This is a genomic window from Actinacidiphila yeochonensis CN732, assembly GCF_000745345.1.
Lineage (GTDB): Bacteria > Actinomycetota > Actinomycetes > Streptomycetales > Streptomycetaceae > Actinacidiphila > Actinacidiphila yeochonensis.
On record NZ_JQNR01000005.1, the window covers coordinates 457,630 to 572,972 of the forward strand.

General features: G+C 73.4%; 53 protein-coding genes and 1 pseudogene (2 of these 54 only partly in view). 20 read left to right on the top strand and 34 right to left on the bottom strand.

The window, feature by feature from the left end; translation table 11 throughout:
• The 6 genes from BS72_RS14125 to BS72_RS14150 all read left to right on the top strand — a co-directional run.
• On the top strand, nucleotides 1–355 hold the 3' end of the coding sequence (locus BS72_RS14125; protein WP_037915779.1) for a helix-turn-helix transcriptional regulator. It extends 509 nt beyond the left edge of the window; only the last 355 of its 864 coding nucleotides appear in the window; the start codon falls outside the window, past its left edge; its stop codon occupies nucleotides 353–355.
• A gap of 771 nt (nucleotides 356–1,126) precedes the next feature.
• Complete coding sequence (locus tag BS72_RS14130) at nucleotides 1,127–1,669, top strand: YceI family protein (protein ID WP_037910818.1); 543 nt, start codon at nucleotides 1,127–1,129, stop codon at nucleotides 1,667–1,669.
• Nucleotides 1,670–2,005: 336 nt separating this feature from the next.
• The gene (locus BS72_RS14135; protein ID WP_037910821.1) at nucleotides 2,006–2,308 is read left to right on the top strand and encodes a chaplin family protein; all 303 of its coding nucleotides are present in this window, start codon (nucleotides 2,006–2,008) and stop codon (nucleotides 2,306–2,308) included.
• Entirely contained in the window at nucleotides 2,305–3,642 is a 1,338-nt protein-coding gene (locus tag BS72_RS14140; RefSeq protein WP_232792402.1) for a tetratricopeptide repeat protein, read from the top strand. The genes BS72_RS14135 and BS72_RS14140 overlap by 4 nt, the downstream gene beginning before the upstream one ends.
• A 165-nt stretch (nucleotides 3,643–3,807) precedes the next feature.
• The gene (locus BS72_RS14145) at nucleotides 3,808–5,622 is read left to right on the top strand and encodes an FUSC family protein (RefSeq protein WP_078901354.1); all 1,815 of its coding nucleotides are present in this window, start codon (nucleotides 3,808–3,810) and stop codon (nucleotides 5,620–5,622) included.
• Nucleotides 5,619–6,194: a MarR family winged helix-turn-helix transcriptional regulator gene (locus BS72_RS14150; RefSeq protein ID WP_037910823.1), complete on the top strand. Its 576-nt coding sequence runs from the start codon at nucleotides 5,619–5,621 to the stop codon at nucleotides 6,192–6,194. The genes BS72_RS14145 and BS72_RS14150 overlap by 4 nt, the downstream gene beginning before the upstream one ends.
• Before the next feature lie 248 nt (nucleotides 6,195–6,442).
• Here the strand turns inward: BS72_RS14150 and BS72_RS14155 are convergent, their stop codons facing one another.
• The 3 genes from BS72_RS14155 to BS72_RS14165 all read right to left on the bottom strand — a co-directional run bounded on the left by BS72_RS14155 (nucleotide 6,443) and on the right by BS72_RS14165 (nucleotide 10,193).
• Entirely contained in the window at nucleotides 6,443–8,038 is a 1,596-nt protein-coding gene (locus BS72_RS14155; RefSeq protein WP_037910826.1) for a purple acid phosphatase family protein, read from the bottom strand.
• Between the two features lie 146 nt (nucleotides 8,039–8,184).
• Nucleotides 8,185–8,991 (bottom strand): sirohydrochlorin chelatase, encoded by an 807-nt coding sequence (locus tag BS72_RS14160; protein ID WP_198545891.1) that lies wholly within the window; start codon nucleotides 8,989–8,991, stop codon nucleotides 8,185–8,187.
• Between the two features lie 71 nt (nucleotides 8,992–9,062).
• Entirely contained in the window at nucleotides 9,063–10,193 is a 1,131-nt protein-coding gene (locus BS72_RS14165; protein ID WP_037910830.1) for a uroporphyrinogen-III synthase, read from the bottom strand.
• 190 nt (nucleotides 10,194–10,383) lie between these two features.
• Here BS72_RS14165 and BS72_RS14170 point away from each other — a divergent pair, with 190 nt between their 5' ends.
• The 5 genes from BS72_RS14170 (at nucleotide 10,384) to BS72_RS14190 (ending at nucleotide 18,549) form a co-directional block, all read left to right on the top strand.
• Entirely contained in the window at nucleotides 10,384–12,618 is a 2,235-nt protein-coding gene (locus BS72_RS14170) for a molybdopterin oxidoreductase family protein (RefSeq protein WP_078901355.1), read from the top strand.
• A complete protein-coding gene (locus BS72_RS14175) occupies nucleotides 12,612–13,928 on the top strand; it encodes an NAD(P)/FAD-dependent oxidoreductase (protein ID WP_078901356.1) in 1,317 nt (438 codons plus the stop codon). The genes BS72_RS14170 and BS72_RS14175 overlap by 7 nt, the downstream gene beginning before the upstream one ends.
• Nucleotides 13,925–16,528 carry a nitrite reductase large subunit NirB gene (nirB, locus tag BS72_RS14180; protein WP_107498786.1) on the top strand — a complete coding sequence of 868 codons (2,604 nt, stop codon included), beginning with the start codon at nucleotides 13,925–13,927 and terminating at the stop codon, nucleotides 16,526–16,528. The genes BS72_RS14175 and nirB overlap by 4 nt, the downstream gene beginning before the upstream one ends.
• Entirely contained in the window at nucleotides 16,525–16,938 is a 414-nt protein-coding gene (locus BS72_RS14185) for a nitrite reductase (NAD(P)H) small subunit (protein WP_078901357.1), read from the top strand. The genes nirB and BS72_RS14185 overlap by 4 nt, the downstream gene beginning before the upstream one ends.
• Before the next feature lie 252 nt (nucleotides 16,939–17,190).
• Entirely contained in the window at nucleotides 17,191–18,549 is a 1,359-nt protein-coding gene (locus BS72_RS14190; RefSeq protein WP_037910833.1) for a nitrate/nitrite transporter, read from the top strand.
• Between the two features lie 76 nt (nucleotides 18,550–18,625).
• Here the strand turns inward: BS72_RS14190 and BS72_RS14195 are convergent, their stop codons facing one another.
• The 7 genes from BS72_RS14195 to BS72_RS14220 all read right to left on the bottom strand — a co-directional run bounded on the left by BS72_RS14195 (nucleotide 18,626) and on the right by BS72_RS14220 (nucleotide 24,761).
• Entirely contained in the window at nucleotides 18,626–19,513 is an 888-nt protein-coding gene (locus tag BS72_RS14195; protein ID WP_037910836.1) for a SigB/SigF/SigG family RNA polymerase sigma factor, read from the bottom strand.
• A gap of 120 nt (nucleotides 19,514–19,633) precedes the next feature.
• Nucleotides 19,634–20,317 (bottom strand): response regulator transcription factor, encoded by a 684-nt coding sequence (locus BS72_RS14200; protein WP_051951099.1) that lies wholly within the window; start codon nucleotides 20,315–20,317, stop codon nucleotides 19,634–19,636.
• Nucleotides 20,314–20,643, bottom strand: a complete 330-nt coding sequence (locus tag BS72_RS37225; RefSeq protein WP_051951100.1) for a sensor histidine kinase — start codon at nucleotides 20,641–20,643, stop codon at nucleotides 20,314–20,316. The genes BS72_RS14200 and BS72_RS37225 overlap by 4 nt, the downstream gene beginning before the upstream one ends.
• Nucleotides 20,550–21,689 carry a histidine kinase gene (locus tag BS72_RS39540; protein WP_322942244.1) on the bottom strand — a complete coding sequence of 380 codons (1,140 nt, stop codon included), beginning with the start codon at nucleotides 21,687–21,689 and terminating at the stop codon, nucleotides 20,550–20,552. Before BS72_RS39540 ends, BS72_RS37225 begins: the two co-directional genes overlap by 94 nt.
• 20 nt (nucleotides 21,690–21,709) lie before the next feature.
• Nucleotides 21,710–22,498, bottom strand: a complete 789-nt coding sequence (locus tag BS72_RS14210) for an ABC transporter permease (protein WP_063836070.1) — start codon at nucleotides 22,496–22,498, stop codon at nucleotides 21,710–21,712.
• An 88-nt stretch (nucleotides 22,499–22,586) separates the two neighbouring features.
• On the bottom strand, nucleotides 22,587–23,570 hold the full coding sequence (locus BS72_RS14215) for an ABC transporter ATP-binding protein (protein WP_078901358.1): 984 nt from the start codon (nucleotides 23,568–23,570) through the stop codon (nucleotides 22,587–22,589).
• A gap of 441 nt (nucleotides 23,571–24,011) precedes the next feature.
• Nucleotides 24,012–24,761, bottom strand: coding sequence for a TetR/AcrR family transcriptional regulator (locus tag BS72_RS14220; RefSeq protein WP_037910838.1), 750 nt, complete (start codon nucleotides 24,759–24,761; stop codon nucleotides 24,012–24,014).
• A 94-nt stretch (nucleotides 24,762–24,855) separates the two neighbouring features.
• Here BS72_RS14220 and BS72_RS14225 point away from each other — a divergent pair, with 94 nt between their 5' ends.
• Nucleotides 24,856–26,514, top strand: coding sequence for a DHA2 family efflux MFS transporter permease subunit (locus BS72_RS14225; RefSeq protein ID WP_232792404.1), 1,659 nt, complete (start codon nucleotides 24,856–24,858; stop codon nucleotides 26,512–26,514).
• Between the two features lie 98 nt (nucleotides 26,515–26,612).
• Here BS72_RS14225 and BS72_RS14230 read toward each other — a convergent pair whose 3' ends face one another.
• The 6 genes from BS72_RS14230 to BS72_RS14255 all read right to left on the bottom strand — a co-directional run bounded on the left by BS72_RS14230 (nucleotide 26,613) and on the right by BS72_RS14255 (nucleotide 82,512).
• Entirely contained in the window at nucleotides 26,613–30,650 is a 4,038-nt protein-coding gene (locus BS72_RS14230; RefSeq protein ID WP_037910841.1) for a type VII secretion protein EccC, read from the bottom strand.
• A gap of 144 nt (nucleotides 30,651–30,794) precedes the next feature.
• The gene (locus tag BS72_RS32315; RefSeq protein ID WP_051951102.1) at nucleotides 30,795–31,244 is read right to left on the bottom strand and encodes a YbaB/EbfC family nucleoid-associated protein; all 450 of its coding nucleotides are present in this window, start codon (nucleotides 31,242–31,244) and stop codon (nucleotides 30,795–30,797) included.
• A gap of 5 nt (nucleotides 31,245–31,249) precedes the next feature.
• Nucleotides 31,250–32,890 (bottom strand): type VII secretion system-associated protein, encoded by a 1,641-nt coding sequence (locus tag BS72_RS37230; RefSeq protein WP_198545892.1) that lies wholly within the window; start codon nucleotides 32,888–32,890, stop codon nucleotides 31,250–31,252.
• A 246-nt stretch (nucleotides 32,891–33,136) separates the two neighbouring features.
• On the bottom strand, nucleotides 33,137–79,729 hold the full coding sequence (locus BS72_RS14245; protein ID WP_157856226.1) for a hypothetical protein: 46,593 nt from the start codon (nucleotides 79,727–79,729) through the stop codon (nucleotides 33,137–33,139).
• A 45-nt stretch (nucleotides 79,730–79,774) separates the two neighbouring features.
• On the bottom strand, nucleotides 79,775–80,362 hold the full coding sequence (locus BS72_RS14250) for a WXG100 family type VII secretion target (RefSeq protein ID WP_157856227.1): 588 nt from the start codon (nucleotides 80,360–80,362) through the stop codon (nucleotides 79,775–79,777).
• Nucleotides 80,362–82,512: a WXG100 family type VII secretion target gene (locus BS72_RS14255; RefSeq protein ID WP_037910846.1), complete on the bottom strand. Its 2,151-nt coding sequence runs from the start codon at nucleotides 82,510–82,512 to the stop codon at nucleotides 80,362–80,364. The genes BS72_RS14250 and BS72_RS14255 overlap by 1 nt, the downstream gene beginning before the upstream one ends.
• Nucleotides 82,513–82,776: 264 nt before the next feature.
• Here BS72_RS14255 and BS72_RS14260 point away from each other — a divergent pair, with 264 nt between their 5' ends.
• Nucleotides 82,777–83,610 carry a hypothetical protein gene (locus tag BS72_RS14260; RefSeq protein WP_037910848.1) on the top strand — a complete coding sequence of 278 codons (834 nt, stop codon included), beginning with the start codon at nucleotides 82,777–82,779 and terminating at the stop codon, nucleotides 83,608–83,610.
• On the opposite strand, the gene BS72_RS14265 is transcribed toward BS72_RS14260, so the two are convergent.
• Both BS72_RS14265 and BS72_RS14270 read right to left on the bottom strand, forming a co-directional pair.
• Nucleotides 83,605–86,358 (bottom strand): right-handed parallel beta-helix repeat-containing protein, encoded by a 2,754-nt coding sequence (locus tag BS72_RS14265; protein WP_037910851.1) that lies wholly within the window; start codon nucleotides 86,356–86,358, stop codon nucleotides 83,605–83,607. The genes BS72_RS14260 and BS72_RS14265 overlap by 6 nt on opposite strands.
• A gap of 46 nt (nucleotides 86,359–86,404) precedes the next feature.
• Nucleotides 86,405–87,199 carry a hypothetical protein gene (locus tag BS72_RS14270; RefSeq protein ID WP_037910852.1) on the bottom strand — a complete coding sequence of 265 codons (795 nt, stop codon included), beginning with the start codon at nucleotides 87,197–87,199 and terminating at the stop codon, nucleotides 86,405–86,407.
• A gap of 307 nt (nucleotides 87,200–87,506) precedes the next feature.
• On the opposite strand from BS72_RS14270, the gene BS72_RS14275 reads away from it, so the two are divergent.
• On the top strand, nucleotides 87,507–88,208 hold the full coding sequence (locus BS72_RS14275; protein ID WP_051951103.1) for a LuxR C-terminal-related transcriptional regulator: 702 nt from the start codon (nucleotides 87,507–87,509) through the stop codon (nucleotides 88,206–88,208).
• A gap of 50 nt (nucleotides 88,209–88,258) precedes the next feature.
• On the opposite strand, the gene BS72_RS34095 is transcribed toward BS72_RS14275, so the two are convergent.
• From BS72_RS34095 to BS72_RS14285, 3 genes are all read right to left on the bottom strand, one after another.
• Nucleotides 88,259–89,068, bottom strand: coding sequence for a hypothetical protein (locus BS72_RS34095; protein WP_456049139.1), 810 nt, complete (start codon nucleotides 89,066–89,068; stop codon nucleotides 88,259–88,261).
• A complete protein-coding gene (locus tag BS72_RS37235; protein ID WP_051951105.1) occupies nucleotides 88,951–89,658 on the bottom strand; it encodes an EsaB/YukD family protein in 708 nt (235 codons plus the stop codon). The genes BS72_RS34095 and BS72_RS37235 overlap by 118 nt, the downstream gene beginning before the upstream one ends.
• A gap of 137 nt (nucleotides 89,659–89,795) precedes the next feature.
• Nucleotides 89,796–91,094 (bottom strand): LamG domain-containing protein, encoded by a 1,299-nt coding sequence (locus BS72_RS14285; protein WP_157856228.1) that lies wholly within the window; start codon nucleotides 91,092–91,094, stop codon nucleotides 89,796–89,798.
• A 564-nt stretch (nucleotides 91,095–91,658) separates the two neighbouring features.
• Between BS72_RS14285 and BS72_RS14290 the strand changes: the two genes are divergently transcribed.
• The 3 genes from BS72_RS14290 to BS72_RS14300 all read left to right on the top strand — a co-directional run bounded on the left by BS72_RS14290 (nucleotide 91,659) and on the right by BS72_RS14300 (nucleotide 92,926).
• Entirely contained in the window at nucleotides 91,659–92,150 is a 492-nt protein-coding gene (locus tag BS72_RS14290; RefSeq protein WP_078901362.1) for a WXG100 family type VII secretion target, read from the top strand.
• Nucleotides 92,151–92,357: 207 nt separating this feature from the next.
• On the top strand, nucleotides 92,358–92,597 hold the full coding sequence (locus BS72_RS14295; protein ID WP_232792405.1) for a hypothetical protein: 240 nt from the start codon (nucleotides 92,358–92,360) through the stop codon (nucleotides 92,595–92,597).
• A gap of 11 nt (nucleotides 92,598–92,608) precedes the next feature.
• On the top strand, nucleotides 92,609–92,926 hold the full coding sequence (locus BS72_RS14300) for a WXG100 family type VII secretion target (protein WP_037910860.1): 318 nt from the start codon (nucleotides 92,609–92,611) through the stop codon (nucleotides 92,924–92,926).
• A gap of 425 nt (nucleotides 92,927–93,351) precedes the next feature.
• Here BS72_RS14300 and BS72_RS36495 read toward each other — a convergent pair whose 3' ends face one another.
• Nucleotides 93,352–93,741, bottom strand: coding sequence for a hypothetical protein (locus BS72_RS36495; RefSeq protein WP_157856229.1), 390 nt, complete (start codon nucleotides 93,739–93,741; stop codon nucleotides 93,352–93,354).
• Between the two features lie 86 nt (nucleotides 93,742–93,827).
• On the opposite strand from BS72_RS36495, the gene BS72_RS36500 reads away from it, so the two are divergent.
• Nucleotides 93,828–99,611 carry a hypothetical protein gene (locus BS72_RS36500; protein ID WP_157856230.1) on the top strand — a complete coding sequence of 1,928 codons (5,784 nt, stop codon included), beginning with the start codon at nucleotides 93,828–93,830 and terminating at the stop codon, nucleotides 99,609–99,611.
• Between the two features lie 256 nt (nucleotides 99,612–99,867).
• A complete protein-coding gene (locus tag BS72_RS14315; protein ID WP_322942247.1) occupies nucleotides 99,868–100,215 on the top strand; it encodes a MazG-like family protein in 348 nt (115 codons plus the stop codon).
• 116 nt (nucleotides 100,216–100,331) lie between these two features.
• On the opposite strand, the gene BS72_RS14320 is transcribed toward BS72_RS14315, so the two are convergent.
• The 12 genes from BS72_RS14320 to BS72_RS14375 all read right to left on the bottom strand — a co-directional run bounded on the left by BS72_RS14320 (nucleotide 100,332) and on the right by BS72_RS14375 (nucleotide 114,269).
• Nucleotides 100,332–101,885 (bottom strand): NADase-type glycan-binding domain-containing protein, encoded by a 1,554-nt coding sequence (locus BS72_RS14320; protein WP_037910867.1) that lies wholly within the window; start codon nucleotides 101,883–101,885, stop codon nucleotides 100,332–100,334.
• Nucleotides 101,882–102,445 carry a phage tail protein gene (locus BS72_RS14325; RefSeq protein WP_037910870.1) on the bottom strand — a complete coding sequence of 188 codons (564 nt, stop codon included), beginning with the start codon at nucleotides 102,443–102,445 and terminating at the stop codon, nucleotides 101,882–101,884. The genes BS72_RS14320 and BS72_RS14325 overlap by 4 nt, the downstream gene beginning before the upstream one ends.
• Nucleotides 102,442–104,439: a putative baseplate assembly protein gene (locus BS72_RS14330; protein WP_051951107.1), complete on the bottom strand. Its 1,998-nt coding sequence runs from the start codon at nucleotides 104,437–104,439 to the stop codon at nucleotides 102,442–102,444. Before BS72_RS14330 ends, BS72_RS14325 begins: the two co-directional genes overlap by 4 nt.
• Complete coding sequence (locus BS72_RS14335; RefSeq protein ID WP_037910872.1) at nucleotides 104,439–104,882, bottom strand: GPW/gp25 family protein; 444 nt, start codon at nucleotides 104,880–104,882, stop codon at nucleotides 104,439–104,441. The genes BS72_RS14330 and BS72_RS14335 overlap by 1 nt, the downstream gene beginning before the upstream one ends.
• Before the next feature lie 34 nt (nucleotides 104,883–104,916).
• The gene (locus tag BS72_RS14340; protein WP_037910874.1) at nucleotides 104,917–106,815 is read right to left on the bottom strand and encodes a VgrG-related protein; all 1,899 of its coding nucleotides are present in this window, start codon (nucleotides 106,813–106,815) and stop codon (nucleotides 104,917–104,919) included.
• Nucleotides 106,815–107,537, bottom strand: coding sequence for a CIS tube protein (locus tag BS72_RS14345; RefSeq protein WP_037910876.1), 723 nt, complete (start codon nucleotides 107,535–107,537; stop codon nucleotides 106,815–106,817). Before BS72_RS14345 ends, BS72_RS14340 begins: the two co-directional genes overlap by 1 nt.
• Before the next feature lie 111 nt (nucleotides 107,538–107,648).
• Nucleotides 107,649–108,071, bottom strand: a complete 423-nt coding sequence (locus tag BS72_RS14350) for a phage tail protein (RefSeq protein ID WP_037910879.1) — start codon at nucleotides 108,069–108,071, stop codon at nucleotides 107,649–107,651.
• An 80-nt stretch (nucleotides 108,072–108,151) separates the two neighbouring features.
• The gene (locus BS72_RS32330; RefSeq protein WP_232792406.1) at nucleotides 108,152–108,886 is read right to left on the bottom strand and encodes a hypothetical protein; all 735 of its coding nucleotides are present in this window, start codon (nucleotides 108,884–108,886) and stop codon (nucleotides 108,152–108,154) included.
• 2,612 nt (nucleotides 108,887–111,498) lie between these two features.
• Nucleotides 111,499–111,657, bottom strand: coding sequence for a DUF6760 family protein (locus tag BS72_RS37240; RefSeq protein WP_198545893.1), 159 nt, complete (start codon nucleotides 111,655–111,657; stop codon nucleotides 111,499–111,501).
• Entirely contained in the window at nucleotides 111,654–112,160 is a 507-nt protein-coding gene (locus BS72_RS14365; protein ID WP_037910883.1) for a hypothetical protein, read from the bottom strand. Before BS72_RS14365 ends, BS72_RS37240 begins: the two co-directional genes overlap by 4 nt.
• A complete protein-coding gene (locus BS72_RS14370) occupies nucleotides 112,160–112,603 on the bottom strand; it encodes a phage tail protein (RefSeq protein ID WP_037910885.1) in 444 nt (147 codons plus the stop codon). The genes BS72_RS14365 and BS72_RS14370 overlap by 1 nt, the downstream gene beginning before the upstream one ends.
• A 67-nt stretch (nucleotides 112,604–112,670) precedes the next feature.
• Nucleotides 112,671–114,269 (bottom strand): phage tail sheath family protein, encoded by a 1,599-nt coding sequence (locus BS72_RS14375; protein ID WP_037910886.1) that lies wholly within the window; start codon nucleotides 114,267–114,269, stop codon nucleotides 112,671–112,673.
• 650 nt (nucleotides 114,270–114,919) lie between these two features.
• Between BS72_RS14375 and BS72_RS39905 the strand changes: the two are divergent.
• Nucleotides 114,920–115,343, top strand: a pseudogene (locus BS72_RS39905) (COG1470 family protein); it runs 1,009 nt beyond the window's last position.

Sequence of the window (115,343 nt, forward strand, 5' to 3'; positions counted from 1 at the left end):
GGAGGACCTCGCCCCGCAGTCGCGCTCGTTCGTCGCCGACCTGCGCGCGGCAGTCGGGCGACGCGGCCCGGGCGACGCCGAGGCGACCAGGCTGGTGGACGAGCTGCTGCGGCGGTCGCCGGAGTTCCAGGCGCTCTGGCCCGACCAGGACGTGGAGGTGCGCAGAGACGAGCGCAAGCGGATCGACCACCCCACCGTCGGCATGATCGACCTCAACTGCCTCAGCCTCTTCAGCGAGGACGGCCGCCAGCGGTTGCTCTGGTTCACCCCGCGCGCCGGGACCGACACCGCCGAGAAGCTCGCGCTGCTGACGGTCGTGGGCACCCAGGCGATGCCAACCGAAGCAGTCCGATGAACCGATCGACGACGTGCCGCTCGATCGAGCGGTAGCCGCGACCGGCCGATCGTCACCCTCCAGCACCGCCGACCTCGGCGCGGGAGGCATCTGTCGGACCCGACGCAGGCGGCCGTCGTCCCACAGCACCCGTCGGCCGGCCCCGTATCCACACCCTCGACGGCGAAGAACCGAAGAGCCCAAGAGCCGAAGAAGCGAAGAAGCGAAGAGCCTGGAATGGACGACTCCGCCTCGCAACGGCCAATGACCGGCGGCAACGCGACGACCGCCCGCCGCAATCGCTATCCCGTTCCGTCGCCACCGGGAAATCAGGAATCGCCGTCGAAGCCGGTCCCCGAGGGGCGTTTTCCGCCGGGCCGACCGCGGCCGGGACATTCGGGAACGGCCGCCGAGCCGAGGGCGGCTCAGCCGACCCGGTCCCGACTCCCGCACCGGTGGCGGAAGGTCGGGTACCGGAGGACCGGGTACCGGTGGCCGGGCAGAGGGCGTGCGGGCGGTCGGCGTATCGGCGGTGAGCGCAACGGCGGTGAGCGCAGCGGCGGTGGGCGCAACGGCGGGGTGGTGCCGAAGCGTCCGACCGTCGCGGATTATCCGGGAATTCCTTGTTCCACTTCCCCTCGCACGGGAACGCCTACGGGAATTCCACCACGCGGAGTAGGAATTGGCCGATCAGGGATATCCTGTATCCGACGCGACGACCAGAGATGATCATCAATGCGTCCGCTCCATCCGTTGTTCTCGTTCGGATCGCCAAGAGGAGCACCCACCAGCATGTCCACGCAGGTCAGCATTCCGGGTTATGCCGCCGGCACCTGGGCGATCGACGCCGCCCGTTCCGACGTCTCCTTCCGGGCCCGCCTCCTCGGCTTCGCCAGGGTCCGCGGCACCTTCCCCGAGGTCGAGGGCACGATCTCGCTGGCGGAGGACCCGCTCGACTCGTCGGTCGCCGCCGTCGTCCGGACCGCGTCGGTGACGACCGCCAACAAGCGCCGGGACGACCACCTCCGCCACGACGACTTCCTCAACGCCGAGCAGTACCCGACGATGTCCTTCGCCTCCACCGCGGTGCGGCCCGAGGGCGACGACTTCCTCGTCGACGGCGACCTCACCATCCGCGCCACCACCAAGCCGGTGACGCTGCGCCTGAAGCCCACGGGCTTCGCCCCGGGCGCCGACGGCAGGCAGGCGGCGACGTTCTCCGCCACCACCGAGATCGTCTGCACCGACTTCGGCGTGACGCGCGGCAAGTCGGCGTTCGCGGTCGGCGACAAGGTCGAGATCGTCCTCACCGTCGAGGCCGGCCAGCAGGCTTGACGGCCGGGCCGTGCGCGGGAGAAGCCGGCTCCCGCCCCTCCGCGCACGGCCCGCGCCCGCCCCCTTCGCGCACGGCCCGCGCCCGCCCGTCGGACCGCCTCAGCGCTCAGGCGCCCAGACCTCTCCGGCTTCACTCAGGCCGTCGTGGACGGAGGAGTGCCCCCCGTGGGAACCCGCCGAACCCGCTGAACCCGCTCCGGACGACAGCGATGGTTACGGAGCGTGTCCGAAATCGAGGTCCGTCGTTGGTCACGGTGACGGTCCGGGTTCGTCCGGGCAGCGCGGGGTCTGTACGGGTGGTTGCCGGGGCGCGACCCCGGACGGAGGAGGAGCGCGATGGGTACGGAGACACGAGGCCACGGCGGGCGCGCGGGCAGCCGGGTCGCGGTGCTGGGCGCGGTGGCCGGGGCGACGCTGCTTCCGGCGGGAGCGGCGCACGCGAGCGTCGTCGGGGTCGGGAACGCGGTGTTCGGCAACAGCTGCGTCACCCTGGACAGCGGCGCCCGGGCCGAGGGCGCCACGGTGGGCGGAAGCGGGCTCCTGGGCGGCAACACGGCCGGCCTGCCGTTGAGCCTGCCGCGCAACCACTGCGGCAACAGCGGCATCGTCTGCACGGCCGTCTTCATGGCCAGCGTATGACGGTGCGGAAGTGGGCCGGGACCGTCGGGTTGGAGGCGTCCGTCCGGCTGGATGCGAGCGCCCCGCCGGACGGAAACGGCCTCGCCGCCGGGCGGGAAGCGGCGGCGGACCAGGCCGTGGCGGAGCTGCTGGCTCTGAGCGGGCGGGCGCTGCCGCTGCTGCGGGAGTGGGCGGCGGCGGAGCCGGGCTGCGGCGTGGCGCGGGCGCTGCTGGTCTTCGCCACCGCCGACGGGCTGGACGACGCCGCCCTGAAGGAGCAGCTGGTGATCGCGCACCGGGACGCGCGGGCCGTCGGCGAGCGGGAGGCGAGCCTGGTCCACGGGGTGTTCCTGCACACCCACCGGCAGTACCGGCTGGCGTCCGACCACCTGGCGGGGCACTTCGCCCGGTGGCCCGCCGACGAGCAGGCCGGGCTCATGCTGGGCGCCTTCTCCTCCTGCGGGGACGCCGCCTACCGCGCTTACGGCGACGCCCTGGTGGAGCGGCAGTCCGCGCTGGCCGGGCCGGAGAACTGGCCGTGGACGAGCTGGCTGGCCGCGATCCGGGCCGAGCAGGGCCGGGTACGGGAGGCGCACGAGCTGGCCGAACGGGCGCTGGAGCTGCACCCCCGCTCGGGTGTGGCCGCGCACGCCCTCGCGCACGCCGAGCACGAGCTCGGGGCCGGGCCCGCCGCCGTCGGCTTCGTGGACCAGTGGCTCGCCGAGGACCCGCAGGCCGTCCAGGCGCGGCACCTGGGCTGGCACGCCGCCCTTCAGGCGATCGCTTGCGGGGACTTCGCCGAGGCGCGGCGGCGGGCCGACCGGGCGCTGGCCGTCACGGACGTCGGTATGCGCGCCGCGACGAACTGGCGGCTGCTGCTGGCAGGGCAGGAACCCGCCGGCCGCAGCGACCCGGCCCAGGTGCGCGAGCTGCTCGCCGCGCCGGGCGGGACGGCGGAGATCTTCCACACCTTCAACCTCGCCCTCGCCCTGGCCGTCGAGGCCGCCACCGACGACCTGCGCGCCCTCGCCCGCCGGGCCGCCGCCGACCCGCGCCCCGACTTCCGCGAGGTCCTCGCGCCGGTGGCCGAGGCGCTGGCCGAGGTCACCGCGGGCCGCCCCCGCGCGGCCGTGGACCTGCTGGGCGCCCTGGGTGAGAGGGCGGAACGGATCGGCGGGGTGCGCGTGGAGCGGGAGATCGTCCAGGACACCCTCGCCCGCGCCCTCGTCGACGCCGGCGAGCCCGCCCGCGCCGCCGAGCTGCTCCACCACCGGACCACCACCCGCCGCCACCACGCGTACGAGGACCTGCTCCGCGCCGAGCGCCCTCCGGCCGCCGGCCCCGCGCCCCGCTGACCCGCTCTCCCTCGCACCCGCCCCCCTCTCACGCCCCCTCACGCCCTCTCACGCCTGCAAGCCGCCGCCCGCGAGTGCCGAAACCCTCGCTGACCTGGGATGACTCGTGGGTGGCGTGACCGACGGCATATCTTTCACGAGTAAAACACCTGTTAGTCTATTGGTATGCGCACTGTTCCGTCCCCTCGTCCGCCCGCCCCCGGCACCCCGGCAGTGACCCCCCGGGTCCGGCCGTTGCCGCTCGGCCGCGCGCTGCGGCCGGCCCGGCCGTCGGACACCTGGTTCAAGCCGGCGACCAGCGTGCTCGTCGCCCAGCTGGTGCCGAACCTGATCCTGCTGCTGATCGGGCGGCTGGACCTGGCCATGTTCACGATGGCCGGGTCGCTGTGCGCGCTCTACACGCACCACCTTCCCTACGTCGCCCGCGCCCGGGGGCTGCTCCTGGTGGTCGGCGGTATGACCGCCGGTGTCGGGGTGGCCCTGGGGGCCTCCGCGCTCACCTCGTCCGTGCCGGTGCTGATCACGGTGGCCGCCGCGCTGGCCGCGGTGCAGAAGGCCGTGTGCGACGCCACCGCGGTCGGGCCGCCCGGGCCGGTGGTGATGACGTTCATCACCTCCGGCACGCTCTTCGCGCCGAACTCGGCCGGGCAGATCCCCGCCCACCTCGGGCTGGTCCTCGCCGCCGGGGCGTTCGCCTGGCTGGTCGGCATGGCCCCGGTCCTGCTGTTCCCGCAGGGTCCCGAGCGCCGCGCCACCGCCCGCGCGCTGCGCGCCGCCGCCGCGTACGCCGACACCCGGGGCGAGGCCCCGGGCCACGAGCGGCTGCGCGCGGCCGCCGCCGGTGCCGTGCACGCCGCCTGGCAGACGCTGCTGGCCGCCGGGGCCGACCGGCCCGAGCGGCGCGCCCGGGAGCTGGAGCTCCTGGTGGTCCGTGCCGAGGTGGCGCTGGCCGCGCCCGCCGCCACCGACGCCGGCCAGCTGCGTACCTGGGCAGCGGCCCTGCCCGGCCGCGGCCCGCTGCCCCGGCCCGCCGGCCTGCCCGGCGGCAGCGCCGAGGCCGAACTGGCCGGCATCGAGGCCGAGCTGGCCGTGCCCCGGCCCCGCTGGTGGCACCGCCTGGCCCCGGGCTCGGCCGCCGGCCCGATCGTGCTGCGGACCTTCCTGGGCTGCGCGCTGGCCGGTTACGCCTCGTACGCCGCCGGGATCGACCGGCCCTACTGGGCGGTGATCGCCGCGTCCTCCATCTACCAGGCCAACGTCACTCTCACCTGGAACCGTGCCGTCCAGCGGTCCGTCGGCACCCTCCTCGGGATGCTGGTGTTCGCCGCGATCACGCCCCTGATCCACATCGGGGCGCTGCCGATGGTGCTGTGCACGGCGGTGTTCGCGTTCGGCGCGGAGGCGCTGATCACCCGCAACTACTGGCTGGGCAGCCTCTGTGTGAACCCGATGGCCCTGCTGATCACCCAGTTCGCCCACCACCAGCCCAGCGGCCGGCTGGTCGGCGACCGGCTCCTGGACACGGTCATCGGCGTCGCGGTCGGGTTCGCGACCGCCGTGGCCGTCACCAACCGCCGGGCCGGCAGCCACCTGGAACGGGCCCTGGACGCGACCGACGCCGCCCGGGTCCGCTGCGAGCGGGCGCTGGTCGACGAGGACGCCGACCCGGCCGCCCGTGAGAACGCGCGGCGCGACCTGGGCGCCGCGCTGGTCGGTCTGCGGGTGGCCGCCGACGCGGCCGCCGGTGAGTGGTGGCAGCGGGCGCTGCCCGAGGAGCGGCTGCTCGACGTGGAGCAGGCCGGGCACCTCACGCTCGCGGCTGCGGTACGGCAGCGCGCCGCAGCGGCCGAGCGCCGGGCGCTCGCGGCTGCCAGCACCGCCGGACGCCGCTCCGCCACGCCCGCCACGTCCGCCACGTCCGCGGCGCCCACGACGCCCGCCACGTCCGCCACGTCCGCCACCGAGGAGGCAGGCCGGTGACGACGCCCGACGGCACGCCCGACGACGACAGGGCCGGCACCTCCGGCGGAGGCGGGAACCGCGCCCACGGGGACGACAGCGTGATGACCGTCGTCCGGCAGTGGCACGCCGTGCACCCCGGCCTGGCGACCGCGCCCATGGAGCTCATCGGACGGCTCAACCGGTGTGCCGCACTGCTCCAGCAGGCGGAGGACGCGCCGCTGCGGCTGGCCGGGCTGAGCCGCGCCGAGTTCGACCTGCTGGGCGCGCTGCGCCGCACCGGCCGGGCGCTGACCCCCGGCGACCTGGCCAAGGAGACGTTCTCCTCCGGCGCGGCGGTCACCAAGCGGCTCAAGCAGCTCACCGAACGCGGCCTGGTGGAGCGGCGCGGGGACAGCCGGGACCGCCGGGTGATCCGCATCCACCTCACGGACCAGGGCCGCGACCTCGTCGACGGCATCCTGCCCGGCCAGCTCGCCTACGAGGCGGCGGCCCTCTCCGGCCTCCGCGCCGGCGAACAGGCCGACCTCGCCGGCCTGCTGAGCGCCCTGCTGGTCCAGTTGGAGGGCCGGCTCGGCGGCTTCCGCCCCTGAGCCCGGCCCCCGCGGCCGCTCCTCACCCGAGCACCCGACCCGCACCCGGGCCGACGCCGGGTACGGCAGGGCCCCGTTCCGCCTGGTTCTGGCGGAACGGGGCCCTGCGCTCGGACCGGCCCAAGGCGCGGGCGCGGCCGTACGGCTGGGCGTCAGCGCGCGCCCGGCCTCAATGCGCGCCCGGCTTCAGCGTGCTTGGCTTCAGCGGGCTTGGCCTCAGCGCGCGCCCGGCCTCGGCGCCCTCGGCGTCAGTGCGCCTGGCGGGCGACCGTGAAGTGGTCGATGCGCTGGCCGGTCTCGGCGATCGCCGACACCGTCAGCGTCGACTCGCGGCCGGCGCGCGCCGGCTGGACGTCGATCGAGACGAACGAGTAGCCGGTGTAGCGCACCCGCGACCAGTGGACGGTGTCGGCCACCTGGCCGCCGCCCTGGGCGGAGTGCCAGGTGGTGACGGAGTCGACGTGCTGCTCGTGGCCCTCGTAGCTGTCGGGGGCCGGGAAGCTGTACAGGCTCTTGCCGGCGCCGCCCGCAGTGATGTAGACGGTGCCGTCCGTCGCCGGGCGGGTGGTGGCGCCGATCTCGACCTGGCGGGACACCTGACCGTCGCGGATCGCGTCGGTCCGCTCGTAGACGTGGTTGTGGCCGTTGATCACCAGGTCGACCTGGTGCTTCTCGAAGATCGGCACCCACTGCGCCTGCACACCGCCGTCGGAGGCGTGCGAGGTCGTGGTCGAGTAGGAGCAGTGGTGGAAGAAGACCACCAGGAAGTCGATGCCGCGCTGCTTGCGGTAGCGGGCCAGGGTGCTGTCCAGCCACGCGGTCTGCTTGCCGCCGGAGATCCCGTAGTTGGCGGGGATCTCGTAGGAGACGTCGTTGGCGTCGAGCGCGATCACCGCGGTGTTGCCGTAGACGAAGGTGTACGTACCCGGCTGGTTCTTCGGGTCGTGGCCGGTCGCCGGCAGGGACCAGCGGGCCTCCTGGCCGCCGTAGCCGTTCGGCGAGTACCAGGCCTCCATGTCGTGGTTGCCGGTCGTCACCATCCACGGGATCCGGGAGGACACCGACTCGGTCTGCGCGAGGAACTGGTCCCAGGTGCGGGCGTCGTAGTCGCCGGAGTCGCTCTGCTGGCCGGAACCGTCCGGGTCGGCGTAGCAGATGTCGCCCGCGTGCAGGTGGAACGCCGGGTTCTGGGCCAGGATCAGCGAGTCGTTGGCCAGCGCGTGGTAGCTGACGCCCTGGTCGCCGAACGCGGTGAAGGTGAACCGCTCCGCCTGCGCGGGGGCGGTGGTGAAGCTGCCGACGGTGTTGAACGCGCCGGGCAGCGCCGGGTCGAAGCCGTCGTGGCCGACACCGTAGTAGTACGTGGTGCCGGGGCGCAGGCCGCCGACCGCCGCGTGCAGGTAGTACTGGTCCACGGCGGGCAGCTTGCTGTTGAGCAGCTGCGGGGTGTGCAGGTCGCGCACCTCCGCCTCGATCTTGTGGCTGAGCGACCACGGCTGCAGGCCGATCCGCACGAACGGCCGGGTCACCGCGAGCGGCACCTGCCAGGAGATGGTGAACTGCGAGCGCGGGTCGGCACCGAACTGCAGGTGCCGTCCGAACGGCGCCACCAGCGCGCCGTCCACCTGGTGCCCGGTGGCGGGCTTCGTGACGAACGCCGGGCTCGGGGAGGCGGCCCGGGCGACGCCGCCCATCAGGCCCGATGCGGCCACGGTGCCGGCCGCCATCGCGCCACCCATCATGACGCGGCGCCGCGAGAGCTTGGTCCGCAGGTACTCGTGCTGCTCGGCCATGCTCATGCGCGAGGCGAGCCGCGCGCCGATACCCATGTCAGGAGTGTCCATGCGGTGCAATCTGGCATCAGCGGCAGCGGAGTTGGCGACTCGCAGGTGAACTCTCCCGGGCGATCCGGGTGTGTGGGAGCCGGGTCGGCGGCCGCGCCGGCCCCCGGAGCCGCACCCGATGACGGCAGTCCCGTCCGTCCCTGCCCTCACCGTCCCGCCGCCCCGGCTCCTGCCGCAGGCACCGGCCGCCGGGCCGCGCCGCACACCTCGTCGTACCGCAGCGCGACGAGGCGGGCGACCGCGTCGTGCGGACCGAACGGCGCGGAGGTGACCACGGCCCCGGCGCCGACGGCGCGGGCGGCGAAGAAGCCCGGGCCCAGCAGGTACGCCGCGACACCGACGCGGACGTGCCCCCGCGCCCGCAGCGCGGCGACAGCCTCGGCGACCGTGGGGCCGGCCGCGCCGAGGTAGGCGGGGACCACCTCGGGACGGCCGGGCAGGCGGTCGCGCAGCATCGACGCCATGGCCGCGGCCCCGGCGTTCGCGGCAGGGTCGGTGGACCCGGCCGCGGCGAGGACCACCGGCCCGTCCCCCGGGCGCCGGCCGGCCTCGGCGAGGCGGTCGGCAAGCGCTTCGGCCAGCAGCGGGTGCGGGCCGAGCGCACGGGCGGTCCGGGCGCGCGGGCGGGGCGCGGCGGCCAGCGCCCGGGGGATGTCGACACGGACGTGGTAGCCGGCGCCGAGCAGCAGCGGCACCACGACCACCTCGCTCGTCCCACCGCTCATCCCACCAGCGCCGCCGGCCTCGCCCACGCCGCCCGCACTGCCCGCACTGCCCGACTCCCCCGCGCTGTCCGTCCCCGCCGCCAGTCGGGCCAGCGCGTCGGGCAGCGAGGGTTCCACCAGGTCGAGGTAGCACCGCTCCACCCTCAGCTCGGGCCGCAGCGCCCGCACCCGGGCCACCAGCGCCTCGGTCGCCGCCACCCCCGCCGCGCTGCGGGTGCCGTGCGCCACGGCCAGCAGGGTGGGCCGGGCGGCGCCGGGCCGCGGAACCCTGCCCGGCACAGGGGCCGGCACAGGGGCCGTCATCCCGCCGCCAGCCGGTAGCCGCGCTTGGGGACGGTCCGCACCAGGTCGCCGTGGGGGCCGAGTGAGGCCCGCAGCCGGGCGATCGCCGCCTCCACGGCGTGCTCGTCGGCGTCGGAGTCCGCCCAGGCGCGGCGCATGAGTTCGGCGCGGCTGAGCACCCGGCCCGGCCGCTCCGCCAGCGCGCGCAGCAGCGTCGCGCTCTTCGGCGACAGCCAGCGGCTCTCACCGTCCACCAGCAGCGCGCTGCCCTGGAGGACCAGCTCCCGGCCCTCGATCCGCACCTCCCGGCGGCCGCGCGAGGGCAGCTGCTCGGTCAGGGTGCGCACCAGGGCGCCGAGGCGGCCGCGTTCGGGCCAGACCACCGGCAGCCCGGCCGCCAGCAGCGGCCGGGCGCAGACCGGACCCACGCAGACCGGCAGCACGTCCTCCCGCATCGCCGCCAGCACCTGCTCGTACCGGCCGTCGGCGGTCGCGGTCTGCAGGAACGCGGTGATCGCGGGGGCGCTGGTGAACGTCACCGCGTGCACCTCGCGGCGCACGGTCTGCTCGACCAGCCGGCGCACCGGCCCGGGGTCCACCGGCGGCGCCCACCGGTAGACGGGCACGGAGACGACCTCGGCGCCGCGTTCACGCAGCGCCGCGCTGAACGAGCTGAGCGGCAGGCCGTGCTCCTGCACCGCGATCCGGCGGCCGGTCAGCGGCCTGGCCAGCAGCCAGGTCAGCAGTTCGTCGGTGGCCTCGCTGTGCGGGGAGTACGCCTCGCCCAGGCCGCTGGCGCGGACCGCGCCGGTCGCCTTCGGGCCGCGCGTCAGCACCACCGCGTCCCGGCAGGCGGCAGCCAGTTCGGCGCCGCGTCCCCAGCCGTCCGCCGCGCTCATCCACCCGCGCCAGCCGACGCCGGTGGTGGCCACCACGTAGTCCAGGGGCGCGGTCAGGCACCGCTCGGTGGCGCGGCGCAGCGCGATGTCGTCCTCCAGCGGAAGGATGCGCAGCGCCGGGGCCTCCACCACCCGGGCGCCGCGCCGGGTCAGCAGCGCCACGAGTTCGTCGCGGCGGCGGGCGGCGGTCACGCCGACGGTGAAGCCGGTCAGCGGACCGGCCTCGGCCGGGTTCGTGGAGGTGGCCATGACCGTAGGGTCCGGCCGCCCGGTTTCCGGGACATTGCGCCGCGGTCGCGCCCGCGTTAGACCAACCCGGCTCCGTGTTACGGAAGATGTCGCGCTCCGCACCACGTCACCCTTGCCGCGTGAGGGACGGGTACCCCGGGCGCAACACGGGTGACAAGGGAGCGTAACGCCCCGCCGTCATGGTCGTGGCATGGCAACCACCACCGACACCCACTGCCCGTACTGCTCGTTGCAGTGCGGCATGCGCCTGGCGGTGCCCGACGGCGGCGCCGGGTCCGGGGACAGCGCCGGGTCCGGGTCCGGCGGGGCGCTGCCGCTCGTGGTCGAGCGGCCCGAGTTCCCCGTCAACCGGGGGGCGTTGTGCGGGAAAGGGCAGAACGCCGCCGCGCTCCTGAACCCGGCGGCACGGCTGACCACGCCGCTGCTGCGGGAGCGCGGGAACGGCCGCCACCGCGGTGAGCTGCGGGCGGCGAGCTGGGACGAGGCGCTGGACCGGGTCGCGGGCGGCTTCGCGGCGGTCCGGGCCGAGCACGGCGCCGACGCGGTGGGCGTCTTCGGCGGTGGCGGCCTCACCAACGAGAAGGCCTACCAGCTGGGCAAGTTCGCCCGGGTGGCGCTGGGCACGGCCACCATCGACTACAACGGCCGCTTCTGCATGTCCTCGGCCGCGGCGGGGAACCGCGCCGCCTTCGGGCTGGACCGCGGGCTGCCCTTCCCGCTGGCGGACATCCCGCACACCGAGTGCCTGATCCTGGTCGGCGGCAACCCGGCCGAGACGATGCCGCCGGCGCTCCGCTACTTCCGCGAACTGCGGGAGAACGGAGGCACGTTGATCGTGGTCGACCCGCGCCGCACCCGTACCGCGGAGCAGGCCGACATCCACCTGCGGTCGCTGCCCGGCGCCGATCTGGCGCTCGCGCTGGGCCTGTTGCACCTGCTGATCGCCGACGGCATGGTGGACACCGCCTTCGTCGCGGCCCGCACCACCGGCTTCGAGGAGGCCCGCGCGGCGGCGATGGCGCACTGGCCGGAGCGTGTCGAACGGCTGACCGGCGTCCCCGCCGCCCAACTCCGGGACGTCGCACGCCGTTTCGGGCAGGCCCGCACCGGGATGGTACTGACCGCGCGCGGCCCGGAGCAGCAGAGCAAGGGCACCGACACCGTCAAGGCGTGGATCAACCTGTGCCTGGCGTCAGGCAAGGCGGGCCGGCCGTACTCCGGCTACGGCTGCCTGACCGGCCAGGGGAACGGGCAGGGCGGGCGCGAGCACGGCCAGAAGGCGGACCAGCTCCCCGGCTACCGGTCGATCGACGACCCGGCGGCGCGCGAGCACGTCGCCAGGGTCTGGGGGGTCGACCCGGCCACGCTGCCACGGGCGGGCCGTTCGGCCTACGAGCTGCTGGACAGCCTCGGGCGGCCCGGCCCGGACGGCGTCCGCGCCCTGCTGGTGATGGGCTCCAACCCGGTCGTCTCCGCGCCCCGCGCCGCCCATGTCACCGAACGGCTGCGCGCGCTGGACCTGTTGGTGGTCAGCGACCTGGCACTGTCCGAGACCGCCCAGCTCGCCGACGTGGTGCTGCCCAGCGCCCAGTGGGCCGAGGAGACGGGCACGATGACCAACCTCGAAGGCCGGGTGGTCCTGCGCCGGCGCGCCGTGGACCCGCCGCCGGGCGTGCGCGGCGACCTGTGGCTGATCCGCGAGCTCGCCCGGCGGCTCGGCTTCGAGCAGGGCTTCGACGACGACCCGGAGACGGTCTTCGACGAGCTGCGCCGCGCCTCGGCCGGCGGCCCGGCCGACTACTCCGGCATCACCTACGAACGGGTCCGGGCCGAGGACGGCGTCTTCTGGCCCTGTCCGGCGCCCGACCACCCCGGAACCCCCCGGCTCTTCCTGGACGCCTTCGCCACACCCGACGGCCGGGCCCGCTTCAGCGCCGTCACCCACCGCCCGGCGGCGGAGGAGCCCGACACCGACTACCCGCTCCGCCTGACCACCGGACGCGTGCTGTCCCAGTACCAGAGCGGCACCCAGACCCGGCGCGTCAGCGCCCTCAACTCCGCCGCGCCCGGCCCCTTCGTCGAGCTGCACCCGCTCCTGGCCCGCCGACTGGACGTCACTGAAGGCGAGTTGCTCGCGGTCACCTCCCGGCGCGGGCGGGCGGTCGCGCCGGCCCGGATCACCGACACGATCCGGCCCGACACGGTGTTCATGCCCTTCCACTGGGCGGGTGCCGGCCGGGCCAACACCCTCACCAACCCGGCGCTGGACCCGACGTCGAAGATGCCCGAGTTCAAGGTCTGCGCCGTCCGCGTCGAGACGGTCCGGGCGGAGGCGGCGGCGCGGGCGCGGGCCCGGACACCGGAACCCCCGCCCTCCCCCGGCTCTCACCCCACGCCCGGTTCCGCGCCCGGGGCGCCATCGTGACCCGGCGCCGCATCGCGGTGGTCGGCGGCGGGATGGCCGCCGCGCGGTTCGCCGAACGCCACCACGCGCTCGGCGGCACCGCCGAGGTCACCCTGCACGGAGCCGAACCGCGCGCCCCCTACAACCGCGTCCTGCTCGCCGACGTCCTCACCGGCCGCTACGACGCCGAGGCCATCACGCTGCCCACCGGCACCGCGCGGCTGGACGTCGGCAGCGAGGTCGTGGCAGTGGACCCCGGCGCCCGCACCCTGACGCTCGCCGACGGCCGCCGCGAGCCCTGGGACCACCTCGTCCTCGCGACCGGCGCCAACCCGCTGCTGCCGCCCGTCCGGGGGCTGCGCGATCCGGCGGGCGGCCGGCTGCGCGAGGGCGTGCACACCCTGCGCACCCTCGCCGACTGCGTCCGGCTGGCCGAGGCGGCCGCCACGGCCAGCCGCGCGGTGGTCGTCGGCGGCGGGGTGCTCGGCGTCAGCGCCGCCCGCGCGCTGGCCGCGCTCGGGCTCGACGTCGAGATCGTCCACCAGGGGCCGCACCTCATCGAGCGCCAGCTCGACGAGGACGCCGCGACGGCGCTCGGCGCCGGACTGCGCCGGCTCGGCGTCGAGACCTACCTCGGCAACCGCGCCCGCGCCTACGCGGAAGGCGCCCCCGACGGCACCGGCCGGCACGTCGAGCTGGCCACCGGCTACCGCCTCGGCACCGACCTGGTCGTCCTCGCCTGCGGGGTCCGGCCGCGCACCGCGCTCGCGCACGCCGCCGGGCTGCGCGTCGGCACCGGCGTCGTCGTCGACGACACCCTGGCCACCTCCTCGCCGGGGGTGTACGCCGTCGGCGACTGCGTCGAGCACCGCGGCACGGTGCACGGCCTGTCCGGCCCGGCCTGGGAGCAGGCCGACGTGCTCGCCGCGCGGCTGTCCGGCGCCGACCCGCACGCCCGCTACGGCGGCTCCCGCCCGCTGTCCCGGCTCACCGCGGGCCCACTGGAGTACGCGGCCTTCGGCGAGGTCCACCACGGTGACGAGGAGCCGGCCGCCGACCCGGAGCTGGACGTGCTGCGGCTGAGCGACGCCACCCGCGGCAGCTACAAGAAGCTCGTGCTGCGCGGCGACCGCCTGGTCGGCGCGATCCTCCTCGGCGACCTGGCGACCGTGGACGGTCTCACCCGCGCCTACGAGCACGACGACCCGCTGCCCGGCCTCCCCCTCCACCTCCTCACCGCCGCCGTCCCCACGGCGGCACCCCCACCCACGACCACGCCCACCCGAGCCACCGACGCGCCCGCCCCGACCGCCCAGGGAGTTGCCCGATGACCCCGATGCCACGCCCCCAGACGTCCCAGCCGGTGAAGGACCTCGTCGTGGTCGGTCACGGCATGGTCGGCCAGCGCTTCCTGGAGGCGCTGGCCGAGCAGCCCGGCGCCGCCGGGTGGCGGGTCACCGTGCTCGCCGAGGAGCCCCGCCCGGCCTACGACCGGGTCCACCTGACCTCGTGGTTCTCCGGAGCCGACGAGCGGGAGCTGTCGCTCACCCCGCCCGGGTTCCTCGCGGAGCACGGCATCGACCTGCGGCTGGGCGACCCGGCCGTCGCGATCGACCGGGCCGCGCGGACCGTCACCACCGCCTCCGGCCGGACGGTGCCCTACGACGCCCTGGTGCTGGCCACCGGCTCCTACCCGTTCGTCCCGCCCGTCCCCGGCCACGACGCCGCCGGCTGCCACGTCTACCGCACCATCGAGGACCTGGAGGCCATCCGCGCCGACGCCGAGCGGTCCCGGACCGGCGTCGTGGTCGGCGGCGGCCTGCTCGGCCTGGAGGCGGCGGGGGCGCTCGGCGCGCTCGGCCTGGAGACGCACGTGGTGGAGTTCGCGCCGCGGCTGATGGCGATCCAGGTCGACGAGGGCGGCGGCCGGCTGCTCAAGCGGAAGATCGAGGACCTCGGCGTCCACGTGCACACCGGCGCGGGCACCCAGGCGCTGCTCGTCGGCGAGGACGGCCGGGTGCGGTCCATGCGGCTGTCCGACGGCCGCGAACTCCCCGCCGACCTCGTGGTCTTCTCCGCCGGGGTACGCCCCCGCGACCAGCTCGCGCGGGAGAGCGGCCTGCCGGTCGGCGAACGCGGCGGCATCGTCGTCGACGAGCGCTGCCGCACCGCGGACCCGGACGTGTACGCCGTCGGCGAGTGCGCGCTGGCCGCCGACGGCCGGGTCTACGGCCTGGTCGCCCCCGGCTACGCGATGGCCGAGACCGCCGCCCGCGCCCTGGCCGGCGGCTACCGCGACGAGCACGCCTTCACCGGTGCCGACACCTCGACCAAGCTCAAGCTGCTCGGCGTGGACGTCGCCAGCTTCGGCGACGCGCACGGGGCGGCCGAGGGCGCGCTCGACGTCCTCTACAGCGACAGCCGCTCGGGCGTCTACCGCAAGCTGGTGATCGGCCGCTCCGGTCAGCTGCTCGGCGGCGTGCTGGTCGGCGACACCGAGTCGTACGGGCTGCTGCGCCCGCTGGCGCTCGCCGGCAGACCCCTGGAGACCGCCCCCGAACAGCTCGTCCTGCCCGCCGGCCTCGGCCCGGCCGGACCGGTCGCGCTGCCGGACGACGCCGTGGTCTGCTCCTGCCACAACGTCAGCAAGGGCGCGATCAGGGCGGCCGTCCGCGACGAGGGCCGCCACACCGTCCCCGAGGTCAAGAAGTGCACCAAGGCAGGTACCGGCTGCGGCAGTTGCGTCAAGACGCTGACCACCATCGTCAGCGAGGAGCTGGCGGCCGGCGGCGTCAGCGTCGCGCGCGGACTGTGCGAGCACTTCGAGCACACCCGCGCGGAGCTCTACGAGATCGTCCGGGTCACCGGCATCACCTCGTTCTCCGCCCTGGTCGACGGCCACGGCCGGGGCGAGGGCTGCGACGTCTGCAAGCCGGCCGTCGCCTCGATCCTGGCCGGCCTGGCGGGCGGCCACATCCTGGACGGCGAACAGGCCGCGCTCCAGGACACCAACGACCACTTCCTCGCCAACATCCAGCGCAACGGCTCCTACTCCGTCGTCCCGCGCATCCCGGGCGGCGAGATCACCCCCGCCGGGCTGATCACGATCGGTGAGATCGCCCGCGACTTCGGCCTCTACACGAAGATCACCGGCGGCCAGCGGATCGACCTCTTCGGCGCCCGCGTGGACCAACTCCCGCAGATATGGCGGCGGCTGGTGGACGCCGGCTTCGAGTCCGGCCACGCCTACGGCAAGTCGCTGCGGACAGTGAAGTCCTGCGTCGGCGAGACCTGGTGCCGCTACGGCGTGCAGGACTCGGTGGGCCTGGCCATCGAACTGGAGCTGCGCTACCGGGGGTTGCGCTCCCCGCACAAGCTCAAGTCGGCCGTCTCCGGGTGTGCGCGGGAGTGCGCCGAGGCGCAGGGCAAGGACTTCGGCGTCATCGCCACCTCCTCCGGCTGGAACCTCCACATCGGCGGCAACGGCGGGACGACCCCGCGCCACGCCGACCTGCTGGCGGCCGACCTGGACCGCGAGACGCTGATCCGCACCATCGACCGGTTCCTGATGTTCTACATCCGCACCGCGGACCGGCTGGAGCGGACCTCCTCCTGGCTGGAGCGGATCGAGGGCGGCCTGGACCACGTGCGGGCCGTCGTCATGGACGACTCGCTGGGCATCTGCGCCGAGCTCGACGCGCTGATGGAACGGCACGTCGGCGCCTACCAGGACGAGTGGGCGGCCGTGCTGGACGACCCCGCGCTGCTACGCCGCTTCGCCTCCTTCGTCAACGCGCCCGGCACCCCGGACCCGGCCGTGACCTTCGTCCCCGAACGCGGCCAGGTCCGCCCGGCCCGCCCCGGCGAGGACGGGCGGCCCCTCACCCCGGCGCTCGTCGCCGGCCCCCGACTGGAGGTGCGCACCGCGTGAGCAGGACCGTGGAACTCTTCGACGGCACCGCCTGGACACCGGTCTGCGACCAGGCCGACCTGGTCCCCGGCCGCGGCGTGGCGGTCCTCACCGCCGGCGGCGAGCAGGTCGCCGTCTTCCTCGACCGCGCCGGCGGCCTGCACGCGCTCGACAACCGCGACCCGTTCAGTGGCGCGTACGTCATCTCCCGCGGCATCCTCGGCAGCCGCGGAGACGCCCCGACGGTGGCCTCGCCGATGTACAAGCAGGTCTTCGACCTGCGCGACGGGCGCTGCCTCGACGAGGAGACCGCCCCCGACGGCACGCCCGCCGTCCTGCGGGTCTGGCCGGTGCGCGGCACGGCGGCCGAGGCCCCGCGTCCCGCGCCGCGGCCCGCCCCGGCGCAGCCCTCACAGCCGGCCGGGGCGTGAGTGCACGGCCCGTAGCACGTTCGACCGGCGGCGCGGCGGCCGGCGAAACCTCCCGCTCGTAGCGTCGCCCGGGACGGCGCGGGCAGGCCGGACCAACCACCGAATCGGACGAGGCGGGTGACCACCGATGAGCACGGTCGTCGGAACGGACGGCACAGGAGGCACGGACAGGACGGGAGGCACGGACAGGACGGGAGGCACGGACAGGACGGGGCCGGACTCCGACAGGGGCGTCGGAGCGGCCCCGGCGCCGTGGCGGGCCCGGCCGCCGCGGCCGGCCGGGCCCGGCGGCGCAGCGTCACGGACTGGCGCCCGGAGGACGAGGCGTTCTGGGCGGCCGGGGGCGCCGCGGTCGCCCGCCGCAACCTGGTCCTCTCGGTGCTCTCCGAGCACGTCGGCTTCTCGGTGTGGAGCCTGTGGTCGGTGCTGGTGCTGTTCCTCGGGCCGGAGTACCACATCGACGCGGCGGGGAAGTTCACCCTCACCGCACTGCCGACGGCGCTCGGCGCGACGCTGCGGCTGCCGTACACCTTCGCTGTGGCGAGGTTCGGCGGCCGCAACTGGACGGTGGTGAGCGCGCTGCTGCTGCTCGTCCCCACCCTGCTGGCCGGGGCCGTCCTGCACCCCGGGGTGTCCTACGGGACGCTGCTGGCGGTGGCCTGCGTCGCGGGCGTCGGCGGCGGCAACTTCGCCTCGTCGATGGCGAACATCAACGCCTTCTACCCGCAGCGGCTCAAGGGCTGGGCGCTGGGCGTCAACGCCGGCGGCGGCAACCTCGGGGTCCCGGTGGTCCAGTTGGTCGGCCTGCTGGTGCTGGCCACGGCGGGCGCCGGGCACCCGAGGCTGGTGCCGCTGGCCTACCTGCCGCTGATCGTGCTGGCGGCGCTGGGCGCGGCCCTGCGGATGGACAACCTCGCCTCGCTCAGCAGCGACCGGCGGGCGCTGCGCGAGGTCGCCGGGGACCCGCACAGCTGGGTGATGTCGCTGCTCTACATCGGCACCTTCGGCTCGTTCATCGGCTTCGGCTTCGCCTTCGGGCAGGTGCTCCAGGTGCAGTTCCACGACCAGTTCGACACCCCCGTCAAGGCCGCCTACCTGACCTTCCTGGGGCCCCTGCTCGGTTCGCTGGCGCGCCCGGTCGGCGGGAGGATGGCGGACCGCTGGGGCGGTGCCCGGGTGACGCTGTGGACGTTCGCCGCGATGGCCGCGGGCGCGGGGCTGGTGCTGGCCGCCTCGCGGGCGGGCTCGCTGCCGCTGTTCCTCACCGGCTTCACCGCCCTCTTCGTGCTGAGCGGCGTCGGCAACGGCTCGACCTACACGATGATCCCGGCCGTCTTCCAGGCCAGGGCCCGGTCCGCCGTCGCGTCGGGCGCGGACCCGGAGACCGCGGAGCACGACGCCCGCCGCCGGTCGTCGGCGCTCATCGGCCTGGCGGGCGCGATCGGCGCGTTCGGCGGGGTGCTGGTGAACATCGCCTTCCGCCAGTCCTTCCTGGCCACCGCCACCGGCGACGACGCCTACCTGGCCTTCCTCGCGGTGTACGCGGTCTGCTCCGCGGTCACCTGGACCGTCTACCTCCGCCCGGGCCGGTCCGCGCCGGGCGGAATCTGAGCAGCGGTACCGCCGGGCCCGGCGCCGCCCCGGGCCGGTCCGCGGCCGGTCCGCCTGTCGGCGCTACCTGTCGGCCCTACCTGTCGGTGAGCATCCCGGCGCGGAGCTTGGCGAGGGTGCGGGAGAGCAGCCGGGAGACGTGCATCTGGGAGTAGCCGAGTTCGGCGCCGATCTCCGCCTGGGTCATCTCCTGGCCGAAGCGCAGCCGCAGGATCAGCCTCTCCCGCTCGGTCAGCCGCTCCAGCATCGGCGCCAACGCGCGGAAGTCCTCGACGAGTTCCATCGCCGGGTCCGGGCCGCCGATGGTGTCGGCGTAGGAGCGGCTGCTTCCGTCGCCGTCCTCACCGTCGGCGGGCAGGTCGATGGAGCCGGCGGTGTAGCCGTTGGCGGCGACCAGCCCCTCGACGGCCTCCTCCTCGGTGATGCCCAGATGGGCGGCGAGTTCGGCGACGGTGGGCGGCGCGTCCAGGGTGGCGGTGAGGTGGTCGCGGGCCTTGGCCAGCTCCAGCCGCAGCTCCTGGAGCCGCCGGGGGACGTGCACGGCCCAGGACGTGTCGCGGAAGAACCGTTTCATCTCGCCGACGATGTACGGGACGGCGAAGGTGGTGAACTCCACCTCCCGGGAGAGGTCGAAGCGGTCGATGGCCTTGATCAGCCCCACGGTGCCGACCTGGAGGACGTCCTCCATCTCCTCCTGGCCACGGCTTTGGAACCGCCGCGAGCAGAAGCGCACCAGGGACATGTTCATCTCGATCAGGGTGCCGCGCACGTGGCTGTACTCCGGGGTGCCCTCTTCCAGGGTCCGCAACCGGTCGAAGTACAGCCGCGACAGCTCCCGGGCGTCCTTCGGTGCGACCTTCACGGCCTCCTCGACGACCGGCAGCCCTTCGAGGGCCGCTTCGCCGTGGCCGGCCCGCGCCGACCCGGTGGCCGTCGTACCCGCACCGTACGTGGTTGCCGTCATGTGATCACCCAACGTCGCCGGCTGTGTCCTGAAGGCGCTTACCCGCCCTTCCGCCTCGCACACCCGGCACGTCGAAAACTCCTCCGATCCTCCTCCCGACACCACCGACATGGTGCCGCGTCAGGACTGCTGCGGCGGCCTGCGCGGGGTGAGCAGGCCGCGGTTGAACGCCTCGGCCACGGCGGCGGCGCGGTCGCCGACGCCCAACTTGCCGTAGGCGTTCAGCAGATGGGTCTTCACCGTGGCCTCGCTGATCAGCAGCCGGGCGGCCACCTCGCGGTTGGTGGCCCCGGCAGCCACCCACGTCAGGACCTCCAGCTCCCGCGGGCTCAGCAGCGCCGGGCCGGGCGTGCGGACCCGGTCCATCAGCCGGGCCGCGACCGAGGGCGCGAGCACCGCCTCGCGGTTGGCGGCGGCCCGCACCGCGCGCAGCAGCTCGGCCCGGGGCGCGTCCTTGAGGAGGTAGCCGGTGGCCCCCGCCTCGATCGCCGGGAGGACGTAGGCGTCGGAGTCGTAGGTGGTCAGCACCAGGACCCGGGCGGAACTGCCGGCCCTGGCCAGCTCGGTGATCGCGGTCACGCCGTCCGTGCCGGGCATGCGCAGGTCCATCAGGACGACGTCCGGTACGAGGCCGCCGGCCAGCCGGACCGCCTCGGCGCCGTCGGCCGCCTCGCCCACCACCTCGAACGCCGGGTCGGCGGCGAACATCCCGATCAGGCCGTCCCTGACCACGGGGTGGTCGTCGACGACCAGCAGCCTGATCGGGACCGGGGCCGGGGCGGGGGCCGGTACCGGGGAGTTCACGCGCCCACCCCGGCGATCCCGTGCGGGACCCGCGCGGAGACGGTCGTGCCCGCGCCCAGTTCCGACCGGACCCGCAGGGTGCCGGACACCCCCTCGATCCGCTCCCGCATCGCCTCCAGCCCGAACCCGCCGGCCGCCCCGGCCGTCGGGGCCGGGGCGGCCGGGGCGCTCCCGAAACCGCGGCCGTCGTCGCACACGTCCAACGTCACCTCGTCCTCCAGATAGCCCAGTGTCAGGGCGACGGTGGCGGCGCCGGCGTGCCGGGCCACGTTGGCCAGCGCCTCCTGCGCCGCCCGCAGCAGGGCCAGTTCGGCCTCCGGCGGCATCGGCCGGGCCGTCCCCGTGGTGGTGACCCGCACGGCCACGCCGTGCAGGGCGGACCAGCGCTCGGCCACCCCGGCCAGGGCCTCCCCCAGCCCGGCGGTCTCCAGCGGCTGCGGCCGCAGCGCGTCCACCGAGCGACGGGCCTCGGCCAGGCTCTCCCGGGCCAGCCGGGTGGCCGCCGCGAGGTGCGCCCGCCAGCGGTCCGGAACGCCGCCCGGACCACCCGCACTGCCCGGACCACCCGGACCACCCGGACCACCCGCACTGACGGCACCGCCCCGCCACCCACGTGGTCGCCCGCCTGCTCGGCGGCCTGCTCGGCGGCCTGCAACTGGGTGACGATCCCGATCAGGCCCTGCGCCAGCGTGTCGTGGATCTCCCGGGCCATCCGCTGCCGTTCGTCGAGGACCCCGGCCTCCCGCGCCTGGACCACCAGCCGCCGGTGCAGCGCGGCGTTCCCGGCCAGCGTCTCCTGGAGCCGGCGGTTGGCCTCCCGCACCTGCTCCAGCGCGGTCTGCCGCTCCTCGTTCTTCCGCTCGACGTCCCACTCCCACCAGGCCGCCCCGCACATGCCGACCACGTTGACGGCCAGCACCGCGCCGAAGGCGATGGCGCCGACGGCGCTGTCCTTGGGCACGGCGGACGCCTGGGCGCTGCCGGCTTCCAGCGCGACCGCGGCCACCCCCGGGAGCCGCCACGGCCAGGGCAGCAGGCCGAACGCGTAGGCGTAGCAGGCGGGCGTGAAGATGCCGAACCACGGATCGCGGACGACGAGGACGCCGTTGAGCACGACCAGCCCGGCGAAGAACAGCCCCATCACCCCGGGCCGTTCCCACCACGCGGGGTGCAGGGTGAACATCCACAGCATCCACACCGCGACCGCGGCGCACAGGCAGAGGTCGACCAGGAGCGCGCCGCCCGCCCCGCGCCTGACGACCACGGTGACGACGACGAGGGCGGCCAGCAGCCCGTACGGAACGATCGTCACCAGCGGAAGCAGCCGCGCGTCCTGCCCGCCCAACCGGGCAAGCGATTCCGCCCTGCTCATCGGCGTCCCCCGGGTCGCGCTCACTCCCAGCGGAACCATTTAACCGCTCCGGCCCCGAAGACGGCGGCGTAACCGGCGAGGGCGACGATCTGGAGCGGATGCGGCCAGTGGCCCTGCGTCGCGTCGCTCAGCGCCTGCACGGCCGCGCCGAGCGGGGTGAACCGGCTGACGTTCCGCAGGACCGGGGGCATGGCGGCCATCGGGAGGAACAGCCCGGCGAAGAACATCAGCCCGTAGAAGAGCGCGGCGCCCACGGCGTTGGCGACCCGGCCGTCGGGCGAGACCGCGACGACGAACAGGCCGATGGCGACGAGGGCGAGCGCGGCCAGCACGATGCCGACCAGGTACCCGCCGGCCTGGCGCGGCAGCGGCACCCCGAACGCCAGCCGGGCCACCAGGAGCAGGGCGGCCACGGAGACGGCCGCGGTCGCCAGGTTGACGAGGAGCTGCGCGGCCAGCACCCGGGCCGGCCCGACCGGGGTCGTGCGCATCCGGCGCAGCACCCCCTTGTCCCGGTAGCCGGCCAGCACCACGGGCACGACGTTGAAGGACAGCGTGGCCAGGACGAAGGCGGCGAGGATCGGGACGTACACGTCGAGCAGGGTGAGGCCGCCGAAGCCCGCACGACGCTGGTTGTAGTAGGGGATGTTGCCGAAGACGACCAGCAGCGCCAGCGGCAGCCCGACCGCGAAGACCGGGCCCACCCGCTCCCGGACGAAGAGTCTCAGCTCGACGAGGGCGAGTCGTCCCAGCACGGAACCCCGGTCCGTGCCGGGCGGGACGGGCCCCGTTGAGGTGCTGACGGGCATGACGTGCTCCTCCTGCTGCTCGATCGCTGCTTCCGAACCCGGCCGCCCCGGGCCCGGGCTACTTCCGGCCCGGCCATCCCGGGCCCGGCTACTTCCGGCCCGGCTGCTTCCGGCCCGGCTGCTTCCGGGACCGGCGGCTTCCGGGGTCGGCGGTGCCTGCTCCGTCGGCGCCGTGGCGGCCGGTCAGTGCCACGAACGCGTCCTCCAGGCTGGGCTGTTCCACCCGCAGCTGCTCGGCGGCGACGCTGGCGCGGGCCAGTACGGAGGTGACCGCGTTGAGGGCGTCGGCGGTGCCGGTGACCACGACGAGGTCGCCCTGGCGGGTGAGGCCGGTGACCTCGGGCAGGACCGTCAGCAGAGCGTCGTCGAACGGGGCGGAGGGCCGGAACCGGATGCGCTGCCCGCCCCGGACCCGCTCGGCCAGCGCCGCCGGGCTGTCCACCGCGACGACGCGGCCCCGGTCGATCACCGCCACCCGGTCGCACAGCCGCTCGGCCTCCTCCATGAAGTGGGTGACCAGCATGATCGTCACCCCACGGGCGCGGACGTCCTGGATCAGGCCCCACGCGTCGCGCCGGGCCCGCGGGTCCAGCCCGGTGGTGAGTTCGTCCAGGACGGCCACCTCCGGGCTCCCGACCAGCGCGAGGGCGATGGAGAGCCGCTGCCGCTGCCCGCCGGACAACCTGCCGTACGGGGTACGGGACCTGCCGGCCAGGCCGAGCACGTCCAGCAGGGCCCGCCGGTCGGCCGGCTTCCGGTAGAACGAGCCGTACAGCGCCAGCGCCTCGCCGACCGTCAGCCGGTCCGGGAGCCGCCCGTCCTGGAGCTGGACGCCGAGCCGCTGCGTCAACTCGGCCCGGTCGCGCCGGGGATCGAGCCCGAGCACCCTGATCTCGCCCCGGTCGGGCTCCCGCAGCCCCTCGACGCACTCCACGGTGGTCGTCTTGCCGGCGCCGTTCGGACCGAGGATCCCGAAGATCTCGCCCTGCTCCACGGTGAACGACACGTCATCGACCGCCACGTCCGTCCCGTAGCGCTTGTGCAGGTTCCGCACCTCGACAGCGGGCGGCATGGCGGCGTCCCTTCCCGTCCCGGAGACCTCCGGGCCACTGCGACCAGCCTCGCAGCGCGGGCGCCCCGCCGGCATCGACCGCCCGGCTCCCTTCCTCGGGCACCGGCCGATCCACCGCCCGGCTCAGCCCCATCAACCGATCGGCTGATCCGGACCCGGCGCCGGCGCCCGCCGCAGAGGGCCTCGGCGCCCTCCCGCGGGCGGCGGTCGCACCGACGACCCGCCCGGAACCCGACTGGAGCGCCTCACCACCGCCCTGGACTACCGCTCCTGGCACGGGTTCGGCATCGAACGGCACCAGCACGGCCGGTGGCAGACCACCACCGGCCCCGGTCTCCGGCGGCGAGCGCGCGCCGTCCTTCTCGCTCCCGCTGTTCGCCGCCGCGTCCTCGCGCTACGCCTCGGCCGGCAACCCGCACGCCCCGCGCCTGGTCACCCTGGTCAGCGGTCGTGCCGGGCGCCCGGGAGGCCGTCGATCATCAGGCCGACGGCGAAGGCGAACCGGTCGTGGACCGTGCCGGCGGTCAGCTCGGTGGCGTAGCGCTTGGTCTGGGGGAAGGTGTCGGGCAGGGCGGCGAACCGGCGCATCAGCTCGTCGCGGCTGACCACCCAGCCCTCGCCGTCGCGGCTGAGCCGGGTGCCCGCCAGGGAGACCTCAAGGGTGTAGGCGCTGACGTAGAGCGACAGCGAGTCGACCGCCCAGGCGGCGGCCAGCGGGTCGACGCCCCCCGCGAGCAGGATCGCGAGCATGCCCTCGCCGACGCGCAGGGTGTCCAGGTTGGAGGGGGCGGCGGCGAAGGCCGCCCGGGAGATCCCCGGGTAGCGCAGGTACTGGTCGCGCAGCCGGGCGCAGACGCCGACGATCTGCTGCCGCCAGCGCTCGGGGTCCGGCTCGGGCAGCTCGATCTCGGCGCAGAGCCGGCCGATGAGCAGCTCGTCCAGGTCCTCCTTGTTGACCACGTGGGCGTAGAGCGACGAGGGTCCCGTCTCCAGCGCGGTGGCCAGGCGGCGCATGGACAGGGCCTCGTACCCCTCGCGCTCCACGATGTCGAACGCGGTGCTGATGATGGCGTCCACCGTGATCGGCTTCTTGCGGCCGCCGGACGGTCCGCGCCGGCCCGCGGGCGCGGTGGGGCCGACGGTGCCGAGCTGGTGCCGGGCCGCGCGCCGTTCCTGCGGAGTCGGTGACATGCGGGCAGTCTAGCCAACCGGCGAACAGTGTTCCGCACCACGGAGAACGGTGTTCGCATTGCTCAGAACGCCGTTCCGATGTAGAACGGTGTTCGTGTCAACCGATCAGCGTTCGCCCCAGGAGCCCGCCGCCACCGGCCCCACCAGTGGCCTCATCAGCGACCCCAGCCCTGCCCTCGGCCACGGCCACGGCCACGACCCCACCCCAACCGACACTCCCGACGCCGCCGACACCACCGACCCCGACGCCAGTGGCCCCGGCACCACCAGTGACCCCGAAGCCACCGACACCGACCGCGACGCCGCCGCCACCACCGACCCCGCCGCCAGTGACCCCGACACCACCACCACGCTGCCGCTGCACGCCGCCTGGCCCGTCCTGGTCGTCGTCGTCCTGGCCGACATCATGGATCTGCTCGACTCCAGCGTCGCCAACCTCGCCGGCCCCTCCATCCGCGCCGACCTCGGCGGCGGCCAGGTGACCGTGCAGTGGGTGCTGAGCGCCTACACCGCGGCCTTCGCGCTCGGCCTGGTCACCTCGGGGCGGCTCGGGGACCTGCTCGGGCGCCGACGGCTGTTCCTGCTCGGCATGGCCGGCTTCACCCTCGCCTCGCTGGCCTGCGGGCTCGCCCCCGGCGCGGTCTTCCTGATCGTCGCCCGCACGGTGCAGGGCCTGTGCGGGTCGGTGATGATCCCGCAGGGGCTGGCCCTGGTGAAGGTCGTCTTCCCGCCCCGGCACCTGCGCAGGGCGCTGGCCCCAGTCGGCCCGCTGATGGGCCTGACCATGGTGGCCGGGCCGATCCTGGCCGGCTGGCTGCTCCACCTGGACCTGTTCGGCAGCCAGTGGCGCGCGATCTTCCTGGTCAACGTGCCGTTCGGTGTCGCCGCCGCCCTGCTCGGCCTGCGTGTCCTGCCCCGCCGCGGCGGCGAGGACCCGACCGCCCGCCTCGACCTCACCGGAGTCGGCCTGCTCACCGCGGCCTCGGCGCTGCTCGTCGTCCCGCTCATCCAGGGCCGCGACCTCGGCTGGCCCGCCTGGACCTACGCCATGATGGCCGCCGCGGTCGTCCTGCTCGCGCTCTTCACCGTCTCCCAGCGGTACAGCGCGCACCCGGTCGTCACGCCCTCGCTGTTCCGCAAGCGCGGCTTCGTCGTGGGCCTGGTCATCGTGGCCGGGTTCTACGCCTCGCTCAGCGCGTTCGTCCTCGTCCTCAACCTGCTGCTCCAGCAGGGCATGGGCTGGACGCCGCTGCGCACCGGCCTCACCCTGATCCCCTGGGCGCTGGGCACCGCCGTCGCCGTCCTGCTCGCGGGCGCCGTGCTGGCCGAGAAGCTGGGCCGCGCGACCCTGCGCCTGGGGCTGTCGATCGCCGTCGTCGGCCTGCTCGCCCTGTGCTGGTCCACCGCCCACTGGGGCGACGGCCTCACCGCCGGGAAGCTGGCACCCGCGCTGCTGGTCACCGGCTTCGGCTCAGGACTGGTGTTCGTTCCGCTGGTCGACTTCGTCATCGGCGACGCCACCGCCGAGGAGGTCGGCACCGGCGCGGGCCTGCTCAACGCCGTCCAGCAGTTCGCCGGCGCCATCGGCGTCGCCGCCCTCGGCACGGTGTTCCTCAGCCGGGTCGGCCACCCCTCCGTCCACTCCGAACTGGCCGCCGCGGAGCTGGTCTTCGGCATCGCCGCGGGCCTGAACCTGCTGACCCTGCCGCTGGTGGGCCTGCTGCCCCGGCACGCCCAGCAGGCCCACGGCTGACGGCCCAGGGCCCAGTGCCCAGTGCCCATAGCTGACCGCTGACGGTTCGCGGCCGAGGGCTCATCGCTGACGCCCCAGCCGAGGGCTCACCGCCCCCGTCAGTCCGACTGGCCGGCCTCGGTGTTCATCGCCAGCTGCACCAGCGCCGTCGGCGCCGAGCGGCGGACCAGTACGCCGCGGCCCGGAGGCTGCGACTGGGCCCGATGGCCGCTCAGGACCGGGCCCTCGCGCGGGTCGCCGGACAGCACCAGCCCGTCGGCGCCGAGCTCCTGGATCCGGCTGAGCAGCGGCTCCGAGAGCTGGCGGCGCATCAGGCCGGAGACCCGGCGGGCGAGCACCACGTGGAAGCCCAGCTCGCGGGCCTGCGGCAGGAAGTCGACCAGGGGCGCCAACGGCGACTGGCGGCCGGAGGACACCAGGTCGAAGTCGTCCACCACGATGTAGAACTCCGGCCCCTGCCACCAGCTGCGCTCGCGCAGTTGCTGCACCGTCACGTCGGGGGGCGGCATCCGCTCGGTGAGCTTGTCCGCCACCGCCTGCGCGAACGACGCCGCCGTGGCCGGGTCGCCCGCGTAGGCCCCCAGGTAGTCCGGGGGAACCAGGCCGAGCAGCCCGCGCCGGAAGTCGAAGATGATGAAGCGCACGTCGTAGGAGGTGCGGCGGGCCATCATCCCGGTGATCCAGGCGCGCAGGAACTCCGTCTTGCCCGCGCCGGAGTCGCCGAGGACCAGGAAGTGCGGCTCGTTGTCGGTGAGGTCGACGTAGACCGGCTTCAGGTTGTGCTCGGCGATACCGATGGGCACGCCGGGCGGCTCCGTCTGCGGGAGTTCGAGTTCGGCGACGGTCAGCCGCTCCGGCAGCATCCGGATGGCCGGCGCCGGCGCGCCCTGCCAGCCCTCGACGAGCTTGTCCAGCACGTCGGCCTGGGCCTCGGCGAGCTCGTCGACCGTGGTGCGGCCGTCCAGCCGCGGCATCGCCACCTGGAACTGGATGCTGGGCGGGGCCAGGCCGCGGCCGGGCGGCACGCTGCCGAACGCCTTCGCGGCCCGGCGGTCCACCTCGGACTCGGAGGGCTCGTTGAGCCGCAGCTCCAGCCGGCCGGTGACGGCGTCGCGCAGCACGGTGCGGATGTCGCCCCACCGGTTGGCGGTGAGGACCAGGTGGACGCCCACGTTCAGGCCGCGGCCGGCGATGTCCAGCACCGCCGCGTCGATCTCGCCCATCTCGTTGCGGGTGGCACCCCAGTTGTCGATCAGCAGGAACAGGTCGGCGGTCCGCATCAGCGGCGGCAGCCCGCCGGCCGCCCGGCGCCGCCGGAACTCGGTGGCCGAGTCGATGCCCATCCCCCGGAACTGGAGCTCCCGTTCGGCGATCAGCTGGAGGACCTCCGCGAGGGTGCGGCGGGCCTGCGCCAGGTCGTGCCGGCCGGCCACCCCGCTGACGTGCGGGGCCCGCGCGAACGGCAGCAGCGAGCCGCCGCCGAAGTCCAGGCAGGCGAACTGCGCCTCGTCGGGGGTGTGGGTGAGCATCGCCGACAGCATCATCGTGCGCAGCAGTGTGCTCTTCCCGGACTGCGGGGCTCCGACGATCATCAGGTGGCCGGACTGGACGAAGTCCGGTACCAGCGGCTGCTGGAGCTGCTGGCTCGGGATGTCCACGACGCCCACGGGGAAGCGCAGCCGGCCCCGGTACGGCCACCACTCGGCCGTCAGCCCGCGGTCGGGGCGGACGCCGGCCGGGCCGGTCAGGTCGTCCAGCGGGATCACGGCGGGCAGCGGCGGCAGCCAGACCTGGTGGGTCGCCTGACCCGCGGTGCTGAGCCGCCCCACGACGACCTGCATCTGCGTCGGGGTGCCGGCCGCCGGGCGCGGGCGCTCCTGCTCCGGCAGGCCGCGGGGCTCCGCGTCCGGGTCCGGCGGCACCCGCAGGCCGAACGGCACGGCGACAGCGCGGGGCAGGCCGACCGGACGCCGCGCGGCGGACGGCTCGTGCGGACCGGAGATGTGGGCGACCCGGAACCGCTCGTACACCGCGTCGGCGACCTTCAGGTACGCCGACCCGGGGATCGGCGGCAGATGGTAGGCGTCCGGGGTGCCGATGACGACCCGGGACTCCGAGGCGGAGAAGGTGCGCAGGCAGATGCGGTACGACAGGTTGGCGTCCAGACCGCGCAGCCGGCCCTCCTCCAGCCGCTGGGTGGCCAGCAGCAGGTGCATGCCCAGGGACCGGCCGACCCGGCCGATCTGGACGAACAGCTCGATGAAGTCCGGCCTGCTGGTGAGCAGCTCGCCGAACTCGTCGACGATGACCAGCAGGTACGGCAGCGGTTGCAGCGGGCTGCCGTCCGGCGCGGTCTGGCCGGCGGCCCGGCGCAGCTGGTAGTCGCGGACGTTGTCGATGTTGCCGGCGTCGCGCAGGACGCGCTGCCGCCGCTGCTGCTCGCCCACCAGCGCGTCGCGGACCCGGTCCACCATGGCCAGGTCGTCGACGAGGTTGGTGATCATGCCGGCCACGTGCGGCAGCCCGGTCAGGCCGGCGAAGGTGGCGCCGCCCTTGAAGTCCACCAGCACGAAGCTGAGCAGGTCCGGGGAGTGGGTGGCGGCCAGGCCGGTGACGAGGGTGCGCAGCAGCTCGCTCTTGCCGGAGCCGGTGGCGCCGACGACCAGGCCGTGCGGGCCCATACCGCCCTGGGCCGCCTCCTTGAGGTCCAGCAGCAGCGGCTGCCCGTTCCCGTCGAAGCCCAGCGGCATCCGCAGCACGGACTCCTCCTCGGCGCCGACCCACAGCGGCTCCGGGTCGAAGGAGTCCAGGTCGTCGATGCCCAGCATCCGCGGCAGCGACATCACCTGGGCGAGGACCTCCTCGCCCTCCACCGACAGCCGCAGCGGCGCCACCGCCCGGGCGATGGCCTCGCACAGCTCCGGCTCCGGCCACTCCGCGAGGATGCCCGCCACCTGCGGGGGCGGGGTGGCGCCGCGTTCGGTGCGGCGGCGGATGTCCAGGGTGAGCGCGCCGTCCCTGCCGACGCGGACCAGGGTGTCCGCGTTGGTCGGCTCGTCGGTCTCCCGCTCCACGACGCACAGCACGGTGATCGCGCTGTGCGGGCCGGCCACCGCCAGCAGCTCCCGGACGGTCTGCGAACGGGCCCAGTTGGTCCGCGGGTCGTAGCCGTCGAGGACGACCACCAGCCGGCGCCGGGCGTCGGGCGCGTCACGGTCCATCAGGCCGCGGCGCTGGGCGGGCTGCTCCGCGACCCGGTCCAGGACGGTCCGCAGGTAGTCGGCGACGCCGTGGAGCTCCTGGGCGACCAGCGGGACGACACCGGCGTCGCCGGACGCGTCCGGTTCGTGGGTGTGCGGCAGCCACTTGGCCCACTCCCACTCGCCGTCCCCGCCGACGACGACCACGCCGACGTCGTCGGGGGCGTGCAGCACACCGATCTGGCAGACGACGGCGCGCGCCACCCCGCGGGCCACCTCGGCCGGGCCCAGCACGCTGACCACGCCGCCCTGGGACAGGTCCACCACCGCGGGCTGGCTGCCGACGGTCGACATGGTCTCGATCAGCCGGTCGGCCGCTCCCTTGGCCCGCGCGTCGTACTCCACCGTGGGGTCGTTGCGGGAGGCCATCCGGATCGGGGTGGACAGCGGCGCGGAACCCACGCCGACACACACCCGCAGGAAGTCGGGGTCGGTGACGCGGCGCTCCCAGACCCGGCGGCGCCGCTCCGCGATGGCCCACAGCCGGTACGGGGACGGGTACGCCCAGGCGGCCACCGCGCGCTGGCTCTCGGCCACCTGCCTGGCCACCGCGCGCACCTCGACGAGGTGGGCCAGGTAGCGGTCGCGGGCCCGGAGCTTCTCCCGGCGCGCGGTGCGGCGCGTCTGCATGCGGATGCCCAGGGTCATGATGACCGACACGACCACGAAGCAGATGCCGAGCAGGACCATCATCTTCTTGCCGCCGGACATCATGTAGGCGGCCATGCTGATGCTCGTCATCAGCGGCGTGATCATCATCAGCAGGTTGTTGGCGTCCCGGCCCACCGGCTGCGGCGGTGCCGAGAGGACCACCGGCTCCGTGGGCAGTTGCGGGGCCAGGACCCGGGTGGGCCGGTGGAAGATGATCCGGGACATCAACGCTCTTCGTCAGTCACGGTGGTTCGCGGGCAGGAACAGGCCCGGCAGACCCTGGAGCACCTCCACCGTAGGAGTCCAGGTCCGGCCGCCGGTAGCCCCCGTTTCCGTTACGGCCCGGTGTCCCCGATCGGGGACACCGGCTCAGCGCGTGCCGTCGGTTCCGGGCAGCCGGGGCAGATAGGGCAGGGGCGACTGCCTGCCGTCGGACCGCCGGGCCGGGGTCTTCGGCATCACCGGCCCGTTGTACGAGCTCGGTGTCCGGGTCAGCTGGTCGACGATGTCGGTGAGGCCGCCGGTCACCTCCCGCATCCGCGTGGCCCGTTCGGCGGCCAGCGACTCGTTGGCCTCGTCCACCGCGGCCATGACCATCTCGGAGAGGGCCCTGGGGTTCTCCGGGTCGATCACCGAGGGGTCGATGTCGAGGGCCACCAGCCGGTTCTCGCCGGAGACGACCGCCCGCACCATGCCGCCGCCGCCGTACCCGGCGGCCTCCATCTTCTCCATCTCGGCATGGGCGCTGGTCACGGCCCGGTTCATGTCCATAGCGCGGCGGGTCAGCGCCGCGAAGTCGGCCATGGGGTTCTCGGACACGGGGGTCACTCTCCTTCGTCGGGCCGGCTGTCCGGCTGGTCGGCCGGGTGGCCGGCCGGGGCGGGGCCTGTTTCCTGGGCGGCGGACGGTTCGGCGGGCGGGGCTGCGGGCGGTTCGGTGAACGGGCCCGCTGCCGGTTCCGCGGACGGTTCGGCGGCCGTTTCGGCGGCCGTTTCGGCGGACGTTTCGGCGGACGGGGTGCGTTCGGCCAGCACGATGACGCCGAGCCGGGCCAGCGAGCGCAGGTACGCCTCCTCCGTGCGGGTGCGCAGCCACAAGATCTCACCCGGCGGCACGGCTGCGGGCACCGGTACGTCGGTGATCGGCGCGTAGAAGCAGTCGACGAGGAGCAGCGGGACGGGCGCGGACCACTCGGCCGGCTCGGGCTGCCGGTCGCGGTCCCCGTTGAGCAGCTCCCACTGCTCGGGGGTGCACCCCTCGCTGCCCGCCTCGACGTTGACCGCCGCCTGCGTGGTGACCTGGGTGCGCACGGCGTGCCCGATCCGGGCCCGCGCGGCGTCCACCGGGTCGGCCAGGTCGGCGTAGCCGGGCAGCAGCGCGCCGAGCAGGGCGGCCGGCTCGTCGGCGTACGTCCGCCGGGCGCCGCCGTCGTGGATCATCTCGTAGCGGTACGGCGTGCCGTCCGCGCGCAGGGGCGGGGGCCGGGCGGGCCACCCGGCCGGTACCACGTGGTGACCGCGGCGGCGGCCGCCTCCGTCACGACAGGTTCCCGAGGTTCGTGCCGGCCGGGCCGGAGGGGGCGGCGGGACCGGCCGGGCCGGCGGACTTCCGCGCGGTCCGCGCGGGCCGGGCCGTCCTACCGGCGGGCGCGGCCGGAGGCTGCGCGGGGCGGCGGGAGCTGCGGGGGCAGCGGGGGCCTGTGCCGGGGTGGCGGGGCCTGTGCCGGAGCGGCGGGGCGGCGGGGCCTGTGCCGGGGCCGCGGGCCCGCCGTCGGCAGCGGCGGTGCGCGCGGCGGCGATCGCCTCGCGCAGCGCGTCGGTGTTCACCGACATGCTCACCGGGGCGGACGGGTTCAGGAAGATCTCGTGGCCCTCGGGCAACCGGGCGAGCAGGTCGGGCACCATGAGCGTCTCGTAGGCGAGGCGGCCGGCGTACTCCAGGTACTCCGGCGAGGTGAACACCGGCACCACCGGGGTCTGCTCGTCCGGTGCCAGCGCGGACAGCAGCCCGCCGCCCGGCGCGCGGAACACGGCGACCTCGGCGGTGGCGAGGGCCGCGGTCACGTCCTCGGCCGGGCCGTACCCGGTCGCGGCGAGCCGCACCGCCTCGTCCACCGCGTCGGTGGCCTCCGGCCATTCCAGCGCGTACGGCGAGGGCTTGTACTCCGGGTTCGCCTGCCACTCGACGATCTCGCCGTCCGCGTCGGAACGCCACTGGCCGATCCTCGCCCACTCCGGGGGAGTCCCCTCCCCCTCCCAGGTCGGGTCGACCACGCCGAACCAGTGGTCGGGCGCGAGCCTGGCCGCCTCGCGTATGGCGTCGGGCACCGGAGGCATCTCACCGGAGCCACCGTCGCCGTTGTCGCCGTAGCCGCCGTCCGGCACGGGCGGCTGCGCCGCGCCGGGGCCGCTGTCCGCCGGGGTGCGGAGGGCCGGCGGCTGCGCCTCCGGAGTCGTGCTGCTCATCGGTCGTCTCTCGCTTTCACTCGTTCTCGGCGCCGCCGCGCGAGGCGGCGGCGCCGGCTGGTCATGGCCGTCTGGTCATGACCCGTTGGTTGTGGACTACTGCTCTCCTGCCTGCGGCCCACGGCGGGCGGGCACGGACGCCGCGCCCGGAGTGGACCGGGTCCCCGATGCCCAGGAGTCTCCTTGATGCCGTCCGGGGCCGGCTGTCGGGGGTGCCGTCACGGACCCGGGACGCGGCCGGTGCCGCTACCTGGCACCCCCGAACTCCGGCGGGCAGATCTCGAACGAGCTGATCTCGCCCACGGTCGTGACGACTCGGTGCGTCAGCAACTTGGCCACGACCCGCGAAACCACCATGGCCGTCTGAAAACCGCCCTGGTCGCTCATGTGGAGCTCCACCCTGACGTGGGCGGGGTGCAGGCCCTTCTCCGTCCACCAGGCCCTGACGCGTTCAGCCACCTCGCGGCCCAGCCGCTCGGCCTGCCGCTCGCCCTCGGCGACCGTCGCCGGGTCCTTGTCGGCAAGCTGCCGGTTCACCTCGTCCAGGACGGCGGGCGCGATGCCGTGCTCACCGTCGAGGGCGACCGTGAACGGGGTCTGGAGCGGCTCGACCGGGATCCTCCGGGCGGTCGCGGGGACCACCTCCTGCGGCTGCGACGGCACGGGCTCAGCCGCCATCGGCTCCGCCGCCCGCACCGCGGCGCCCCCGCGGCCCGCCGAGGACGGCTTCGCCACGACCGCTTCCACCGGCTCCGCAGCCTCCACCGCGTCCCGGCTCCCCAGCAGCTCCACGCCGCGGACCACCGGGGTCGGCGCACCGGCGAACCGACCCAGCGACACCACAGGCCCGGTGGGAGCAAGAGACCGGAAACCCCCAGCGGCAGCCGACGAGGGCCGCCCCGACGCCACCGGGACAGCCGCCGAGACGGCCGACGCGGACGTGGGCGTGGCAGCCGGCTCGGAGGCGTGCTGCTCGCCCGCCTCGGCCGGACGGCCGACCGGAACCACGTCGAGGTTCAGCCCGGCCGCCGCCGGTCGTGCCTCGGCCACAGGCTGGGCGGCGGCGGCCGGCGCGGCGTCGGGCCCGTTCGGCTCGCCGCTGGTCGGGGCCGGGACCGGGGGTTCGGTCACGTCGGGTTCGACCGGGGTCGCGGCAACCGTGGCCGGACCCTCGGCGGATTCCTCGGTCTCCGTTGCGCCGTCTGCGGCGGCCGGCACCTCGCCGGCCTCGCCGGCCTCGTCAAGGTGCTCGTGGGCCTCGAAGGGCTCATCGCCGGAGTCGGAGCCGGTGTCCTCGGCGGCTTCCCGGGCGTCCTCCGCCTCGGCGCCCTGCCCGCCCTGAGCAAGGCCACGCTGCTGGAACTGGACGGCGGAGAGGACGCCTTGGGGCGCCATCGGATGGCCACCCAGCCACGCCATCGGGTACCCCGTCGGGCCCCAATCGGCCGTGTGCGCACCGATGTCCATCGCGTCGGCGTACGACCCGGAGGTCGGCTCCCAGACCGTCCCCGCGGGCCAGTCACCCTGCCGGCCCCCGGACCATCCCGGGGGCAGCACCCGCAGCCACCCGAAGTCGGCCACCACGCGGGGGCCCTCGGGCTGCTCGTCCATGTCGTCCGCGGGTATCTCGTCGTCGACCGCCACGGGCGTCTGGTCGTCGGTGCGGAACCGCTGTAGCAGGGGGAGCAGTTCGGGCGGCGCGGGGAGCGGCCCGAAGAGTCCGTTCCCACTGATCAGTATGTGCACCGGCCGGCCGAGGGAGCCGGCCAGGTCCACCAGCCAGCGCAGGGCGGCCCGGTGCTGCATGGTCTCCGAGGGAACCAGTACCAACGGCTGCCCCGACCAGCCGAGCGCTCGCGCCAGTGCCAGGAACTCATCAGCGGTCAGCGCCTTTTCGCCACCGACTCCGAAGGCGGTCGGCATACTCGGCGTGTCCCACGCATCGAACCGCACAACGAACGCGTCGGGCAGGTCGGCCATCGCCCGAAACGCCGTCAGAGCGCCCTGCACCTCCTCCGGCCTCAGGTCCGCCGCCTTCAGGTCCGCACCCCCCTCAACCACGGTGGCCTTCACGCGGACCAAGTCGACGAGGTCCTCCAGCCCGGGTATGCCGATCGGCGCCAGACCACTGGAAGCGTCGGCCGGCCGACCGCCCAGCCCACCGAAGTACGGCGTGGTGGCATACAGCGCCAGCGCCTGCGCCTTGTCCTCCCACCGGGTGAAGACCGTGTCCAGCAGCGCCCGGATACCCGCGGTCTCCGCCTCCGCCCCCGCATCGAAGACCCGCACCCCGCCGGCACCGGTCACCCGCACCCGCTGCTCCACCCCCGCCAGCAGCCCGACCGACCGGAACGCCGGCGGCTGCCACGACGGATCATCCGCCAGCCGCAGCGCCGCCCGCACCAGACCCAACTCCACCTTCACCAGCGTCTGCCAGACCGCCTCGTCCACCGTCCCGTCCGCCCACCGGAACTCCACATGGTCCGAACCGAACCCGCGCACCGAGGGGAAGTTGAGCGCCGAATACCTGGAGCCGTGCAGCACCGCTTCGAGGACGGAGTACCCCTCCGACGGCTCGGCGAGCGAATCTACGTACTTCGTCCCCCGGTGCTCCTCGTTCAGCGGGTTCGTGCCCAGCCGGAACAGCTCCGGCTGGAACCCCCGCACCAGCGACAGCAGCGCCGCGTGCCGCCGGATGTCGTTGCCGAACTGCCCCACACCCACATGCACATGCCCGCCGACCGACGTCCGCTCGCCGTCGCCCGTCCGCAACCGGGCATGCCCCCCGTGCTTGCGGATGACCGACAACGCGGTCCGCAGCTCCTGCCACGCCTGCGGCGTGTCCCGCAAGATCGGCGCCACCAACTCGGCGCTGACCGACGGGTCCCTCTCCAGCCACCACTGCCGGTAGCCCGCTCCGGCGGCCGAGCCGTAGTTCCCCATGCTGTCCTGGCGGGTCAGCCCTGCCTTCTTCAGATCCGCCAGAATCCCCGTAATCGCGCCGGGATCATCGACCAGGAACTCGATCTCCAGACCGAAGGTCAGATCACCGAACTCCGAACCGGCGGGACCACCCGCGGAGCTGTCAACCATGTACGGCAGATGGGAGTGCCCCGCGACGACCCTCTCCCCGACCTGCTCGGTCACCGCCACCACATCCGCGTGGGTCAACTCCCGCTGTTGCCCGGCCCACCGCTGCCGGGCCCGCACAGCCGTCACCTCCGCCGGCACCCGCACCACCCCGGGGGCATCCACCACCTCGTCGGGCAGCAACCCCCGCAGCCCCTGCCGCAGCACCTCATCCGCCTCGACCACCCGCGGACCACCCCGCGTGAACGCCTCCCCCTCCTGGTGCGTCCCGGGTGTCGCCACGGCCACCTGCCCATTGGGGCCGAACCTGACCAGCCCGGTGCCCTCCGGCCAGGCACCCGCCAGCTGGCTGGAAGGCATCTCCGGGTCGTTGATCCGCAACCAAGAGCCCGCGGGCACCGGCACACGGCGCCGACCGGACCCGTCCGACACGAAACCCCGCTCGGGCATACCGGCCACCGCCGCGGCCGGCACGAACAGCTCCGCCACCTCCAACAAGCGCTCCGGCAGCGTGATCTCCCCAGACCCAGTCGGTATCTCCAGGTGCACCGCCTCGCCGGTCGTGTCGGACAACTCCAGTAGCCAGTCCACGAGGCCATCCGAGACCCGCCGAGGCGTGACCAGCAGCGGGACCTCCGACCTCCACCCGGCCCACTCCAACACGGCCGCGGCCAGTGCCCCGGACAGCGGACGGACAGCACCGGAAGAGCCCAGAACCTCGGGACTGTCCCCATCGCCCATCAGCGTCAGACTGAAGACGTTCTCCCGGCCGAAACTCGCCCGCGCCCCCTGGGCCACCCGGTCCAGCTCGTCGAGGGGTGTCCGGTCCTGCTCCTGGAAGGACAACCCTCGCGCCAGGAAGCTCAGTTGGACCTGACCCAGGTTCTCCTGTTCAGCCAGGTCCTGGACCTCGTCGGGCACGAGGGAGCCAGCCTCATTGCCCAGCCACGGCCTGACCGCGAACAACGACAACACCTGCGCCCGACCAGCGGGCGACAGCGACAGCACATCCAGCAAAGACCCCAGCGCGGCCGACTCCTCGACGGACCCGGCCGGGAACACCCCCACCCCACCCGGACCGGCCAGCAACCCCGCGTGCTCCGGAATCCGCCCCGCCGCCTGCGCCTCCGCAAACGTCCCCACCGGCTGGTAACCCGGCGCCTGCCAGGACGGGTCCTCAGCCAGCCGCTGAGCCGCGGCCACCAGATGCAACGCCACGTTGACCTGCGCCTGCGTCACCGCCGCATCGGAACCAGCGCCCCAGAACCCGAATTCCACCAACCCGGCCCCGGGCTCCACCGCACGCACCGGACCCGCCGCGTCGAACGGAAGCAGCCCCCGCCCAACCCCCCGAGGCACCGTTCGCAGCCGCGCGAAATCGGCACGCGAGTACGTACCGCCCAACCGGAACAGCACATCCTGGTGACCACCCACCAGATCCAGCAGCACACCCTGCGCCGCCTCACTCAGCCCACCCGGCACACCCACCCGAACCCGGGTACGCAACCCCTCGAAGACCACACCGTCCCCGGCACCCAGCAGTCCCTGGGCAGTCCGCAGCTCCCGCCAGGACTGCTCGGTGTCCCCAAGCACCGGCGAAACGAACTCGTCGGAGTCATTGATCCGCCAGCCGGCCCCCCTCTCCCCGGGCCGCACCTGCCGGGTCAACCCAGCGGCCCACAGATCGGCCAGCACACCCGCCAGCCCCTCCGACGGCCCGTCCGCATCCGTCGCCCGGAGGCCGACGGCGACCTGGAACGTCATCCCGCCCAGCGCCGGATCGGCCAGACCACCAGTGACACCCGCCGCCAGATACGGCACGGCCAACCCGCCGCCGCCCACCCGCTCCACCACCCCACGGGCAGCCTCCACCACCTCGGCGTGGAGCGCCTCAGGCGAACCGCCCGCCTGGGCGACAGCCTCCACCGCGACAACGGACGGGTCATCGACAACGGAGTCGTCAACGCCGACGAACTCATCGATGTCGACGAACTCATCGATGTCGACGAGCTCATCAGCGTCGACGAACTCGGAGGCGTCCACGGACTCGACGTCGGACCGCGAGCTGGTGCCCCCGACCTCGGACGGTCCGGCCTCGACCTCGTCCGGGACGGTCTCCGACGTCCCGGCACCGTCAGCCGGGGCACCCGGCCGCGGTATGGCGGAGGTCGGCTCGGCGCCGGCAACCGCGTCCGGGTCGGCGGTGAGGGGTGCCGGGGAGCCGGCGCCCTCGGCCGCGTCCGGCAGCGACAGGTCCACCTCGGACTCCGGCAGCGGCACGCCCGCCGCCAGGGCCGCCTCCGCCGCGGCGGCGTCAACCGCACGGGCGGCCTCGTCGGTGCCCTCCTCCGCGGGCTCCTCGGGGATCGCCGAAAGGGTCGTCGACAGGGTCCCCGACAAGGTCGCCGGCAGCTCCGGCGGCGTCTCCGTGCTGCGCAGGAGGGTGTCGCCGACGACCCACCGCGTGCCCGCCGGGCCCTGGACCTCGACGAGGGCGAGAGCGCGGACACGGTGGCCCGTCAGGCCGGCGCCGGCGGATTCCATCGGGGTGCCGATGCGCAGCAGCGCGCGGCGCTGGCTGGCGGCGCTGCCGATCTGGCCGAAGCCCTCGGTACCGCCCAGGAAGGGGGTGGTGGCGCTGCCGCTGTTGTGGCCGCCGGCATCCGCACCTGAGGCGCTGAACGACACGGACGCGGTGGTGGTCTGCTGCGTCTGGTTGGAGGCGCCGTCCGCGGACAGCTCCACCCGGTCGATGGCGACGTCCTTGCTCGCGGTCTCCGGCCGGGCCGAGTAGAGGGTGATCCTGACCGAGATGCCCTCGGCCCCCGGACGGCCCAGGAACGCGGCGACGTGGGCGGGCTGGAGCGTGACCATCCGGTTGTCGGCGATCAGCTGCGTCATCCGCAGCCCCATGCCCTCCTCCGACCGGGAGGTCTCCGGACCGAGGTCCTGGACCAGCGACGGGGCGACCTCGCGCAGCGCCATGCCCAGTTCGTCGAGGCCGCTGAAGCCGTAGACCTGGAACGGCCGGGCGGGCACCCACGTCGGCCCGCCCAGCAGCGTCCGCACGCGGGGATCGACCGTGTCGGGGCCGACCTCCAGGGCCAGCCCGTCCTCGGTGGCACCCGGCCGGAGGGTCGGATCGAAGTCGTAGCGGGCCGGCCGCACCGGCTCCGTCCGGCTCCCGCGGTCGACGGGCGCCTCGTCCGCGGAGAACCGCAGGCTCGCGCGTGCCGCCTGGACACCGGTGGCCTCGGTCAGCGGGCGCGGCAGCTCGCCGAGTGCCGGGCCGAGCAGGGCCCGGATGCCGGTGGCCGCTCCCGCCCACGTCAGGCCGTGGGTGATCCCGGCCGCGGCTCCGTTGACCAGCTGGACCAGGAGCGCCTTGGTCAGCGGACGCGTGGTGACCTTGTAGACGTACTCGTACTCGACGCCCGTGAACTCCACGCTGTTGAAGGTGCGCTTCCAGGTGCGCAGTTCACGGGCGGAGGTCCGGGTCCGGGTGCTGCTGTCGCTGCTGGAGATGGACGCCTTGGGTCCGAGCCGGCTGCCCCGGGTACTTCCCAGGAAGCCGAGGTTGAAGGTGTTGGTGGTGGTCCTGGTGGTGCTGACCCGGGTCGCCCCGGGCGGCTTGAGGGCCGCGCCGTCGCCGTGGGAGCGGCCGAAGACGTTGTCCACACCGGAGTTGGACGCCATCGCCCTTCCGCGCGGCACGCTGAGGTCGCTGCCCGCCTTGGGCCGGGCGGTGAAGGCGACCTCCACCAGCCGCGGCCCGAGCCAGGACCGGTGGACGAAGTGGAAGGCGGTGTGGCCGCTGGTCCCGGCGTTGGGCAGGGTGCGCAGGCCCAGCGTGGAGGTGTGCTCGTTGATGCGGGTGAGCACGCCGGGCAGGTAGCCGGCGTGGCCGACCCGGGTCACGCCGGGCGCCTGCGCCTCCACCTCCTTGACGACGGCGTCGTGGAGGGCCTTGCGCCCGCCCTCCAGGTGGACCTCGGTGACCGCGCCCTCGTTCATCGCGCCGCCGCTGGCGACGAACCAGGAGGGCAGCATCCGGTCCAGCGGCGCGGCCTCGGCGATCTTGGCCGTCTTGACGAGGTCCCGCAGCTCGGGGTGGTTGTTCAGGTCGTTGTCGACCAGGAAGAACTCAAGCCCGCCGGGGACCTCGACGGCCTTCGACGTGCTCAGGCTCGTGACGGGGCGGAGGGTCCCGGACACGATGTTGCTGACGCCGCGCTCCACGGTGACCACGTAGGTGATCCGGCCGGTGAAGCGGTGGACGAGGGTGGTGTCCTCCGTGGTGACGCGGAAGGCTCCCGTGTTGTCGTTGACCGTGACGTTCCTGGTGTCCGACCAGTCGCGCTCGAAGGTCCCGGTGAGGGCGGAGAACCCTGGCACGATGCCGGACAGGGCGCTCGCGGACACCGAGGCGCTGTGCACGGAGGTGGACGACCTGCCCGCCGACGCGAAGTCGCTGGACTGCAGCCAGCGCTCGTTGTCCATCTTCGGCGGCTGGGGCAGCACCTCGACGTCGGTGACGTACCCCGCCACCTCGACCCGGACGTCGGTGCCGGCGACGGCGCCGCCCGTGCCGCCGCCCTCGATGATCCAGGAGTCGCGGAGGATCTGGAGCCCGTAACCCATCAGGTGCTGCGGCGAGAGTGCGACGCGGTGCACCTGCGAGCCGGCCGACTCGGCCTTCGCGGCCGGCTCGCCGACGGCCAGTTGCCGCACGAACCGCCAGGTGCCGGCCGCCCCGGTGCGTTCCGCCACCCACTCGGCCGCCGGACCGCTCACCGCCGACGCGGCCGACGCGGCCGACGCCGCCAGAGCGGTGAGCCGGCCCGTCCACGAGGTCGGCGCCTCCGCGGCGGGTTCGGCGGCGGGCACGCCGGCCGCCGGCCCGTCCTGCGGGACACGCGAGGGGGTGACCTGCGCCTCCACGTCGGCCCCGGCGGCGGCCGCGTTCCGCTCCTCGCCGCTCGGCCACGCGCCGGGCACGTGCGGGTCCGGAGCCTGCTGGGCGGCGGTCTCCAGCTCGGCAGCCTTCTGCTCCAGGCCGTGGAGCATCTCGCCCACGGCCCGCTGGAGGGCCGCGCTGCCGTCGACCCGCTCGAAGAGCGCCGTCTCCGGGACCTTCAGCAGGCCGTCGTGGTAGGTGTGGCCGTCCCCGGGTCCCCGCAGCCTGGCGAGGTCGTCGTCGGTCCGGTCGCGGACGGTCGGCGGCTCCGGACGCGGGCCGGCGACCGGCGTGGTCGAGGTGCGGTAGGTGGGCACCACCAGGTGCAGGGAACCGTCCTCCTCCATGGGCTCGGGTACCGGGCCGTGGCTGAAGGAGATGTCCATCCGGTAGGTGACCGGGACACCGAACAGCTGCGAGCCGTCAGCGGTGGGGCTGAGCGTGTAGTACTCGTGGCCCGTGCCGGAAGCCGCGCCCCGGGTCCTGGTCTCCTCGGAGTCGAACGCGTACGCGCCCGAGATCTGGCTGAGCGGCTGCGCGGCGCTCGTGCTGTCCAGGGGGTTGGTGACCGCGCCCGAGGCGCTCGCGGAGAACGCCAGCGGGGTGCTGCTGAACCCTTCGTCACCGCTGACGGTGGAGCCGCTGTAGTTCAGGGTCTGCACGTCCGGCAGCGTCCAGTCGTGCGTCACCCCGTCATCAGTGCTCGGGCCCGTGTAGCGGCGCTTCGCGGTCAGCCGTACCGTCGCCCGCCGCACGCCGGCCGCGGTGGGCAGTTCGAAGACGATCTCGGCGCCGCCGTCGATCATCTCCTCGACCTCGGAGCGCTGGGTCGCCTGGGAGAGGGCCTTGTCCAGCTTCACCTGGTTGTTCAGCCGGCTGACCCGCAGCGCGTCGTCCCTGAACCTGTCCAGCCACCGGGTGAGGGTCTCCGACCCGGCCGACTCGGGGGGCAGGAAGCCGTTGTCGCGCAGCCACTCCTCGGCCGTCCTGAGCAGCGGTTCGGCGCCCTCGACCCGCACCGGCGTCGTGGACAGGCCCAGCGAGGTCAGGTGGGCCAGATGGTCCGACAGGTACCGCTTCTCCGTGGGCGCGTGCCCGGTGGTGGCCAGCGACGGGACCTTCAGCGTCACCGGGTACCGCTTCGCCGGGTCGCCCAGCGGGGTCTCCCTCGCGGGCCCCACCTCCGGACCCGTCGGCCGCACCAGCGTGACGGACAGCGCCATACCGGCCGTGACGTTGAACAGCGGCTTGGCCGTCCGCAGCGAGTGCACCGTCCGCGCGCTGCCGCCGTAGCCCAGCGTGTGGACGAACCGGTGCCGCACCCCCGCCTGGAAGACGAGGTCGCCGCCGCGACCGGACACCCCGGTCCGGGAGTCCGCCTGGCCGTCGAACGAGAACTCCGCCGCCGGGACCGGCAGGTTCACCCCGACGGAGTTGGTCACGGAGCTGCTGCCCTGCATCTTCTGCGAGCGCAGGAGGTAGTTCTCCGCCACGGCGTTCTCGGTGGCGGGACCGGTGTTCCGCTCGTCGCCGACGCCGGTGACAGCGAACCTCAGGTAGCCGATCAGCTCTCCGGAACGGGAGTGGAGCAGCGGGGACGGCGTGCCCCCCGCGAAGGCGCTCGGCAGGGCGGACTTGAGGTTCCCCTCGGAGAGCCACTCCAGCAGCTGCTCCCCCGACTCCGTCGAGAGGTCCTGGAGGTGGGCGGGGAAGGACGCCGCGAGGTCGGCGACGAGCCGGTCGTGGTCGGGGATGTTCACCACGCCGTACAGGGGCAGTTGGGACAGCAGCCGTTCCATCGGGGCCGGTACGGCGGCCGGGTCCCCCGGGTTCGGCTCGGGCTGCTCGGTGTCGTCGAGAAGGTGCTTGGGGAACCAGACGACCATCCGGTCCGGGGTCGGGCCGGACGCCGCCTGCCAGCCGTCCTCGGCCACCCGGCCGGTGAGCAGCTCGGTGGTCGCGTCCCCGGGCCGCAGCTCCCAGTTCATGCGGTAGTCGTAGGGGAAGCTGCGCTCCCGGCTGCGCAGGATCATCATCGTCTGGAGGGTCGGACCCGTGGTGACCAGGTTGGCGGCCTGGTTGTACACCAGGTTCAGCTGCGGGCCGACCGCGGTCCGGTTCAGGTGCGGCAGCCTGCTGTCGAAGTAGTGCTTGAACGCCGCCGATCCCGGGCGCAGACCGCCCTGCGTGGCGACGTGGTCCGCTTCCTCGATGCCGAACATCCACCGCTGGACGGTCACCGGCGGGGCACCGTCCGGCATCAGCTCCATCCCGGGGTCCGCGACCTGCGGGTCCGACGCCGACAGCCGCAGGGACACGGCCTTCGGCCTGCCCCGGTACGTCACGCGCAGCGGCATCCCCGACGTGCCCAGCAGCCGCGCCCACTGGTCCGACAGCAGCCGCTGCGTCAGCACGTCCCGCACCTCGGAACGGAACGCCTCGTCCGGCCCGTCGGTCCCCTCCACCATCGTGAAGACCTGCTCGTGCAGCCACGTGACGGTGGTGTGCGGTACCTGGACGGGGAACACCATGTCCAGCGCGCCGTCGCGCCGGGTGCCGAACCTGGTGACGGCGTTGTCCCGGCTCAGGACCATCCGCGCGGAGACGAAGTGGTTGAACTCGTCCAGGACCCCGAGGGCGTCATCGGTCAGCCCGCTCCGCTGGGCCTCGGCGGTGATCCGCTGGGCGTCGAACGCGAGCGCCGTGAAGCCCCTGTAGTCGCCCAGCGCCGCGAGCGCCTCGTCGCCCAACCCGCTCTGCTGGGCCCGCGCCACCAGCGTCATGAGGTCCCGCATGGCCGCCAGCGCCCGGTCGTCCAGACCGCTGCGCCGGCCCTCGGCCACCAGCGCGGTGACCTCAGCCATGGCCGCCGGCTCGTCGCCCAGCCCACCGGCCCCCTGAGCCTCGACCGCCGGCGAGGCCGCGTCCTCTGCCGGAGCCGCTGCCTGCTCGGCCCACACCGCCTCGGCCGGTTCCGGCAGGTCAGGAGCGCCGCCCCGGAGGAAGCCCGGCTCCCGGCCCATCACCAGATCAACGATCCCCGCAGCCGCCTGACGCCTCAGCGGAGGAACCCAACGAGCACCCCGGGGGGACGTCAACCTCTCGTACAGCTCCGCCACCCTGGCCGCACTCACCCGGCCGCCGGTCCAACCCGGCTCACGACCCAGCCAGCGGTTCACCGTCTCCAACAGCTCCGAGTCCCAACCCGGACCCCCACCCGGCAGCACCCAGTCCGGATCCTCAGCCGGCCCATCCCCCACAACCGCCGAGATCTCGTCGTCGAGGGCGCTACCGGCAGCCGCCCGCGGCTGGACCTTCCTCTGCGCGTCCTGGACGCGGCCGGCCGATTCGGGCGCGGCCGATTCGGGCGCGGCCGGCTCGGGCGCGGCCGGCTCGGCGGCGAAGATCTCCGGGTGGGCGGTGAGCAGTCCGTCCGCCAGATCGCCCTCGGCGGTCAGCGGGAGCATCGCGGTGAGGCCGCGGGGGACGTCGACGTGCAGTTGCCGGTTCTGCCGGTGCGCCGGGGTGAGGACGAGCCTGACGTCGAAGGTGTAGTAGCGGAAGTTCCGCGTGCCCTCCTTGTTGTGCTCGTCCGTCTCGGACAGGCCCGACACCTGCTTGTCCGTGTCGAACTTCGCCTGCTCGAAGGGTGCGCGGAGGAGGTACGCGCTGTCTCCGACACCGCCGCCGCCCTCGGGCCCGACGCCCCTGTACCAGCCGCTGGTGTGCTCGGCGGTCTTCTGGTCCTCCGCGTCGTCCTGCTGGTAGCGCCGGGCCTTGTGCCTGACGCTGGCCGCGGTGTCGACCACCGTCCCGTTGGACAGCTCGAAGCCGACACGCACCCTGCGGCCGTTGATCTCCACCACGTAGGTGCTGGTGAGCAGCTCCTCGATCTTCGGGCGGATACGCGCGTGGCTGGTCTGCCGGGCGTAGGCGAGACCGTGGGTGGTGGTGAAGTCGACGCCGGCGATCTCCCAGGGGGTGCCCTGGTCCAGCACCGGCTCCCGCGCGGCCCTCAGCGCCGCCACCTTCGCCCAGCGGTTGACCGCCGACGCGGTCGGCACGTCCCAGGGGTGCAGGTTCCTCAGCAGCTCCGCCGAGGCCGGACGGACCTGCGCGACGGCGTCCGCCCACCGCGGGTCGCGGCCGAAGTTCCGCTCGAAGACCGGGGCGGCCCCGCCCGTGGACGGGTCGGCGGACGCCGCCGTCGCCACGGGCGCGGGCTCGGTGAGGTACCGGGGCACGATGAGGCGGACATCGCCACGCACCTCCTGGCCGCGCCCCTCGCCGGTGTCGTGCCAGATCCAGGGGCGGCGGGCGTTCCACAGCTCGTCCAGCGCCTCCTTCCGGGCGAACCGCTCGGCCAGCGCCGAGGTCAGGGCGTAGACGCCGTTGCCGGGCAGCGCGACGAGCTTGAGGACCTCGGGCATCTCGCGGACGGTGCCGAGCTCGACGGAGAAGTGCAGGTCGTGCTCGAACTCGTCCGACGGGTCCTTGGTGTTGGCCCGGTAGATGCTGATCTGCTTGTTGACCGCCTCCTCGCCGCGGGTCACCCTGTCGACGTACCCGAAGCTGAGGTCCAGGCCCGCGTGGCCCTGCTGGTTCGTATCCGCGCGGTCCGTGTCGTAGCGGCCGGTGAAGAGGACGCCGGCGTCGAGGTTCCGGGCGGTCTTGGCGACGTTCTTGTGCTCACCGGTTGCCTCGCCGCGCAGGGTGAGCTGCACCTCGTCGCGGGATCGGTGGGAGTGGGCCGTGTCCAGGCGGACGGCCGTGACGTTGACGTAGAGGTACTGCGTGGAACCGCCGAAGGTACGGATCGGAATCCACGTCCACAGGCCCTGGTCGAAGAGGTGCCCGATCTGGGTCTTCATCGCCTCCGAGCGGTAGACCGACTTCAGCACCCGGGCGAGCAGGTCCGGGGCGTCGGCCTGCCGGCCGTCCTTGAAACGGTAGTCGCGGATGACGCCGCGGTCCCGCAGCCGGGAGGTGATCTCGCTCAGGACGCCGTCCGCGCCCAGACGTTCGGCGTGCACAGCGGTGACCGGTAGGGAACCGCCGACGTACCGCACCCCGACCCGCGCCACGGTGGCGGGCACGGCCTCGGCGGCAGCCCCGGTCTCCTTGGCGAGCGCGGCCCCGCCCAAGGTCTCCTTCGCGAGCGCGGCCCCGCCCAAGGTCTCCTTCGCGAGCGCGGCCCCGCCCAAGGTCTCCTTGGCAAGCGCGGCCCCGCCCAAGGTCTCCTTGGCAAGCGCGGCCCCGCCCAAGGTCTCCTTGGCAAGCGCGGCCTCGGTGACAGCCGCGGCCTCCGTGGTCTGGTCCTGCCGCGTCGGCGCCTTGACGTCCGCCAGGCGCCGGCTCGGGACCAGCAGGTCCATGGCCTCCTTGGCCCGCAGGTAGACCTCGCTCCGCTCGACCAGGTCGCCCTTGACCCGGGTGACGGTGATCGTGAAGACCGGGTCGGCCCGGAAGGTCGTCGGCTTGCCGGCGTACGTGGCGCGGGTGATCTCGATCGCGCCGGTGTCGTTCTCCCGCGCCCGGCTCCAGTCCCGGCCGACGTCCACGTGGCCGAGGGCCATGAGCCGTGCTCCGGGCGCCTGGCCCGGGTGCACCACTCCGTCGGCGCCCACGCCGCCCGGCTTGTCGATCTCGACGTCGCCGCCCTGGTCCGAACCGAACTTGAGCGCGAGACCCATGGTGAGCTGCCCGTCGATGCCGACCGTCCGGCCGCTCTCCCTCGCGTGCCGGGGAGCCGACTGGGCGTACTGCTCGATCTCGGTGTCGCCCTCGGTGGGCGGGAGCTCCCTCGGCGCGCGGGCCTCCAGCCTCAGGGTCAGGGTGTTCTGCCAGCCGTCGTACCCGGGCAGGGTGACGTCATGGCCCCACGCGTCGGTCAGCAGACCGAAGACCGCCGCGAGCTGCTCGGGCCTGGTGGCGTCGAGGATCTCGCCGGGCTGGGTGGCGAAGTCCTCGGCGCCCTCTTCCGGCATGCCGTTGAGCCGGAGGTACAGCCGGGTGGCGGTGCTCGCCAGCTCGTGCATCACCAGGAACGTCGGGTAGAGCCCGGACGAGCCGCCGCTGAGGTTCAGCTGCTCGTCCCCGGCGGGCTTCTCCAGGGTGACCTCGGCCGTACCGGCCCGCTTCGCCTCCGCCTCGGTGACCGGCTCGGCCGGCACGTGCTGCTCGGGCACCACCACCTGGGCCACGAGGTTGCCCGGGTCGTGCACCCAGCGGCGCACGACGGTGGCGCCGTCCTCGTCGAGGGGGCGCAGCGCCAGCTCGTACGCGGTGTCGTAGACGTGCTCGTACACGTCGCCGACGTTCTCCAGCCGGCGGTAGGACTTGGAGGTGTTGGTGAAGCTCTCGCCCGTGCCCGCCCCGTACTTGCCCTGCAGTCGGAAACCGCCGAGCTGCAGACGCGCCACCCGTTCGATCTCGACCCGCAGTCCCGCGCCGGCGCCGAAGGCGGCCTTCCACCTGGTGTCGCGGACGCTGGCCACCGACTCGCCCAACGCCGCCCGGATGTTGAACTTCATCGGGTACTTCGTGCTGTGGATGCGCTTCATCAGGTGGGCGCGCACCGCGAGTTCGTAGCGGGCCCCGCCCCAGACGACCTCCTTCTTGATACCCGACTGCGCGCCGCTGAGATCACCCTCCAGGGCGGGCCGACCGAAGTACAGGGCGAGTTGGCGGTCCGCGACCGACCGGCCCGTGAGCGGAGCGCGGCGGCCGGTGGCCCTGTCCCAGGTGCCGTGCCATCCGGAGCGCGGGGCATCGGACCGCGCCTTGAGCATGGCCCGGAAGGCGTCCTCGACCATCTCGGCGCCGGGCAGGGCGGCCGCCACCGCGTAGCCGGTGCCCCGACGGGAAGCCAGTGCCACCGACTCGCGGGGGTCCTGGCCGTAGGCGCCGGCCGCGGTGATCAGGTCGTCCGGACGGCCGGTGCCGACGCGGCCGGGGCCCTGTGGCAGCTCGGCGGCTTCCAGCAGCGCCCGGACGTGCGGCTGGGCCTGGACCGGGGTGGGCCACACCACGGGGCTGACCGCGACACTCTCGGCGCCGGCCGCGGCACCCTCGGCTCCGGCCGATCCGGTCCTGCCCGCGATCGCGTCGCGCACATAGGGAGAGGCGACCTCGCCCAGCACCCGCCGCTCGAACTCGGCCGCGCCCTCACCGCCGTGCCAGGGCACCGTCATGTCGGCCGACACGATGCTCGACACCGTGCCGAGATCCTTGTGGGTGCGGGAGGTCCACTCGATGACGATCTTCAGGCTCGCGCGGTAGCGGCCGAGGGCCTCCGTGGTGTTGAGGACGGTGTGGCCCAGGCCCTGGGAGGTGAGGCTGTAGCTCCAGCCCCGGTTGCGGCCGAAGGCGGCGCTGAACAGTGGGGCGATGCCCTTGGGCTGGACCGCCCGGCCGGGAACGAGCGCGGCCGGGTCGACCAGACCGGTGATGTTGTCGCGCACCACGGCCGTGGCGACGCTCTCCCCGCCGGACCCCAGGACGGCGGCCAGGCCGCCGCCCAGGTCCTCCCGGGTCGCGACGCCCTTGCCCGCGGCGCCCTGCGCCACCTGCAGGAACTCCAGGCTTCGCACGGACGTCCGGATACGGAAGTGTCCACGGAAGCGGCCGCCGCCCCGCAGCAGCGTGCCGGACCGGATCTTGCCTCCCGGATCACCGCTGGTGAGCCACCACCGGCTGCGGTTGCGCGCGGTGCGCTCGTTCAGCTGGTGCTGTGCCTCGGCGGTGATGTCCTTGACGGCGGCAGCGGTCAGCTTCGCACCGGTCAGCCGCCGTTGCAGGGCCGCCAGCGGCTCGGTCAGGTCGACGGCGTTGAGGACCTCGCCGCCCCTGCGCATCCGCTGCGTCCCGCTGTCGTCCCCCGGGGTCCGCGGGCGCCGTTCCACGTCCGGACGCGGCTCGTCCGGCAGGGAGAAGTCCTGGGGGAACTTCAGCCCCAGCCCGCGCTCGACGGTCGGCGGCCGGTACCGCGGACTCTGGTGCTGTTCCGTGCCGTTCACGAAGATCCGCAGCCGCAGGCCTCCGGTGAACTCGTTGGTGTCCCCGACGAAGAGCTTGCGGCCGTTGATGACGTTCCTGCGCGAACCCGCCTTGCTGGTCCTGGCCGACTCGCTCACGATCTGCGGCACACCCAGCACCGCCGCGGACGCCGCGGCCGAGGCGATGTTGAACGCCGAGTACAGCACCGCGTCGAACGCCTTGAACGTGGACTTCTCCCGCACCGTCTCCGTCGAGGTGCCGCTGAACGACACGTTGTACTGGCGCACCGGCGGCTGCCCGCCCACCGGCGGCCGGTACGCCAGCCCGTCCAGGACCGGCCGCAGCCACACCAACGTGCCGCCCTCGTCGATGAGTTGCCCGTTGAGCAGCAGACCCAGCCAGGCGTCGGCGGTCTTCTCCCCGTCGACGGTCCCCTTCTCGGTCACGACCCGCGTCAGCAGCATCTCCCGGACGGCGGCGTGGACCTTCTCCCGCTGACCCAACGTCAGGACATCGCTCAGGGACAGGTTCCGGAGCAGGTCGCTCGCCGCCTTGTCGGCTCGCTCCTCCGTCCACTCCGGGACCTCCGTCACCTCGACCTCGCCGAGCATGCCGTGTTCCACGTACCACGGCGCCCGAGGAGCGGCCGCGGCCTCCCCGGGCACCAGGGCGACGCCCTCCCCCGGCGGCGGAGTGACGACGATCCCGGGCACGGACACGGCCCCCGCGACCAGCGACACGTTCCGCTGGGCCTCGACCGCCGGCCAGGCCGCGTCCTCTGCCGGAGCCGTGCCCTCCGCCGGAGCCGCCACCTGCTCGGACCGCACGGCCTCGGCCGGTTCCGGCAGCGAGGAACCGCCTCCCCGGAGGACGCCCAGCTCCCGGCCCATCGCCAGCTCGACGATCCCCGCAGCCACCTCATGCATCGGCCGAGGCTGCGGGACAGCCCACCAAGCGCGCGGAAGCTCCTTGTACCGCTCCGCCACCCAGGCCGCACCCACCCGACCGCCGGTCCAACCCCGCTCACGACCCAGCCGGCGGTTCACCTCCTCCAACAGCGCCCTGTCCCAACCCCGCTTTTCCCTCTCAGCAACGTCCGGCGGCACCCCGTCCGGATCCTCAACCGGCCCATCCCCAACAACCTCGGAAATCTCGTCGTCAAGGGCGCTACCAGCAGCCGCCCGCGGCTGGACCCTCCTCTGCGCGTCCTGGACACGGTCAGGGCTGCTCCCGGTCGCGGCGGGCCGCGGCGATACCTGGCCGACTGACGGCAGGCCGGCGTCCTGTCGCGCCTCCGACAGGACAGGGGAAGCAGCGGGCGGGGCGGGGTGGATCTCTCCGTCGGGGGCGATCCACTGGGGCGCGTGGGGCGCCTCGTGGGGGAGGTAGCGGACGTGGGCGTCCAGGTGGTGCGCGATGTCCCGGGCCAGGGCGGCGGGGTCCAGCGCGGCGAAGGTGGCGTGCGGGGGCGGCGGGACCGGCGTGCCCGGGAGGCTGCCGGGCCGCGCGGCGAGGTGTGCCTGAACGGCGGTCACGACCTCGGCCGTGGCGGGGTTCAGGTGTGCGGCGGCGCCGGGGGACGCGGCGGCGGGCAGGTCCTCCAGGGCGGTGGCGTACGCGGCGGCGGCGTCGATCGACAGGACCTCGGCGGCCTGGGTTCCGGGGACGGCGGGCAGGACCCTGCCCAGCCGGTCGACGGCCCAGGACAGGACGGCGCGGTGCGCTTCGAGGGCGAGCGTGTCACGGTCCAGGGTGAGGGCGAGGCCGCGTGCGGTGCCGGCCCAGGAGTCGCCGAGGCGGGCCCGCACCATGCGGCTGACGGCGAGGTCGGCGCGGACGGCGTCGGCGCCGCGGGCCCCCGCCGCGTCGAGTAGCAGCGGGGTGAGGTCGAGGGGCCGGGCGGTCTCCGCCTGGCGCCAGCCCTCGTGCTGTCCGGCCGGGTCGCGGCGGACGGGCGTGAGCCGCGTGCGGAACTGGTCGACCTCGTCGCGTGACATCTCCAGGTACATCTCGCCGTTGATGGGATCGCTGGTGAACTCGCCCTCGGGCAGCGGGTCTTTGAAGATGCGCCGGCGGACCTTCTCGGCGTGCAGCCGCAACTGGACCCTGACGCGCACCAGCTGGGTGTCGCCCTGCTGCTTGACGTGCTGCTCGCGGCGGTAGTTGTTGGTGTCGCCGGCGGAGTGGGAGAGCGAGGTGAGGTGGTTGGCGCTGGAAGAGGCGGAGCCGGAGTCGGAGGGGTGCTCGGCGAAGGCGCTGCCGCCGTTGCCGTTGGCGGAGAGGTTCGGCTTCCACTGGTCGGTGCTCGCCGAGGCGGTGGTCCCGCTCTGGTGCTTGTTGTAGCGGCCGGTGCCGGTGCCGTCGACGTCGCCGAGCACCTGGAGGTCGTAGGCGCTGCTTTGCAGGTGCAGCCGCGCCCCGTGGGAGGAGCGGCCGGGCACGAAGAGGTGCTCGGCGATCTGCACCGTGTCGTCGGGGCCCAACCGGCCGAGCACGTTGCCCAGATGGGTGCGCGAGAGCAGTACCGGCAGGGAGGGGCTGCCGCGGTAGCGCTCGGAGTCGGCGCCGCTGCCGAACACCTGGCGCATCAGGCGATGCCCCGCGGGCAGGATGTCGGCGAAGGACACGCCGACGACGTAGGCGTCGCCCGGCGGCTTGGGCAGCCGGCGCAGGTCGCGCACCGGGTTCGGGGCGTACGGGTCGGTGAGCCCGGCCAGCAGGTCGGCCGCCGGATGCGGGCGGGCCTCGACGATGCCGCGCGGCAGCTGGAGCCGGGTGGTGCCGCGGGCGTGCGCGACTCTGGGCCTGTCCAGGCCCTTGGCGGCCCGGAACGCCCCGACAGCCGCCTCGTTGAGGGGGCGGCCCGCCATGTCGAGGCGGACGGCGGTGACGGTGAAGTGGTGCGGGACGTGCACCTCGTAGAGGCCGTTCCAGGCGTAGACGGTCTGCTCCTGCACACCGGCCTCGCTGTGGGTGGTGCCGCGGTGCGTCCCGCTGGAGGAGGCCAGCGCCGCGCCGCCGCCGCCGTGGGCCTGCGAGTCCCCCATCTTGCCGACGGTGACGCTCTGCACGTCGTCGCGCGAGGTGCCCACGGAGGTGTTGGTGTAGTGGTGGCTGTAGTTCTCCAGACCGGCGTCGGCCCGCTCGTCCACGATCGAGGGGCCGTCCAGCAGCCGGGCCCGCAAGGTCACCTTCACCACGTCGGCCAGCAGCCAGCCGACCTGGTTGACGAGGTAGAACTCGACACCGTCCGACGACAGCAGGTCCTCGTAGGCGGCGTCGTCCCGGCCCCGGCCGAAGAGTCCGACCACGGTGTCCAGGGAGCCCTGGAGGCGGCCGATGTGGCGGCCGTAGGTGTTCCACAGCTCGGGGCCGTGGGTGAGGAGCCCGGGGGCCGCCTCCTCCACCGCCTGGCGGAACAGGTCGGCCGTGGACCTCCCGCCCTCGTGGTCGATGCTCAGGACGTTGCTGTGGCCGAGCATGGCACCGCCCTCGTCCTGGCGGACCAGGTACTCCGGCAGCCTCAACGCGGCCAGCGGATTGCCCCGCTCATCGAGCGACAGGTCCTTGAAAGCGGCGTTGAAGGCGTCCCGGGCCTGGTCATCCCACACCACCGCCTTGCCGGCGAAGTGCAGCCCGCGCAGTTCCACGGCGTAGCCGCCGATCTTGGCCCGGGTGACGGGTTCGGCGACCTGGCCGCCGGTCCCGGTCCGGGTGACGGGTTCCGCGGCGTGGCCACCCGTCCCGGTCCGGGTGTCGGGTTCGGCGACCTGGCCACCCGTCCCGGTCCGGGTGTCGGGGGTGCCCTGCCAGCGGGCGAGGACACCGGCCACCGTGTTGGGGTTGAGCTTCAGCGTGCCCTTCGACCAGCGCTTCATGGCGTCGGCGAGCTGCTCGTGAGAGACGGGCAGGTCACCGCGCGCGTAGTGGCCCAGGGCCTCCGGCTCGGGCACCAGGTACATCACCTGACGGTCGCCGACCTGACCGCTGCCCGGCCGGTAGTCGGCCACGGCGAACTTGCCGTGGGCCTCGCGCATGGTGCTCAGGGTGAAGTCGGCGTGCGAGCGGTAGAGGTAGACGTGCGAGAAGCTGAGGGCGATCAGCTCCTTGGCTCCGGCGACGCCGTAGCTCTGCGAGGAGTTGAACTGCCAGCGCCGCGTCGCGTCGGCCCCGCCGGAGCTGGTCACCGTGCCCGCCGCGGCCGGGCCTCCGACGGTGACGTCAGCCTGAATCCACGACAGCGCCCGCCAGTTCGAGGTGCTGGTGGTGGACTGGGCCAGCCACAGCTTGATCAAACCCTGCACGAACGGCTTGGTACTGGCGCCGACGAAATCCGAACGGCCGAGATCGGCCCGCACGTTCACCGCGACGTGCGTGTCACGTATCAGGCCGTTGTCGAAGATCTGGTCCGTGGTCAGGGCGCCGAAGGCGGCCTCCTTGAAATGGGCGCGCAGGGAGGCGGTGATCGAGTCGTGGGCCCGGGCGGCCGGTCCGTGCGGCCCGTCCAGGTCGGCGCCGACGAGGTCGGACAGCACCTGGCGGAAGCCGGTGGCGTCCAGGTGGTAGATGACCGCCTGGTCCAGCACCCGGGCCGGCGTGCTGTCCTTGGTACCAATGGCCGATCCCTGCGCGCCGTCACCCAGCGGCAGCACCCGGACGATCGCCGGCTGGTCGCGGACCACCACCGGCTCCGGGTCGCGCCGCCCGGGGTTGACGCTGCCGGCCAGCCCGCTGTGCCGGAAGCTGATCGTGGCGGTGTAGGTGCTGGTGACCTTCAGCCGCAGGAAGTCGCCCCCGCTGTACTCCAGCAGCTCGGGCCGGTTGTTGAGGTAGAACACCGAGTCCGAGGCGGACCGTCCGAAGCTGAGGCCGACGCCCTCCGCGCCGCCGAGCAGGTGCTGGAAGTAGCCCTTGGCCCGCAGCGCGGCCGACACGCTCTGCCCGCCGCCCGCGGTGGCCGACGCGCTGTCCATGCCCATCGCCAGGTTGACCAGGTGGTGGTCGGAGGCGGAGTCGAGGAACTCCACCGGCCCGGTGGCACGGGCGGTGATGGTGATCCGGGCGGCGTCCACGTCGAACTCCACACCGGCGAAGCCACGCTGGCGGCGCAGTTCGAAGGTGAGCCCGTCCTGATGTATACGGTCATGGTTGACCGCCAGGCCGTCGACCAGGAACTTGCGCAGCAGGTCCTCGTTGTGGACCCGGCTGTCCAGGCCCGAGCCCAACTGCCACCAGGACCGGCCGCCGAGCGGGTTGTCCTGGTGCGGCAGCAGGAAACCGTGCCGTTCCAACTGCTCCGCAATCGCCTCATAGAGCAGGTCGGAGGTCTCCTCCTTCACCTCCACCAGACCCATACCGATACCGCGGTACTGCGTGGAGTCGGCCAGATGGGCCGGCAGGGCGCGCGGGACACGCTGCTCCTGCGTGGGCGCGTCTCTGATCGCCTCCGGGGCGTAGGGCACAGTGGCGCCGACGACGGCGCCCGGGTCGTACAGCGCCTCCTGGTCGACGGGGAAGCCGTGCCGGAACGCCTCCTGCCGCGGGATGCGCAGCAGCGCCTCGCCGTCCACCGGCTCGGTCAACCGGACGTCGCCGGCCCGGTCACGCCGGAGCTGGATCCGCGCCCGGTGCCGGAAGCTGCCGACATAGGCGGAGGTAGGACCGGTGAAGCGAGGGACCATCACCCACAGGCCGGTACGCGTCGAGCCGACCGACTCCGAACTGCTCCACGAGGTCGACAGGCTGAGATTGACGCCAAGCCCCGCACTCGGGTGGCTCGCCGGGGCGGGCAGCAGGTCGAGCTCCGCGGTCAACGGCGTCAGAGTGGAACTCTGGGAGAGGGTGTGGCCACCACCGATGCCGTCGATGGCCGTGCGCACGTTCTCCACATGGGCCTCACTGCTGGTGGCACCGACCACCTGCTCCGCCCCGGCGTTCAGCCGCTCGCTGTGCACACTGACCGTCGCCACGGTCCGCCCGTAGCGGTCGTGCAGCCGGAAGGTGTAGCCCCGGTCGCTGTTGACCGCCTCGTCGAGGAACGTCTGAAGGTTCCACAGCCGGTGCACCAACTCGTCCCTGACCCGCTGGTCCTCCGACAACGGCGTCCCGCCCTCCCCCGCCACCCGGACGATCTCGTCGAAGAGCCCGGGCAGACCGGTCAGGCCAGTGGCGAAGTAGTGGCCGGGAATCCGGTTCCGCAGCACCTGCGGCCCCGTCCCCACCACCTGCTCCCCCGCCTGGTCCAGGTAGGGCCGCCCCACCCACAGCAGCAGGGACTCGCCGAGCGGCTCGGCCACGGACCGCGGCTCCGGCCAGGCCGCCTGGCCCACCGGACGCAGCCGCAGCCGCCAGTTGGCCCGGTAGGACAGCAGGACCGGACCCCGGGAGTCGCGGTTGTCCTCGACGCGCCCGCGCTCGGCGTCGTCCAGGTGCGTAGCAGAGCGGCTGGAGACGTTCGCCGACCCGCCAAGGCTCGCACCGACGCTGAGCGCATGAATGATCCCCATCAGGCCGAAGCCGTAGCTCAGCGACACGAACCCGCGGGTGGCCGACGTGCCACCGGACCGCGTCTGGGTGTGACCGCCGGTGGCGAAGGAGGAGTTCACCGTGGCGGTGGCCCGGTACGCCTGCTTCTTGGGCTTCGTGAGGGAGCCGGTCGCGGCGTTCTGCTCCGCCTCCGACGCCCCGGACACCTCCGCCGCCGACGCCCCGTCCTCCTCCGCCTCTGACACCTCGACGATCGGCGGCAGCATGCGGCGCCCGTCCACGTGGCCGGAGCCCTCGTACGGGAGCGGGTCCGAGGGGTCCAGGGAGATCAGGGCCTCGACCGGTCCGAGCGGCACCAGCATGCCCTGGGGGCGCCCGTCGTCGTTCGCCACCATGAACTGGTAGTTGGACAGGAGCCGCTGCGGAAGCCGGTCCCACACCCCCTCGGGCACCGTGTGGCCGAGTTCGCCGACCCATTCCCGCAGCCGCTCCACCACGGCGGGGACGTGCGGCAGTTCAGCCCGCGGCACCCCCATCGTCCGCGCCCACCGCGCGGCACGCCGCGCGTCGCCCGTCGGCGCCGGCGCGCCCTGGCCGGGCGAACCGCCCGACTCGGCCGGATAATCCCCGCGAGCCTCCACACCGGCACCCAGGCCGACGATCAGGGCATCCCCCACCTCCGCACGCACCGGCCCGCCAGCCTGGCGCACCCCGGCGTCCAGGCCCTGCGGGGCACCACCCCGCAGGCGGCCCAGCTCCCGGCCCATCGCCAGGTCGACGATCGACCCAGCCGTCACAGACATCGGCGTGCGCAGGACACCCACACGCGAAGGACTCGGCAGCTTCCCGTACCACCCCGCCAACGTGGCCATGTCCATCAGGCCACCAGCCCAGCGCGGCTCCTTGCCCAGCAGGACGTTCACGTCCCCCAACAAGCTGTCGGCCCACGCCGGACCCGCAGCCGCCGGCACCCAGTCCGGCACCTCGGCCGACCCAGCCCCCTCGACCACAGTGATCTCGTCCGGGTCCACAACCTGCCGTGCGTCCGGGTCCACAACCCCACCCGACGACGAAACACCACTCGCGAGCCCAGAACGCCCGGCCGCCACCGCCGAGGGCACGTTCTCCTGAGCCTCTACAGCCCCCACGACGAAGCGCACCGCCGGAGGGGTGACCTGCCCGGACCGCGGGGCCCTCGGCCTCCAGCTCCGACCGCGGGCCTCTTCCTCCGGACCAGACTGGGACCCCCTTGAGCCAAAGGGAGACGGTGTCGCGGACACCGGCCCCTGAGGTGCCGACTGCGCAACGGCAGGCTGACTGCCCGGAAGTTCGAAGCCGACCTTCACCGCCGAGCCGCGTTGCGCATACCGCAACATGGTCCCCAGCCGATCCTCGGCCGCCTTCGGATCCCGTGCGCCATACTGCTGGACAAAGGTGTCCAGCATCCCGTCAAGGACCCGCCCCGACAGGGGGACGGCATCCGCGTTCTCCCCGACCCGCTGCCGCTCCAGCAGCCCCGCACCCTGCATGAGAGCGCGGAACCGATCCGAATCCCCCGAGCCCTGCCGGATATCCACATCACGGCCGAACGCCTGACGCAGCGCACGCACCCAGCGCAGCGCCCGCACCTCCCGGTCCGGCCACTCCACCGGCATCCCAGCAATGTCCGCGATCTCCCGCAGCCTGTCCCCCACAGGCTCCGGGTAATACACCTCATACCTGAAGCGCGGATTATCCGGATCGTCCATCTTGGCGAGCCGCGGGGGCCTCTCACCCAGGGGAGCCATGATGGTGTCAGCCACGGGCACGACGACGACGGTCCGGCGGTCGTTGTTGGACCGCTTCTGGTAAACCGGCAGGTACTCCAGGCTGTCTTCACCGTCCGGCCACTTCCCGAGTTGGCAGTACAGCAAATACTCGGGCCATTCGCTAGGCAGCCGCTCCAGACTCTTACTACGCAGCCCCAGACCGGCGATGTAATCGTCCTCGACGGGCTGCGCATTCTGGGTGCTCTTCCTCGGCATGTCCGCATGTCCACCCCGGCCGTGCCCTACCTCCACGTATGCCCGGGACAACGGGAACGGCAGGTCATGAAGGGGCCCTTCTTCCTCCTCGATATCCACAGTCCGGAAGTCGAAATACTTGACAGCGTCAGACATGTACCGGAACCCGTAGGCTACGCGAGTCATGTCCTGAGCAGTGAAGTAAGCCCGTCCGGTGAGACCTCGAAAATCGGATATCGGCAGCGTGTAGCTCTGCACGTCGCTCTCCGGGAACGCCGGCGACCCGTCGAGCGGCCGCACCATCACACCCGGATCACGGACCATACCGGGATAGCTGGGGAAGAACCCCCACGCCATCGCTTCCCGCCTGCCGTACCACACCATGGGGTGCACACTCTGCACACTCTGCACACTCTGGCCGCCCTCAGCCGACGCAGACGAGCGGAACCTGGCCTTCACATAGGTCATCCACCTCGTGGTAGCCGCCACCTCGGCGCGGAGCTCGACCCTCGCGTAGGTCGACCACGTCGTACTTCCCGTCACCTCCGCAAGATGCCGCGGCCAATCCGCTCGATCGACACCCGCACCATCGACCAGCAACACGATCGGGCTATTGGCGACACGCTCCGAGTCCCTGCGCAGCAACTCGTCCAGCACGGTGTAATGGACCCACCTGCCCAACACCTGAACCCGACCGGAGCGCGGATTCCTCCTGGCCACCACCCCATAGGCACCAGTACCCCACGCCGCCGGCATCACGGTCGGCCCCACTGGCTCGCTGGAAGTACCCAGACCCCGCACCGACATCAGGTCCAGGTTCAGCACCACGTTGGAGCGGCTGCCGCGGTCCTGCACGGTGAAGTCCCGTCCCGCGAAGGCTCCGCGCCCCGTCCTCACCTCCGTCGCCTCGCCCAACGCACCCTGCAACATCAGGAAATAGGCGTTGAGCGAGGCGTAGTTCTCGGCCCACCCTTCCTTCCTGGCACGGCTCACCCTCAACAGCAGGTCGATCTGGGCCTGCGCCGTCACCGGTACATTCGGCTCCCAACCCCACATCTGCCTGGCGGCAAGCTCCAAGCCCAACACGCTGTTGGGGGCGCTCCCCTTCGGGCGCATCCCCAGCAACACCGACAGCCCGTCGATCAGATCCGAGCGGTCCGTGCGGCGCACCACACCGGCACCCAGGCTCCGAGCCAGCGTGTCGAACAGGTCCCGCCGTTCCGGCGCGCCGCCCCGGAGGAAGCCCGGCTCCCGGCCCATCGCCAGGTCGACGATCCCCGCAGCCGCCTGATGCCTCAGCGGAGGCACCCAACGAGCATCCCGGGTGGACGTCAACCTCTCGTACAGCTCCGCCACCCTGGCCGCGGTCACCGGACCACCGGTCCAACCCGGCTCACGACCCAGCCAGCGGTTCACCGTCTCCAACAGCTCCGAGTCCCACCCCGGACCCCCACTCGGCAGCACCCAGTCCGGATCCTCAGCCGGCCCATCCCCCACAACCGCCGAGATCTCGTCCGGGTCCACACCCCCACCCGACGCACCGGCAGGCACCCCGCCCGACGGCGAAACACCACTCACGAGCCCAGAACGCCCGGCCGCCGGCACCACCTGCTCCGCCTCGGCCATGGGTGCCTGCGGGTTCGCCTCCCCGGCTGCCTTCTGGGCGGCCATCGCCTGCATCCCCAGGACGGGCACACCCAGCTTCTCGGAGAAGAGCGCGGCCACATTGCCCAGCCACCTCGCCGCGTCGGCGGGATGGAGGTCCGGCCGCGCCTCCGCGCTCATGTACTGGCCGGAGCTGGCGTTGACCGTCCACGACCTGAGATCGCCGTCCCAGCGGAGCTCGCCCGACACGCGACCCCGTCCGGCCACGGATTCCCCGCCCTGAGTGGGCGTCAGAATCAGTCCGGCGTGGTCCAGCCCGTCGATCCGGGACGTCAGCTGGTCCGCCGTCAGGTCGGGTTGGATCTCGCGCTCCGCTACCAGGAGCTGGTCGAACTCCGCCTGCGTCAGGGCGTCACTGCCCTTCGTCCTGCCCAGGACGATGTCGCCCCGCTCGTTGACGGTGTAGAGCCACACCGCCTCGTTGTCGGAGAGCAACCGCTCCGGGCCGGCCTCCTCGAACGGCACGACCAGCGGGTTGGGCCGTACCGTGCGGCCGGCTCGCACCGCTTCCACCGCCGCGCCGAAGCCGTAGTCCAGGGCGGCCGTGGCGGCGGCGCGGTCCTTCGCGGTCGGCCGGTACTCGGGCCGGCGCAGCTCCGTCAGCACGGAGGTCACGTGGGTACGCGCTCCGAGCCGGCCGGTGTCGATCAGCCCGCCGGCGCGGTAGGCGGCCCAGCCGGTCTCCGGGGCGGAGGTGAAGCGGTCGGCGGTCCGGCGGATACGGCCGGCGATCGAGTCGTCGGCCTTCGGCTCTCCCCGGCTGCCGAGCACGTCCACGGTGTAGGGGGCCAGCGGACGGCTGAGCGCCTGGGCGAGCGGCGCGGTCCTCGAACCGTGCAGGACGAGCCTGCGCGGGGGCTGCGTCCCGTCCGTGGTGAGCATGGTGACGATGGCGTCGGCGAGTGCCTCCTTCGTCATGGCCTTGCCGCGCAACGTGTACCGTCCGGCGGCGTCCGGGGAGCCCAGCGCGAGCACCCGGGTGCCGCCGGGCAGCTGCTTGAGCACGAGGGCGTCGGCGAGTTCGCCGTTGTCGCTGGGCAGGGCGTAGCCGGAGGGCGTCTCCTGCCAGGCGCGGCCCACCACTTCGGCCGTGGTGAGGTGGGAGAGGTCCGACCGGTTCTCCGCTGCGGCGGTGACGGCCTCGCCCCGGTCGGCGGCGGCATCACGGGAGGCGGCGGCGGCCTGGTCGGCGCGGTCGGCCTCGGCGGTGGTCTCGGCGAGCGCTGCCGTGGCCGCGTCGAACGCCTGCTCCGCCTCGGCCATGTGCTGCCGTGCGGCCTCGACCGCTGTTGTGGCCGCGTCGGCGGCCTCGGCGAGCGCAGTCCGGCTGTCGGCCGCCTGGCGGGCGGCCTCGGCGGCGGCGTCCGCCTCCCGGACCTGCTCGGCGGTGGGCCCGTTCTCCCGCGCCGCCTCGGATCGCCGGGCCGCCGCGTACCGGGCGGCCTCCGCCGCCGCGGCCTGGAGTTCCGCGACGCCACGGGGGTCGGCGGCCAGCGCGCCCGCCAGCGCGTCCGCGGCCGTCCGCTCGGCCCGGATGGCAAGGCTCGCGGCGAGGACGGCCTCGTCCGAGGCGGTCCTCGTGCGCGTCACCTCGTCCTGCTGGTGCGCGCGCTTGGCCTGGAGTTCCGGCGCGGCGCTGCCTGCCTCGACGGCCGTCCGGTGCACCGGCTGGGCGGGGTCGACCAGCAGGTGTTCCACACGGCTGGCACGGGTGCCGTCGTAGTGCACGAGGGCCAGGTCGACCAGGGCGCCCGCCGACACGGCTAGCCCCCGGGCGGCGGCCAGGAAGTCCTCGCCCGTCGTCGTGCCGTTGAGGTCGGCGACCAGGCGCAGCGGCCGGCCGTCACCGGCGTTTCCGGCCTCCGTGGCCGCGGCGCGCCGCCGGGCCTCCGCCTCGCCCAGTCGCGCGATCGCGGCGTCCCGGGCGTCGGCGTCGTCCGCCAGCTGGACGGCGCCGGGGTGGACGACCTGGGACGGGAAGCGTTCCGCCAGCTCCTCGGCCCACTTGACGGGGAGCAGGCCCTCGAAGTCCTCCTCCTGCCGCACTTCGAGCGCGTTGCCGCGGGGGCCGCGGACGACATAGCTGAACGCGCCGCCGTACGGCTGGGTCATGCCGCGGAAGTTGCGGTTGTTCTCGACGTAGTCGCCGGTGGTCGCCGCCGTCTCGGTGCCGAACCTGACGGAGGGCCCGATGCCCGGCAGGCCCGCCCCGATCAGGTCGCCGGCGCCCAGGGTGACGTCGGCGGACAGGCCGGTCGTCCGCTCGTGGGTGTGCTCCGGCTCGTCCGCCCGCTCCTTGAACGTCATACCGCTGTAGTCCGCGGCCATGCCCTTGGGCCGGACCACGCCGACCGTCACGCCGAGGGAGATCACCGGTTCGTTCGGCCCGTCGGTGATCAGGGCGTGCCGGTGCTCGAACAGCAGCGGGGCGTTGTCGCGCACGTTCCGCTGCCGGAGCCGGGTCCGCAGTTCGACCGAACGGTCCATGGTCGGGCGGAACGCCTCGATGTCGGGGACGCGGGGCGCGCGGCCTTCCGGGGCGTGGTCGAAGGCGTAGTCGGTGATCTCCTGGCCGAGCGTGGTGAGCGGGGCGTACTCGACGACGTGCTCCAGGCCGGGGAAGGTCAACGGCTGGAGTTTCAACGCCAGTTCCTGCTCCAGCGCGCCGGGCCTGCCGACGGGTACGCGTTGGACCTGCGGCTCCGCCGTGGCGCCGTCGCCGTCCTCCTCGGTCGCCGCCGGGGGCGGGCCCTCCTCGGTGAGGTTGCGCGGGATGACCGTGCGCAGCGGCACCGACACCCAGTCGTCCGACGCCACTGCGGCGGCCTCGGTCACTCCGTCGGCGACCTCGCCCGACGGCACCGCGGCGGCCCCGCTGTCCCCGTCAGCGGCCTCGGTCACTCCGTCGGCGACCTGTGCCGACGGCACCGCGGCGGCCTCGGTCTCCGCCTCGGTCTCCGCCTCGGTCTCCGCCGCTGCGGCCTCGGACGACGCCGGAGCAGCCGCGCTGTCCCCGTCCGCGGCCTGCGCCGGCTTCACCGGCCGCAGCGTGACCACCGGCGTCGGGCTCTGCGCGCTTCCCAGGGCGGGGATGCGGCGCAGCGGCTCGGGCAGTTCGAGGTCGGTGTAGATCCTGATGACGAGGTCGTCGAGCGTGCCGGTGAACTCCTCACCCTCCCCGTCGGTCTCGGGCGCGTTCGCGCCACGGGGCACGGGGTTGGTCCGGCGGATGTCGCGGTCGACCACCGTGCTGCCGATCCCGGTCTTGCTCTCCCGCGTGTACTCGGCCTTGGCCTCGCCCTGGCCGTAGTTGACGAAGTCGGCGGAGTACATCCCCTCGGCGGCGGCCTTCAACGACAGACCGCTGGTGGTGACTTCACCCTCGGAGGTCTGGGTCAGGGACTGGCCGCCCATGGTGACCACGCCGTTGTCCCGGGTGCGCAGGTGCGCGAACTCCCCCGCGCGGGCGGTCACGGACACCGTCCACTGCCGGGTGGTGCCGTAGGAGTCGGGGAACTCGTACCGGTTGACCATCCCCACGCCGCGCAGGTCGTCGGGGTGGGTCCTGAGCGCGTCGGTGTCGTACGTGGCGGTCAGCGAACGCCAGGTGTCCGAGGCGTCGTTGAGGTGGGTCGCGGAGACGCCGGCGTCCTCCAGGCCGGCCGCGATCGCGCCGAGCACGCCCTTGCCCACGGGGACGTCGATGGGCTTGCCGCTCCTGCCGCTGCCCCGGAAGGCGACGGTCTGGTCGCCGAACCACAGGACGCGGCCGGCAGCGAAGGCCGTGTCGTGGCGGTCGATGTGCCGCTTCTGCGTGTCGCGGGGACCGGGCGTGAACCAGTCGGTGTCCTGGGCGTGCTGGAGGTCCTCGCGCAGGGTCGCCGTCATCGACAGCTCCGCGCTGTTCTCCAGCAGCAGGTTCGCGTCGCGCCGGGTCGGTTCGCTGTTGCGCGTGCGGCCCCTGACCTTGTCGGCCGCCTTGGCCAGCGGGCCCGCGTCCACCGGCTGGCGCAGGCTGGTGAACTCCAGCACCAGATGGGCCCGGCTGAACCAGGCGGCGGACCGCTCGCCGCCCGGCTCGGTGAGGAGGGAGACGTCGATGCTGCCCAGGGTCTCCGACTCCTGGGTGCCCCGGCCCCAACCCATCTGGCCCTCGACGGAGGCACCGACGCGCGGGCCGATCACGGCGCGGCGGCTGCCGCTCTCGTGCTCTCCCGAGGGCACTCCGAAGCGGAGGACCGGACCGAGGCCGCCGTGCGTCTCGACCCCCCACAGGGAGGAGCGGACGGTGGTGGCCCTGAGGTCGGCCTCGCCGTAGCTCTCCAAGGAGACGCCCGGCGCCCGGAACTCGGCGTCCGGATCGCCGGGGACCAGGTGGCCGCGGATCGTCAGGGAGGCGTCCACGGGAGCCAGCAGCGGGTTCCAGTGGCTCTCCCTGGGCAGCGGCACCACGACCCCGCCGGTACCGAACAGCTGGTTCTGGTTGGCGCGCAGGAACCCCTCGGTGATCGCCTTCTCCACCTCGGCGACGTACTTCGGGTCGCGCCACAGGTCGGTCCGCTCGGGGTCGTCGGCGGCGTGCGCGGTCACCAGGTTCTCGGCGGCCCGCACCGCGGCGCCCAGCCCGCTCATCGTCATGTGCAGGCCGTCGGTGCCCGTGGCGGCGAAGTCGATCGTGCCCTTCTTGTCCTCCAGCAGTGTGGCGACGTCGGACGCGTCCAGCTCGGTCGCCCGGCCGGCCGTGGCCGCGATCTCCTTGAACGCGTCCTGGAACGCGGGCGCGGCCGCGGTCCCGGCGTCGGGCCGGAAGGCCGGGTGGACGATGGCCGGGACCCGGACGTCGGCCCCGGAGATGATCCGGCCGGCCTTCCTGGCCGCGTGCCCGCGAAGGGCGGTGAACCTGGGTGCCCAGCGGGTCTCGGTGACGGTGACCTGGTAGAGCGCCTCGTAGTCGGGCCGGGCCGTGTCGGCGTTCGCGCCGCGCAGCCGGCTGTACCCCTTGGTGCTGTCGGACAGCGCGGTGCGGAGGTCACGGGAGTACTCAAGACCGGCGCCGATCTCACCCATGTCCAGCCGGTGCGCGGTGCCCTCGATGGGCAGGTGGACGGTGGCGCCGCCGTCCACGCCGACCTTCCAGCGGCGGGTGACGTTCCGGGTGCTGGAACGGCTCCCCTTGGTCTGGTGGTCGATGGCCAGGCCGGTCTCCTTGGCTATCTCCGCACCGCGGTCCAGCAGCACCTGCCGGACCGACCACTCGTACGTCCGGCCGCCCACGGCGAACTTCCCGCGCAGCCCGGTGTCGAAGCCCCGGCCCCGCGCGGCACGCACCTTCGGCGCGCTGGTGTTCACCTGGAGCAGCTTGTCGACGTCGGCCCGCTCGCGCACGGCCAGCTTCGCCCTGCGGGCACGGGGCAGCCGCGCTGCGGCGGGGTCCGGCCGGTCCTCGCGCCCGGCACCCGCGGCACCGGCCGCCAGGTCGGAACGGCGCAGCCCGTACCGCGCGTTGATCATGCCGTAGACGATCGACCGCAGCTCGGTGTTGATCCGGTCCGCGCCGGGCAGCTCCTTCAGCGCGGCGCTGCCCAGGTCGGTCCGCGCCGCCAGCTCCGGCGTCTCCGTGAGCGGGTCCGCGGCGAACTGGGCCCGCCGGACGTGGCCGGTCTTCACGCCGTCGGACGGCCCCCACACCACGGACCGCAGCAGCCGGCCGTCGGCGTGCAGCGTGTACTCCTCGCGCATCGGCCGCGAGATGTCCACGCCGTCGTCCCGCACCACGCTGACGGCCGTGGCCTCGGCCTGGCCGCTCCCCCCGGCGGCGGCCCTCGTCTCGCGGTGGACGGCGCGGGCGTTCAGCCCCGGCAGGACGGTGCCGAAGCCGTCGACGATCCGCACCACGGGGTCGGAGACCAGCATCCGCACGAGGACGTCGACCGGCAGTCCGTCGAAGCCGGCGCCGCCGTTCTCCGAGGCCCGCGCGTGCTGCCGCTGGAGCTCCAGACGCTGCGCGGCCTCCAGACCTGCAAGGTCGGTGACGGCGTCCCTGAGCACGGCGGCGGCCGGGCTCTCCGGGTCGACGACCAGTTGCAGGCCGGTCCTCCCGGCCTGGCGCAGCAGCCCGGTCAGCGCCGCCGCCGAGGGCGATCCCGCGGCGTCCGCCGCGTTCGCGGTGCCCCAGGCGGGCACGTCCCCGGGCTCCCAGCCCCAGACCACGCGGCCGGCGACGTTGAGCACGTAGCCGGTCTCGGGCAGACCGGACCGCTCCGCCAGTCGCCACGGGGACCGGAGCGTGGTCAGTTCGAGCTCCGACGCCTGCTCCAGCCCGTCCACCTGCGGCCGGACGCCGGGCAGCATGCGCTCCGGGTTCCCGGTGACCAGGGCGACCGGCCGCTTCACGGTCGTGGGCGCGGTCGTGGGCGTGGGCGTGGGCGTGGTCGTGGACGCGGATGCCGTCGCGGACGCGGACGCGGCCTCCGTCGCGGCCGTGGCCTGGGTCTTGGCCGTCCTGAGGATGTCCTGGATCGTCCTGACGGGTGCCGCCGCGGCCTGGCTCACGGCGGTGGACGCTTCCGCCCGCCGGGCAGGGTTCGGCATGGACCCCTGGTTGCCGCGCCGAGTCGCCCACCCGCTGCTGATGCCGAACTCGTCCACCACGAACCCGTAGGCGAGGTCGGGCGCGTACGGGTCGCCGGCCCCGGCCTCGGCCCGATCGGCACGGACCTGCCCGGCACCGGCGGACGCCAGTTCCACCGCCCCGTCGGGGGTCGTCGCCGGACGCGGGGCGCGGGTGAACGTGACCCTGTGCGGCGCCGCCCCGGTGACGGCGTCGCCGAGCTCGAACACCGACAGGTCGCGGCGGCTCTGGAGTTCGGCGAGCGCGACCGTCTCATCGGGGCCGAAGACGTGGCCGTGCGGCACGTGCAGCGCGACCTTGCCGTCGAGCGTGTCCAGGTGACGCGCGATCTGCGCCATCTGGGCCGTGGTGAAGCCCGTGCCGCCGTGGTCCGGCAGACCGGCCTCGGGGAACGGGCTGACCGCCTTGTGCCGCTGCCACAGCGCGACCTTCCGGCGCAGCCGGGCCATCCGGGTGGACCATCCCCCGGCTCCGGCGGCCCGCTGAGAGGGCTGCGCCTGCGACGGCGACTGCCCGGCTGTCTCCTCGGCCTGGGACCGCGACGGCGACTGCCCGGCCGACGCCACGGTCGCCGCCTCGGCCTGAGGCTGCGACGCTCCCTGCCCAGCCGTCTCCTCGGTCGCCGGCGCGGCCTGGATGGCGGCCAGGAAGGCGTCCGCCTGCTGCTCCGGGACGAGGATCTCGGCGTCCAGCAGCGCGTGGAACGGCTGGCTCACCGAAGGGGTGCGCAGACCGTTGGCCCGCGGAGCCCAGCGCCCGTTCGCTTCCAGTTCGCCTTCCGCCCGCAGCACGGCCCGGAACCGGCGCTGCGGCCCGTTGTGGATGACGGCCGTCTTCGTCTGCCCCTGCACGGCCGACTGCACGGCGCGGCCGGAGCCGAGTTCCGCGGAGAACGGGTGGACGGAGGCGGCGACGCCCTGGGTGAAGAGCACGCTCAGGCCGAGGCTGACACCTGCCCGCTGGCCGTGGCCGGTGGAGCTCTCCACCGTGGTGGTCTCGGCGATGTCGTTGCGGATGCCGCCCTCGGCGGCCGTGCCCCAGTCCTGCACCGACACCAGGCGTGCGTTGACCTTCACGTAGCCGTTGAAGTCCGCCGTCACCAGGGTGTTGGACACCAGGGAGCCCGTGAAGGTGTACTCGCCGCGGTCCCGCAGCGACTTCTCGTCCAGGATGTCGGAGGTCGCGGTGTCCATCACCGAGGGCGCGCCCTCGACCGAGACCGCCCTCGTGGTCAGCAGCGCCTGGAGGAAGGCCTGTTCCAGCGCCGTGGTGTCCACCGCGCCCAACGTGCGGTCGAAGCCCTCCATCGCCGCCGGATTTCCCACCTGCAGCACGGGCTTGGGCTCGGCCGGATCGGCCGCCAGGACCGTGGCGTGGCGCGCGCGTACGGACGTGCCGGTGACGCCGTGGTCGGCCTCGGCCGTGGCACCGTCCTCGGTCACGGCCCAGAAGCTGAGCCGCACCCGGTGCGCGGCGTCGGTGCGCGCGGCGTTCGTGGGCCGGCTGCCCGCCTGCACCTCCTCCGCGAGGGTGTGCTCCGTGCGGACGGACGACCCGACGGACGGCTTGACCGAGCCGATGACCGTGGACAACGCGCCGTCGGTGAGGCGGCCCATGCCCTCGGCGAGGATGCCGATGCTGACGTCGGTCTCGTGGGAGGCCGACTGGATGTAGGAGGTGTCGCCGTACTTGGAGACGCCGAACGTCAGCACTGGGTGCTTCTCCGGCTCGTCCAGCTTCTCCGGGGCCTCCAGGCCGAACCGCACGCGGACGACCACGCCGTCGTGGCTGACGGTGAGGCCCGACCGCAGGTGCCTGGTCCACTCCTCGACGTCGACCGACTCCAGGGCGTCGATCAACGTCCCTTCGAGCTTCTCCTTCAGCTTCGGCGCGAGCCAGCCCGTCCTGCCCGGGTTCGCAGCGGACGTGCTCGGGGACGTGAGCGGCTTCTGGCCGAACGCGGCCACCGCCGCCTCCGCCTGCTCCACCGCGTCGGCCGGCCGGGTGACCGACACGACCTCCATGTCCCCGAGCGCGTTGACGCCGCCCGAGCCGCGGATGTACCAGGGCACCGGCGACGGGGCCGCCGGCGTTTCCCCGGCCTGCGGAGGCGCCGACGGGACGGTCTCCGGCGCGGTCCCGCCCGGCACGGAGGAATCCGCCCAGTCCAGCACCGCCGCAGACTGTTCCGCCTGCAGGGAGTCGGGCAGCGCGTCGACGATCTCCGGCACCCGCTCGGCCACGGACTTCAGCACGTACGGCACCGACTGCGCCTCGTCGGCCGACTGAACCGACTCCGTCTCACCGGCCTCCGAAAACGCCGACGGGACGACGAACTCCGGCACGTTCCCGCCCGGCACGGAGGAATCCACCCAGTCCAGCACCGCCGCAGACTGTTCCGCCTGCAGGGAGTCGGGCAGCGCGTCGACGATCTCCGGCACCCGCTCGGCCACGGACTTCAGCACGTACGGCACCGACTGCGCCTCGTCGGCCGACTGAACCGACTCCGTCTCACCGGCCTCCGAAAACGCCGACGGGACGACGAACTCCGGCACGTTCCCGCCGGGCACGGAGGAATCCACCCGGTCCAGTACCACCGGAGACTGTTCCCCCTGCGTGGGGACGGGCGGCGCGTCGACGATCACCGGCACCCGCTCGGGCACGGACTTCAGCGGGTATTCCGGCACCGACCGCTGCCCCGCCACCGGCGACTCGGTGAAGGACTCGACCGGGGGGGTCCAGTCGTCGACGCCGGTCGCGTCCGGCAGGACGGGCACGCCGAGTTCCAGGCTGAGGCGGTCGGCCACGTTGCGCAGCCACCGCTGCGCGTCCGTCCGGTCCGGAGCCGGCCGATCGCGCATGAGAGCGGAGTCGGCGGTGACCGTCCACGCCTCCGCCTCGTCGCTCCAGCGGAGCCCGCCCGACACCCGGGCTGTCCCACCGGCGAGCCCGGCGTGGTCGTGCCACTCGACACGGTCCGCCAACTCGTCCGCATCCAGGTTGTGTTCGAACGCGTGCGCGTCCGCCAGCAACTGGTCGAACGCCTCCTGCTCCAGGCCGGCGTCGGGCCTCCTGGGGCTCACGACCAGGCTGCCCTGCTCGCTGACGCTGTAGAGCCAACCGGTCTGCCGGTCGGCGTCCATCTGCTGGAAGAGTTCGTCGACCGTCCGAATGCGCTGCGAGGTCCGCCGCTCCTCCGCGGTGTCCCGCAGCAGGTCCTCGACCGCGTTCTGCCTCGCCGCCACCGGCCTGCCGTAACCACGGTCCAGGACCTCCGGGCGGGCCGTCGGCCGGCCGGAGTCCCGCACGTCGCCGTCCCGCACACCGGCCCGCGGGTCCGGCTGGCCGAACAGGCCGCGTCCCTCGGTGAACCCGTCAGCCCCGCTGTCGGGCCGCCGCACCGGGGACAGATCCGGCTTGACGGTCACGCCGAGCTTGTTGGAGAACCGGACGGCCACGTTGCGCAGCCACCGCTCCGTGTCCGCCGAGTCGGAAGCCGGCCGATCACGCATGAGGGCGGAGTCGGCGGTGACCGTCCACGCCTTTGCCTCGTCGCTCCAGCGCAGCTCGCCCGACACCCGGGCCGTCCCGTCGGTGAACCGGGCGTGGTCGTGCCATTCGACACGGTCCGTCAACTCGTTTGCACGGAGCCGTGGTTCGAAGGCGCGCGCGTCCGCCAGCAGCTGGGCGAACGCCCCCTGCTCCAGGCCGGCGTCGGACCTCCTGAGGCTCACGACCAGGCTGCCCCGCTCGTTGACGCTGTAGAGCCAACCCGTCTGCCCGTGGGCTATCTGCTGGAAGACGTCGTCGAGTCGAATCCACCACGGCATCTGGCGCTCGGCCGCGGTGTCCCGCAGGAGGTCCTCGACCGCGTTCTGCCTCGCCGCCGCCGGCCTGCCGTAACGGCGGTCCAGGACCTCCGGGCCGACCGTCGGTCGGCCGGAGTCCCGGACGTCGCCGCCCCGCACACCGGCCCGCTGTTCGGCGGCCCGGCGGCTGCTTCCCCGCAGACCGGACGGCTCCCCGCCGGAGAGCGCGTGGTCGCCGTCCCGCGCCGACTCCGTGTCCGGGCGCTCCTGGACCGGCGCCGGGGTGCCGTCGGAAGGAGACTCGGAAGGGGACTCAGAAGCGTCTGAAGCATCGGACGAGGGGGACTCGGCGGAACCGGACTCGGCCCCCTCGCCCGCGCCGGTCGCATCGCCGTCCCGCGTCGGCGACGTCCGGGTCGGCGGTGCGGAGACGTCCGTCCGCCGGCCGGTCGTCTGGACGGCCCGGCCACCGCCGTCCACGCCATCGAGGTCGTCCAGATCGTCCAGGCCGTCCAGGTCGTCCGCGACGCCGTCCTCGATACGGTGCGTGGGTGTGGGCGTGTCCCGCGGCGACCACTCGCCGGAGAGCGTTTCGGGCCCCCACAGCGACCGGTGAGCCCGGCTCCACGCCTCGCCGGCGACGTCCTTGGCCTGCTCCAGCCGCTCCAGGTCCTGGTCCTGGTGGGCGGACCGGGGCTCGCCGAGGTCCTCGGCGATACCGTCGAAGGTCAGTCGCGCGTCGCGCAGGGAACGCGCCGCGGCCGTCTCGTAGTCGAAGTGCGCGGGAAGGTCGCGGGTGATCCGGTCGACCAGCCCTTCCCACTCCCACACGGCGCCGGACACCCGCTCCGGCAGGTCGCCGACGCCTTCGAAGGCCCGGTCGTAGGCGGACCGCATCCGCTGGCCCAGCCCGATCCGCGCCTGCCCCATGCCGCCGTCGCCGGCCGCGTCGATCCTGCGGCTGGAGAACTCGCCCGCCCAGTCCTGGTACGCCTTCGTGAAGACCCGGTCGATCCTGGCCTCCATGCTCTCGCGCACGGCGGTCACCAGAAGCGACGTGTGGATCCGGCCAAGGTCGGTCAGCGCTCCTGCCGCCGCGTTCCAGTCCTTCGCCGCCGCGGCCCGCTCCGCGGGCGACTGCCTGTCCTCGGGGAAGGTCTCGTCGAAGAGCACCTCCGCGACGGCACGGCCGGACTGCCGGAACTCGTCCTGGGTCCGCACGTCGAGGCTGAAGTCCTCCAGGCCGAGGCGCGAGCGGGCCTCCGCGACCTGCGCGGTCCGGCCGAGGTTCCACTCCCGGAACGCCGCGTCCGCCGTGTCCTCCGCCCGGCGCACGGCCGCTTCGCGCGCGGCCTGGCGGGCGAGGAGTTCGGGCAGCCGCGCGGTCACCCTGACGTACCGCGCGTGCCACCGCTCCGCGCTGGTCGCGGGGCGGCGGATCTCCGCCAGGCTGGTGCCGGCACCGGCCGCGTCGTGGTCGGCCGCCGTGCTGTCCGCTGTGCTGTCCGCCGTGCTCTCGGCGGCCGACCGCGCGTGCTCCTCCTCGGTGGGCACGTCCCTGAGCTGCCGGGTGAGCGACTGCTCGACGGCGGCGAGCCCGGACTCCGACACCCTCGGCTCCCGGACGCCCAAGGTGTCCGGGAGTTCCTCGCTGTGCGGCTCCCGCCGGTCCCCGAAGTCGCGTGCGGCCCGCGCCACCGCGTCGTGGACGAGCGCCCGTCCGGCCAGGTCCGCGGCCTCCCGGTCGAAGCGGTCCCACAGCGGCGCGGTCACCCTTTCCAGCCATCCCGGCAGCTGGGAGCCGTCGGAGGCACGGTCGCCGATCGCCGACGGCCGGCCGTTCGGCTCGGCGGCCAGCGCGTCGTACAGCGCCGATTCGTAGTCCCCGATGACGCGGGCGTGGACGGCATCGGCTGCCGCCCTGGCCGTCTCCGCGTCCGCCGCGAGCCGCGACCAGCCTGCCTCGCCGGCCCAGGTGCGGTGGCTGCGCCGGAACGCCTCCAGGCCGACCGCCACCTCCGCCTGCCACCGCAGGTCGCCACCGACCTGGTCGTCGGGGCCGCCGCGACGGGACCGCGTGCCGCCGGCGTCCCCGTCCGGCTCGCCCGTGCCCTCGCGCCGGACGACCTGCCCGTCCTCGGCCAGCACGCCGGCGCCCGGCCCGTCCTCGGCCAGCGCGCCCGCGCCCACGCCCGGCCCGTCCTCGCCCAGCGCGCCCGCGCTTCGGGCGCCCGCGCCCAGCGCGTCGCCGTCCGTGAGGGCGTCGGTGAACTGCCGCTGGATGGACGCCTGTTCCCTCTCCCACGCGGCCTGCCGCCAGTCGTCGGCCGCCGTCCGCTCGGGTGCGGGGGCAAACTCGCGCCCGGCGCTCTCCGCGGCCCGGGAGGCGGCGGCCCTCGCCTGGACGTAGTCGGCGCGGAGCCCGTCGACCCGCGCGGCGTGCCACTGGTCGGCCAGGGACGTCGCGTCCGTGGCCGGCAGGTCCCCGGCGTGGTGGTCGAGGAGCTGCTGGAACTCCGACTCCGCCGCGTGGCGTTCCGCCGCGACCTCGGCGAGCGCGTCGAGCCGGCCCCCCAGAATGTCCAGGGCTCCGGACCGCTCCCACTGCGGCAGGAGGGAAAGCGCTCCCTCGGTCCGCCGGGTGAGCGCGCTCTGCTCCCGGCGGTACCAGCCGGCCAGGTCCGACGACCAGTCCTCCCCCGCCGGACGGTCGGCGGCGGCCCGGTCGAGGTCGCGGACGAGTGCCCCGGCCGCCTCGGCACGCTCCAGCAACTGGTGGGCCTGCTCGTAGGCGGCGTCGTCCAGCCGGGCCGACTGCACCGGGTCCCCGGTGCGGTCGAGGGCGAGCCAGTCCTCCGCGTACTGCTGCCGCAAGCGGTCGCGCTCCCGCGCGTACCAGGCGCGGGCCTCGGGGCTCAGCTCGGCGGACGGCCGGTTCAGGTCGCGCGGGCTGCCGTCCTGCCTCCGGCTCCCGGAAAGGGCCCCGTCGAAGGCGTCCGAGGCGGCGACCCGGTCCCGCTGCTCCTGGGCCACCCGGAGGAGCCCCGCCCGGTACCGCGCCGTCAGACGGGCGCCCGCCCCGGCCGGGTGCTCCGTACCCGCGAGCCCGTCCGGGCCGAGGTGCGGGGCGGCCTCCTCCGCGAAGCGCCGGCCCATGAGGGTCCGCTCCCGCAGCGGCATGCTCGCGAACGCCGTCGAGAGGTGCTCCCCCTCGTACGAGGCGTGCACCACATCGGACCTGAAGATGGTGTACAGGCGGGCGGTACGGGCGGAAGCGTCCAGCCTCTGGTCCAGTTCTCCGGCGAGACCCGCCCGGTCCGCGTCCGACCGCCTGGTCCACTCGTCCGCGAACCACTCGCGCGCCTCGGCCGTCTCCGTGGCCCCGTCCCGGAGCCAGGAGCTCTCGGTCAGCTCCGTGCGGTCCGGCCGCAGGTCGAGCCGCCGGCCGAACTCCGCGTAGCCCTGGTCCCGCAGCTCGGTCGCCGAGTGGAGGCCGGAGAGATCCTGGCCGACCCGCAGGGCGGCCGCCGAGTCGGGCAGCGGCCTGACCGACGGCTCGACGTGCTCCGCCGCCCCCGCGTGCTCGGACAGCGGCTCGTGCCCCGCGGAGGCGTCGGTGTCCCGGGCCGCGCCCTGCTCCGAGGCCCCCGCCTCGGTCCGGGCCCTGGTCCCGATCTCCGCCGGTAGAAACTCGTCGCGGCCCTCGGCTGCCTGTCCGTCCGCCTGGCGCGGGTCCCGCTCCTGCCGCAGCCGGCTCCGGAAGGCGTCGCCGTCCGCCCGCTCCCGGTCCAGGGCCGCGCCCAGATCCCGCCCGGACGGGCCGTACACCAGGTTGAAGAGCCTGGCCGAATCCTCGCGGTAGGCCGTCGCCAGCTCATCCGTCGAAAGCGCGCCCGCGCCGGCGCCCCTGACGCCCGGGCCGGTCCCCTCGGCGGCGGACTCGGTGATCCGGTGGAACTCGGTGCCCGCCTCGCGCAGCGCCTCCTCCAACGCCCCCTCGAAGGCGATCCGGTCCGGCAGCGACCGCATCCGCGGCTCGAAGTCCGCACGCCAGAACGTCTGCTCGCGTTCGGCCAGTTCCGCCGCGGACCACCGCTCACCCTGCTCCGGCAGGCCGACGCGTTCGCGATAGGCATCGGCGACCGCCGAGACGACGTCGTCACGGACCCGCTGGACGACCCGGGCGTCGGCCGCCGACTGGGCGCCCAGGCGGTCGGCCAGCTCTCCGATCCGGTCATGGGCGCGCCGGGCCACGTCGTTCATGCCGGCGTACAGGTCGTAGCGGGCCGGCAGCGCACGCACGAGCCCGAGGTGGGCTTCGGACAGAGCGGCGATGTGCACGTCCCAGCCGGCGGGGTCGGTGTCCGCGAGCGGGCGGCCGCCGTGCAGTTCGGCGCTCACCCTCCGGAGCTCCGCCTCGTGGTCTGCGAGCACCTGCCGCTCGATATCGACCCCTTCAGCCTCTCCACTGACCCGGGCCCGGACGCCCGTACCGGCGAACTCCGACGTGTAGTCCGTGAGTTCGCGGCGGGCGGCGTGCGTCAGGCCCCGAATGGCGGCGCTGGTCTCCAGCCGGCCGGCCCAGCGCGCGGTCAGCTCCGCCACCTGGCCGTCGAGCTGCTCCATCGCTTCGGCGGCCCGGCCGGGCGGCAGCGTGGAGGTGCGGCGGCCGTCGGGCAGCGTCGCGGTCGCACGGGCGTAGTCGTCGAGGAACGCCGACTGCAACGCGTGCCACTCCGGCGACGCCTTGCTCAGGCCCTTGGCCTCGGCCATGGAGTGGAAGAGGGAACCGCCGTTCCGCGCTATGGCGAGCTGGGTGTGCAGCTCGTCCGTGCGGACCCGCAGCCAGCGATCGAGATCCCGGTTCAGCGCGCTCCAGGTCATTTCGTCGCGGCTCAGCCGCCCGTCGGCGCGCGCCGCCTCCCGAGGACCGCTCAACACCTCCCAGCTGTCCACGAGTTGGTGGACCTTGGCGTTGACCTCCTGCATGAGCTCGGCCCTGACCCTGGCCTCGGCGGCGAGTGACGACTCCAGGTCGCCCCGGTACCGCTCCGGACCGCGCGGGGCCTGGGTTCCGTCCTCCGACGCCGACGCGTCGACGGGCTCGTCCCGGTCGACGGACGAACGGACACCACTCGCCGCCGGCACCAGCGCGTCGGACGCACCCGCGTCCTGGAGCGGCTGGACCTCCGACGCCGACGCGTCGACGGGCTCGTCGCGGTCCCCGGCCGACCGGATGCTCCTCGGCACCAGCGCCAGCGCGTCGGACGCACCCGCGTCCTGGAGCGGCTGGGCCTCCGACGACGACGCGCCGGCAGGCTCGTCCCGGTCCCCGGCCGACCGGATGTCCTCCGCCGCCGGAGCCGGCGTCTCGGACGCGCCCGCTTCCTCGCGGCGGCTGCGCTCTGCCTCCCAGAAGGTGCGCAGCTCCTCCTCCGTCTGGGGGCGGTTCTGCTCGTCCGCGCGGTGGATGAGCTCGTTGACGTCCTCGTACGCCGGGTCCGCGGACGGCTGGACCTCCGACGCCGTCGCGCCGGCGGACTCGTCCAGGTCCGCAGACGAACGGATCCCCCTCGGCGCCAGCCCGTCGGACGCACCCGCGCCCTGGGTCCGGAGCTGCTCCTCGCCCCGGGCCGCGGCCGGCCGGATCCCCCTCGGCGCCAGCACCAGCGCGTCGGACCCGCCCTCGTCCTGGCGGGGCCGCTCCTGGTCCTGGCGGAGGCGCTGCTCCGCGTCCAGGCGGTGGAGGACCTGGTCGATCCTGTCGTTCAGCTGCTCCCGGCGCAGCTGGATCTCCGCCGCCACCCGGTAGTAGTCCGACCGCTTGCTGTCCAGGGCTTCGCTCATCCGGGTGTGGATGCGCGTGCCCTGGGCCCTGATGCCGCTGCCGCTGTCCAGGGCGTCCTTGCGCGCGGCGAACCAGTCGGCGGCGTCGTGGCGGAACGGACGCGGGTGCATGGCGAACCGGGTGTCCTCCCGCACCATGGTGCGCGCGACCTCCACCGGGGAGAGGGAACGGTCGGCGAACGGGAACACGTGGTCGATACGCCCCACCAGTTCCTCGACCGAGGGCAGCCTGCCGCCCTGCCCGCCGGGGCGCTCCCGCTCCGCGGACGCCGCCCGGCGGTAGGCGTCGGCCACCGCGTCGAGGTGCTCCTCCGGCACGCCCGCCCTCCTGGCCCAGCCCCTCGGGGTGGCCCGCTCGTCCACGTGCAGCAGCCGCGCGGCGAGCTCGGACGCCGACACCCTGGACTCTCCGCCCAGCAGCCCGTCGAGCTCGTCGGCCAGCCGGTCCGACAGCGGCCTGGGCGCGCTCTCCGGCGTCCGCCCCGCCCGGCTGAGGTCCAGTTGCCGCGCCACCTCGGCCCGGTAGGCGTCCGTGACCTCGTGGGTCCGGTCGATCACCGCGTCCACCAGGTGGTCCGGCACCCCGGCCTCGCGCACCACGGCATCGACGTCGGTGTACGGCTGCGGCCCGGGCTGGCGGCCGGCGTTGGCCGGATCGTCACGGTATGCCTGGTAACCCTCCCACGCCTCGCGAGCCCGCGCCGCCCGCTGCCGACCGGCGGCCACCGCCTTCGCGTGTTCGCCCTGAAGCTCGGCGCCGAGCCGGCTCCGCAGGTCCTCCCAGGTCTGGTGGCGGGCCGCGTTGTCGTCGAGGTGGACGAAGGAACTCGGCGCCTCGGCTTCCGCCGGCCGCTCCGGCGCTGCGGTGGCGTGGACATCGTCCGGCTCCCCGTCCCGAAGGACGTCGGAACCGGCCCCCTGGGGGTCTTCGGGCGCTGTGCCTTCCGATGTCCCGTCGCGTTCCGCCCCCGGACGGGAGGTTTCCGCCGCCGAGGACGACGAGAAGTGCGCCGGCTCGTACACCGGCTCGCTGTCGGCCTCGTCCTCCACGGTCGCGGAACGCGACGTGCGGGAGGACTCCGCTTCCACGGTGCCCGGCCGACCGGACGGGACCGACGACACAGGCCCACCGGTCAGGCCGACGGCACCGTCCCCACCGGGCCGCGCCAGCCTGGCGCTGCGCTGTATGTACCGGAACTCGGAGGACGCGGCGGATCCGAAGGACTCCACGGAGTCCACGGAGTCCGCGGAGCCGATGCTCGACACCGACGGATTGCGGCTCAGCCCCTGTTCGCCGGGGGCCGGCTCGAAGTCCGGCGACAGCCCATCGGCATCCGCCTCGTAGTGCTCCCAGTCCGCTCCCGGGCGCGCCTGAGAACTCGTCTGTACGGGCGGTTCCGAGGACGTACCCGTCTCGTGGAGGTCCGACACCGACGCATCGCTGCCTGCCTCGTCCTCCACGGTCGCGGAACGCGACGTACGGGAGGACTCCCCGTCCACGGCGCCCGGCCGACCGGACGGGACCGACGACACAGGCCCACCGGTCAGGCCGACGGCACCGTCCCCACCGGGCCGCTCATCCCCAGCCCCCGCCGCACCCCGCCTCCGGCTGGCCATGATCTCAGCGGAGTCAGCGGAGTCGATGGAGTCGATGGAGTCGATGGACGAGGTCGAGGGGCGCCGCCCCCGACCCGAGCCAGTGGCACCCGGTCCGTAGGCAGGCGACGACCCGTCGGTACCCGCCTGGTAGTGCTCCCACGCCTCCTTCGGGCGCGCCCCGGAACCCAGCGGCACGGCCGGTTCCGACGACGCCGGACTCGACGTCTCCGCCTCGCGGACGTCCGACACCACCGCATCGCGGCCGGCCCCGTCCTCCACCGCCGCGGAACGCGACGTACGGGAGGACTCCCCGTCCGCAGTGTCCGGGCGGCCCGACGGGACCGACGACGCAGGCCGACCGGCCCGGCCAGCCGCACCCCCCTCACCGCCCTGTTGCAGGTCGGCCCTCCGAGTCTCCCGGAACTCGGCGGAGGCGGCGGAGCCGACTCTCGACGCCGACGGATTCCGGCTCGGACCCGGGTCGGCGGGGGTCGGCTCGGAGGCCGACGATCCCCGACCTGCGTCCTGTCGGGCAGAGTGGTAGCTGGACTCGGTGCCCGACGGCCTGGAACCGGTCTGGGGGTTCCCGCCCGGTTCGGACGGCGGCCGGGTCGACATCTCCCCGCCGGTGCGGGCCGATGCCGCCGACCCCAGGGTCTCCTGCGCGTGGCCTGGCGCCCGCGAGAAGGCCGGCGATCCGCCTTCGGGACCTTCCGTGGTCGGCGCCTCACCCTGGTTCCTACCCGCCGGGGCCGCGGTGGACGGCCCCCTCTCCGGGTTCACCTGCCGCGAGCTCGCCCCGGGCTCCGCCGTTCTCGGCGCCCCGGTCAGCGGCTGGGCGTTCGCCGCTTCCTCTGCCGTATGGACGGAATCGGACTCCGAACCCTCGTTGGTGGTGGAGGGCCGCGAGGTCCGGGGGGCGGTGTGCGACGCCGACGGAGACTCCGCGGTCGGACGGCCACTCGCCGCCCGGGTATCCGCGGTCTCCGGACGGCCGGAGGGCAACGGGGTGGTCCCTGTCTGCCGCGAGCTCTCCTCCTGGACGGAGGTACTCAGGGGCGACCTGCTGCCGAGCTCCCTCGGCGCCGTGGTGCCCGGCTCTGCTTCCGGCCTCGCCGTGGTGCCCGGCTCTGCTTCCGGCCTCGCCGTGGTGCGCGCGGAGCCCGACGAGTGCACGTCCTCTACCCCGGAGGAGAGCCTGCTGGACGGCAGCGTCCCGTGCGAGGCGGCCGTGTCGGTCGGATGGGACTGGTCGAGCTGAGCACCGCTCGGCTGACCCGCCGTCCGTGTCTGCACGTCATCGACGGTGAGGCGGGACGTCGCGCCCTGGTTCGCCAGATCCTGTCCGCGCGCCCCGGGAGTACCCGAGCCGATGGCGTCCGGGGAGCCGCCGGTCCCCTCCGTCGTCGGGACACGACCGGGCTCCGCGCCCCCGTACAGCGAGGAGGAGGGCCGTACGGGCGAGGCGCTGATGTCCGACCCCGGCGCGGACTCCCCGCTCGGCTGACTTCTGCCACCCTGGCTCACGGGACGGACGATCGGCTGGATCGTTCTCGGCTGGCCGCTCCCGATACCGCTGCCGTTGACCGGCCGCGCTGTGCTGCCTTCCCCGAATCCGCCGTTCCTCAGGCCGGAGTTGAGGATGGGCCGACCGCCCGAGTCGGTGATCGGGCGGTTGCCCCCCACGAGGCCACCGCTGTCGGACGGGGTCAATCCGCTCGGGCGGCCGGAACCGAAGTCGTACGAACCGCCGTTGGTGCCGGACCTGGTACCGGAGACGCCCGAAGGGCTGACGCTGTTGACCTCGCCGGGGTCGAACTTCGGAATCTTGAACTTCAGTGAGTTCCTGGCCGAGTTCAGCCCCATCTGCATGCCCACGCCCGCGGCGCCCATGAACGGAGCCATCGCGAGACCGGTGGCAAGGAAGTTGATCCATCCCTGCGCGTCGGTCGGTATCGGCTTCCAGTCCTTCCAGTCGGTCGTGATCCCCGCAGCCGCGTTGGCCGCCGCGGTCGAAGCGGCGCTCACGCCGACGAAGTCCGCACCGTAGACGACGATATTGACCGGGACCGTGATCGCGCCGGAGGGCTTGTTCATCGCGTCCTCGGCCGCCCTCGCGGCGGCGGCCGCGGCACTGGAGCTGGCCTCGCTCTCCAGGCCCAGGTACTTGCCGATCTGCCCGACGGTTTGCACGACGCTGGAGGTGATGTTACCGATGCCCTCGGTGAGCTGGCCCAACGCCTCGGTGGTCTGCCCGATCAGCTCGGAAAGGACGGGAATGGTGTCCGCGAGTTCGCTGGCCAGAGCTCCGAGCCGGCTCAGCCCCAACGCCAGAATTTCACTGAGTATCTCGGAGAGGCCGGACAGGAAGGGGCCGGTGATAAACCCGAAGATGGTGCCGAAGATCAGACCGAGAAGCTGGGAGATCGCGGCTTTCGCCTCTGCCACCAGCTGCTCGTGCAGCATCATGGCGAAGTAATTGATCTGCTCGCCCAGTTCCCAGATGTGCGAACAGCAGTTTTCCACAACGCCGCGAAGCCCCGCCTCCGCGGCGTTGGGGCCGTTGTTGTTCATGAAGGCGAACGACATGGCCTCGGCGGCCTCGCCCGTCCACTCGCCGTTGAGGGCGAAGAGGGCGCCGTCCATGTCCCGGATGTGCTGGTCCAGTTGGTCCCCGAAGGTGATCCACGCGTTGCCGAGCGCAATAACGGGCGCCGGGTCGAACGACTCGTTATTGCCGTCTTTCTCTGACATCGCGCGCGAGGGCCTCTACTGTGTGGATAGTACGGGGAGAGAATGTCAGAACGTCTCGTTGATCGACGTCGTGTGATAGTGCGAGTTCTGGTCCTGGACGTCGGTCGTGTTCGCGGGAGCAGCGGAGTCGGTGTCGCCACCATCGCCAGATGCATTGTTCGCACCGTCGGCGTCAAACCCGAGGTAGACCTTCGGCGGCAAACTGCCCACCAAGGTTTCGAGGTCGATATCGGTTTGATCCAAAGAACTCTCCAGCGGCTCCAGATAGTCGAAAACGCCCTCCATCCGGGCCTGGAACTCGGCGAAGGAGTTGGAAACGGAGCGGTCACCACGGCCGTAGATCACCGCAGCCGACTGGATCCCCTGTGCGAACCGGTAGAGAATGCCCAGATCAGGATTATCATTCGTGCCGAAGAGTTTTACCCACGCCTCGTCCCACTTTTCGGCGAAGTCCTCCTGCTCTTTCTGCGCCGCACCCACCCAGCTCAGCCTGAGGTCTGCCAGACTCGTGTTGATGGCGGATATGCGGTCGACGATACCGTCCATGATGCTGAGCACCTCCGCTCCGCTCTGATCCACGGCATGCGGATCGACGGAGACGACCGCGTTGTCCCAGTCAGCTGGGAGTGCCATCACTTGCCCCCGGTTTCGTACTTGAAGTTGTCGAGGTTCTTCTGCTCTTGCTCAGCGTAGTTGTCGTGCGACCGCTGAACCCGAGCGGAGATGTTCGCCACGAGATCCACCAGGTTGTCCAGTGCGGTTGTCACCTGCGTGGATATGTCGGAGAAGGTGTCACCCGCCGGCGATTTCCAAGAGTGTTCGACAAGTCGAATCTGCTCCCGGATCGACTCCCTGTAGTCGCTCAGATCCACATTTTTTTTGTTGATCAGGTCGACGCAGTCCAGCATCTGCTGCAGATCGACCTTCCAGCCCTTCTCGGTCAGCACAAAGCCTGAACCGTCATCAAACATCAAGGCGCCGTCCGCGTCCCTGAACGTGCCGTGAGTGATGCCGTTCGCGCCCACGTAGTAGCCGTCCCCCGATGAGCTGGTGAAAATTCCGGAGAACTGGTCCATACTGCCGTTCACCACGGTCTTTCCATCCAAGACGATGGTGGAGCCGTCCTCCGAGTAGAAGTCGTCCCCGGTCATATAGCCATATACGACCTGTCCACTCGGCAGGGTGACGGAGGTGCCATTGGGTAGAAAGTGGGCGTCCTTCCCGGAAGTCGTGATACCGTGCTCGATCTTTCCAGTCGCGTCGATATAGGTCTTCCCGTCCTCCGAGATGAACCCACCGTCAGCGGTTTTATTACCCCAATACGTCACACCGTCACTGCCGACCTTCAGCATCAGGAACTTGTCGTCCACGGTCTTCCCGTGATCGACATCTCCATTCGCTTCGATATAGGTCTTCCCGTCCTCCGAGATGAACCCACCGTCGTCGGTCTCCGAACCCCAATACGTCACACCATCATTGCCGACCCTCGACTTCAGGAAAGTACCGTCCGGCAGCACCTTCCCGTGTTCAACCGTCCCGTCCGGCCGAACAACCACCGACTTGTCCGACGAAACCAAACCACCGTCGTCAGTCTCCGAACCCCAATACGTCACACCATCCTTGCCCACCTTCTCCGCAAGGAAAGAACCATCCGGCAACACCCGCCCATGCTCAACCGTCCCATCCGGCCGAACAACCACCGACTTGTCCGACGAAACCAAACCACCGTCGTCAGTCTCCGAACCCCAATACGTCACACCATCCTTGCCCACCTTCTCCGCAAGGAAAGAACCATCCGGCAACACCCGCCCATGCTCAACCGTCCCATCCGGCCGAACAACCACCGACTTGTCCGACGAAACCAAACCACCGTCGTCAGTCTCCGAACCCCAATACGTCACACCATCCTTGCCCACCTTCTCCGCAAGGAAAGAACCATCCGGCAACACCCGCCCATGCTCAACCGTCCCATCCGGCCGAACAACCACCGACTTATCCGACGAAACCAAACCACCGTCGTCAGTCTCCGAACCCCAATACGTCACACCATCCTTGCCCACCTTCTCCGCAAGGAAAGAACCATCCGGCAACACCCGCCCATGCTCAACCGTCCCATCCGGCCGAACAACCACCGACTTATCCGACGAAACCAAACCACCGTCGTCAGTCTCCGAACCCCAATACGTCACACCATCCTTGCCCACCTTCTCCGCAAGGAAAGAACCATCCGGCAACACCCGCCCATGCTCAACCGTCCCATCCGGCCGAACAACCACCGACTTATCCGACGAAACCAAACCACCGTCGTCAGTCTCCGAACCCCAATACGTCACACCATCCTTGCCCACCTTCTCCGCAAGGAAAGAACCATCCGGCAACACCCGCCCATGCTCAACCGTCCCATCCGGCCGAACAACCACCGACTTATCCGACGAAACCAAACCACCGTCGTCAGTCTCCGAACCCCAATACGTCACACCATCCTTACCGACCTTCTCCGCAAGGAAAGAACCATCCGGCAACACCCGCCCATGCTCAACCGTCCCATCCGGCCGAACAACCACCGACTTATCCGACGAAACCAAACCACCGTCGTCAGTCTCCGAACCCCAATACGTCACACCATCCTTACCGACCTTCTCCGCAAGGAAAGAACCATCCGGCAACACCTTCCCATGCTCCGGCACACCCTGAGCCGGGACGTACCAGGTGCCGTCGTCCGACAGGAAGGACCCGTCCGACTGGAGCGTCCCGGACACGTGGTGGCCGTTGATGGTCCGCACGCTCTCGTGGGAGGGCTGTTCGGGGGTCTCTGATGACGGTGTCGTCACGCCATGTCTCCGCTCTCACTCCGCACCCACGGTGGCCTCTCAGGGTATGGAACGTTCATGAACCTTCGGTAGGCCCACTTCGGGGCGCGACACGGACGTCCTGGAAAGGGGACGTCGCCCGCCCACAGGGGCATGGGCAGACTGGCACAGTTGACTGGTGGGCTGCGACGAGCCCTACGGGCCGGCGGTCCGGGAGCAGAGAGAGGTGCACTGCCGATGGTCTCCGACTACGATGCGATCAAGTCCAAGTACCAGGAAAAGCCATGGGAACCGACGGTCGACAACTCCAAGGACTCGCAGAAGAAGGCCGGCGAGGACTACACGGCCGTTTACGGCGGTACCGTCAACACCGGGTCGGATTCAGACTCGGACTCAAGCTCGGGCTCGACCCCCAAGGACAGCCCCATACCGACCCTGTCGTCGTCCTACACCGCAGCCCCCAGTTTCATCCCGGTGAGCCCCCCACCCAGCTCGTCGAAACCTTTCGCCACGTCAACTTCGGTGGAGAACGGCGCGTTCTCCGTCAACCTGGCAGCCCTGCGCTCGGCTGAACAGAGCTGCCTGGACTCGACTGCGGCGACGATCTCCGAACTCGAGATCCTGAAGAACGAGGTCTCGAAGGCCAACGAACCGAACTTCTTCGGCCAGGAAGTGGGCCAGGAGACCTCCACTCCGACGACCAACGGCAGCGGATCAAGCACCGTTGAGCAGGGGTACTCTCACCACTGGCTACCTGGTGACACCGATCAGAGCTCCAAGGACTACGCCGCGTCGATCATCCCGGCGATGCACACCATGCTGGCCCAGATCGGCGGCGTGGTCGAGGCCATGGGTCAGTTCAACGCGCTGCTCAACAACGCCGGCCAGACGTACGCCGTCATGGACAGCAACGCCGCGTTCACGGACACCTCCACGATGTCGGACAGCACCGCCGCGCAGGACTGGAAGAAGGAAGTGGAGGAGGCGAAGGAGGCGAAGGCGGCATCGGAGCTGAAGCCGACAACGCCGGTAACGGGGCCGCCGCAAACGCCGATAACGGCGTCGTCATAGGGGTAGGTCGGCGGGGAGCAGCGTCACCAGGTCCTCGGTGCTCGGGGCCGTCATCTCGACCACTCGGCGGGCGTGGTTCTCGGTCATGCGCTGGAACGTCTGCCGGGCGGTGCGGCCGTTGCCGAAGCGGTCGTCGCGGACCATCGACTCGAAGCAGCCGAGCAGTGCCGCGCTGGTCTCCGCGGGCAGTTCGTACTGGTGCTTGCCGGCCTGCCACTCGACGATGCGCACCAGCTCGGGACCGTCGTAGTCCTCGAAGACGAGGGTGCGGGTGAACCGGGAGGCCAGGCCGGGGTTGACGTCGATGAACCGCTCCATCTCCTCGGGGTAGCCGGCGACGATGACCACGACGTTGTCGCGGTGGTCCTCCATCAGCTTCACGAGGGTGGCGATGGCCTCGCGCCCGTAGTCGTTGCCGCTCTGGCCGCCGGGGGTCAGGGCGTAGGCCTCGTCGATGAACAGGACACCGCCGAGGGCCCGCCGGAAGATGGCGGTGGTCTTCGGCGCGGTGTGCCCGACGTACTCGCCGACGAGGGCTCCCCGGTCGGCCTCCACCAGGTGGCCGCGGGAGAGCAGGCCGACCGCGGCGAGGATGCGGCCGTAGAGGCGGGCGACGGTGGTCTTGCCGGTGCCGCTGTTCCCGGCGAAGACCAGGTGGCGGCTCAGCGGCGGGGAGGCGAGCCCGGCCTCGGTTCGCTGCCGGACCATCTGCATCACCTTGACCATGGTGCTGACGTCCTGCTTGACACCGTCCAGGCCGACCAGGCCCTCCAGTTCCGCCAGCACCTCGGCCAGGCTCTCGCTCCTGTCCTCCTGGGTGGCGGGTCCGGCCGGGGCGCCGTCATGGGCGGGCGCCGGTGCCCCGGCGGGGGTGGCCACGACGGGCACTCCGGGGCCGGGGGCGGACCCCGGTCCGGGGGCCGCGCCGGTGGCGCTCTCCGGGATCTCGCCGGCCTTCACGTCCCGCACCTGGCAGGACAGGAACGTCGGCTCGGCGCCGTCCGCGAGCTTCACCGCCTCGTCGGTGTCGTGGATGAGGCAGCCGCGCAGCAGCGGGGTGGCGGCGTCGCCGACGTAGACGGCGGGGAAGGCGGTGGCGCTGACGTCGCAGGAGTCGAAGCGCCCGGCGGCGCGGTCGGCGACGTAGAGGCCGTTCTTCGCGGTGCGGGTGATGGACACCCCGCGTACCCGGGGGGTGGCGCGTTCCTGCACCACCAGGCCGGTGCCCCGGGTGTCGGCGATGGTGGAGTCGGTCAGCCACAGCGAGGCGCGTTCCCGGACGAAGACGCCGGCCGCGCCGGTGTTGAGTATCCGGCTGTCGACGACCATCGCGGCGGTGTCCTTGGCGACGTCCAGGCCGATCCCGGTGCAGCCGTCCACCTCGCACTCGTCGAAGAGCGGCCGGTGCAGGGTTTCCAGGCTGATGCCGGTGCCCACCTTGCCTATGCGGCAGCGGCGGGCCGACAGGTCGCCGCCGTCGACGAGGACGCCGGCGAGTCCGGCGTCCTCGATCACGGTGTCCTCGACCAGGACCAGCGAGGAGCCGCCGCAGCGCAGCCCGTGCTCGGGTGTGCCGCGCAGCTCGCAGCGACGGACCGCCAGGCGGCTGCCGCCGTCGGCGTGCACCGCGGTGTACTTGGCGTCGCCGATCGAGGTGGTGTTGAGCGCGAGGCGGGCCGACTCGGTGACGTAGACGCCGTTGGCGGCGGTCCGGGTGACGGTGACCCGGTACACCTCGGCCAGGGCGGTGCCGCCCGCGGCGATCCCGGTGTCGGCGGTGTCGCTGATCGCGGTGGCCTCCACCCGCAGCCGGGCGTTGCCGCCGACCACGACGCCGGCCGCCCGTACGTCGCTGATCCGGCAGTCCACCAGAGAGGCGACGGACTGCCCGGTCACGTGCACCCCGTCCTTGGCGGTGCGCTCGACCCGGCAGCCGTGCAGGGTCACGCCGGACGATCCGCCCGCCGACATGCCCGCGCCGTCCCCGTCTTCGCTGCCCGCGCCCAGCTCCGCCGCCGCGGCCTGGCCGGGCGAGGTGCCGGCCGCCGCTCCGGCGTTGCCGGTGACGACGACGCCGACGCCCGCGCTGTCCTGGATGCGGCAGTCGCGCAGCACCGGCACCGCCGCCCCGTCGACGGCCACCGCCGCCGCGCCGGTGTGGCTGATCTCGCAGTCCTCGACGGTCGCGCGGGAGGAGCCGCTGAACCGCAGCCCGTGGCCGCCGGTCCTGGTCACCTTCGCCTGCCGCAGGACCGGGGCGGCGCCGTGGTCGGCGAAGACGCCCGCCGAGCGGATGTCGGCCACCACGGTCCGCTCGACCACGGCGGTGCTGTCGCCGCCGAGGTAGAGGCCCACCTCGCCGGTGTGGTGCACCTGGCAGTCGCGGAGCACGGGGGCCGCGGTCCCGGTCACGTGGACGGGGCCGCCGGTGATCTCGCACCCCTCGATCACGACCGTGCCGGCCCCGATCGCGACGGCGGGTTCGCCGTGCGGGCTCTCGATCACCAGGTCGCGGACGGTGCCGCCGCGGCCCTGCGCACTGAGCGCGGGGCCGTGGCCGCCGACGACGCGCACCGTGCCGGGGCCCTTCTCGGCGACCAGCGTGACGTCGCGGTCCAGCGTGATGTTCTCGGTGTACGTGCCGGCCTGGACCAGGATCACGGTTCCGGGTTCGGCGGCCCGGACCGCCGCCATGATCGTCCGGTGTCCGCCCCAGCCGCGCGGGCCCACCCGCAGCGTGGCCTTCACTCCGAGCCCCGTGCGGTGCCCTGGCGGGTGCTCGTCCGGCGTGGCCTCATAGCGCCTGGCAGGTGATCCGCACCTGCGCGACGGCGACATGGGCGTCCTTCGCGTCGGCGCCGTCCCGGGCACCGGCGTCGACCAGTTTCACCGTCACCACACCGGTCCTGACCTTGAACGGCTTGCCGCTCACCCACTGGCCGCGGTGGGTCACCTGGGAGACGGTGTATCCGCCGAACGGGGTGTCGGTGGAGCCGTATCCGTAGTCGGTCTGGAAGTAGTAGTAGTAGGCCGGGTCGCCGCCGACGTAGGTCCGCTGGGCGTTGTCCGGCACGTAGGTGTCGAGGGTGCACGACGCGCTGGTGTACGCCTGGCTGAAGTCGAAGTGCCACAGGGCGAAGCGGCTGTCGTCGTACGAGCTGGACTGGCCCGAGACCGGTATGGACAGGTAGCTGCCGGTGCAGCTGCCGCCGCTGTAGCCGCCCTTGGCGGAGCTGGACCAGCCGGTGGTCTGGTCGCTGTTGGTCCCGGAGTAGTAGCCGTACGCCGCGAAGCTGGCGGAGGCGGACGAGGCGCAGCCGGGGCCGGCCACCTCGGTCCAGGAGGTGCCGGACTGGGCGGCGCCCTGCCCGCCGGGGCTGCTGGGGGAGGCGATCGGCTTGACGTCCCCGGGCTCGGCGACGGCCCGGCCGCCGCCGAGCGCGCCGTTCAGGAGGGAGCCGAGGGCGGCGGCGACCATCACCGCGAAGCCGATGACGAGCACGCGGGCGCCCGAGTGGCCCGGCTTGGCGTCAGGCCGCACGGCCCGGTCGAACGCGGACGAGAATCCGCGCCAGTCCTCATCGTTCATACGCAGGCAGCGCTCCTCGTAGCCCGGTGTAGCCGCCAACCAAAGGTCGCCGAACACCTCTTCCACACAACACCGTTGATATGGCGGTCTGCTGTGATATATACCGGTTCAGGGCCGTGCGACGTTCTCGCCCGGGAACCGTAAATCGCCTCGCGAGCGTCACCCCGAGGTGAGAGCACCCGCGTTCACCTGCGGATAGTCCCGAGTTGTCGGTCTGGAAACCACAGGCGGGTATCATCGGCCAATCCCACGGGGGCTTTGTCAACGAACCGTTAAGTCTGCGCAAGAAACCGGGAGTCGCGGCCGGATGCCCCATATATCGCGCGTTGCCGTCGTCGAATACAACAGCTTGGTCCGGCGCGGCCTGGAGAGCCTGTTGTCCGGGTTCCCCGGGGCGCTGCTGGTCTCGGTGGTGGCCGAACCCCACGAGCTGGCCGCCGGACTGGCGGGCCGGTTGGGCCCGGACGTCATCGTTCTGGGTCCCCCACCGGATCCGGGACTGGACCTGGACCGGGTGATCGGCTCCCTCTCCGAGCTGGGCCGGGTGCTCGTGGTGGGCGACTTCCTCGGCGGCAGGCAGGTCTCCGAGGCGCTGCGGGCCGGTGCCTACGGCTGCGTGAGCCGGCAGACCGACGACGAGGAGCTGCTCGGGGCCATCGGCACCGTGGCGCAGGGCGGGATGCACATCAGTCCGGTGCTCGCCGCCCGGCTCCGCGCCGAGCTGCGCCGGCCGCCCGCGGCCTCGCCGCCCACCCTGGCCCGGCGTGAGATCGAGACGCTGCGCTGGCTGGCCGCCGGGCTCACCCACCGCCAGATCGCCCGCCGGATGGCGCTGACCGAGACCACCGTCAGCACCTACGTGAAGCGGATCAGGAACAAGCTGGGCGTGGGGAACAAGGCCGACCTGACCCGGAAGGCCCTCGAACTCGGGCTGCTGTCCGGCTCCGAGGCGCGCCCCTCGGTGACCGACGGCCCCTGGGACGAGCGGGCGCGCCCTCCGGCGGCCTGACGCGGGCGGCCGGCCGACGAGGCTCGGGCGCCGGTCCCCGGACGGGCCGCTCACAGGCCCCGGCCGAAGTGGACGAACCATCCGTACGCGCCGAACGTGGCCAGGGCCAGGGCGAATCCGCCCCCGCCCAGGACCGACCCCGCGGTGGTCATCCACCCGGGGTGGCTCCGGAACAGCGTGTCGGGGTTGCGGACGAGGTTGCGGAAGCCGTAGACCAGCAGCCCGACGGCGACCAGGCACGCGGCACCCGGCGCGGTCCAACCCGACCAGCCCAGCCGGTCCGCCCCCAGGACCAGCGCCATGCACAGTCCGGCGGCGCCCGCGGCGCCGACCGGCACCACCTCGGCGACCAGCCGCGCGCTTCCGGCGCGCATCAGCAGCGCGCCGCCCATGCAGACCGCCAGCCACACGCCGTACCGGGACCGGTCGGCGGCCAGCACCACCAGCGCGGCGGCCAGCACCGCGGCCAGGAAGCAGGTCCAGGCCACCAGCAGCGTCTTCGCGGCGGCCACCGCCGCGGCGACCGGATCCCCGGCGTCGTCCGCCGCGGTCTCCTGGCGCATGCTGTTGCGGCGCGCGACGTAGCCGACCAGGCCGCTGGCGGTCGGCACGGTGAAGGTCAGCAGCACGAAGGACACCACCGCCGCCACCGCGGCCGTCTGGGTCAGGTCGGCGCCCACCATGGCCAGCACGGTGCCCACCGCCGCCACGCAGACCGCCGCGGTCAGCACCGCGCCGGTGGTCACGCCGAACGCGCCCAGGTACGCGAGGATGGCACCGACCAGGGCGCCCACCGCGAGCGCGGCCAGGAGGAAGCCGCCGCGGGTGAGGTGGGCGGGGCCGGCCGCGCCGGGGCCCAGTCGGCCGCCGCCACCGCGCGGGCGCCGAGCGCCAGCAGCGGGACCGCGGCCAGGGCGAGCGCCTCACGCGCCCGTCGGGGCACCGGCCACCGTCGTTCGCCGGCGGCCCAGGCCAGTGCGGGCAGCAGCAGCCCGGCCGTCACCGACAGGTCGGAGAGCACGGAGTCGGCCAGCCGGCCGGCCGCCTGTGCGCCCATCATCGTCGCCAGCAGCCAGGCCAGGCCGACCGCCAGCACCGTGACCACCCTGGCGCGGACGTCCCAGCGGCGCTCCAGCGCTCCCTCGGCGAGTTCGGCGACGCGCTCACTCACGTCGTACAGCACCGGCTCGGCGAACTCGTGGGCCGCCACGTCGCACAGGTAGAGCACCTGGCCGTCGACGACGCCCGCCTGGGCCAGCGACTGCTCGGGGGCGAACGGCGAGTTGACCGCTCCGGCCAGCGTCCACGCCGCGGGCATCAGGTCGTTCCCCTGCTGCCCGCACATCCGGGCCAGGGAGTCGACATAGGTGATGATCGGCGCGCCGGCGGGCACCGCGAGGTCGACCTGGCGCCGCTCGCCGACGACGGTGATCCGGCAGTGTTCATCCACGAAAGAGGTGTCCCTAGAAGTCCGCGGTCCGGCAGGGTCATTGTTCCCGGCGGGGAAGGCGCTCTCCAGATCCCCGTTCTGGTGTCACCGGCGCCCTCGTCACGGGCGCGTCCGGTGTCCCGGGGGCCGCCCGCCGGTCACGCCAGCCCCTGGACCTCCGAGGCGCTGAGCGCCCGGCTGAACACGGTGACGTCGTTGATCTCCCCGGAGAACCAGTCGAGCTGCTTGCTGTTCGCCTTGCCGCGGCCGATGGCGAGGCCGCCGTTGGAGGCGAAGGCGCTGGTGTACGCGGCGGAGCTCTGCGCGACCGAGTTGACGTACAGGGTCATCCGCCCGGCGGAGCCGTCGTACACGCCGACGAGGTGGGTCCAGGTGCTCAGGGCCGGCGCGGCCTTCGACAGGGCGCGGACCGTGGTGGCGTTGGAGGGGACCGCGGTGTCGTTCAGCACCCGGGAGAAGGCCCAGCGGTTGTCGGTCTTGGAGTACTGGAGGTAGAAGCCGCTGTTCACCTGGCCGTCCTGGCTGAGCACGGTGGCGATGTGCGCGTCGCTGGTCAGGTATGCCCAGGCCGAGACGGTGAAGCTCCGGCCGGCGCCGGTGGACAGCACCGCCGAGGAGGTGGTCAGCTGGCTGCTGGTGCCGTTGAAGACGCCGCAACCGCCGTGTCCGCCGGCGGTGGTGACGTTGGCGGCGCCGGCGGTGTGGGCGCCGGTGTCGTCCGCGCCCAGGGCGCCGGGCCTGATCTCCCAGGAGCCGACCGGGGTCGGCCCCGAGGACTTCGTCGACGTGCCCGCCCCGGACTTGTCGGACGTCGTCTTGGGCGGTGCCGCGGTCGACGCCGCGGTCGGCGCCCCCGCGGTGGGCTTCGTGGTCGTACCGGCCGTCGCGGTCTTCCCCGCCGTCGGCTTCGTGCTGGGCTTGCCGCTGGTCGGGGCCCCGCCCGCGGAGGGCAGCGAACCGTCCACCTCCTGCTGCGCGTCGACCGAGCTGCCCGAGGCGGCCGCGTTCTCCGCCTTGGCACCGGAGTGGCCGCTGCCGTGGCCGTGCATCTCCACGCCCACCGCCGTGCCCACGCCGACCACCAGCACCGCCACCGCGACCGCGATGGCGACTCCCGGTATGGGCCTGCGCGCCACCCCGCCGTCTTCGACCTCGTCCCCGAGCTCCTCCCCGGGTCCGTCTCCGGGGCCGGGTCCGTCTCCGGGGCCGCCGCCCGGACCATCCCCGACCCGCGCCGCGTTCCGCGCGGCCTCCGCGTTCCGGGCGCGGGTGACGGCGCCGAGCGCCCGGGTACGCGCGTCGGGTTCGGCGCCGCTGCCGGTGCCGGCGCCGCTGCCGCCGTCCTCGCCGGCCGGCCGGTCGGGCTGCTGCGGCGTGGACCACTGGCCGCGCCGCAGCGAACCGCGCGCCAGACCGCCGCCGGCGGCCCGGAGCACGTCCTCGGACCGGGTCCGCCCCGACACCGGCGGCGCCCCCCCAGAACCGGGCGAGGCGTTCCCCCCGGGCACCCTCGGATCCTGTAGTACTGGATCAGCCGATATGCCTTCGGTGGGCCTTTCCGGCTTTGCCGCTGCCATGATGTACGTCTCCTCGCCCCATGCTTACCAGGTGTTTTCCCCGTGGCCATCCGCCGTTTCCGGAGAGGTCGGCGGCGCCGTACGCAAGCACACAGCGCAGCCGAATTACCGGACGGGCCGGGCCAAAGGTACCGGCGGACCCCGCCGAGCGGCCCGCTCGCCCTCGCCGGACCACGACGGAACGACTGCCACCGTCCACCCTTCGCGGAGCCTTGACGCTAATTCCGTCCCAAATCGGCATTTCCTTCACGAAGATCCGGGCCCCCTTCCCGGGACGGGCCCTCGTCGGCAGACTGTAGGACCGTACGTGGCATCACCGTCGGCACCCTGCGGACCCACCGGGCGGCCGGCGAGCCACTCCCCCGGGACACCGGACGCGGCGAAGGTGTCCGACACGCCGTCAAGAGAACGTGGTGGTGGACAATGACAGCCTCCGACCAGAGCGGACAATCCGACGCATTCGTGCCTCAAACCGTACCGCTCTACGCGGCAGACCCCAACCAAGTAGGCCCCGACCATCCCCAGCTCCGACAACTGCTCGAAATCGTGCCCGATGGGCACGGCGGTGCCATCGGCAACGGGATCGACTACAACGTCACCTACGAGTACCTGAGCCAGGCGTGCCAAGTGACCTACAAGGTCGCGGAGAACGTCCAGACGCAGTTGGCCAACCTCAAGAAGTACGTCCAGAAGATAGAAGCCGTATACGGGGGCGTCGCCGCCGACGCCTTCCAGATACTCATGGCGGAATACGACAACTACGCCTCGATGATGCACAACGCACTGGTCGACATAGGCGACGGCCTCGGCAAAACATTCGACAACTACTACAACACCGAAGCCCAGAACATCAACAACATCCGGGAATTGGGCGGGAACATCCCCACCCCGCCCACCGGCACCAACTTCAACTGACGGAGCAGACCGACCAGAGCAACGGTTCCTCTCCCGAGGCCACCCGGTGTTTCCCCAGCGGCCACCCTCCATTTCCGGAAAGGTCGGCGGCATCGTAGCAGTGCCCCACGTGTTGGCGGCCTCCCCGACTCACAGACCGACATCGCGCCCGACGGGCACGGCGGTGCCATCGGCAACGGGATCGACTACAACGTCACCTACGAGTACGTGAGCCAAGCGCGCCAAGTGACGTACAAGGTCGCGGAGAACGTCCAGACGCAGTCGGCCAACCAGATACTCATGGCGGAATACGACAACTACGCCTCGATGATGCACAACGCACCGGTCGACACAGGCGACGGCCTCGGCGAAACATTCGACAACTACTACGACACCGAAGCCCGGAACATCATCCGGGATTTGGGCGTGAGCATCCCCACCCCACCCACCGGCACCAACTTCAACTGAAGGAGCAGCAGATGTCACGGAGTATCGAGAACTCCACGCTGAAGGTCGACGAATCCCTCGCCACCGCCGGCCAGGACATCAACTACATGGCCACGGTCATCGCCGAGGAGCTGGACTACCTCAAGAAGCAGCTCATGCCGCTCAAAGAGACCTGGCTGCACAGCGATGCCTCCCTCTACTTCCAGGACATGATGAACGAGTGGGACCTCGCCGCCAACGGCCTGCTCGGTCCCGACGGCATACTCGGGCAGATCGCCCACACCTGGCACGTCAACTGGGGCAACTACACCGAGGCCGAGTGGTCCAACGTCGCCACGTGGAAGTTCTGACAGCTCCACCACACTCGACGGCCTTGCTCTCCGGCGACCCCGTCGGCGGTGCGGGGCCGTCGACATGCGCGGGGCCGTCGACATGCGCGGGGCCGTCGAGGTGTGTGCGGCCCGCCCCGCACCCGGCGCGTCAGGGCGCCGTCAGCAGCCCGTCAGGGCGCCGTCAGCGGCCCGTTAGGGCTCCGTCAGCGGCCCGTCAGAGAGCCGTAGGTATCCGGCTCCGGCTCCCGGCGTCCCCCCACGATGAGACGTGTGAAGGGGACAGAGCCGAAACAGCCGGGGTATGACGCCTCCTCCGTACCGGAGCCGCGCCTCCCGAACCCGTACCGGCCAAGGGGCCGTTCGAAGCGCCTCCGTACGCGGTCCCCGCAGCGGCCGCGATGACCCGCCCCGCCGGAGACCCGGGCGGCGACGCCGGTCTGAACCTAGGGCCGGCCCCGGTCGGCCGCCGGCACCCCGACGAGGACCGACGGCCGGCCCTGCCGCCGCCGGTGCTGCTCAGCGAGGTCCGGGTCCACAGTCTGGAGCACGCCCGGCCGGTCGCGGAAGCGGAGGCGCGGACCCGGGTGGACGCGGCGCTGCCGGAGGTGGACGCGGACTCCCGGCGGGTGATCGCGGAGCGGATCGCGCATGTGCTCGGCGCGACCGCGTGGCAGGAGCACAGCCGCGGACACGGGCACGGCGGTGGCGGGCACGGGCACGGCGACGCGCACGGCGGTGGCGGGCGCGGGCACGGCGACGCGCACGGTGGTGGCGGCCACGGCAACGCGCACGGCGGTGGTGAGCACGGGCACGGCGGTCACGGCGACGGGCACGGGCACGGGGGCACGACCCGAAGGCGCAGCGCGAGGAGTGGGCGGAGGCGCTGCTGCTCGGTGAGCGGATCGGTGTGCACGACGGCGTGGCGCACGTCACGTTCACCCCGGCGACGGCGCCCGCGGCGGACGGGCTGACCGCGCTGCCGACCGACCCGGCGGCGGTCGACGGTACGTCGAAGTACGTCGAGGTGAGCAACGCGGAGGAGCGGTCGTCGCTGATCAACATCGGCGCCGGCGTGGTCCTGGAGAGCTTCCTCTACGAGTCGACGAAGCACCTGGGCGTCGGGATCGACGTGCACTTCATCCCGCGCAAGCAGCTGGAGACGACCCACGCGCGGGAGGTCGCCTACCTCGACGGCAGCCGTCTGATGGACGGTCCGCGCGGCACCTACCGGACCGGCACCCAGATCCGCGTCGTACTCCAGCGGGCGGACGGCCGGGAGATCACCGGGGTGGTGGAGGTCCCCGAGCACGCGGTCGAGTACAGCGTCATGTCGGCGCTGACCACACCGCCGCCGCCGAACGCGCCCAGCCTCCAGGTCCGCTCCGCCGAACGGCTGCTGGAGCACCCCTTCGGACTGCCCAAGATCGACCCCGCGCCGGTGCTGCGGGCGATCAGCGGCGCGCTGCTGGAGGCCGGGTACACCGGGCACGACGCGGCCCACGTCGTCCACGAGGTCGCCGAGGAGGTCTTCAACAGCGAACAGGCCGAGCTGGTCAGCCACTCCCTGTTCGACTCCACCTACCGTTCCAACCTGATCGAGGGCCACCACTTCCTGGGCAACGTCCGCATCGCGCTGGAGCTGACGTCCGTGACGCGGGCGCCGGACATCACCGGCCCCGAGGCGTCCGCGCTGCGCATGGACATGGGCTACTCGGTGGAGACCACCCACGAACGGGCGCACGGGTACGACGTCCCCGGTGAGGTGGCGGTGGTCTTCCGGCTGCCGGGAGCGGCCGCGCGGGTCGTCGGGGTCGGCGTCGGCGCGGAGCTGACCGACACCTCCACCAGCAGCGTGACGGAGTCGCACGGCAGCAAGTCCGTCGCCCGCTACGGCGGCGGGCAGGCCCGCTACGAGGCGGCGATCCGCGCCGTGATCACCATCGACAGCCGGCGCGCCAAGTGGACGATGGACCCGCGCAGACCGCTCTACCGGCGCGGTCGTGTGGAAGGCCCGATCACGGTGGAGGGCGTCAGGGGCGAGGTCGTCGTCCCCCTGGCGCGCGCCGCCGACTTCGAGCGGGGCATCACCGGCACGCCCGGCAAGGCCGAACGGTTCGCCGACCACCTGGAGGCCGTCTACGCCGGCGGCCCCTCCCTCGGCGGCTCCCGAAACGCCGGCACCAGCACCCGCGCCAGCACCGGCACTGGCGCCCGCACCGGCGACGACCGCGGCGACGACGGCACGGCCATGCGCACGAGCGGCCAGCCGCTCCAGCGGGTCCGCCCGGACACGGTCCAGGCCGTGCTGGGCGGCGCCGCCCCGCAGGGGCGCCCGCGCGGTGTGCTGGCCACCGGGATGCGCCCGGTCCGCAGCCAGGTGGACTTCGTCGACGCCATCCCCGACCTGCTGCGGCTGGCCCACGCGCCCGGGGCCGACGGGCGGCCCGGCGGCCTCCAGCTGATCGTCGAGGAGCCGGAGCTGGCCGGGTTCCTGCGGGAGCGGGTGGCCGCGGTCTGGGACGACCAGCGGGCCGGGCGCGAGGCCGTCCGGGACGCGCTCGCGGCGGCCCGCGCGGTCGACGGCGACGCGAGCCGGCTCGCGTCGCGGCACCTGCTCACCCTGCTCGCCACCCACCCCCTGCTCGCCGTCGCCGGCGCCGACCGGGTCCTGATCAGCCGGCACCCCGTGGGGGACCGCAAAGCCCGGGAGTACGTCCTGGACCAGGACGGGCGGGTGTGGCGCGGTGCGCGCGCCGGTCTCGACCCTGCCGTCTACGCCGACGACGTCCGGACGCTGGTGCCCACCCTGGACCCGGGCGGTGCCACGTGGCAGCTGGCCGCCCGCAGCGGCCTGGGCCCGGCGGTCGTCACCTCGTCCCCGGGGATCGGGAAGGTCCTGCGGGCGGTCGAGAACGCGCTGCTGGTCCTGATGGACTCGCGCACCGCCGTGGACGACCGGCTCTTCGAGGCCCGACGCGACATCCCCGACCACCGGCAGGGCACCCGGGTCCGCACCGAGATCATGCGCAAGGTCGGCACCGAGCTCAGCTCGGCGAAGATGCGCGCCCAGTACGACCGCCTGGTGCGCTCGAACATCCGGGTCACCGTGGCCGTCAAGGGGCGGCGGTTCTGGAACCGCGCGCGGCTCTTCGTGGTCGAGGTCAACGGGAACCTGCTGGGGCGCGCCGACGGCAACGTCGCCGCCACCGACAGCGACGTCTCCGTCGACCTCCAGGTCGAGGGAAGCCTGGGGGCGGCCACCGAGTGGGCGCAGGAGACCGTCGCCTTCACCAGCTTCGACGCCGGGCTCAAGGTCGAGGTGGTGCCCCTGGTCAAGTTCAGCCTCACCGACTCCTACACCGAGTTGGAGGGCGGCCGCGAGAAGTCCCGCGAACTGTCCACCGAGGAGACCGAGTTCCGCCGTACCACCACCGCCGCCGACGCGGCCGCGCTGCCCCGGTACGACGCCGTGTACGGCATCTCGATCACCGAGCTCGACACGAACGGCAAGCAGCTCAGGCGGCTGGTCCACCAGGTGGACGACGAGGTCGCACCCGTCGTGCCCAAGGCGTTCACCGCCCCGGACCAGGGGCTGGACGGCTACCTCGACGGGCTCGACGAGTTCGGCCGGATCGACGCCGGCACCGCCGAACGGCTCCGGGACCACCGCGTCCGGTTCGACCTCACCGGCACCTCCGGGGTGTCCCTGCACCAGGCCAACCTCGAACGCCTCGTCGCGCCGGTGCTGGCCGTGGTCCGCGAGCACGACGCGAAGCACGGCATCCACCGCGAGTTCACCGAGTACATGGCGATCGAGACCCATGTCCGCGACGCCATGGACAACGCCTACTTCGGCTCGCACCTGGACCGGCTCACCGGCAGCTCCGGCATGCCGATGCACCTGCCGCACCTGCGCCACGTGCTCCCCCGCCCCCGCAACTGGCACCGCGGCAGGGTCCCCAACGTCAAGTCCGCCCTGGACTTCTCCGTCTTCTTCGTCCCCACCACGGTCCCCACCCAGCGGCAGCCGGCCGCCGCGGACCCGGCCACGCGGGAGGCGAAGGCGCGGGCCGGCGGCCTGGGCCGGCGGCTGCACGAGGGGGCGACGGAGCAACGGCACGGGGAGTACGGGCAGTTCTTCTCCAGCATGAAGCTCGGCCCGGAACTGGACATCGCCGGGAACAGCGCCGGCGTCCCCGGCCCGCAGGGGCGGTTCGCGGTGGTCGCCTCCCAGGAGGCGTACACCGAGCACAGCGCCGAGAGCTTCACCATGGAGGAGGTGCTCAAAGGCGGCATCGACACCACCCACATGTCCGCGGTGGTCAAGGTCACCTACAGCACCCGCTTCAGCCACCGGGAACCGGTCTCCTCCTCCGGGCACTGGTTCATGGGCGGCGGCGTCAGCCAGTTCGAGCTGCCCGCCGCCCTGCGCGAGCACCTCACCGCGGCCGACCCGCTGGCGGCGTGGACCCCGGCCGTCGAACGGCCCGACACCACCGACGCCGACCGCGCCGCCCTGCGCCGGCCGCTCTCCCCCTCCCTGGCCTACGACACCGGGCACGTCCGCGTCGTCGTCCCGCCGGAGGCGATCGCGACGACGGGCGGCGTCGCCGGCTGGGTGGCCAGGACGCTGGTGGAACGCGGCCTGATCGACGCCCGGTTCATGACGGCCGGCACCGACCCGGTCCGCCAGAAGATCACCGCCGCCTACGACGAGACCGCGCTGGCCGGACAGGTCGCCGAGCTGATGAGCACCGGCATCCCGGTCCACCTCGACCGGCCCCTGCTCGGCGACCGGCGGCTGACCGTCCTGCTGAAGGGCACCAGCCTCACCCGCGGCCCCCAGTACGTCCGCTCCTCCGACACCGGCCGGACCACCTTCGGCGGCAGCGCCGTGATCTCGAAGGGCCAGGTCAACGAGAAGATCACCACGTACGGCATGGGCCTGGTCGCCACCGGCGAGGGGGTGGTCGGCGAGGAACCGGAGGCCGCGCTCGCCCCCCAGGGCGCGCTGCGCTACGACCGGGGCCAGGACGTCGGCAAGGAACAGGTCGGCGAGACCGAGGACCTGCGCCGCCTCACCGGCGCCCACCCCGACGAGGCGAAGGCGCCCACCACCGACACGTACGCCGACCGCGTCGCCCTGCACCTCCAGATCAGCGTCGACCACGTCCCCGCCCAGCCCCTGCGGACCATCACCAGCACCTCCAAGCGGTCCCACGCCGCCCTCTCCCACGCGCTGGCCGCCAAGCCCGACCGGACCCGGCTCGACGTCGAACGAGGCACCCGCACCCTCGACAACGCCGACGGCACCCGCGACTTCATCCTCGAAGAGCTGATGCCCGGCTCCGCCCTCGTCCCCATGGAGGTCGACCGGTCGCTGACCGTCCCGGCGTCGGCCCCACGGCTCCCCGCTCCGCCGGCACCCGCGTTCGGCTACACGCTCACGGCCGGCACACCGAAAGCCGACGACCTCAACAAGGCCCTCGCGGAACTGGTCCACCCGGTCAGCATCGAGACCGCCAACGCCGCCTTCCACGCCCGCTACGCCGGAACCGACTCCAACACCCCCGCCGCCCTGCGCCGCAAGCCCGTCCAACCCCGGCGGTACACCGAGCGCCACCCCAGCAAGGAAGCCTCCTACTCGCTGACCGGCAACAAGGGCCGCGCCGTCGCGCAGTCCCTGGCCCGGCGCACCGCCCGCGACAAGCTCCCGCTGATCCTGGACCACGCCTACGACATCCTCACCGAACCCAGCACCCGCGTCACCTACGGCGCCGACGTCCTCACCGCACGCCCCCTCCCCGTCGAGTCCTTCACCCGCATGACCGGGCTGACCGTCGACGCCTTCAACGCCGAGACGATCACCGCCACCGGCAACGTGCGGGCGACGCAGGCGTCGATGGACCCCTACGCCGCCGCGGGCGAGAACGAGGGCGAGATCGCGGTACCGCACTTCTCGACCTACACCACCGTCACCCCGTCGTCCCTCACCTCCAAGCACACCGAGGACAACCGGCGCGTCCAGGCGAACTTCGTCCCCTACGTCCTCGAACTGCGCGACGTCCTCCACTCCCGCGGCCTCACCTACGAACTCACCACACCGGGCCGCGCCGTAGCGTTCCTGGAGTACCGCCACGCCGTCGACCTCGCCACCCGGTTCCCCGAGCGGTTCACCCACCCGGACAAGGCGACCGCGACCCCCGCAGCCGCCCAGGAGGACACGGCGCCGCCGACCGGGCCGGAGGCGGCAGCGGCAGCTCCGGCGGTGTCGGAGCCGGAGCCGGTGGCGGAGCCGGAGCCGGTGGCGGTGGCGGAGCCGGTGGCCGCCGAGGGGGTGCGGAGCCCGCGCCCGGAGGACGGTCCGGACCTGTTCAGGTACCCCCTCGACGGCGGGGACGGCGGGGACGGCGGCCTGCTGGAGGCCGAACTGGTCGAGCTGGAGGCCGGGTTCGCCCGCCGGAGCCCGGCTGCCGTGGCCGCCGCCGAGGAGCTGGCCGACCGCCTCGGCCGCCGGGTGGCCGCGGCGGTCAGGGAACGCTGGGAGGCCGAGGCCCTGCCCCCGGCCCGGCTGGAGCTGCGCATGGCCGACACCACCCGGTTCACGGCGGCGATGGCGCTCTCCCGCGCGGTGGTCCACGCCCTGCACCACCGGGCGTCCGTCGTCGTCGGCCCGATGAGCCCGATCGAACTCTGCCCGTAGCGGCGGGGTCCGGGTCCGCCTCCGGGCCCGGGTCCGCCTCCGGGCCCGAGGCTGTCCGGCACCGTTCGGCCGTAACGGCCCCGTGGGCGGGGAGAAGGAAGCAGACTGCGGGTGAGCGCCCGCCCGGTCCGTGGCCGGGCCCGGACGAAGGCGCGCCTCCGGCAGGAGACCGCCGAGCGGATCGCGACGCGTCGGACCGACGGGGTCCGACCACCGCGCCGTGGTCGACGGCACCGACGCAAGGAGCAGCACCCCCGTGACCGAAGAGACCATGACCGAAGAGACCATGACCGAAGAGACGTGGACCACGATCAGCCGTCTCGTGCGGTGGCTGGACGAGAAGGACAACGCCGCGACTACGGAACAGGTCCGGCTGCTGCGGCTGTTCAAGCTCCAGGAGGAGGTCGGCGAGGTCGCCCAGGCCACCATGGGCGCGGTCGCCGCGAACCCGCGCAAGGGCGCCTCGCACACCTGGGAGGACGTCCAGCACGAGCTGTGCGACGTCATCCTCACCGGCATGGTGGCCCTGCGGACCCTGACCCCGGACGCGGGAAAGGTCTTCCAGGAGCGGCTGGGCGTCGTGGCCGAGCGCTCCCTCTCCTGATCGCACGGGTCGGCCGACACCGTTCGCCTGCCCGGAGCAGGCGAACGGCCCGCCTCCCCCCACCGTGTCCAGGGGAAGCGGGCCGTTCACGTGACGGCGGCGGCGTTCCTGCCGGGTCAGCTGCCGCCGGATTGGGACGGGCCGAAGAACTCGATCTCCGCGATGGCGACCTGCTTCTCCTTGGAGGGCTGGTAGGCGGTCTCCAGGGTGAAGCGGACCTTGATGACGTCGTCGTAGCGGAAGCCGCGGGGCTGGCCGCCCGCGCCCTCGTCGAGGACGATCTCGCTGGTCGTGGTCTTGCCGTTGGCCTCGGTGACGGTGGCCTCGACGCGGTGCGGGAGGGCCTCCTGGGTGTTCTGGTCGGCTCGGTTGGAGACGCCCGGCGTGATGATCAGGTCCAGCAGCCGGGTCGGTTCGTCGAACGACGCCTCGATCCACTGGCCCTGGCCCGACTCGGACACCCCCGGGCCCCACCAGGTGTTGTTGAACTCGTCGAACGCCAGCCCGGGCTTGTGGCCGGCGAAGAAGCGGGACGCCGTGACCTGGTCCGGGGCGACGGGGGCGCGCTTGGCGAAGTGGTCGCGGGTGGCCTGGACGCCCTTGGGGATGTTGACGGCCAGCACGATCACCAGGGTCAGGACGATCGCCGCCCCCAGCCAGCCCAGTACCCGGTCGAAGGTGTGGCGCAGCCGGGGGCGCTCGCCGGCCCACGGGGTCTCCCTGTTGCGGAAGTCCAGCAGCCGCCGCCACCACGGCAGCCGTCCCGGGGCCTGCTGCTCCCCGGCCATGGACATCGCGCACCGGGCGCAGAAGTGCCGGTCGGGCCGGTTCCGGGTGCCGCACCAGGGGCAGGGCACGCCGCCGTCCACGCCCAGTTCCTCGCCCGGGGCCTGGACGGTCTGCGGGCGCTGGGGGGCCGGAAGGCCGGGCAGGACCGGGGCCACGGAGGGCGTCGCGACGGGCTCGGGGTCGGCGACCGGGACGAGCAGGCGGCGGGCGCGGTCGGACATGCCCTCGGCGTCCGACAGCCGCAGGTTCTCCAGGGTGTCGTTCTCGGACGCGGCGGCCCCGTCAGCGCCGTGTCCGGCGGGCGAGCCGGGCGCGGGCGGGCCGAACGCCGGCGGCCCGAACGCGGGCGGACCGAACGCGGGCGGGTTGGCGGTGGGCACGCCGTACTGGGCGGCCTGGGCCGGGACGCCCGCGTCCCCGCCGGACCCGGCGGCGTACGCGGACCCCCAGGTACCCGCCGGCTGCGCCGCGGGCATCGGGTACTCGGGGCCGGGCGAGCCCCCCGGGGTGCCGGGCAGGCCCGTACCGCCGCCGGGCGCGGGGTAGGCGTCCTGGGCGGGGTAGGCGGTCGCCGGGGCGGCCGGCGGCACCAGCCGGGGCGGCACGAACGACGACGCCCCTCCCTGCCCGGGCACCGCCGCCCCGCCGGGGTCCCCGCCGTACGTGCGCGGGTCGCCGGCCCGTCCGGCGGTGTCCGCCCCGGCGCGCGGCGCGGCCTCCGGCTCGGTACGCGGCGCGGGCTCGGTACGCGGCGCGGGCTCGGCGCGCGGCGCGGCGGCCGCCCGTTCCGACCAGCTCAGTACGGCCCCGCACGCGTCGCAGAACGACACGCCCGGTTCCGCGCGGGTGCCGCATTCTGCGCAGTTCTGCGTGGTGGTCATCTCTCCGGGGTCCTTTCGGCGGCGCCGGCGGTCACCTCGACCGTGTACGGCATGTGGGCGGGCCGGGCGGCGGCGACGAGGTGGTCCAGGCGGTAGTGGTCGGCCGGGGTCGGGTCCGGCAGCCTCAGGTGGACGTGCAGGCGCGGGCGGGACTCGCCGGGGATCGGGCCCAGCGGACGGGCGCTCCAGCCGGCGCCGCCGCTCTCGGTGATCTCCGGTTCGACGCCGAAGGCGAGCCGGACCGCTTCGGCCAGGCCGCGCCGGGTGCCGCGGATACGGTGCAGCCGCGCGGCGGTCGCCACGGCGGCGCGGAGCAGCGGTTCGGGTTCGGTGCCGTCGGTCTCCGCGCCGACCCAGCCCGCCAGCCAGCGGGCGAAGTCCACGGGGGTCAGGTCCGGCCGGAAGTAGGTGTCGAGGCAGTCGAGCACGCTGTGGATGGGTGCGACCACCTCGTCGAGCCCGGCGACGAAGCGCTGCGCGAGGTCGTCGTCGGCGAAGACGGCGGGCAGCATCGTACCGATCGGCGCCGACGACTCAAGGCCGTCGATGGACCCTCTCATCCGCGGCTCAGGCCCTTCCGCTCGGTGGGCACCAGGGAGCTGTCCCCGATCACCCGGACGCGGTGGTCGAAGGAGAACACCAGGGACGGCGCCGAGAGGTCGATGCGGTCCGTGGCCTCGCCGCGCTTGCCGGTCAGCGGGTCGGCGGGGTGCAGGACGACCTCGTCGACCAGCTCGACGCCGGGGACCCGCTGGAGCACCGCGAACGCCTCGCCGGCCTGCACCGGCCGGCCGAACGGCCACCCCTTGCCGTCCGCGCCGCCGGTCAGCGGGTCGAGGTGCCGGTAGAGGGCGTCGTGCACCCGGCGGCGCACGAGGTCGGTGTCGACGCCGCGGAAGGCGTGCACGGTGGCCACCACGGTGACGCCCTGGTAGTACGGCGGGCCGACCGCCAACCGGGTGCCGATCAGGCGGCGTTCGTCGAGGTGGCGGGTGATGCGCTCCAGCAGGGAGTCGCCGGGGACGAGTTGCTCGAAGCGCAGCCGGCCACCCGGGTCCGGCACCGCCTGCGGTACCACCAACACCCTTACAGCGTAAGCGCCGTGCTCGCTCTCCTCGCCCTCCAGACAGGTGATGCGCGCGGTCTCGGGGGCGGCGCGGCGGGCCAGCTCCTCGTAGTCGCGCAGGGTCACCGCCCGCTCCTGGGCGCGCAGCGTGATCGGGGCCCGGGCCTTCGCCTCCTCGACCGTCTCCCCGTCCACACCCCCGCGCGCCGCCTCGCGGTTGACGACCTCCGAGACGTAGGGGATGGAGGTGCGCAGTATCTGGACGGCGCCGCGCGCCACGTTGCCCGCGCGGCCGCCGCCGGTGCGGTAGCGGCGGGCGCGGATGGGCGAGCCCTTGGGGGCGACCATCCCGTACTGGCGGAGCGAGCCGTCGGGTTCGCGCACCGCCGGCCCGAAGGCGATCTCGCCGGTGGTGGCGTCCACGGTGATGTGGCGGTCGGCCGGGCCCGAGGCGGCGAAGTTCTGGACGACCTGCCAGTCCTGCCAGCCCTCGTGCTCGGCGGTCTGCAGCAGCACCGGCGGGGTGTCGCCGACCACGGGCGCGTGCGCGAGCCGCAGCCGCTGGCCGGGCAGCCCGGTGGACTCGCCGAGCGCCTCGTCGTACACCGTCTCGGCGTGGACGGCGGGGGTGGTGCCGCCGATCGTGCAGGCGTCGGCGGCCCGGACGGTGGGGGAGGTGGTGTAGAAGGGCTGGCCGTGGAGGGGTTCGGTGACCCGGCAGCGGAGCCAGCCGCCCTCCTTGCCGGCGTTGCGGGACAGCACGTGCCCGCCGGGGATGTGCAGGATGACCTCGCCGGGCCGGTTGAGGCCGCCGGTGCCGTCCCGGTCGACCACGCAGGGCTGCCAGCCGTCCTCGGTCCACGCCTCCCAGACCAGGGGCGGCTGCCGCGGGTCCACGCCGACGCCGTCGACCCGGCTGTCGAGGTTCAGGGCGACGGCGCAGTGCGGCACGGCGCTGGTCAGGCCCAGCAGCATGCAGTCGCCGGGGGCGGGCGCCTCGGCGAAGCACAGCACGTCCTTGTCCTCGTCGGCGAGGTCGTGCGTGCGGTCCACCGACGGCTCGCCCCGGCGCTGCACCAGCAGGTGGCGCAACTCGCAGTTCCAGACGACCAGTTCGCGCTCGGTGGCGAAGACGACCGCCTCCTCGTCCGCGGTGCGGGTGGTGGCCGCCTCGGTGCCGACCGGCATCGTCACCGGTTCCTCCTGCGGCGCCGAGAGCCAGAAGGTCACCTCGGTGCGGGCCGCGGAGGGCGGGAACAGGGTGATGCCGACCAGGTCCAGGAAGGCCAGGTGGTTCTTCTCCGGCACCCGGTTGAGCCGGTAGACGATCTGGTCGGCCATGTGGGCGACCGTCTCGACGAGCGTGATGCCCGGGTCGGAGACGTTGTGGTCGGTCCACTCCGGGGCGCGCTGCTGGATGTAGCGCTTGGCGTCGTCGACGAACTGCTGGAAGCGGCGGTCGTCGAGGTTCGGGGAGGGAAGGGCCATCAGCGGTCGCTTTCGGAAGGGCCGCCCGGGCCGGGGCCGGCGTCGGGCTCGTCGTGGGACGGAATGACGTAGAACGGGAAGACGAGGCTGCGCGGGTTGTTGGTGCCGCGGATCGAGTAGCGGACGTCGATGTAGAGGACGCTCTGGTCGGTGCCGGCGGAGACCTCGACGTCCTCGACCCTGATCCGCGGCTCCCAGCGGTCCAGGCTGACGTGGACCTCGTGCTGGATACGGCCCGCGGTCTGCTCGTTGACCGGCGCGAACACGAGGTCGTGGATGGCGCAGCCGAAGTCCGGCCGCATCGGCCGTTCCCCGGGCGCTGTCGACAGGACCAGCCTGATCGCCTCCTCGATCTCCCGTTCCCCGCTGACCAGGGCGATCCCGCCGGTGGGTCCGATCCGCAGAGGGAACGACCAACCGGAACCGACGAACTGCTCGGCCATCAGTTCTGCACCCGCCTTCCAGGGGGGTTCACGCTCATATCGGCAGCGGAATGTTGTTGACCAGCACCGCGGGGGACTCGATCAGGGTCGAGGCCGCCTTGATCGTCGTGTTGAGGATCGAGCTGATCTGCACGGTTCCCTCGCCGGTGAGCATCGCGGCGCCCACGGCGTTCATGTTCAGCAGGCCCATCGCGTTCAGTGACATCTCGCCCATGGCCCTGATGCTGACCACGCCGTCGCCGCTGATGCTGAGGGGGCCGCCGCTCTTGATCGTCATGGCGCCCCGGGAGCTGAGCGAGAGGTCCGCACCCGCCTCCACCGACACCGACCGGCTGCCCTTGATCGTCACCTCGCCCTTGCTGTCGATGACGATCTCGGTGTTCGTCCGGTCCAGGTGGACGCGCAGCTGCCCGTCCCCGGACACCAGCCGGACGCCCTGCTTGCGGCCGCCGGTCTTCTGGCTGAGCAGGTCCAGCCGGTTGCCGTCCCGGTCGGAGACGGTGTGCCGGCTCGCCTTCTTGCGCGCGGTGTCGTGCAGCGGGACGTCGCCGACGGTGGTCGGCTTGTCCTTGCCGTTGTAGAGCCCGCCGATCACGAACGGGTGGTCGAGGGCCCCCCGGTCGAACGCGACGAGCACCTCGTCGTTGACGTCCATCGGGAAGACCCCGCCGCCGCCGAGGCCGCCCATCTGCACCGTCCGCGTCCAGTCGCTGACGTAGCTGTCGTCCAGCCACGGGAACCGCAGCCGGACGCGCCCCTGCTTGAGCGGGTCGTTCACGTCGGTGACCAGGGCGTTGGCCACGCTGGGCAGCCGGGGGGCGGTCTCCGCGCCGCCGGAGGTGAGCCCGTACAGCGAGCGCCACTGGCGGCCGCTGACCGTCACCCACGTCTCGTAGTGGCTGCCGTCGCCGAAGACGTGCCGCACCGAGGTGGCCGTGTACTTGCCCTCGAAGGGTTCGCCCACCTCGGACAGCGCCACCGGGACGCCCGGCCGCAGCTTGGGGTTGCCGCGGGCGACGACCTCCACCTCGGCGAACGCGGAGGTGACGTCGTCGGCGAGCGCGTCGGCGGCGAACTTCACCTCGTTCTGCTTGTCGTACGGGGTGCCCGTGTCGACCAGCTTCGCCGTGCCGAACTTCGCGGCGACCGCGCCCGGCGTCGTGCCGATCCCGATGGCGGGGTTGGAGGTGGCGGGCGAGACCGCGCTGAGCTTCGTCTTCGTCGTGACGTCCCAGCCGCGCGACTCGACCTTGCCGACCTGGTCGGCGGCGGTGACGGCGGCCCGCAGCCGCAGGATGTCGTGGCCGGCCTGGAGCACGAACGGGCTCTTGTCGCCGTCGGTACTCGGGGAGGGGGCACCGGAGGACGGCTTGGGCCGCACGAACTGGAACCTGCCGTCCGCGTCGACGGACATCACCATCTCGTTCTCGTCGGCGAGCCGCGCGAGGAAGTCCCAGTCGGTGACGTTGGACTGGCTGATGAACTCGTACACCGTCCTCGTCGACTCGATCCGCCCGATCGGCACGCCGTCCTGGGCGGCCAGTTTCCGGGCGATGTCGGACGCGCTCTGGTTGCGGAAGGCGGCCACCCGGCGCTGGCGCAGCAGGCGGTGCCCGAGGTCGTAGCCGCGGATGACGGCGAAGGTGCCGGTGCCGTCGTAGTCGACCTCCAGGCCGGTGACCTCGCCGGTCAGCAGCCGGTCGGCGGCGCCCTTGCCGTCGGCCACCGGGGCGAGGGTCACCGGGGTGCCGAAGGTGACCCCGAGCTTGCCGAGGATCTTCCGGTACGGGTCCCGGAAGCTGAGCCGGAACGCGGCCGGGACGCCGACGCCCTGGTCCACGTAGGCGTCGACCAGCGCGCTGGTGTACTGCGACGGCACCTTGGCGCCGCCGATCCTGACGTCGATGACACTGGAGAACGCGGGGCGCACCATCAGCCGCGCACCTCCTCGGCGGCGGGCAGCACCAGCTCGACGCCGGTCGGCAACTGCCCCGGGTTGTCGATGCCGTTGGCCTCGGCGATCGCCCGCCAGGCGCCGGCGTTGCCGTACTCCCGCCACGCCAGCGACTGCAGCGAGTCGCCCGCCACGACGCGGTGCACGCGCTGCGCGGTCAGCGCGCCGGACGTCGGGTTCTGGTTCGGCGTCTTGCCGGGGATCTCGTGCAGTTGCAGCCGGCAGGTGGCGCGGATGGGGACGCCGGTGGTGCCGAAGACCGTGTACGAGGCCTCGACGGCGCTGACGTACCCGATGAACCGGGCCGTCGAGAACGACCCCCACTGGAAGAGCACCCACGGCGGCGAGGGCTGCTTCGCGGCGACGCTGCTCGCGGTCACCTCGCAGCACTCCAGCAGCGACTCGACCTTCTTCAGCACGGCGTTGCCGGTCGGGTCGCCGGAGGAGTCGAGGAAGATCTCCACGCTCATCTCCATCGCCTCCACCCCCATGAACTCCGGCAGCGAGCCGTCCCGTTCGATCTGCGCCGGGGTCGACACCCAGTTCGCCCGGCGGCTCAGCGAGAGCTGCGACGGGTTGAAGTCGAAGGCGAACGTCCTGATGATCCCGCCGGGCATGGTGCTGTCGCCCACCGGGGGTTCGTGAATCGCCAGGCTGGCACGGACCAGGCTCTTGCCCGCGCCCTTGGAGCCCACGGCCATGGTGCGCCCTCCCTCAGTCCTCGGTTCTCAGTCCTCGGTTCTCGGTTCTCGGTCCCCGGCGCTCAGCCCCCGGTGCCATGTCCCCGGTGCCCGGCCTCCGGTCCCCGGTGCTCAGTCCGTGAACCCGTGGTGGGCGATCTCCAGGACCTCCGTGGCCACCGCCGGGTTGGCGGGGTCCAGGGTGGGCCCGGTCCACCGCACCGGCAGCACCTCGATCAGCCCCCAGCTCGCGACCTGCGAGCCGTCCGCGCGCAGCGCCGCGATCTGCGCCGTGGGCCGCTTGATCCCGGTCTGCACGGACGAGATCCACTTGGCGACCTTCGTCGTGTCCGGGGTGAGCGGACGGGTCAGCCGGATCGTGGAGAACGTGACCCGGGTGGGCAGCGCCCAGACGAAGCCGTTGTTGCCGCCCTCCTGGCGGTGCTCGACCTCCACCTCCGACGCCAGGCCCTCGCACCCGTTGAAGTAGCCGAGGCTCTCACCGTCGATGCTGAGGGAGAACCAGATGGTCGAGCCCGGGTCCTGGCTGGGCATCTGCGGCGGGCCTTTCTGTCGTGCGGGGCGTCGTTACGGGGAGCTGGGCGGTTCGGGCCGTCCGGCGGTCGGCGGCGGGGTCAGCGGCGGGGGTCGCGGAGCTTGCCGATCCGCTCGCGGTCCAGCCGGAGTTCGGTGCGGATCAGCCGCGTGATGCGGCCGATGAGCTGGTGCGCCAGCTCGTCGAGCTGGTACTCGGTGAGCTGCTTCGGGTCGAAGGCGCCGTCGGGCACCGCCGTGTACTCCGGCGGCGGTGGCGAGGAGTAGGGGGGCGGCGGGTCGTACGGGGGCGGCGCCGACGACTCCGCCGACGAGCCGGGGGTGTACGGCGGTGGTGGATCGGCGGGGCGGTGCGTCCGGCCGGACACACCGCTGAAGGTGCCGGCGACCGTGGCCGCCGCGGCGGCCGCGAGGGCGCCGACGGTGGACCTGGCCGACCGGTGCGGGGCCGGGCCGCCGGCCGGACTTCCGGCCGTCCTGCCGGACTTCCGCCCGAAGCGCTGGACGACCGGCATCGCGGTGTCGGGAGCCGAGTGCGCCGAGGGCGCCGAGAGGGAGGCCACCGGGAGCGGGGAGCTGCCCGAGGCCCCGGCCGGCGCTGCCGGGCGGCGCAGTGGAACGACCTTCGCGGGAGCCGCCTTGGCGCTGCGCTGCACCGTGCCCGGCAGAGCGGGAGTCGAGGCCGTGGGCAGCGCCACCGGGCCGGGCACGCCGGACGGCGGAGACATCGGCGGCTGCGGCTGCGGCACGGCTGCGGGGGGCGGGGCCGACGGCAGGGCGGACGGCTCCGGACGGTGCGCGGTGCCGGCGGGCACGGCGCGCACCGGGGCGCCGAGGGGCGAGCGCCGCGGGGCCGGGGCCTGTGCCGGTGCCGGGTTCGCGGCCGGGCCCGGGGCGGCTGCGGCCCGCTGGACGCTGGGGGCGGCAGCGGGGGCTCCCGCCGCCGGTCGGACGGCCGGCGCGAACGGCCCTGCCGGTGCCGGAGGTATCGGCGGCGCCGAGGCCACGGCGGGCGCGGCACCGGTCGGGCCCGGCGAGGCCGGGCGGGCCGGGGGCCGGGAGGCGAGCGGGGCTCCCAGACCCAGGCGCGACACCGGACGGGCGGCGCCCCGCTCGACGGCACTCCGCTGGACGGGGCTGCTCGGCTGGACGGGGCTCGGCTGGACGGCACTTCGCTGGGTGCTGCCCTGCTTGGTGGTGCTCCGCTGGACGGGGCTCGGCTGGACGGGGCTCGGCTGGACGGCGGGACCCGCGCCGGGCGCGACGTCGGACGGCCCGGAGCCGGCCGGCTGCCGGGGGGAGCCGTCCGCCCCGCCCGGAGCGCCGGAGGGGTTCGCGTCCGCGGTCGGCCGGGGCCCCGGCGGCGGGGCGGCCACGCCACCGGAGGCGGTCACCGCGCGCTGTACGGGGGTACCGGCGACGGGAGCGGCGAGCGGTCCCGTGGCGGCGGCCTCCCCCGTCGGCGCGGGCCCGGCCGCCGGGATGCTGCTGGGAGGGACGGCCGCCCGTTGTACGGGGGTCCCCGGCGCCGGAGCCGCGGGTGCCCCGGCGGCAGACGTGGCGCGCGGGCCGCGCGAGGCGACCGGTGCGGAGACGGGCGCCCCGAGGCCGGGGCGAGGCGCTGCCGCCCGGCCGCCGACGGGCGCTGCGGGCAGCGCGGGTCGCGCGGGCGGCGTGGGGCTGCCGCTTGACGCCGACCGCCGTTGGACGACGGGGGCCGGCCCTGAGGCGGTCGCGCCGGCCGGGCTCCCGTTGGCCGGACTTGCGTTGGCCGGGCTCCCGTTGGCGGCCGGGGAGGCCGTCGGGCCTGCCGAAGCCGCCGCGCCCGCCGGGGCTCCGCCGGTGCCGGAAGCAGTGCCGGATGCGGTGCCGGAAGCAGTGCCGGATGCGGTGCCGCGTGGCCGAGGGGACGGCTTGCCCTGCCCGGCCTGCTCGCCCGCGCCTCGCACGGACGGCATGGCGCCGCCGCCTCCGGCGGGGGCACGGCGGCGGGGCACGGCGGAGGGGCACGGCGGAGGGGGCACGACGGAGGGGGCACGACGGCGGCGCGCTGCACCGGGACGTCACCGCCCGCCGCATCCGCGCCGCCGCTCGCGGCAGGGCGGCGGGGCGCGGCCGGAGGGGTGGAGCCCCCCGAGGCACCGGGGTTGCCGCCTGGGCCCGAGCGCCCGGAAGGGCTGCCACCCGGGCGGGTGGCGGTGCCCGTGGTGCTCCGCGCGGCCGCTTCGGGCCGCACCGGCGGCGTCCTCACCTCGCCGGTGTCCAGGGCACGCCGCACCGCCGGGGCAGGTCCGGCGGGGCTGGTGCCGCCGCCCGGCGGCCTCTCCGCCGTACCGCCCGTACGCGTGGCCACCGCCCGCTGCACCGGGGCGGCGGGCGGTTCGGTCCTGGGAGCGGCACCTGCGGGGTGGGCCTCGGCCTCACCAGGCCCGGCAGGCGCCTGCCCGGCCGATGTCCGCGGGGCCGACGCCCGCGGGGCCGACGCCTGCCCGGCTCCGCCCGCGGGGGCCGGGCTCCGCCGGGCCACCGGCAGTACCCGCCGCTGGACCGCCGTCGGCGCGCCGTGCGCCCGCGTCAGGGATGTCGGCCGGGGGGACGGGCTCGCCTGCACCGGCGTCACCCGCGGCCCCGAGGGCGGCTGCGGCGCGGCAGCCGCGTTCGTGAGGCCGCCCGTGAGGGCCCTGGCCTGCTCAGGGGCGGGATCGGGTCCCGCCGTCGGCGCCAGGCCGCTCAGCGCGGAGGGTCGAACCGCCGCAGCGCGCTGCACCGCCGCCGTACGGCCGCCCGTGCCGCTCGTCGTGCCCGTACCGCCCGTACCGCCCGAGGCGGCTCCCCGGGCCACCGGGGCCACCGCCGCGACGGACCGGCCGCTCCGCGCCGGGGGGAAGCCGGGGCTCACCGGGGCCGCGTCCGGTCCGGGCGCGGCGGGGCTCGGGGGAAGCGCCCGCAGCGGTACGGCGGGGGCCCGCTGCACGACCGCCTCGGCACCCGCCAACGGCAGGGCGCCCGCGAGGCGTTCGAGCCCGGAGACCGGTCGGGCCGACACCGTGGGTGCCGCCGCGCCGAGGATCGAGGTCGACTCCCCGTCCAGGACCGCGTGGGACGCCGTGCCCATGAACGAGGGGTTCTGCCACGTGGGCAGCCGGCCGCCGAACCCGGAGTCCGCGACGCCCGCCCGTCCGGTGGCCAAGGCCCGCTGGATCGGCGGCAGTCCGGCCCAGGACGCCGCCACCGGCACCACGACCGCCGGCCCGGCCCCGCTCCGGCCGCCTTGGCCGCTGGTGCCGCTCTGTCCGCCCTGGCCGCCCTGGCTTCCGTGCCCGGACGCCTCACCGGCGGACGGTGCCTCGCCGGCGGACGGTACGCCGGAGGGGCCCGCCTCCGTCCCATCCGCTCGGCCTCGCAGCCGCTCCAAGAACCCCACCGCTCAGCCCTCCGCTCCGGCGCGCGTCACCAGGGACGCGATCTCGTCCGTGTAGCGGCGGCGGTCGTGGTGTTCCAGGTCCAGGATCTGCTCCAGGCTCCAGTGGAAGTGGTAGGCGACGTACGCGATCTCCTCGTGCAGCCGGTCGTTCGCGTACGTCACGATTCCCCCAGGCGGCTCCCGCCGAGTTCGACCTCGAAGGGCTCGGAGCAGTGCGGGCACTCGACGGCGGCCCGGGTGTGGCCCTCCGCGTTGATCTGCCGGTAGAAGTCCTGGAGGAAGGCCAGGTCCGACGCGAACATGTTCTCCACGATGCCGTCGTGGACCATCGGGACGTCCCCGAGCCGGGTGATCACCCGGCCCAGGAGCACCACCGACAGGAACGCCGGGTTCTCCTGCACCCGCACGTCACGCAGCGGGACGAGTTCGTCCCGCGCCGTGGACAGCCGCATCACGCCGTCGCGGTGCACGACGCCCGACTCGTCCACGTACCCGCGCGGCAGCTGGAACGGGAACTCGGTGCGCAGCTGCCGCTGCTCCTCCCGCTGTTCCTGGCGTTGCTGCTGCGGGACCGGCGCGGCCGGCGCGGCCGCCGGCGCGGGCTGCGCCGGGGCCGTGCCGGACTCGCCGGCGGTGTCGCTGATCCTCGCGGCCGAACGGCGCATTACTCGATGACCAGTTCTTCGAACACGATGGTCACGGTCTCGGTGAGCGCCGAGGCCTCGCCGGCCTTCACCGTGCTCGCGTCGATCTTGTTGCACCAGGCGTTGCGCAGGTGGTAGCGCTTCACCGGGTTGTTCTGGAAGTCCATCATGATGATGGAGGCGTTCTTCCGGGCCGTGCTCATCTGGCCGGCGATCGACTCGTTGATCCACTGGGTGAACGAGTCCGACTGGGTCATGCCGCGGACGACGGTGCACGTCCCGTTCTTCTTCACACCCGGCATGTTCTTGACCACGTTCTGGCCGTTGGGGGTGTTCTGCTGGTAGGTGATGACGTCCTGCTCGATGCTCATGCCGCTGACCTCGGCGAGGTACTCGACCATGACGCCGTCGATCTGCAGGCCGAAGTTGTGTGAGGTGAGGGCGTCACCCGGCTGAAGGCTCATGTGTGTCGCTGTCCTTGTGAGGGTCTTTGGGGTGGCGGAGGCGTACGGCGGCGGAGGCCGGGCCCGGCTACTCCTCCAACTCCCCGCTGCCGCTGGAGAACTGCGCCAGCCGGAAGATCACGAACTCGGCGGGCTTGACCGGCGCGATGCCGATCTCGCAGACCACCCGGCCGACGTCCACCGACTCCGGCGGGTTGGTCTCCTCGTCGCACTTGACGTAGAAGGCCTCCTCGGGACGCCGGCCGAAGAGGGCGCCGCTGCGCCACTCGTTGACCAGGAACGCCGAGATGTTGCGCCGGATACGGGCCCACAGGGCGTGGTCGTTCGGCTCGAAGACCACCCACTGGGTACCGAGGAGGATCGACTCCTCCAGGTAGTTGAAGTACCGGCGGATGTTCAGGTAGCGCCAGGCCGGGTCCGAGGAGACGGTACGGGCGCCCCAGACGCGGATGCCGCGGCCGGGGAAGGCCCGGATGCAGTTGACGCCGATCGGGTTGAGCAGGTCCTGCTCGCCGCGGGTGATCTGGGTCTCCAGGTCCACCGCGCCGCGCACGACCTCGTTGGCGGGCGCCTTGTGCACGCCGCGCTCGGCGTCGTTGCGGGCCCAGATGCCGGCGACGTGGCCGCTCGGCGGGATCAGCACGGACTGGCCGCGGGCCGGGTCGAAGGACTTGATCCACGGGTAGTACAGGGCGGCGTACTTGGAGTCGTAGCCGGCCGTCTCCTGGCGCCACACTCGGATCTGACGGGCGTTCAGACTCGGCGGCGGGTCGATGACCGCGACCCGGTCGCCCATCAGCTCGCAGTGCGCGATCAGCCCGAGCTGGACGGCCTTGACGCCCTCCAGGTCGATCGCGCCGCGCTGGTAGGCGGCCATCAGGTCGGGCACCGCGACCATGGAGATCTCGTCCACGGCCTCCAGGCCGCCGAAGCCGGTGCGGTCCGCGGAGTCGCCGAGGTAGTGGGCGGGGCCGGGGTGCGACTCGTCCCGCTGCGCGGGGACGGCGGGCGCGGCGGGAGCGGGGGCCGTGAGGGCCACCGTCTGCGCGTCCGGCCGGGCCAGCTGTCCGGCCGGCACGGCCTCGGCCACGGTGATGAGCTTGGAGCGTTCCCGCACCTGCGTGACGACGTAGTTGCGGCCGCCCTTCTTGGCGGTCACCTCGAAGGTCTCGGCGGCCTTGTCGCCGTCCTTGACCGTCAGCCTGAACCGGTCGGCCGGACCCTCGTCCTCGGGGTGCGTGACCTCGACGCTCAGGGTGCCGGTGGTGCCGGGGGCGATGGCCGCCACCGTGAACCCGCCGAGCTGCTTGGGCTCGCCCGCCTCCAGCGCGGCCGGGGCGGTGGAGCCGTTCACCGCGGCACGGCCGGAGCCGGCGGCGCCGTCGATCGGGGCGCCCTCGGACGTACCGCCCACCCGGACCACGTAGGCCGCGGAGCCGCCGTTGTTGAAGAAGCCGTAGACGGAGTGCGCCAGGTAGTACCCGTCGGTGAACTCGCCGAACGACGCGACGTACTGGCTCCAGTTGGTGACCAGCGTCGGCTCGTTCAGCGGACCGCTCGGCGCGAGTCCCACGAAGGCCGCGACCGACGTGCCCACTCCCTCGATGGGACGCGAGCCGCTGGCCACCTCCTCGACGTAGACGCCGGGCGACAGATAGGACGGCATGTTCTGCTCTCCTCGGGGTACGAGACAGGAACAGTCCCAGCCTCACGCAGCGTGGACGCACGCCGAAACGTCCTTGGGTACCTGATCGGGGGCACCGCCCTTGCCCACAAGGGCAAGGCGTCCGCGGGCAGCGGCCCGGCGGGCCGAGGGCGACCGGCCTTGGCATACTCCCGCGGCTTGAGCACCGTCGGGTACACCCGGTGCCGCGAGTCCCGGCCGAGGACGAGGCGGACGCGGGCTCCCGGGAGACGCGGCGTTCCCCGCCGTCCGCCGGAGGGCGAGGACGGCCCGCGGTGAGCGGCTGGTGACGGCGTGGTTCGGAGCGGCGGCCGATCCTGGACCTGCCGCCCGCACCCGCGCTCCAGGACGCGTCCGTGATCCACCCGCGGCTGTCGTCGCCTGCTGGTTCGCGTCCGACGACTGGTCCTGGCCGCGCATACGAGTCCCCGCAAAGGCGTAGTGGCAGTAAATCCACAGAAGTACCGCGCCCCACAAGGACGGGGGATGGCCTGCGGGGCACACCTGGGGGCAACGCGTCCTGCCCGTGGGCGACCTGGGGTCCGGCAGGTCACCCACGCCGTCCCCGGCGCGCAACTCCCCTGCCCCGCAACCCCATGCCCCGACCGTCAGCGAGGACATAGCGTGGCCGGGTGAGCCTTTGGACTTCTCTGGAACCCACGTCGGCCACGGTCGATCCCGGCAACAGCACAACCGTGCGGCTCCGCGTCCGCAACACCGGCGACGTGGTGGACGAGTACCGCTTCGAACCGGTCGGCGACATCGCCCCCTGGACCACCGTGGAACCACAGAGCCTGCGGCTCTTCCCCGGCACCACCGGCACCGTAGACCTGACATTCACACCCCCGCGCACCCCGGACGCCACCGCCGGACCCAACCCCTACGCCGTACGCATCACCCCCACCGAACACCCCGAAGCCACCACCGTCCCCGAGGGCAACCTCACCATCACCCCCTTCACCGAACTCCGCGCCGAACTCGTCCCCCCCATCGTCAAAGGCCGCCTCCGCGGACGCCCCCGCCTCGCCGTCGACAACCTCGGCAACACCAAACTCA

What these genes read in the sequence shown, in the direction of transcription:
- BS72_RS14130 (WP_037910818.1), top strand. Translation starts at nt 1,127, where the DNA reads ATGTCCACGCAGGTCAGCATTCCGGGTTATGCCGCCGGCACCTGGGCG.
- BS72_RS14135 (WP_037910821.1), top strand. Translation starts at nt 2,006, where the DNA reads ATGGGTACGGAGACACGAGGCCACGGCGGGCGCGCGGGCAGCCGGGTC.
- BS72_RS14140 (WP_232792402.1), top strand. Translation starts at nt 2,305, where the DNA reads ATGACGGTGCGGAAGTGGGCCGGGACCGTCGGGTTGGAGGCGTCCGTC.
- BS72_RS14145 (WP_078901354.1), top strand. Translation starts at nt 3,808, where the DNA reads ATGCGCACTGTTCCGTCCCCTCGTCCGCCCGCCCCCGGCACCCCGGCA.
- BS72_RS14155 (WP_037910826.1), bottom strand. Translation starts at nt 8,038, where the DNA reads ATGGACACTCCTGACATGGGTATCGGCGCGCGGCTCGCCTCGCGCATG.
- BS72_RS14165 (WP_037910830.1), bottom strand. Translation starts at nt 10,193, where the DNA reads ATGGCCACCTCCACGAACCCGGCCGAGGCCGGTCCGCTGACCGGCTTC.
- BS72_RS14170 (WP_078901355.1), top strand. Translation starts at nt 10,384, where the DNA reads ATGGCAACCACCACCGACACCCACTGCCCGTACTGCTCGTTGCAGTGC.
- nirB (WP_107498786.1), top strand. Translation starts at nt 13,925, where the DNA reads ATGACCCCGATGCCACGCCCCCAGACGTCCCAGCCGGTGAAGGACCTC.
- BS72_RS14195 (WP_037910836.1), bottom strand. Translation starts at nt 19,513, where the DNA reads ATGACGGCAACCACGTACGGTGCGGGTACGACGGCCACCGGGTCGGCG.
- BS72_RS37225 (WP_051951100.1), bottom strand. Translation starts at nt 20,643, where the DNA reads ATGCCGCCGGAGGCCGAACTGGCCCTGCTGCGGGCGGCGCAGGAGGCG.
- BS72_RS39540 (WP_322942244.1), bottom strand. Translation starts at nt 21,689, where the DNA reads ATGAGCAGGGCGGAATCGCTTGCCCGGTTGGGCGGGCAGGACGCGCGG.
- BS72_RS14210 (WP_063836070.1), bottom strand. Translation starts at nt 22,498, where the DNA reads ATGCCCGTCAGCACCTCAACGGGGCCCGTCCCGCCCGGCACGGACCGG.
- BS72_RS14215 (WP_078901358.1), bottom strand. Translation starts at nt 23,570, where the DNA reads ATGCCGCCCGCTGTCGAGGTGCGGAACCTGCACAAGCGCTACGGGACG.
- BS72_RS14220 (WP_037910838.1), bottom strand. Translation starts at nt 24,761, where the DNA reads ATGTCACCGACTCCGCAGGAACGGCGCGCGGCCCGGCACCAGCTCGGC.
- BS72_RS14230 (WP_037910841.1), bottom strand. Translation starts at nt 30,650, where the DNA reads ATGTCCCGGATCATCTTCCACCGGCCCACCCGGGTCCTGGCCCCGCAA.
- BS72_RS37230 (WP_198545892.1), bottom strand. Translation starts at nt 32,890, where the DNA reads ATGAGCAGCACGACTCCGGAGGCGCAGCCGCCGGCCCTCCGCACCCCG.
- BS72_RS14245 (WP_157856226.1), bottom strand. Translation starts at nt 79,729, where the DNA reads ATGTCAGAGAAAGACGGCAATAACGAGTCGTTCGACCCGGCGCCCGTT.
- BS72_RS14250 (WP_157856227.1), bottom strand. Translation starts at nt 80,362, where the DNA reads ATGGCACTCCCAGCTGACTGGGACAACGCGGTCGTCTCCGTCGATCCG.
- BS72_RS14260 (WP_037910848.1), top strand. Translation starts at nt 82,777, where the DNA reads ATGGTCTCCGACTACGATGCGATCAAGTCCAAGTACCAGGAAAAGCCA.
- BS72_RS14270 (WP_037910852.1), bottom strand. Translation starts at nt 87,199, where the DNA reads ATGAACGATGAGGACTGGCGCGGATTCTCGTCCGCGTTCGACCGGGCC.
- BS72_RS14275 (WP_051951103.1), top strand. Translation starts at nt 87,507, where the DNA reads ATGCCCCATATATCGCGCGTTGCCGTCGTCGAATACAACAGCTTGGTC.
- BS72_RS14290 (WP_078901362.1), top strand. Translation starts at nt 91,659, where the DNA reads ATGACAGCCTCCGACCAGAGCGGACAATCCGACGCATTCGTGCCTCAA.
- BS72_RS14300 (WP_037910860.1), top strand. Translation starts at nt 92,609, where the DNA reads ATGTCACGGAGTATCGAGAACTCCACGCTGAAGGTCGACGAATCCCTC.
- BS72_RS14320 (WP_037910867.1), bottom strand. Translation starts at nt 101,885, where the DNA reads ATGACCACCACGCAGAACTGCGCAGAATGCGGCACCCGCGCGGAACCG.
- BS72_RS14325 (WP_037910870.1), bottom strand. Translation starts at nt 102,445, where the DNA reads ATGAGAGGGTCCATCGACGGCCTTGAGTCGTCGGCGCCGATCGGTACG.
- BS72_RS14330 (WP_051951107.1), bottom strand. Translation starts at nt 104,439, where the DNA reads ATGGCCCTTCCCTCCCCGAACCTCGACGACCGCCGCTTCCAGCAGTTC.
- BS72_RS14335 (WP_037910872.1), bottom strand. Translation starts at nt 104,882, where the DNA reads ATGGCCGAGCAGTTCGTCGGTTCCGGTTGGTCGTTCCCTCTGCGGATC.
- BS72_RS14340 (WP_037910874.1), bottom strand. Translation starts at nt 106,815, where the DNA reads ATGGTGCGCCCCGCGTTCTCCAGTGTCATCGACGTCAGGATCGGCGGC.
- BS72_RS14345 (WP_037910876.1), bottom strand. Translation starts at nt 107,537, where the DNA reads ATGGCCGTGGGCTCCAAGGGCGCGGGCAAGAGCCTGGTCCGTGCCAGC.
- BS72_RS14350 (WP_037910879.1), bottom strand. Translation starts at nt 108,071, where the DNA reads ATGCCCAGCCAGGACCCGGGCTCGACCATCTGGTTCTCCCTCAGCATC.
- BS72_RS14365 (WP_037910883.1), bottom strand. Translation starts at nt 112,160, where the DNA reads ATGCGCCGTTCGGCCGCGAGGATCAGCGACACCGCCGGCGAGTCCGGC.
- BS72_RS14370 (WP_037910885.1), bottom strand. Translation starts at nt 112,603, where the DNA reads ATGAGCCTTCAGCCGGGTGACGCCCTCACCTCACACAACTTCGGCCTG.
- BS72_RS14375 (WP_037910886.1), bottom strand. Translation starts at nt 114,269, where the DNA reads ATGCCGTCCTATCTGTCGCCCGGCGTCTACGTCGAGGAGGTGGCCAGC.